The 113,606-nt window shown below is 67.9% G+C and carries 102 protein-coding genes, 3 tRNA genes and 1 riboswitch (2 of these 106 cut by a window edge); of the genes, 61 read left to right on the top strand and 44 right to left on the bottom strand.

All coding sequences use genetic code 11. From position 1 onward, the window contains the following. The 7 genes from aspS to LV475_RS05730 all read left to right on the top strand — a co-directional run. A protein-coding gene (gene aspS, locus LV475_RS05700) for an aspartate--tRNA ligase (RefSeq protein WP_250105912.1) crosses the window boundary here: on the top strand, positions 1-143 show its 3' portion. The gene continues 1,651 nt to the left of window position 1, outside the view; only the last 143 of its 1,794 coding nucleotides appear in the window; the start codon falls outside the window, past its left edge; its stop codon occupies positions 141-143. A gap of 112 nt (positions 144-255) precedes the next feature. Further along, positions 256-1,362, top strand: a complete 1,107-nt coding sequence (gene nadA, locus LV475_RS05705; protein WP_136866813.1) for a quinolinate synthase NadA — start codon at positions 256-258, stop codon at positions 1,360-1,362. Positions 1,363-1,605: 243 nt separating this feature from the next. Beyond that, a complete protein-coding gene (locus tag LV475_RS05710; RefSeq protein ID WP_136866812.1) occupies positions 1,606-2,055 on the top strand; it encodes a DsrE family protein in 450 nt (149 codons plus the stop codon). Positions 2,056-2,290: 235 nt separating this feature from the next. Continuing rightward, positions 2,291-4,162: a cation:proton antiporter gene (locus tag LV475_RS05715; RefSeq protein WP_136866811.1), complete on the top strand. Its 1,872-nt coding sequence runs from the start codon at positions 2,291-2,293 to the stop codon at positions 4,160-4,162. A gap of 157 nt (positions 4,163-4,319) precedes the next feature. Continuing rightward, a tRNA-Gly gene (locus tag LV475_RS05720) sits at positions 4,320-4,395 on the top strand. Positions 4,396-4,397: 2 nt separating this feature from the next. After that, a tRNA-Val gene (locus tag LV475_RS05725) sits at positions 4,398-4,473 on the top strand. Between the two features lie 12 nt (positions 4,474-4,485). Next, a tRNA-Asp gene (locus tag LV475_RS05730) sits at positions 4,486-4,562 on the top strand. 71 nt (positions 4,563-4,633) lie between these two features. Here the strand turns inward: LV475_RS05730 and LV475_RS05735 are convergent. After that, positions 4,634-5,392, bottom strand: coding sequence for a spermidine synthase (locus LV475_RS05735; RefSeq protein WP_250105913.1), 759 nt, complete (start codon positions 5,390-5,392; stop codon positions 4,634-4,636). Between the two features lie 417 nt (positions 5,393-5,809). Between LV475_RS05735 and LV475_RS05740 the strand changes: the two genes are divergently transcribed. After that, positions 5,810-6,802, top strand: coding sequence for a hypothetical protein (locus LV475_RS05740; protein WP_136866809.1), 993 nt, complete (start codon positions 5,810-5,812; stop codon positions 6,800-6,802). Positions 6,803-6,879: 77 nt separating this feature from the next. Here the strand turns inward: LV475_RS05740 and LV475_RS05745 are convergent, their stop codons facing one another. The 9 genes from LV475_RS05745 to gshA all read right to left on the bottom strand — a co-directional run bounded on the left by LV475_RS05745 (position 6,880) and on the right by gshA (position 14,352). Then, positions 6,880-7,125 carry a DUF1244 domain-containing protein gene (locus LV475_RS05745; RefSeq protein ID WP_197039273.1) on the bottom strand — a complete coding sequence of 82 codons (246 nt, stop codon included), beginning with the start codon at positions 7,123-7,125 and terminating at the stop codon, positions 6,880-6,882. Positions 7,126-7,175: 50 nt separating this feature from the next. Then, positions 7,176-7,400, bottom strand: a complete 225-nt coding sequence (locus LV475_RS05750; protein ID WP_136866807.1) for a BolA/IbaG family iron-sulfur metabolism protein — start codon at positions 7,398-7,400, stop codon at positions 7,176-7,178. Between the two features lie 26 nt (positions 7,401-7,426). Then, the gene (locus tag LV475_RS05755; protein ID WP_250105914.1) at positions 7,427-8,569 is read right to left on the bottom strand and encodes a ribonuclease D; all 1,143 of its coding nucleotides are present in this window, start codon (positions 8,567-8,569) and stop codon (positions 7,427-7,429) included. A 53-nt stretch (positions 8,570-8,622) separates the two neighbouring features. Continuing rightward, positions 8,623-9,159: a peptidylprolyl isomerase gene (locus tag LV475_RS05760; protein ID WP_250105958.1), complete on the bottom strand. Its 537-nt coding sequence runs from the start codon at positions 9,157-9,159 to the stop codon at positions 8,623-8,625. 37 nt (positions 9,160-9,196) lie between these two features. After that, a complete protein-coding gene (dksA, locus tag LV475_RS05765; RefSeq protein ID WP_136866804.1) occupies positions 9,197-9,613 on the bottom strand; it encodes an RNA polymerase-binding protein DksA in 417 nt (138 codons plus the stop codon). A gap of 505 nt (positions 9,614-10,118) precedes the next feature. Further along, entirely contained in the window at positions 10,119-10,964 is an 846-nt protein-coding gene (locus LV475_RS05770; protein WP_250105915.1) for an energy transducer TonB, read from the bottom strand. 18 nt (positions 10,965-10,982) lie between these two features. Then, positions 10,983-12,044 (bottom strand): FAD:protein FMN transferase, encoded by a 1,062-nt coding sequence (locus tag LV475_RS05775; RefSeq protein WP_250105916.1) that lies wholly within the window; start codon positions 12,042-12,044, stop codon positions 10,983-10,985. Beyond that, entirely contained in the window at positions 12,041-12,985 is a 945-nt protein-coding gene (gene gshB, locus LV475_RS05780; RefSeq protein ID WP_250105917.1) for a glutathione synthase, read from the bottom strand. The genes LV475_RS05775 and gshB overlap by 4 nt, the downstream gene beginning before the upstream one ends. A 23-nt stretch (positions 12,986-13,008) precedes the next feature. Beyond that, positions 13,009-14,352 (bottom strand): glutamate--cysteine ligase, encoded by a 1,344-nt coding sequence (gshA, locus tag LV475_RS05785; RefSeq protein WP_156227438.1) that lies wholly within the window; start codon positions 14,350-14,352, stop codon positions 13,009-13,011. A 197-nt stretch (positions 14,353-14,549) separates the two neighbouring features. Between gshA and LV475_RS05790 the strand changes: the two genes are divergently transcribed. The 6 genes from LV475_RS05790 (at position 14,550) to LV475_RS05815 (ending at position 25,344) form a co-directional block, all read left to right on the top strand. Next, positions 14,550-14,981, top strand: coding sequence for a response regulator (locus LV475_RS05790; RefSeq protein WP_136866799.1), 432 nt, complete (start codon positions 14,550-14,552; stop codon positions 14,979-14,981). Between the two features lie 78 nt (positions 14,982-15,059). Continuing rightward, positions 15,060-15,422, top strand: a complete 363-nt coding sequence (locus LV475_RS05795) for a response regulator (RefSeq protein ID WP_136866798.1) — start codon at positions 15,060-15,062, stop codon at positions 15,420-15,422. 4 nt (positions 15,423-15,426) lie between these two features. After that, entirely contained in the window at positions 15,427-15,975 is a 549-nt protein-coding gene (locus tag LV475_RS05800; RefSeq protein ID WP_250105918.1) for a chemotaxis protein CheW, read from the top strand. Positions 15,976-16,047: 72 nt separating this feature from the next. Further along, positions 16,048-18,084 carry a methyl-accepting chemotaxis protein gene (locus tag LV475_RS05805; protein WP_250105919.1) on the top strand — a complete coding sequence of 679 codons (2,037 nt, stop codon included), beginning with the start codon at positions 16,048-16,050 and terminating at the stop codon, positions 18,082-18,084. Positions 18,085-18,188: 104 nt separating this feature from the next. Continuing rightward, on the top strand, positions 18,189-24,812 hold the full coding sequence (locus tag LV475_RS05810; RefSeq protein ID WP_250105920.1) for an Hpt domain-containing protein: 6,624 nt from the start codon (positions 18,189-18,191) through the stop codon (positions 24,810-24,812). A 16-nt stretch (positions 24,813-24,828) separates the two neighbouring features. Continuing rightward, entirely contained in the window at positions 24,829-25,344 is a 516-nt protein-coding gene (locus LV475_RS05815; protein ID WP_169303580.1) for a chemotaxis protein CheW, read from the top strand. Positions 25,345-25,433: 89 nt separating this feature from the next. Here LV475_RS05815 and LV475_RS05820 read toward each other — a convergent pair whose 3' ends face one another. After that, positions 25,434-26,045: a hypothetical protein gene (locus tag LV475_RS05820; RefSeq protein ID WP_136866792.1), complete on the bottom strand. Its 612-nt coding sequence runs from the start codon at positions 26,043-26,045 to the stop codon at positions 25,434-25,436. 39 nt (positions 26,046-26,084) lie between these two features. After that, positions 26,085-27,935: a TonB-dependent receptor domain-containing protein gene (locus LV475_RS05825; RefSeq protein WP_136866791.1), complete on the bottom strand. Its 1,851-nt coding sequence runs from the start codon at positions 27,933-27,935 to the stop codon at positions 26,085-26,087. A gap of 38 nt (positions 27,936-27,973) precedes the next feature. After that, a riboswitch (cobalamin riboswitch) is annotated at positions 27,974-28,192 on the bottom strand. A 160-nt stretch (positions 28,193-28,352) separates the two neighbouring features. Between LV475_RS05825 and nudE the strand changes: the two genes are divergently transcribed. Together nudE and cysQ are read left to right on the top strand one after the other, a co-directional pair. Beyond that, positions 28,353-28,922: an ADP compounds hydrolase NudE gene (gene nudE / locus LV475_RS05830; protein WP_136866790.1), complete on the top strand. Its 570-nt coding sequence runs from the start codon at positions 28,353-28,355 to the stop codon at positions 28,920-28,922. Positions 28,923-28,927: 5 nt separating this feature from the next. Further along, positions 28,928-29,758: a 3'(2'),5'-bisphosphate nucleotidase CysQ gene (cysQ, locus tag LV475_RS05835; RefSeq protein ID WP_136866789.1), complete on the top strand. Its 831-nt coding sequence runs from the start codon at positions 28,928-28,930 to the stop codon at positions 29,756-29,758. A gap of 49 nt (positions 29,759-29,807) precedes the next feature. Here cysQ and LV475_RS05840 read toward each other — a convergent pair whose 3' ends face one another. From LV475_RS05840 to hrpA, 3 genes are all read right to left on the bottom strand, one after another. Continuing rightward, entirely contained in the window at positions 29,808-30,104 is a 297-nt protein-coding gene (locus LV475_RS05840; RefSeq protein WP_169303579.1) for a YcgL domain-containing protein, read from the bottom strand. 64 nt (positions 30,105-30,168) lie between these two features. Beyond that, a complete protein-coding gene (locus LV475_RS05845; RefSeq protein ID WP_250105921.1) occupies positions 30,169-30,825 on the bottom strand; it encodes a DUF4124 domain-containing protein in 657 nt (218 codons plus the stop codon). A gap of 68 nt (positions 30,826-30,893) precedes the next feature. Then, complete coding sequence (hrpA, locus tag LV475_RS05850) at positions 30,894-34,994, bottom strand: ATP-dependent RNA helicase HrpA (RefSeq protein ID WP_250105922.1); 4,101 nt, start codon at positions 34,992-34,994, stop codon at positions 30,894-30,896. A 121-nt stretch (positions 34,995-35,115) separates the two neighbouring features. Between hrpA and LV475_RS05855 the strand changes: the two genes are divergently transcribed. Beyond that, entirely contained in the window at positions 35,116-35,811 is a 696-nt protein-coding gene (locus tag LV475_RS05855; RefSeq protein ID WP_136866785.1) for a sulfite exporter TauE/SafE family protein, read from the top strand. A gap of 13 nt (positions 35,812-35,824) precedes the next feature. Here the strand turns inward: LV475_RS05855 and LV475_RS05860 are convergent, their stop codons facing one another. The 4 genes from LV475_RS05860 to LV475_RS05875 all read right to left on the bottom strand — a co-directional run bounded on the left by LV475_RS05860 (position 35,825) and on the right by LV475_RS05875 (position 37,944). Continuing rightward, on the bottom strand, positions 35,825-36,103 hold the full coding sequence (locus LV475_RS05860; RefSeq protein WP_136866784.1) for an acylphosphatase: 279 nt from the start codon (positions 36,101-36,103) through the stop codon (positions 35,825-35,827). Between the two features lie 23 nt (positions 36,104-36,126). Continuing rightward, on the bottom strand, positions 36,127-37,170 hold the full coding sequence (locus tag LV475_RS05865; RefSeq protein WP_136866783.1) for a hypothetical protein: 1,044 nt from the start codon (positions 37,168-37,170) through the stop codon (positions 36,127-36,129). 175 nt (positions 37,171-37,345) lie between these two features. Further along, complete coding sequence (locus LV475_RS05870; RefSeq protein ID WP_136866782.1) at positions 37,346-37,561, bottom strand: YgaP family membrane protein; 216 nt, start codon at positions 37,559-37,561, stop codon at positions 37,346-37,348. A 59-nt stretch (positions 37,562-37,620) separates the two neighbouring features. Continuing rightward, positions 37,621-37,944: a hypothetical protein gene (locus tag LV475_RS05875; protein WP_250105923.1), complete on the bottom strand. Its 324-nt coding sequence runs from the start codon at positions 37,942-37,944 to the stop codon at positions 37,621-37,623. Positions 37,945-38,234: 290 nt separating this feature from the next. On the opposite strand from LV475_RS05875, the gene LV475_RS05880 reads away from it, so the two are divergent. The 11 genes from LV475_RS05880 (at position 38,235) to LV475_RS05930 (ending at position 50,760) form a co-directional block, all read left to right on the top strand. Continuing rightward, positions 38,235-39,482: a lipoprotein-releasing ABC transporter permease subunit gene (locus LV475_RS05880; RefSeq protein WP_250105924.1), complete on the top strand. Its 1,248-nt coding sequence runs from the start codon at positions 38,235-38,237 to the stop codon at positions 39,480-39,482. A gap of 15 nt (positions 39,483-39,497) precedes the next feature. Continuing rightward, on the top strand, positions 39,498-40,199 hold the full coding sequence (locus LV475_RS05885; protein WP_250105925.1) for an ABC transporter ATP-binding protein: 702 nt from the start codon (positions 39,498-39,500) through the stop codon (positions 40,197-40,199). Between the two features lie 150 nt (positions 40,200-40,349). Further along, positions 40,350-40,835, top strand: a complete 486-nt coding sequence (locus LV475_RS05890) for a (2Fe-2S)-binding protein (protein WP_136866779.1) — start codon at positions 40,350-40,352, stop codon at positions 40,833-40,835. After that, the gene (locus LV475_RS05895) at positions 40,832-42,979 is read left to right on the top strand and encodes a xanthine dehydrogenase family protein molybdopterin-binding subunit (RefSeq protein WP_250105926.1); all 2,148 of its coding nucleotides are present in this window, start codon (positions 40,832-40,834) and stop codon (positions 42,977-42,979) included. Before LV475_RS05890 ends, LV475_RS05895 begins: the two co-directional genes overlap by 4 nt. Continuing rightward, the gene (locus tag LV475_RS05900; RefSeq protein WP_250105927.1) at positions 42,976-43,995 is read left to right on the top strand and encodes an XdhC family protein; all 1,020 of its coding nucleotides are present in this window, start codon (positions 42,976-42,978) and stop codon (positions 43,993-43,995) included. Before LV475_RS05895 ends, LV475_RS05900 begins: the two co-directional genes overlap by 4 nt. Beyond that, positions 43,985-44,557 (top strand): nucleotidyltransferase family protein, encoded by a 573-nt coding sequence (locus LV475_RS05905; RefSeq protein WP_250105928.1) that lies wholly within the window; start codon positions 43,985-43,987, stop codon positions 44,555-44,557. The genes LV475_RS05900 and LV475_RS05905 overlap by 11 nt, the downstream gene beginning before the upstream one ends. A gap of 233 nt (positions 44,558-44,790) precedes the next feature. Beyond that, positions 44,791-46,293 carry a glycoside hydrolase 100 family protein gene (locus LV475_RS05910; RefSeq protein ID WP_136867989.1) on the top strand — a complete coding sequence of 501 codons (1,503 nt, stop codon included), beginning with the start codon at positions 44,791-44,793 and terminating at the stop codon, positions 46,291-46,293. 4 nt (positions 46,294-46,297) lie between these two features. After that, a complete protein-coding gene (locus LV475_RS05915) occupies positions 46,298-48,481 on the top strand; it encodes an HAD family hydrolase (protein WP_136867990.1) in 2,184 nt (727 codons plus the stop codon). Then, a complete protein-coding gene (locus tag LV475_RS05920) occupies positions 48,478-49,365 on the top strand; it encodes an HAD-IIB family hydrolase (protein WP_136867991.1) in 888 nt (295 codons plus the stop codon). The genes LV475_RS05915 and LV475_RS05920 overlap by 4 nt, the downstream gene beginning before the upstream one ends. Then, the gene (locus LV475_RS05925) at positions 49,362-50,192 is read left to right on the top strand and encodes a M90 family metallopeptidase (protein WP_169303688.1); all 831 of its coding nucleotides are present in this window, start codon (positions 49,362-49,364) and stop codon (positions 50,190-50,192) included. The genes LV475_RS05920 and LV475_RS05925 overlap by 4 nt, the downstream gene beginning before the upstream one ends. Before the next feature lie 70 nt (positions 50,193-50,262). Beyond that, positions 50,263-50,760, top strand: coding sequence for a bacterioferritin (locus tag LV475_RS05930; RefSeq protein ID WP_136867993.1), 498 nt, complete (start codon positions 50,263-50,265; stop codon positions 50,758-50,760). Between the two features lie 102 nt (positions 50,761-50,862). On the opposite strand, the gene LV475_RS05935 is transcribed toward LV475_RS05930, so the two are convergent. Then, on the bottom strand, positions 50,863-51,519 hold the full coding sequence (locus LV475_RS05935; protein ID WP_136868042.1) for an esterase/lipase family protein: 657 nt from the start codon (positions 51,517-51,519) through the stop codon (positions 50,863-50,865). Positions 51,520-51,538: 19 nt separating this feature from the next. Further along, entirely contained in the window at positions 51,539-52,243 is a 705-nt protein-coding gene (locus LV475_RS05940) for a VIT1/CCC1 transporter family protein (protein ID WP_136868041.1), read from the bottom strand. Between the two features lie 211 nt (positions 52,244-52,454). Here LV475_RS05940 and LV475_RS05945 point away from each other — a divergent pair, with 211 nt between their 5' ends. Together LV475_RS05945 and LV475_RS05950 are read left to right on the top strand one after the other, a co-directional pair. Beyond that, positions 52,455-54,395, top strand: a complete 1,941-nt coding sequence (locus LV475_RS05945; RefSeq protein WP_250105929.1) for a RelA/SpoT family protein — start codon at positions 52,455-52,457, stop codon at positions 54,393-54,395. A 37-nt stretch (positions 54,396-54,432) separates the two neighbouring features. Then, positions 54,433-55,623, top strand: coding sequence for a glycosyltransferase (locus LV475_RS05950; protein WP_136868000.1), 1,191 nt, complete (start codon positions 54,433-54,435; stop codon positions 55,621-55,623). A 40-nt stretch (positions 55,624-55,663) separates the two neighbouring features. Here the strand turns inward: LV475_RS05950 and modC are convergent, their stop codons facing one another. The 5 genes from modC to LV475_RS05975 all read right to left on the bottom strand — a co-directional run bounded on the left by modC (position 55,664) and on the right by LV475_RS05975 (position 60,656). Beyond that, positions 55,664-56,761 carry a molybdenum ABC transporter ATP-binding protein gene (gene modC / locus LV475_RS05955; protein WP_250105930.1) on the bottom strand — a complete coding sequence of 366 codons (1,098 nt, stop codon included), beginning with the start codon at positions 56,759-56,761 and terminating at the stop codon, positions 55,664-55,666. A gap of 4 nt (positions 56,762-56,765) precedes the next feature. Further along, on the bottom strand, positions 56,766-57,458 hold the full coding sequence (modB, locus tag LV475_RS05960; RefSeq protein ID WP_136867998.1) for a molybdate ABC transporter permease subunit: 693 nt from the start codon (positions 57,456-57,458) through the stop codon (positions 56,766-56,768). A 24-nt stretch (positions 57,459-57,482) separates the two neighbouring features. Beyond that, positions 57,483-58,247: a molybdate ABC transporter substrate-binding protein gene (gene modA / locus LV475_RS05965; protein WP_136867997.1), complete on the bottom strand. Its 765-nt coding sequence runs from the start codon at positions 58,245-58,247 to the stop codon at positions 57,483-57,485. 84 nt (positions 58,248-58,331) lie between these two features. Beyond that, the gene (locus LV475_RS05970) at positions 58,332-59,135 is read right to left on the bottom strand and encodes a TOBE domain-containing protein (RefSeq protein ID WP_136867996.1); all 804 of its coding nucleotides are present in this window, start codon (positions 59,133-59,135) and stop codon (positions 58,332-58,334) included. A gap of 69 nt (positions 59,136-59,204) precedes the next feature. Further along, the gene (locus tag LV475_RS05975) at positions 59,205-60,656 is read right to left on the bottom strand and encodes a cryptochrome/photolyase family protein (RefSeq protein WP_136867995.1); all 1,452 of its coding nucleotides are present in this window, start codon (positions 60,654-60,656) and stop codon (positions 59,205-59,207) included. 42 nt (positions 60,657-60,698) lie between these two features. Here LV475_RS05975 and LV475_RS05980 point away from each other — a divergent pair, with 42 nt between their 5' ends. From LV475_RS05980 to pstB, 6 genes are all read left to right on the top strand, one after another. Next, positions 60,699-61,817 carry an efflux RND transporter periplasmic adaptor subunit gene (locus LV475_RS05980; protein WP_250105931.1) on the top strand — a complete coding sequence of 373 codons (1,119 nt, stop codon included), beginning with the start codon at positions 60,699-60,701 and terminating at the stop codon, positions 61,815-61,817. After that, entirely contained in the window at positions 61,814-64,894 is a 3,081-nt protein-coding gene (locus LV475_RS05985; protein WP_136867864.1) for an efflux RND transporter permease subunit, read from the top strand. The genes LV475_RS05980 and LV475_RS05985 overlap by 4 nt, the downstream gene beginning before the upstream one ends. Positions 64,895-65,137: 243 nt before the next feature. After that, complete coding sequence (locus LV475_RS05990; protein ID WP_136867863.1) at positions 65,138-66,154, top strand: PstS family phosphate ABC transporter substrate-binding protein; 1,017 nt, start codon at positions 65,138-65,140, stop codon at positions 66,152-66,154. Between the two features lie 499 nt (positions 66,155-66,653). Further along, complete coding sequence (pstC, locus tag LV475_RS05995; RefSeq protein ID WP_136867862.1) at positions 66,654-67,913, top strand: phosphate ABC transporter permease subunit PstC; 1,260 nt, start codon at positions 66,654-66,656, stop codon at positions 67,911-67,913. 25 nt (positions 67,914-67,938) lie between these two features. Next, the gene (gene pstA, locus LV475_RS06000) at positions 67,939-69,105 is read left to right on the top strand and encodes a phosphate ABC transporter permease PstA (protein ID WP_136867861.1); all 1,167 of its coding nucleotides are present in this window, start codon (positions 67,939-67,941) and stop codon (positions 69,103-69,105) included. Between the two features lie 259 nt (positions 69,106-69,364). After that, a complete protein-coding gene (pstB, locus tag LV475_RS06005) occupies positions 69,365-70,180 on the top strand; it encodes a phosphate ABC transporter ATP-binding protein PstB (RefSeq protein ID WP_136867860.1) in 816 nt (271 codons plus the stop codon). Between the two features lie 152 nt (positions 70,181-70,332). Here the strand turns inward: pstB and LV475_RS06010 are convergent, their stop codons facing one another. Continuing rightward, entirely contained in the window at positions 70,333-71,337 is a 1,005-nt protein-coding gene (locus LV475_RS06010; protein ID WP_136867859.1) for a class 1 fructose-bisphosphatase, read from the bottom strand. 284 nt (positions 71,338-71,621) lie between these two features. Here LV475_RS06010 and LV475_RS06015 point away from each other — a divergent pair, with 284 nt between their 5' ends. Beyond that, positions 71,622-72,329: a flagellar brake protein gene (locus LV475_RS06015; RefSeq protein WP_136867858.1), complete on the top strand. Its 708-nt coding sequence runs from the start codon at positions 71,622-71,624 to the stop codon at positions 72,327-72,329. Positions 72,330-72,342: 13 nt separating this feature from the next. On the opposite strand, the gene LV475_RS06020 is transcribed toward LV475_RS06015, so the two are convergent. The 3 genes from LV475_RS06020 to LV475_RS06030 form a co-directional block, all read right to left on the bottom strand. Next, positions 72,343-72,648, bottom strand: coding sequence for an isoamylase early set domain-containing protein (locus LV475_RS06020; RefSeq protein ID WP_136867857.1), 306 nt, complete (start codon positions 72,646-72,648; stop codon positions 72,343-72,345). 143 nt (positions 72,649-72,791) lie between these two features. Continuing rightward, complete coding sequence (locus LV475_RS06025; RefSeq protein WP_136867856.1) at positions 72,792-73,148, bottom strand: hypothetical protein; 357 nt, start codon at positions 73,146-73,148, stop codon at positions 72,792-72,794. Between the two features lie 5 nt (positions 73,149-73,153). Further along, the gene (locus LV475_RS06030) at positions 73,154-73,381 is read right to left on the bottom strand and encodes a MoaD/ThiS family protein (RefSeq protein ID WP_136867855.1); all 228 of its coding nucleotides are present in this window, start codon (positions 73,379-73,381) and stop codon (positions 73,154-73,156) included. 205 nt (positions 73,382-73,586) lie between these two features. On the opposite strand from LV475_RS06030, the gene LV475_RS06035 reads away from it, so the two are divergent. From LV475_RS06035 to LV475_RS06045, 3 genes are all read left to right on the top strand, one after another. Continuing rightward, positions 73,587-75,995 carry an AsmA family protein gene (locus LV475_RS06035; protein ID WP_136867854.1) on the top strand — a complete coding sequence of 803 codons (2,409 nt, stop codon included), beginning with the start codon at positions 73,587-73,589 and terminating at the stop codon, positions 75,993-75,995. 52 nt (positions 75,996-76,047) lie between these two features. Continuing rightward, on the top strand, positions 76,048-77,103 hold the full coding sequence (gene mutY / locus LV475_RS06040; protein WP_247709540.1) for an A/G-specific adenine glycosylase: 1,056 nt from the start codon (positions 76,048-76,050) through the stop codon (positions 77,101-77,103). A gap of 83 nt (positions 77,104-77,186) precedes the next feature. Beyond that, positions 77,187-77,468 (top strand): oxidative damage protection protein, encoded by a 282-nt coding sequence (locus LV475_RS06045; protein WP_136867852.1) that lies wholly within the window; start codon positions 77,187-77,189, stop codon positions 77,466-77,468. Positions 77,469-77,586: 118 nt separating this feature from the next. On the opposite strand, the gene LV475_RS06050 is transcribed toward LV475_RS06045, so the two are convergent. Then, the gene (locus LV475_RS06050; protein WP_136867851.1) at positions 77,587-78,324 is read right to left on the bottom strand and encodes an HAD-IA family hydrolase; all 738 of its coding nucleotides are present in this window, start codon (positions 78,322-78,324) and stop codon (positions 77,587-77,589) included. A 110-nt stretch (positions 78,325-78,434) separates the two neighbouring features. On the opposite strand from LV475_RS06050, the gene thiS reads away from it, so the two are divergent. From thiS to LV475_RS06065, 3 genes are read left to right on the top strand one after another with little or no spacing between them, the layout of a single operon-like run. Continuing rightward, on the top strand, positions 78,435-78,650 hold the full coding sequence (gene thiS / locus LV475_RS06055) for a sulfur carrier protein ThiS (RefSeq protein WP_136867850.1): 216 nt from the start codon (positions 78,435-78,437) through the stop codon (positions 78,648-78,650). Between the two features lie 2 nt (positions 78,651-78,652). Further along, positions 78,653-80,350, top strand: coding sequence for a gamma-glutamyltransferase (gene ggt / locus LV475_RS06060; RefSeq protein ID WP_136867849.1), 1,698 nt, complete (start codon positions 78,653-78,655; stop codon positions 80,348-80,350). Beyond that, positions 80,347-80,838 (top strand): chorismate--pyruvate lyase family protein, encoded by a 492-nt coding sequence (locus LV475_RS06065; RefSeq protein WP_136867848.1) that lies wholly within the window; start codon positions 80,347-80,349, stop codon positions 80,836-80,838. Before ggt ends, LV475_RS06065 begins: the two co-directional genes overlap by 4 nt. A 171-nt stretch (positions 80,839-81,009) precedes the next feature. Here LV475_RS06065 and LV475_RS06070 read toward each other — a convergent pair whose 3' ends face one another. Beyond that, a complete protein-coding gene (locus LV475_RS06070) occupies positions 81,010-81,672 on the bottom strand; it encodes an FAD-binding oxidoreductase (RefSeq protein WP_136867977.1) in 663 nt (220 codons plus the stop codon). 567 nt (positions 81,673-82,239) lie between these two features. Between LV475_RS06070 and rpe the strand changes: the two genes are divergently transcribed. The 5 genes from rpe to LV475_RS06095 all read left to right on the top strand — a co-directional run bounded on the left by rpe (position 82,240) and on the right by LV475_RS06095 (position 87,173). Then, on the top strand, positions 82,240-82,929 hold the full coding sequence (gene rpe, locus LV475_RS06075; RefSeq protein ID WP_136867978.1) for a ribulose-phosphate 3-epimerase: 690 nt from the start codon (positions 82,240-82,242) through the stop codon (positions 82,927-82,929). Next, entirely contained in the window at positions 82,929-83,603 is a 675-nt protein-coding gene (locus LV475_RS06080; RefSeq protein WP_136867979.1) for a phosphoglycolate phosphatase, read from the top strand. Before rpe ends, LV475_RS06080 begins: the two co-directional genes overlap by 1 nt. A 145-nt stretch (positions 83,604-83,748) precedes the next feature. Then, on the top strand, positions 83,749-85,257 hold the full coding sequence (gene trpE / locus LV475_RS06085) for an anthranilate synthase component I (RefSeq protein WP_250105932.1): 1,509 nt from the start codon (positions 83,749-83,751) through the stop codon (positions 85,255-85,257). A 57-nt stretch (positions 85,258-85,314) separates the two neighbouring features. Then, positions 85,315-86,190 (top strand): DNA-methyltransferase, encoded by an 876-nt coding sequence (locus LV475_RS06090; protein ID WP_250105933.1) that lies wholly within the window; start codon positions 85,315-85,317, stop codon positions 86,188-86,190. Next, positions 86,190-87,173 carry an XcyI family restriction endonuclease gene (locus tag LV475_RS06095; RefSeq protein ID WP_250105934.1) on the top strand — a complete coding sequence of 328 codons (984 nt, stop codon included), beginning with the start codon at positions 86,190-86,192 and terminating at the stop codon, positions 87,171-87,173. The genes LV475_RS06090 and LV475_RS06095 overlap by 1 nt, the downstream gene beginning before the upstream one ends. Positions 87,174-88,895: 1,722 nt before the next feature. On the opposite strand, the gene LV475_RS06100 is transcribed toward LV475_RS06095, so the two are convergent. Beyond that, positions 88,896-89,534: a GGDEF domain-containing protein gene (locus tag LV475_RS06100; protein WP_250105935.1), complete on the bottom strand. Its 639-nt coding sequence runs from the start codon at positions 89,532-89,534 to the stop codon at positions 88,896-88,898. A 348-nt stretch (positions 89,535-89,882) separates the two neighbouring features. Here LV475_RS06100 and LV475_RS06105 point away from each other — a divergent pair, with 348 nt between their 5' ends. The 4 genes from LV475_RS06105 to LV475_RS06120 all read left to right on the top strand — a co-directional run bounded on the left by LV475_RS06105 (position 89,883) and on the right by LV475_RS06120 (position 92,689). Continuing rightward, entirely contained in the window at positions 89,883-90,137 is a 255-nt protein-coding gene (locus LV475_RS06105) for a DUF4282 domain-containing protein (protein ID WP_136867982.1), read from the top strand. A 128-nt stretch (positions 90,138-90,265) separates the two neighbouring features. Continuing rightward, positions 90,266-91,336, top strand: a complete 1,071-nt coding sequence (gene rlmM, locus LV475_RS06110) for a 23S rRNA (cytidine(2498)-2'-O)-methyltransferase RlmM (protein ID WP_250105936.1) — start codon at positions 90,266-90,268, stop codon at positions 91,334-91,336. Between the two features lie 795 nt (positions 91,337-92,131). After that, on the top strand, positions 92,132-92,269 hold the full coding sequence (locus LV475_RS06115; protein WP_211238844.1) for a hypothetical protein: 138 nt from the start codon (positions 92,132-92,134) through the stop codon (positions 92,267-92,269). Positions 92,270-92,299: 30 nt separating this feature from the next. After that, positions 92,300-92,689: a DUF305 domain-containing protein gene (locus LV475_RS06120; RefSeq protein ID WP_211238845.1), complete on the top strand. Its 390-nt coding sequence runs from the start codon at positions 92,300-92,302 to the stop codon at positions 92,687-92,689. A 159-nt stretch (positions 92,690-92,848) separates the two neighbouring features. Here the strand turns inward: LV475_RS06120 and LV475_RS06125 are convergent, their stop codons facing one another. The 3 genes from LV475_RS06125 to pap all read right to left on the bottom strand — a co-directional run bounded on the left by LV475_RS06125 (position 92,849) and on the right by pap (position 95,866). Further along, on the bottom strand, positions 92,849-93,844 hold the full coding sequence (locus LV475_RS06125) for a diguanylate cyclase domain-containing protein (RefSeq protein WP_136867984.1): 996 nt from the start codon (positions 93,842-93,844) through the stop codon (positions 92,849-92,851). A 243-nt stretch (positions 93,845-94,087) separates the two neighbouring features. Next, entirely contained in the window at positions 94,088-94,333 is a 246-nt protein-coding gene (locus tag LV475_RS06130) for a hypothetical protein (RefSeq protein WP_136867985.1), read from the bottom strand. A gap of 30 nt (positions 94,334-94,363) precedes the next feature. After that, on the bottom strand, positions 94,364-95,866 hold the full coding sequence (gene pap, locus LV475_RS06135; RefSeq protein WP_250105937.1) for a polyphosphate:AMP phosphotransferase: 1,503 nt from the start codon (positions 95,864-95,866) through the stop codon (positions 94,364-94,366). 116 nt (positions 95,867-95,982) lie between these two features. On the opposite strand from pap, the gene LV475_RS06140 reads away from it, so the two are divergent. Beyond that, complete coding sequence (locus tag LV475_RS06140; RefSeq protein WP_250105938.1) at positions 95,983-98,301, top strand: DUF255 domain-containing protein; 2,319 nt, start codon at positions 95,983-95,985, stop codon at positions 98,299-98,301. Positions 98,302-98,496: 195 nt separating this feature from the next. Here LV475_RS06140 and bioB read toward each other — a convergent pair whose 3' ends face one another. Next, positions 98,497-99,495: a biotin synthase BioB gene (bioB, locus tag LV475_RS06145; protein WP_136868015.1), complete on the bottom strand. Its 999-nt coding sequence runs from the start codon at positions 99,493-99,495 to the stop codon at positions 98,497-98,499. 5 nt (positions 99,496-99,500) lie between these two features. Beyond that, positions 99,501-99,932 (bottom strand): hypothetical protein, encoded by a 432-nt coding sequence (locus LV475_RS06150; protein WP_136868014.1) that lies wholly within the window; start codon positions 99,930-99,932, stop codon positions 99,501-99,503. 42 nt (positions 99,933-99,974) lie between these two features. Here LV475_RS06150 and LV475_RS06155 point away from each other — a divergent pair, with 42 nt between their 5' ends. The 3 genes from LV475_RS06155 (at position 99,975) to LV475_RS06165 (ending at position 102,070) form a co-directional block, all read left to right on the top strand. Next, positions 99,975-100,682 (top strand): ComF family protein, encoded by a 708-nt coding sequence (locus tag LV475_RS06155; RefSeq protein ID WP_250105939.1) that lies wholly within the window; start codon positions 99,975-99,977, stop codon positions 100,680-100,682. Between the two features lie 226 nt (positions 100,683-100,908). Then, on the top strand, positions 100,909-101,160 hold the full coding sequence (locus LV475_RS06160) for a type B 50S ribosomal protein L31 (RefSeq protein WP_250105940.1): 252 nt from the start codon (positions 100,909-100,911) through the stop codon (positions 101,158-101,160). Positions 101,161-101,239: 79 nt separating this feature from the next. Next, entirely contained in the window at positions 101,240-102,070 is an 831-nt protein-coding gene (locus LV475_RS06165) for a thermonuclease family protein (RefSeq protein ID WP_250105941.1), read from the top strand. Between the two features lie 89 nt (positions 102,071-102,159). Here the strand turns inward: LV475_RS06165 and hemF are convergent, their stop codons facing one another. From hemF to LV475_RS06195, 6 genes are all read right to left on the bottom strand, one after another. Beyond that, the gene (gene hemF / locus LV475_RS06170; RefSeq protein WP_136868010.1) at positions 102,160-103,116 is read right to left on the bottom strand and encodes an oxygen-dependent coproporphyrinogen oxidase; all 957 of its coding nucleotides are present in this window, start codon (positions 103,114-103,116) and stop codon (positions 102,160-102,162) included. Between the two features lie 2 nt (positions 103,117-103,118). Beyond that, complete coding sequence (gene tsaC / locus LV475_RS06175) at positions 103,119-103,679, bottom strand: L-threonylcarbamoyladenylate synthase type 1 TsaC (RefSeq protein ID WP_156227555.1); 561 nt, start codon at positions 103,677-103,679, stop codon at positions 103,119-103,121. Next, positions 103,676-106,129, bottom strand: a complete 2,454-nt coding sequence (locus tag LV475_RS06180; protein WP_250105942.1) for a DNA topoisomerase I — start codon at positions 106,127-106,129, stop codon at positions 103,676-103,678. The genes tsaC and LV475_RS06180 overlap by 4 nt, the downstream gene beginning before the upstream one ends. Before the next feature lie 187 nt (positions 106,130-106,316). Then, complete coding sequence (locus LV475_RS06185) at positions 106,317-106,790, bottom strand: Smg family protein (RefSeq protein WP_136867974.1); 474 nt, start codon at positions 106,788-106,790, stop codon at positions 106,317-106,319. Positions 106,791-106,915: 125 nt separating this feature from the next. Continuing rightward, a complete protein-coding gene (gene dprA / locus LV475_RS06190; RefSeq protein WP_231505792.1) occupies positions 106,916-108,085 on the bottom strand; it encodes a DNA-processing protein DprA in 1,170 nt (389 codons plus the stop codon). A gap of 3 nt (positions 108,086-108,088) precedes the next feature. Continuing rightward, entirely contained in the window at positions 108,089-109,282 is a 1,194-nt protein-coding gene (locus LV475_RS06195; RefSeq protein WP_136867973.1) for a LysM peptidoglycan-binding domain-containing protein, read from the bottom strand. A gap of 225 nt (positions 109,283-109,507) precedes the next feature. On the opposite strand from LV475_RS06195, the gene def reads away from it, so the two are divergent. The 5 genes in view from def to LV475_RS06220 are tightly spaced (each overlapping or abutting the next) and all read left to right on the top strand, a layout consistent with a single transcriptional unit that may run on beyond the window. Beyond that, positions 109,508-110,014: a peptide deformylase gene (def, locus tag LV475_RS06200; protein ID WP_136867972.1), complete on the top strand. Its 507-nt coding sequence runs from the start codon at positions 109,508-109,510 to the stop codon at positions 110,012-110,014. Beyond that, complete coding sequence (gene fmt, locus LV475_RS06205) at positions 110,011-110,964, top strand: methionyl-tRNA formyltransferase (RefSeq protein WP_136867971.1); 954 nt, start codon at positions 110,011-110,013, stop codon at positions 110,962-110,964. The genes def and fmt overlap by 4 nt, the downstream gene beginning before the upstream one ends. Beyond that, entirely contained in the window at positions 110,954-112,375 is a 1,422-nt protein-coding gene (rsmB, locus tag LV475_RS06210) for a 16S rRNA (cytosine(967)-C(5))-methyltransferase RsmB (protein WP_250105943.1), read from the top strand. Before fmt ends, rsmB begins: the two co-directional genes overlap by 11 nt. Beyond that, positions 112,372-112,950, top strand: coding sequence for a DUF4390 domain-containing protein (locus LV475_RS06215; protein WP_136867867.1), 579 nt, complete (start codon positions 112,372-112,374; stop codon positions 112,948-112,950). Before rsmB ends, LV475_RS06215 begins: the two co-directional genes overlap by 4 nt. After that, positions 112,947-113,606, top strand: partial view of a sensor histidine kinase gene (locus LV475_RS06220; protein ID WP_136867868.1) — the start only. 1,692 nt of this gene lie beyond the right edge of the window; only the first 660 of its 2,352 coding nucleotides appear in the window; it begins with the start codon at positions 112,947-112,949; the stop codon falls past the right edge of the window. Before LV475_RS06215 ends, LV475_RS06220 begins: the two co-directional genes overlap by 4 nt.

Raw genomic sequence — 113,606 nt, forward strand, 5'->3', positions numbered from 1 at the left:
GCGACGTGATCGCCTTCCCCAAGACCCAGTCGGCGGCCTGCCTGTTGACCGACGCGCCCGGCGAGATCGATCCGGCCGCCCTGCGCGAGCTGTCGATCCGCGTGCGCCTGCCGCCCAAGGAGAACAAGGAAGGCAAGGGCTGAGCGACGTCCCGACCTTGCAATCGGTGCTGCCGTCCATAGTCATGGGTGGTAGTCGTGCCCTGTTCGTTGGCCGCCGGGGCGACCCGGCGCGCCGCCCTTTCCGGGAGGCCGTATGACCGCGAATGCCCAATCCGATCGCGCCGCGCGCGAGATCCCCGTCGCCCTCGAACCCGAGATCGCCCGCATCGCGCTGGCCTCCAAGCCGGCCGCCCCGGTGACCGCCGAGGAGCGCGAGGCCCTGCGGGCCGAGATCAAGGAGCTCTTGGCCGAGCAGAATGCGGTGCTGGTGGTCCATTACTACGTCGACGAGGACCTGCAGATCCTGGCCGACGAGACCGGCGGGCGGGTGTCCGACTCGCTCGACATGGCCGCCTTCGGCGCCGAGCACGAGGCACAGACGCTGGTGGTCTGTGGGGTGCGCTTCATGGGCGAGACCGCCAAGATCCTGAGCCCCGAGAAGCGCGTGCTGATGCCCGAGCTGCACGCCGAGTGCTCGCTGGACCTGGGTTGCCCGCCCGAGGAGTTCACCGCCTTCTGCGACGCGCATCCCGACCGCACCGTGGTGGTCTACGCCAACACCTCGGCCGAGGTGAAGGCGCGCGCCGACTGGGTGGTGACCAGTTCCAACGCGCTGGAGATCGTCACGCACTTGAAGGAGCGCGGCGAGAAGATCCTCTGGGCCCCGGATAAGCACCTGGGGCGCTACATCCGCGACAAGACCGGCGCGGACATGCTGCTGTGGGAAGGCTCCTGCGTGGTCCACGACGAGTTCCGCGCCGACGCGCTCGCCGAGCTCAAGGCAAAGCACCCGGAGGCCGCCATCCTGGTCCACCCGGAGTCACCCGAGGCGGTGGTCGAGATGGCCGATCGGGTGGGCTCGACCTCGCAGCTGATCAAGGCGGCGACCGAGCTGCCTAACGAGACGCTGATTGTCGCGACCGACCGCGGCATCTTCCACAAGATGGCCGAGGCCGCGCCGGGCAAGACCCTGATCGAGGCGCCCACCGGCGGGCGCTCGGCCACCTGCGTCTCCTGCGCGCACTGCCCCTGGATGGCCATGAACGGCCTGGTGAGCGTGCGCGATGCACTCAAGCACCCGCAAGACCACGAGATCACGGTCGACCCGGCGATCCGCGTCAAGGCGGTCGAGTCGATCCAGCGCATGCTCGATTTCTCTCGCCAGCAGGGCATCGTCACCCGCGGCAACAACGACGCCTGATCCGTCATCCCGTCGTCTTGCGAAAGGCCCGTCACCCGACGGGCCTTTTTTCGTTCGTGCCACGGATGGGCGGTGCATGCGAGTCTCCGTATCTAATTGTTTTCTAACGAAAGAGATCGCGAATATTCGCAACTGCTTTGATTTATCTTCATGCTCAGGCAATAAAAATTTTCGACTTCCACGCTCGGGTATTGGCGGCGTAGGGTGAGTTCACTGGTTTTGCACACGAAGGAGGAAAAAACCATGAAAAAGATGCTCACCATCCTGGCCCTGGTCATCGCCGCGCCGCTCGCGCTGCAGTCCAACGCCGTCCTGGCCGCCGATACCGAGAAGACCAAGAAGGTCGTCTATCACGTCAACAAGGCGGACATGAACACCATCAAGGCCGGCCTGCGTAACGTGACCAACCACATCAACTCGCCGTCGGGCCCCGAGACCCAGATCGAGATCGCCGTCCACGGCGGTGGTATTGCCATGCTGACCGAGGCGCGCATGGACCCGCAGCTGCAGGCCGCCATCGACAACGTCAAGGCCAACGGCGTCGAGATCAAGGTCTGCGCCAACACCCTGCGCGGCAAGGGCCTGGACGTCGAGGAAGACCTCTACGACACCCAGGAATCCGACATCGTACCGTCGGGCGTGGCGCACGTCGCGGACCGTCAGATGGAAGGCTGGGCCTACATCCATCCGTAAGCCTTCAGGTCGATCCCGCGCCCCGACCGGGGCGCGAGGGATTACCGGCCTTCCTTGCAACCCGGGGTTCGCCCCGGGTTTTTTCGTGGGTGAAAACCGTAAAGGCGGCAACCCGTCCGTGCGGGCGATTGACGGCCAGGAGAGACTGGGTGGCCTGTTGTCCCGAGCGCCGATGCATTCGCCGGCATTGGCGAATACCGTCTATCATGCGGGCTGATTCCCAACGAGCTTCTTGATGCACGACACGATTCTTCTCTCCCTGACCGCCATCGTGGTGCTGGGCATCGCGGCCCAGTGGCTCGCCTGGCGGGTCAAGGTGCCGGCGATCCTGTTCCTGTTGCTGATCGGTATCACGCTCGGACCGGCCTTTGGCCTGCTCGACCCCGACCAGTTGTTCGGTGACCTGCTGTTCCCGATCGTGTCGCTCGCAGTCGGCGTGATCCTGTTCGAGGGCAGCCTGACCCTGCGGTTTCGGGAAATACAGGGCGTCTCTTCGACAATCGTCCGCATGGTCTCGCTGGGGGCGGTGATCTCCTGGGGCGTGGCGGCCACCGCCGCGCACTGGTTTGTCGGGCTGGACTGGCCGATCGCCTTCCTGTTCGGGGCATTGGTGGTCGTGACGGGGCCGACGGTGATCGCGCCGTTGCTGCGCATCGTTCGCCCGAGCCCGCGGGTCAGCAAGATCCTGCGCTGGGAGGCGATCATCATCGATCCGATCGGTGCCCTGCTCGCCGTACTGGTCTACGAATTCATCGTGACCCAGTCGCAGACCGGGGCGGCGGGCCTTGGCGGCGTGGTACTGCCGTTCCTGGAGCTGGTCGGACTGGGTGTCGTGCTGGGTGTCGCGGGTGGCTGGCTGCTCGGCCAGTTGCTGGCGCGTCATGCCTTGCCGGACTACCTGATCAACGTGACCGTGCTGGCCGCCGTGTTGGCCGTTTTCACCGCCTCCAACGTGCTCGCCGAGGAATCCGGGTTGCTGGCGGTGACCGTGATGGGTATCTGGCTGGCCAACATGCGCGGCGTGCCGCTCGACGACATCCTGCATTTCAAGGAAACCCTGAGCATCCTGTTCATCTCCGGGTTGTTCATTCTGCTGGCGGCCCGCATCGATCCCGCCACCCTGAGTCAGGTGGGCTTCGGGGCGTTGCTGGTGCTTGCCGCGATCGTGTTCGTCGCCCAGCCGCTGAAGGTCTGGTTGTCGGCGATCGGTAGCGGGCTGAACTGGCGCGAGAAGACCATGATCGCCTGGATCGGGCCGCGCGGTATCGTCGCCGCGGCCGTTTCGGGCCTGTTTGCGCTCAAGCTGGTCGAGCAGGGACTCGAGGGTGCCGAGGTGATCGTGCCGCTGACCTTCATCATCATCGTCGGCACCGTGGTGTTGGCCTCGCTGACCGCCCGTCCGCTGGCCAGGGCCCTGGATATCGCGCTGCCGGAGGACCACGGCGTGCTGATCGTCGGGGCCAACCGCGTCACCCGCGAGATTGCCAAGGTGCTCAAGAAACACGGCTTTCGCGTCGTGATCGCCGATGGCAACTACAGCGAGATCCGCCAGGCGCGCATGGACGGGCTGGAGACCTACTATGGCAACCCGGTGTCCGAGGCGGCTGACCGCAAGCTCGACCTGGTGGGTATCGGGCAGATGTTCGCCATGTCCGCCCAGTCGGAGATCAACAACCTCGCCGCGGTGCGCTACCGCCACGAGTTCGGCCAGTCGAACGTCTTCGTGCTGCAGACCCCGCAGGAGGTGGCCGGCTCCGAGAACCAGCGCATCACCACGCAGTTCAACGCCCGCGGCCTGTTCGGTGAGGGGGTGTCGCTGGGGCACCTGTTCCGGCTGGTCGAGGCCGGCGCGGAGCTGTTCAGCACCCGCCTGACCGAGAACTTCGGCTACAGCGAATACCTGGTGCACTACGAGGGGCGCGGCGAACTGCTGTTCGGCATCACGCCCAACGGCAACCTGCGCCCGCTGAGTGACGAGCTGACCCAGCGACCGGGACCGGGCTGGACCTTGATCGGCCTGTACGAGCCCGCCCCCGACGCCGATCGGCCGGCCGCGCGCGAAGCGGGCGGTGCGCCGGCCGCCGGCGGTGAGCGGCTGCCCGGCTGAGGGATTTGTCGCCTGCGATCAAGGGGATGGCGTGAGCGCCGCGCGGCAGCGTGAAATTTTTTCGTCACCCGCGCCCAAGAGGGGTTGCGTCACGAATCCGGGTTTGTATAATGCGCGCTCTAGCAAACGCGGTCGAGCGATCGGTCGCGAGAGATGCGCGGGAATAGCTCAGCTGGTAGAGCACAACCTTGCCAAGGTTGGGGTCGCCGGTTCGAATCCGGTTTCCCGCTCCATCGGGTGGTTAGCTCAGTTGGTAGAGCGGAGCCCTTACAAGGCTTAGGTCGGGAGTTCGAGCCTCTCACCACCCACCATCATCTCTACAAGCAGCGGTAGTTCAGTTGGTTAGAATACCGGCCTGTCACGCCGGGGGTCGCGGGTTCGAGTCCCGTCCGCTGCGCCACATCCCGAAAGGCCCGCCTTCCACGGCGGGCCTTTCTTCGTTTGTGCCTCGCAAATCGTGCAGAGCTTCCCTTATCGACGCTGCCCGCGCAGCGGTTGCAGCCATTGCCAGGCCTGCCCCTGGGCGCGCCTCAGGGGCGCCGGTGCCGCGGTCAGCCGCTTGGCTCCGGCTTCCAGGTCCGCCGGCTGCCAGGCCTCGCGTCGATAGGTCATCACCGTGTTGAGTCGATCCGGGACGTGGGCGACGAGGGCATCCCGGTGGAAGTGGCTAGAGAACTGGCGATGGGCCTCGATCACGGCCGGCATGTGGTTGCGCCACAGGTTGAGGCAGACCATACCGCCGGGCGCGACTGCCTCGGCAAGGCGTTCGACCGCCCGGTCAGGCAGGCGGATCATGCCGTCCTGGTCGAACAGGTCGATCAGTACGACGTCGAGCGGTGCCGGAGGCTGCCAGTCGGGGGCGCTGACGTCGGCGAAGGACAATGCGAGTCGTGGTTGATCGAGTGCCAGCCCGAAGTGCCGCGAAGCCAGGGGGGCGAGCGCCGGGCGCAGATCCACGGCGTGGATGCTAGACTCGGTATGTTCGAGAAGAAACTTCGCCAGCACGCCGCCACCGAACCCCAGCACGCCGATGCGGGCGGGGTCGGGATGCAGCGCCACGGGCAGCATCATGGCCCGGTAATAGGCGAAGCAGAGTTGCTCCGGCTCGGCGGGGCGCCAGGCGGATTGCGAGGTGTGGTTGCCAAAGTGCAGTGCCACCTCGCCGCCCTGCTCGATCACCTCGATGGGGCCGTGCTCGTCGACCAGTCGTTCGAGTACCCGGAGCTTCATGCGAGAGGCGCCCGTGCGAACGTCGGGTTCGATTCGAGTGGAACTCGGTCCGCGGGATGCGGTCTGGCAGGGAAGGTCTGCACGAATCCGATACCGCTCTGCGCGTCTTGAGCCGGGCAGATGCAAGGCGCTCGTCCGCCGTGGAAGGGTGATTCCCTTTCCAAGGACGACAACGCAGCAGATGCCCGGCTCAAGGCGTGCCCGGCGGGGCTTGGCGAGTCGCCCGTGCTCCGCGTTGCGATGTCTTGACGTGGCCGCCGGCACGTCGGCGACATCGCGCCTTGATCACGAACGACTCGCCAAGCCAGAGTGGCATCGGATTCGTGCAGGCCTTCCCTAGGCGACAAGCACGTCAAATACAGGTAAGTCGAGGTATCGATGATGTGGACCTCCCTCTCAGTGGGACGAACGGCCGGCATGGCCATTATCGCGGGTCGGCTGGGTGACTGGTTGCGTGAGCGGATCGGCCGGCCGGTCGCGCGTCATGCAACACGCGTCGCGCGTCTCGCCGCGGGCGGGACCCTGCTGCTCGCCGCCGGCCTGGTCAATGCCACGAACCTCGAGGTGGGCGAGAAGGTGTTCGTGCCCATGTTCGAGCCCAATCCCGAGCTCGACGGCTACGCCGTGGGCTTCGTTGAGGAGTTGCACGACGATGGCACCGTGACGCTGCGCATCAACGAGGTCGAGACCGGCAAGGGCAAGACCCTGAGCGGCACCTGTCATCCCTCGGGCGGCACGCCGTTGTCGGGCGCGCGCATCGTCTCCGACGACCCGGATGCCCTCGAGGTCGAGCAGCGCCTGCCGGCCGACCAGGTGCTGACCTATCGCCGCGGCAGTCAACTCTACCTCGAGCGCGAGAACCTGAGTATCGCCTATCTCAAGTATCTCGGCAGCGGCATGGGCATGACGCCGGATCGTTTCGACGTTGCCATCCGCCGCGCCGAGAACGCCGGATTGCCGCGCATGGTCACGGCAATGGAAATCGGCAAGATGCAGGTCGAGTCCACCCAGGGCCGCGGTTTCCCGGTGCCGGCCTCGCGTGCCCTCGAGAAGGCCGCTCCGATGCTCGATGCGGTCGCCGCGAAACTCGAGTCGCACCCCGAGGCGGTGGAGACCGCCGCGCGCATGCTCGGCGGGACCACGCCGCAGCATCGGGACGACCCGCTGGCCGCGGTGATCGTGCGCCTGCACGAGATCCTCGACGAACAACTCGGTGAGCTCGAGCAGAAAAGCGCCGATCCGCGCGAGGTCTCGGGGTTCAGCGTCGATGAGCTGCTGGCCATCTACACCGGTTGGTTCCGCGTGATCACCGCCAACGATACCCAGCCGTTCCAGAACGCCGACGTGGCGTTCTACCGCGAGCGAGCGGCCGAGTCGCTTCAAAGCGGCGAGTGGCCGTCCCTGCTGTAACCGCGAGAGACTGGCCCCGGAACGAGAAAACGCCCGAGCGCGACAGCGCCGGGCGTTTTTCTTTGGGGCGTGGGGCGTTACTTCTGGTAGCGCGCCTTCCATTCCTCGTAGGGCATGCCGTAGACGTGCTCGCGGGCCTCGGCGTCCGGCAGATCGATGCCCTGCTTCTCCGCCTCCTCGCGCAACCAGCGCGACAGGCAGTTGCGGCAGAAGCCGGCCAGGTTCATCAGATCGATGTTCTGCACGTCGGTGCGTTCCTGCAGGTGGGCCACCAGTCGGCGGAAGGCGGCGGCCTCAAGCTGATCGCGGTTGCTGGAATCAATGGCCATGCGGGGTTCCTCAGGGGTATCGAGTGGCACGGGGCGTGACGGGCTCAGTTGTCCGGGGTGCGGGTGTCGAAGGTGACCGCGTGCAGTTCGCCCGATTCGAGCGCCGGCTTGAGGATGCGGTTGAGGATCTGGTGCTGCTGCAGCAGGGACTTGCCGACGAAGGCGCTGCTGGTCACGGCGATGCGGAAATTGCAGCCTTCCCCGTCGGGGCGCACGCGGGCGTCGGGCAGTTCGGCCTGGATCAGCTCGATGATCTCGTTGTCGGTCATCTGCGGAAGGTCCTCCGGGTCGTGGTTCAGTCGGTTGCCTGCAGGATGGGGGCGAGCAACGGGGCCCGCCAGCCTTGGGTGAGCCGTGATGGCCGATCCGGATTGGCCAGGTGCTGTTTCAGTTCGGCGCTGGTCGCCAGCCGCGAGGGGCTGATGGCCTGCTCGTCGGCGAGGGCGGCCAGCTGGCTCTGGCGGGATTTTACCAGTTCGCGCTGGGCTGGCGGCAGGACCGGCGGACGCGGCAGGCGCGGCCAGCCACTCGGTTCGCCTGCCAGGGCGGTGGCGATCTCCTCGGCAAGCGCCCGGCGAGCGGCCGCATCTCCGCCCAGCGGCGAGCGCGCTCGCGCGATCTGCCCGTCGATGCCCTCGGCATCGGGCGGGCTGTCGGCAAGGCGTCGGGCGATGGCGTGGGCAAGATCGAGCATGGCCTGGTCTCCCCAGACCCAGCGGCGCGGGCGATCCTGCTCGCGCGCCAGTCGCTCTCGCCAGGCGGCCAGTATGCGCAGCGCCGCGAGACCGGCGCGGTTGAGCGTCTGGACGCCCCGCACCTTCTGCCAGCGCCGCTCGTCGGGCGGGGAAAAGCGCGCGGGATCGAGTTGCCGTGCGGTTTCCTCGGCCATCCAGTCGAGGCGACCGGCCTCCTCGAGGCGGCGCTCGAGGATCGGGTAGAGGGCGTGGAGCTGGGCGACGTCCTGCACGGCGTAGTCGATCTGGGTCTGGCTCAGCGGGCGGGCGAGCCAGTTGCTGCGTGTTTCGCCCTTGTCCAGGCGAATGCCGAGCAGGGCCTCGGCGAGGGCGGCGTAACTCATCTGGCCGCCGATGCCGAGCAGCTCGGCGGCGATCTGGGTATCAAAGACGCGCGGGGGCAGCCGGCCGGCGGCGGTCAGGATCAGGTCGAGGTCCTGGTCGCCCGCGTGCAGGATCACCGGTGTCTCGCGGCCGACCAGCTCCTGCCAGAAGGGCGCGAGGTCGAGGCCGGCGACCGGATCGACCAGCCAGACGGTATCCGTGGTGGCGACTTGCAACAGGGCGAGCTGCGGGAAGTAGGTACGTTCGCGGACGAACTCGGTGTCGAGCGGCAGGTAGTCGGACGCGCGCATGGCCTCGATCAGGCGAACGAGTTCCTCGTCGCGGATGACGAAACGGACCTGGGGTCGTTCGTGGTTCATGCGCCCGTCGACGGGGTCTGGCGGCGAGGTCTAGGAAGCCTCCGCACGTCGGATTATTCGCCCGCTTCGACGATAGTCGCCGACTCGATTTGCACGGTCTCGCGCGGCACGTCCTGGCGGAACGGGCCGGCCGCGCCCGTCGGGATCGCGGCGATCGCCTCGACGGTGTCCATGCCCTCGATCACCCGGCCGAACACGGCGTAGCCGGGCTTGCCCGGCTGGCGGTCGAGAAAGGCGTTGTCATCGAGGTTGATGAAGAACTGCGAGGTGGCGGAGTCCGGGTCGTTGGTGCGCGCCATCGACAGCGTGCCGCGGCGGTTCTTCAGGCCATTGTCGGCCTCGTTCTCGACCGGCGCGCGGGTCGCTTTCCGCTCGAAGTCGGCGGTAAACCCGCCACCCTGGATGACGAAGCCCGGGATCACGCGGTGGAAGATGGTGTTCTCGAAGAAACCGTCACGGACGTAGGCGAGGAAGTTGTCGACCGTGGCGGGGGCCTGGTCGTCGAACAGCTCGATCAGGATCGGGCCGTGGTTGGTGCCCAACCGCACCTGGGTCTCGGCGGTGGCCGGCACGCTGGCCAGCGCCAGCATGGCGGCCAGGGCGACAGCCGCCAGGCGACGCGGGGCGTCAATCATCGCGCTGGACGCGCTCGAGGCGCTCGTGGCGTTCCTGGGCCTCGATCGTCAGGGTGGCGATCGGGCGGGCTTCCAGGCGCTTGAGGCCGATCTCGTCGCCGGTCTCCTCGCAGAAGCCGTAGTCGCCGTCGTTGATGCGCTTCAACGCCTTGTCGATCTTGTTGATCAGCTTGCGGTAGCGATCGCGGGTGCGCAGCTCGAGCGCGGCGTCGGATTCCAGCGTGGCGCGGTCGTTGATGTCCGGCTCCTGCCAGTTCTCTTCACGCAGGTGGTTGATGGTCGAATCCGACTCGGTCATCAGCTGGTCGCGCCAGGTCAGGAGCTTCTGCCGGAAGTACTCCAGCTGCATCGGGTTCATGTATTCCTCGTCTTCCGAGGGCTTGTAACCTTCCGGGAGTTCAACTGCCATGTTTATCCACCACTTCTGCCCGAGCAGACGCTGAAATTGAAAGTGAAAAGCGCCGAATGACGACTCGCGGAACGGGCCCGGTCGGGGCCGCCCGGGGACCGGGCGATTGCGCCGATCTCCCGGGGCCGCTGCCTGCCCCGTCCTCCGGTCCATGGCCGAGAACGGGCGACGGGCAAGTATAGGGGCGGTGCCCGGCGAGCGCAACGCCCGCCGAATGGCGAATCAAGGGCTTGTTGCCTGGGGAAACTCTGCACGATTCGGTGACATCTCTGGCTCGCGGGTTTGTTCGCAATCAAGGCGCCGGACCGAAGACGGGCTCGTTGCCCGTCGAGGGACGGCAACGCCGAGTGCGGGCAAACCCGCGAGCCCCGTCCGGGCGGGCCTCCAAGGGCTCATCTGCGGCGTCGCGGGGTTCGTCCATGAACCCCGCCCTTCGGGCCGGCTTGCGCCGGCCGGATCGGCGTCCTGCCGATCCGGTTCAGCCCTTGTAAAGGGCGACGGCCCTTCACGGCGGACTGCGCCTTGCATCTGGGGCCCTTGGAGGTCCCGCAGAGACGTCATCGAATCGTGCAGAGTTCCCCTGGTCGAGTAGCCGCCGATCGCTGGTGAATACCCAGGTGCGCGTGATCACCAATCGGTCATGCTTGGCGGCCAGTTCGTCGGGGAACGCCGGGTAGGGCGCGGCGGCCTGCAGGAGGTTGCGCGCGGCGTTGTCGAGTACCGGATTGCCGGACGAGCGACGGATGGCGAGATTGAGCACGTGGCCCTGCTTGCCGATGGTGACCTCGAGAATCACCTGGCCCGAGAGGTTCTGCTGCACCAGGGCGTCCGGGTAGTTCTGGTTGCCGTAGGCCTCCACCTGGCGCTTCCAACGGGCGAGGTAGCGCCCGGCGGGGCCGCCCTGGGTGCGGCTGGTGGCATAGCCCGTGCGCAATGCGGCGTTGACCTGCTCGTAGAGTTGGTCGATCTGGTCCTGGGTGGACAGGCGCCGAGGCGTGTCGCTGGCCGCCCAGGCCCCTTCCTGTTGCGGGCCTTGCCCGTCTTCCTTGAGGGTCTCGGTGGGGCTGGCCGGGCCGCGCTGGCCAGCGAGCATCGGGTCGGCCGGCAGTTCGCGGTTGATCTCGTCGGTCTCCCGGCCGGCGTCCAGGCTGCGGTCGGCCTCGGGGGCATCGAGGGTGATCTCGATCACCGGGCGGCGCTCCACCTCGGGGCGGGTGATCTCGACGGCCAGCAGCACGAGGTGGGCCAGGATCGCGAGCCCGATCGCGACCGGGAGCACCTTCGACGAGCCCAGCGCGGCACGGTCGGTGGGCCCCTGGGGCGGCGCCTGTGGTTCTCGTGTGGTTGCCATGGTGGGCGTCCCTGCCTCTTAGAGTGTGTGCCAGTCGATTGGGCGTCCGGACGGTGCGGCCGTCATGGCCGATTGCATGCCGGCATCGCGCCACGCGCTGCCATTCTCGGTCACCAGCAGGGTGCCGTCGAGCCCCAATTGGCGCGCGAAATCGCCGGCCTCGTCGGGTGACAGCAGCATCAGCGCGGTGGCCGCGCCGTCGGCGACCGTGGGGGGGCGTCCCAGCACCGTGGTGCCGGTGTTGTGCCGAGCCGGGCGGGCGGTGAGCGGATCGATGATGTGGCCGTAGCGCTCGCCGCGGTAGGTCAGGCGTCGCTCGTAGTCGCCGGAACTGCACAGGGCATGTCGCCCCGATAGCGCCAGGCCACCCAGGACGCCTTCGCCGCGCGGGTCGCGAATGCCCAGTTGCCAGTCCCGCCCGCCGGCGCGGCCGAGGGTGTAGAGATCGCCGCCGGAATCGAGCAGGCAGTCGGTCACCCCGAGCGACTCGATGGCGTTGAGTACCCGCGCGGCGGCAAACCCCTCGGCCAGCGCGTTGAAATCGAACTGGACCCGCGGGTTGGCGGTGATCACCTGCTCGCCGTCGATCCGCACATCATCGAGCGACGGGGCGTCGTCCAGCCAGTCATCCAGGGCGGCCTCCGCCGGCGGGGTGATGGCGGCGTCGTCCACATTGCCCCCGTTTCGATGAAACCCCCACAGGGCGATCAGCCCGCCGATCGTGGGGTCGAACCGCCCGCCGCTGGCCTCGAACACGGGGCGGGCTGCCTGGATCAGTTCGCGGATCGCCGGGCTGGCAGTGGCCTCGCCGTGGGCGGCCAGTTGGCGATTGAGGCGGGTCAGTTCGCTGTCGCGCCAGGGGTGCAGGCGCCGGTAGAGCGGTTCGACGATCGCCTCGGCGGATTGCACGGCGGCCGTGACCTGGTCGGCGGGGGTGTTCGCGAAACGCAGGGTCCAGAGCTGACCGAAGACGCTGAATCCCACCTCGGTGAAGTGCGGCTCGTTCCCGCAGCCGGGCAGGCCGGCCAGCGGCAGGCCGGCGATCCCGGCCAGCAGCGCGCGCCGGCGCCGGTCGATCATCGCCCGGTTCGGTCGGCCAGCCGGTCGAGCATGGCGCCGGTGACGTCCTGCCCGGTGACCGCGCTGATCTCGCGGGCGCAGGTGGGGCTGGTGACGTTGATCTCGGTCAGCCAGTCGCCGATCACGTCCAGGCCGACGAACCAGTAACCGCGTTCGGCCAGCCAGGGACCGACGGTGGCGGCGATCTCCCGGTCGCGATCGCGCAGCGGGACCACCTCGCCCCGGCCGCCGGCGGCGAGGTTGGCGCGGAAGCTCTTCTCGCCGGGTACGCGCAGCAGGGCGTGGTCGACCGGTTCGCCGTCGATCAGCAGCACGCGGCGGTCGCCGGTGCGGATCTCGGGCAGGTAGCGCTGCGCCATCACCAGCTCGGTCTGGTCGCGGGTCATTACCTCGAGGATCACCTGGGTGTTCTCGTCGTCCTCGTGGATCTTGAAGATCGAGCTGCCGCCCATGGCATCCAGGGGCTTGACCACGATCTCGCCCTGCTCGGCGACAAACCCCTTCAGCTGGTCGATCGAGCGACTGACCAGCGTCGGCGGGCACAGGGCGGGGAAATGCTGGGCGAGCAGTTTCTCGTTGGCCGCGCGCACGGCGTCCGGGCGGTTGCCGACCACCACCCCGGCCTGCTCGGCCAGCGACAGCAGGCCGGTGATGTAGTGGTAGTCGAGGTCGATCGGCGGGTCCTGGCGTTGCAGGATGATGTCGAAGTCCGTCAGCGCGTGGACGTCGCGCTCGCCAAGCGTGTAGAAATCCCGGTCGCGATCGATCACCGTGATCGGGGCGGCCTGGGCCTGCGGCTTGCCGTCGGCGAAGAACAGCCAGTCGGGCTCGATGTACCAGCACTCCCAGTCGTGTGCCTGGGCGCTGAGCAGGAAGGCGAACGAGGTGTCCTTCCAGGGCTTGATCCGGTCGATCGGATCCATGACGACGGCGATACGCATGGGGGCTCCGCTTGCGGTTCGGGTCAGCCGGCGGACGGGGCGTCGGCCGCGTCACCAGTCAGATCCTGCTGTTCGCGCGCGGCGGCCAGCAGGGCCAGTCGGGCGACCACGCCGTAGCAGTACAGCCGATTCTGGTCGCTGTCGGGCGAGGCATCCGGGGCCGGCGTGACGCAGGACTGGGTGAAGGGCAACGGCACGAATTCCGCGCCGGGCGAGTTGAGGTTCTCGCTCTGGCCCTTCTTGGTATGCACGCGGTAGAAACCGCCGACGACGTGGCGGTCGATCATGTAGAGCACCGGCTCGGCGACGTGCCCGCTCGAGCCCAGCCGCTCGAAGCTGTAGATGCCTTCCTGGATCAGCACGCGGTTGATGCTGCGGCCGTCCTTGGAGGCGGCCATGCGCGTGCGCTGCTTGCGGTTGAGCCCGACCACCTCTTCGGCGGACTGGGCCATCATCACGCCCATGCCGTAGGTGCCGGCATCGGCCTTGATCACGACGAAGGGCTTTTCCTTGATCTCGAGCTCGTCGTACTTCGTCTGGATGGCGGCGAGCATCTCGCTGACCTTTTCCTGCAGGCAGTTCTCGCCCTCGCGCTTCATGAAGTCGATCTGGCCGCAGTCGAGGATCATCGGCGCGAGATGCCAGGGATCGAGGTCGATCAGGTCGGCCAGCTCGTTGGCCAGCGCCTGGTAGTGGCTGAAGTGGTTGAACTTCGAGCGGTGCCACCAGCCCAGTGCCGTGGGGGGAACCACGGTCTGTTCCAGGTCCTCGAGGATCTCCTCGCGCCCGCCGGACAGGTCGTTGTTGAGCACGATGGTGCAGGGCGAGAAGCCGTCCACCTCGATCCGGCGACCCTCGCGGTGGATCGGGTGCTGGGTCAGGGTGCGCCCGGACGGCAGCTCGAAGTGCGCCGGCTTGTCCAGTTCATCGAGCGAGCCGATGCGCGTCTCGAAGCCGGCCAGTTCGAACAGTTCGGCCATGGTGGCCAGCGATTCGAGATAGAACCGGTTGCGCGTGTGGCGCTCCGGGATGATCAGCATGCCGCGCGCGTCGGGGCAGGCATGCTCGACCGCCGACTGGATCGCCTGGACCACCAGCGGGTCGAAGCTGTGGTTGAGGTTGTTGAAGCCGGCCGGGAACAGGTTGGTGTCGACCGGGCCGAGCTTGTAGCCGGCGTTGCGCAGGTCGACCGAGCTGTAGAAGGGGGCCGGCGTCTTGCGCCACTGCTCGCGGAACCAGGTCTCGATGCGACGACGGTTCTCGATGATGTGCGACTCGATCATCAGCAGGGGGCCGCAATAGCTCGCCTCGAGCTCCGGGGTCGAGTCCTGGGTGTCCAGTTGCAGGGCTGAATGGTTGTTTGTCATCGACTTTTCGTCACGGTGGTCGTTTGGGTGGGCCGCGCGCCGCTCGGCAACCGCGGTAATCGTCGCCACAGTGTAAACGATGGCCGGGGCGCGTGTTTCGTGGCACGGCTGCCTCTCGAGGCGTTTGCCAAAGGCGGGCGCGTTGGTTACATTCGGCCGACGCAAGGCAAGAATCGGCCAGCAGCAAGGACGAAGACATGGAAGCGACAGAGAATCACGCCGGCCTCGACGGCCTGAGGGTCATGGTGGTCGACGACAGCAAGACCATCCGACGGACCGCAGACAGCATCCTCAGCAAGGCGGGCTGCGAGGTGGAAAGCGCGATCGACGGATTCGACGCGCTGGCCCGTATCGGCGCCTTCGACCCGGACGTGGTCATCATCGACATCCTCATGCCGCGTCTCGACGGCTACCAGACCACGGCGCTGATCAAGAACAACGATCGCTTCGCCGACACCCCCATCATTCTGCTGTCCAGCAAGGACAGCATCTTCGACAAGGCGCGCGGCCGCATTGTCGGTGCCTCCGATTACCTCACCAAGCCCTTCAACAGCGACGAGATCCTCGCTGCGGTCGAGCGTTTCGCCGAGGGCCGCCCCGTGGCCGACGAAGGCGCGATGGCGGGCTGAGAACGGCAGGCCGCCGGGCCCGCTTCCGGGCGCCGGCGGAATCTTGATTGAACCGGATTTTTCTAGAGGAACAGGGTAGTGGCTCACATCGTTGTCATTGATGACTCGCCCACCGAAGTCTACGTGCTCCAGCAGATTCTCGAGCGTCACGGCCACCAGGTCTCCGTCGCCAACAGCGGCGAGGAAGGGGTCGAACTGGTGCGCGAAGTCCGCCCGGACGCGGTGCTCATGGACGTGGTCATGCCGGGCATGAACGGCTTTCAGGCCACCCGTACGCTCAACAAGGACAGCGAGACCAGCGCCATCCCGGTGATTATCGTCACCACCAAGGATCAGCAGACCGACCGTATCTGGGGTATGCGCCAGGGCGCCAAGGAGTACCTGGTCAAGCCGGTCAAGGAGGCGGACCTGATCGACGTGCTCAAGAGCGTGCTCGGCTGACGTTATGCAGAGCACAGAGGACGTGTTCGACTACCTCGGCTGGATCAACCGCCAGGTCGATCGGCATGCCGTCGGCATGCCCAGCAGCGAAGACCATGTCAAGACCTGGCAGGGCATCCTGTTTGCCGTCGATGGTCGCCGCATGCTGGTCGCCCTCGACGAGGTGCGGGCGATCGTCGCCCCGCCTCGCATGGTGACGCTCCCGGGGGCGCGTCCGTGGGTCTCCGGCCTGGCCAACCTGCGCGGCGAGCTGACCGGGGTGTTCGACCTGGCGCGCTTCTGGTTCGACGTCACCACGCCGGCATCCCGCCACAGCGTGGTCTTCCTTGCCAAGCACGCCCAGGCCTCGTCGGCCTTCCTGGTGGAGCGGTCCTACGGCATACGCCAGATCGCCTACGGCGACGAGCGCCCCCTGAGCGATTCCGAGCATCACCGCGAGCTGGTTTCCCTGCCGGGCTTCCACCAGGAGGTGCGGCTCAACGAGGAATGGTTGCCGGTGCTCGAGTTCCGCTCGCTTTTGGACCACGACCAGTTCCTCAATGCCGTCGCATGACGTCGGCCACGGGCAATGCCCGACCATAACGAAACAATGACGATGAATTCCATTCAGGAGTAAGTGGCAACTATGAGTCTTGGCGCACGGATGGGCGGCATCAGCCGTAAGATACTGATCCTCGTGGTTCTCGCGGTTCTGGCGCTGGTCGCGACCGTGGTCGTGTTCATCTTCGCGGCCCAGCGCGAGCAGGAATTCCTCGACCGCCGCCTGGCCGGCGCCGAACTGGAACGCTCCTCCCAGGAACTCACCATCGAGGTGTTGCGGGCCATCCGCGGCAACCCCGGGGCGTTCGACCGGGTTCAGTCGATCCGCGCCGAGTTCACCGACAGCCTCACCGCCCTGCAGGGCAACGACCCCGAGCGCCCGCAACTGGCCGTGCCCGGCAACCGCCAGGACCTGCTCGGCACGGTCGACAGCCAGTGGGATGCCTACAACGACTCGCTGAGCAAGGTGCTCGAGGGCCGCGAGGCCATCCTCAGCGTCGGCGAGCAGTCCGCGCAGATCGAGGAAATCCTGCCGGACCTGACCGCGGCCTCGGACGAGGTGGTCCAGACGCTGGTTGCCAACGAAGCGCCCAGCCATCTCATCTACCTCGCCACCCGCCAGCTGATGTTCATCGAACGCATCGGTACCACCCTTGACGAGATCACCGGCGGTGGCGAGCAGGCCGTGAATGCCTCCGAGCGCTTCGGCCGTGACGTCGCCCTGTTCGGTGGCGTGCTCAATGGCCTGCTTAACGGCAACCGCATGGCGCCGCGCGTCAACAACACCGAGGTCCGCGACGGGCTGCGCGAGGTGGGCGTTCTGTTCGCCACGGTCAACCAGCTCGTGTCCGCGGTTCTCGAGCAGGCACCGCAGCTGCTGGCCGCCAACCAGGCGGCGCGTGAGATCGACCGCATGTCCGGCGACTTCACCGGCAGCACCTCCGAGCTTGCCCGCGCGCTCGCGGCCGACCAGAACCAGGCCTCCCAGTTCCTCTATCTCGGCTACGCCAGCGGCGCGATCGGCCTGTTGCTGCTCGTCTGGCTGGGCGTGACCCTGGTGCAGGAATCCCGCCGTGCCCTGGCCGAGACCGAGGCGGCCAACCAGCGTAACCAAGCGGCCATCCTGCGCCTGCTCGACGAGATGATGACGCTGGCCGACGGCGACCTGACCGCGCACACCACCGTGACCGAGGACATCACCGGCGCGATCGCCGACTCGGTCAACTACACCATCGACGCCCTGCGCGACCTGGTCGGCACCATCAACGACACCTCCGTGCGGGTTGCCGAGGCGGTGCGCGCCTCGCAGGACAGCTCGCGGGCACTGGCCGACAAGTCGCGCGGCCAGGCCCAGCGGATCACCGAGATCTCGGACGCCATCGCGCAGATGTCCGACGAGATCGAGAAGGTCTCCGTCAGTGCCCAGGAATCGGCCCAGATTGCCGAGTCGTCGGTTGACGTCGCCCACCGCGGTGGCGATGCGGTGCGTCAGACCATCAAGGGCATGAACCAGACCCGCGAGCAGATCCAGGAAACCTCCAAGCGCCTCAAGCGCCTGGGCGAGTCCTCCCAGGAGATCGGCGACATCGTCGGCCTGATCACCGACATCGCCGACCAGACCAACATCCTGGCACTGAACGCCGCCATCCAGGCCGCGATGGCCGGCGAGGCGGGCCGTGGCTTCGCGGTGGTCGCCGACGAGGTCCAGCGCCTGGCCGAGCGCGTCAGTGACGCGACCCGCCAGATCGAGCTGCTGGTAAACACCATCCAGACCGACACCTCCGAGGCGATGCTCGCCATGGAGCAGACGACCTCGAACGTCGTCGACGGTGCGACCTTGGCCGAGAACGCGGGCAAGGCCCTGTCCGAGATCGAAAGCGTCTCGCTGAAGCTCTCCCAGCAGATCAACGACATCACCTCGGTGGCCCAGAAGGAGGCCTCGGTGGCCACCGAGCTGCGCGAAGCCGTCAACCGGATCCGTCAGGACACCCAGCAGACGGCAGAGAACGCCACCCAGGCCGCCGACGAGATCGGCGAACTGGGCTCGCTCTCGCAGGAGCTCAACCGCTCCGTGGCCGGCTTCACGATGCCCGAGCGCGACGACGCCCAGGCAGCGAGCTGATAGCGGCAGGACAGCAGGCGGCCCGGTCGGCCGACGTGAGATGCGGGCGGACCGGGGCACGGATATTCCAGCAGGCGGGATGCCGAAAGGCGGTGAATTGACAGATGCGGACAGAAAGGAAAGTCGACGCGATCGTATTCGACTGGCTCCGTGAGGGGCTGGAGGAGCGGCTCGCCGAGCTCTTGAGGGCGCTGGAGCAGCTTTCCGAGGGCGAGAACGTCACCGAGCATGTCTTCGACGCCACCCAGGCGCTGCAGACCATCGACCGCGTTTCTTCCATGGTGGACATCCAGCTCGCGCGGGTGCTGGTGCGCACCCAGATGGCCGCCCTGGAGCCGCTCGAGGAGCACTCGAACGAGTCGGACGACGGCGACCGGACCGCCATTTCCGCGCAGATCGAGTCCGTCGCATTGCTTCAGGCGCTGCTCGACCGCATGGCCGCCGGTGCCGAGATCACGCCGGCCAGCCTGCTGCCGATGGTCAACCGCCTGCGCAGCACCCTCCAGCAACCCCCGCTCGACGCGCGCGAAATGGCTGCGCGTGCCTTCCTGTTGCAGGCCGAACACGAGCTCGGCAAGCGTCCGCACCGCGAGAAGGGCGTCGACGAGGAGGCCGAGCTCCGGCCGCTGCTGCGGCGCATGGAGCGGGAAGTGCTCGCGGTCATGCGCGACGACTGGTCGGTGCTGCCGGGTCTGCGCGAGCTGTCGATGGAGATCATCGCGCACGAACCCAGCCGCAGTGCCATCATCGCCATTCGCGTGGTGGGTGAGCTGCTCCGCCTGACCGAATCCGATCCGGACCGCTACGCGCCGGTACTCAAACGTGCCGTGGGGCGCGTCCTGCAGCTGTTCCGCTTGCAATTGCAGGGGCGCAGCGAGTCGGTGATCAACCACGCCGGCCTGGATCTGGGCGCCTCGGTGCTGCTCTCGCTCCTGGAACGTGTCGACGATGACGAGATCATCTGTCGGGATCCGGCCGCCGAGTGGCGCGCCCAACTGGACGCCGCCGATCGGCCGGCCCGTTTCGTCGGCCTGGATGCCGAGGCCCTCGAGGCCGTTCGGCAGGCGCTGGAAGAGGAACTGCTTGCCACCCAGGACGTGCTCGACCTGTTCGTGCGGGGCAAGCGCGATGACCTCGAACCGCTGGGACGGATCCTGAGCAAGTTCGAGCAGATGAGTGGCGTGCTCCACACCCTCGGCTATTCGGCGGCCGCCGCCTCGCTCGAGGCCGGTCGGGAGCGCCTGCAGGCTGTCACCCGCGGCGCCGAGTTGCTCGACGACGACATGCTGATGGACCTGGCCGGCACCGTGATGCTCGTCGAGCAGGTCATCGACGGCATCCCGCGCAGCATGGCTGATGGCGATCGGGCCGAGGCGTTGCACGACCAGACGGTGGCCAGCTCGATCGGCGCGATTGCCAGTGCGGCGTTCGAATCGCTGAGCGAGTCGCGCGAGAAGATCAATGCCGGCCTCGCCGGGCAGGGCGACGGGGAGGCCCCCGCCAACGACCCGTTCGCCCAGGCGGCCGACAAGCTCACCGGCATCGGCGAGGTGCTTCGCCTCTCCGGTCGCGATGCGGCCACACCGCTGGTCATGGCACTGGCTCGCTGGAGCCGCGCGCAGACCTTCGGTGAGCCCGTCGGCGATGAACACACCCTGTCGGCCCTGAGCGAGATCTTCGCGGCACTGGAGTTCTATCTCGAGAACCTGCGCGACTTCGGCAAGGAAATCGCGCGTTTCCTCGAGGCGACCAAGCGCCGTATCGACGATCTCGTCGCTGGGATTGACGAGTCGACCGAGGCCGTCAGCACGGACGAGGCGGACGCGAGCGATGAGGCCCCGCCGGAAGAGTCGGCGTCGGCCGCGACTGCCCCGACGGTTTCGGACGAGGAGAGCGCCCCCGAGCCGGTCGACGAGAGCCTCGCCACGCCAGACGAGTTGATCGAGTTCTGGCAGGTCGAAGAGGACGAGTTGGCCACGGATGTTCCCGAAACGGCGGATGCCGCCGGCAGCGAGACCGTCGAGCCGATCGAGGCCGAGGGTGCCGACGAATCAAGCGGCGAGGAACTGGAGTCGGCGCTGGACTTCGCCCTCGACGAGGGCGAGGAGGAGCAGCGGGCGGCGCCATCCGAGGCGGAGGACCTGCCCGACCTGCCGGAAACCGTCGAACAGGCGCCGGTCACGACCGACGCCCCGGCGGATCTCGAGAACCTGAGCCTGCCGGAAGACGAGGTCTCGACTTCGGAGACAGACGAGGCACAAACGTCCGCGTCGGATGCCGAGGCATCGGCCGACATGGACGAGGAGCAGGCGCTGGCATTGCCCGACGACGAGGTCGCGACGTCAGATGTCGAGCAGCCTGACGAGTCGCCGCTCGACCGTGACGAGGATCTGGAGTCCCTGGGCGAAGCGGACGGCTCGGATGAGCGGCTGGACGAGGATGAGGAGAAAGCCAGCCCATCGTCGACCGAGACAGACGCCGTGGCGTTTGCCGAGGCCGAGGAAGAGGGCGCGACGGAGCTCGAGTCGGCGCTGGACTTTGGTCTGGCCGAGGACCAGGACGAGTTGCGTGACGAGGGCGCGCCGGCGGACGAGGCGGGTCCCATGGTCGACCTGCCGGATCAGCCGGTAACGGCACCCGAGGAAACGGGCGTGTCCTTGGCCGAGGCGGGCGACACGCTCCCCGAGACCGAGACCGAGACGCCAATCACGTTCGAGGAAACCGACGGCAATGACGACGAACGCCACGCTGTCGACGAACCGGAGACGCTGAGCTTCGACGAGGCGGAAGCCGAATCCTCGTCGGAACTCGAGGCGGCGCTCGATTTCGGTCTTGCCGACGACCAGGACGAATTACGCGCCGACATGGCCGCGGCCGATGACGAGGCGGGGGTCGACCTGCCCGACGAGGTCGTCGAGGCCCCTGAGGTGCCCCAACAGACCGGTGCCGAATCCCCGGCGGGTGAATCCGAGGTCACGACCCAATCCGAGACGGCCGCCGAGTCGGACGACGACCCGATGATGGCGGAGATGCGCGAGGTCTTCGCCGAGGAAATGGCCGAGACGGTGCCCGAGATGGCCGAGGCCGCCAAGACCTGGCTCGCCGCCCGGGACGCCGAGGCACTGGTGAGCCTGCGTCGCGGTTTTCACACCATCAAGGGCAGTGGCCGGATGGTGGGGTTGGACAGCATCGGTGCCTGGGCCTGGGGCTGGGAAAACCTGCTCAACCAGGTGATCGACGGCAAGCGTGACGACACCGATGCCACGCGCCAGGGGGCGGCCAACGCGGTCGCCCTGATGCAAGCGGCCCTGCCCGACCTCGAAGCGGGGCAAGCCACGCCCGAGTCGCACTGGTCCGATTCCCTGCGCCTGGCAGAACGCCTTGAAGCGGGCGAATCCGTCGAGACGCCCGCCCCATCCGTTGAGGTCGGTGCCGAGTTGGCGGTCGAGTCGGGCGCGACCGAATCGACAGATGCCGTCGAGGTTGAAACCGACGAGGCAGCAACCGAACTGGTCGAGGCCGAGTCGCCCGCCCCGGTGATCGAGGACCCGGTGCTGCGCGAGATCTTCGACCAGGAGATCGGTGGCTACATCGACGAGTTGCATCGGGAGATCGAGGCCGCGCGCGACCATGGCGTCGGCCTGGCCTGCGACAACGACCTGGTGCGTCTGCTGCACACCACACTTGGCTCGGCGCGTACCGCCGGTGTCGACATCATTGCCGCCCTGGCCCGCTATCTCGAAGACTGGACGCGGGTGCTCGCCGAGCATCAGGAGCGCCTTGGGGGCGACGACCTCGCCCTGTTCGCCGAGGGGGCCGACGCGATCGAGGCGCTGCGCCGCTGGGCGGTCGACCCCAGCCTCGAGCAACCCGACACCACGGATCTCGAGCAGCGCCTGGATGCCCAGCTCCAGCAGGTGCTGGCCGACTACGGCGAGGTCACCGAAAGCGCCGAGGCACGCGATTCCCGTCAGGCGGAAGCGACCGAATCGATGCCGGATGCCGATCAGGCCCGCGACGAAGATGACGAGGTTGCGGCGCCGGACGGGACGGAGGCGGCCGACGACACGGCCGAGGCCCAGGACGCCGAGCGCGCGTCGGGCGACGCCCTGGACGTGAGCGCGGACGATCGGGACGCTGATGCCACCGACGCCGACGAGGCGGCGGATGACTCCGAGCCGGACGACGGGGCACCCGAGACGGCCGCCGAGTCCGAGGAAGATGACGAAGGCGAGGACTACGCCGACATCGAGCATCGCCCCGACGATGATCCGGCCGAGCAGGACGAGGACATCCTGCAGATCTTCCTCGACGAGGCGGACGAGCTGCTCGAGCAGGCCGACGCCTACCTGGCGCACTGGCGGGTGCACCCGCACGACCTCGAATCGATCCGGCTGCTGCATCGCAACCTGCACACCCTCAAGGGCGGTGCGCGCATGGCCGGGCTGCTCAACCTGGGCGATGTCGCGCATCACCTCGAGGGTCGCCTTGACCTGGCACGTCGCGACGAATCAACCGACAACGAGCCCCTGGTTGCCCTGGTCCAGCACAGTTACGACGTGATCGCCGGGCTGCTCGACCGCGTGCGCAACCAGCAGCCGATTCCCCAGCAACGCGAACTGATTGGCTGGATCCGCGACCCGGATGGCGCGCGCCGCTTCGCCGAGCGTAGCCAGGGTAGCGAGCCGGTCCGCCGGGACGAATCGGCCGAATCGCCGGCGCCGGCCGAGGCGGTTGCCGAGGCACCCGCCGACACGCCGAGCACGCCGCCTGCCTCCGCGCCGGCCGAGGCCGGTTCGGGCCCGGCTCAGGAGGGCGGGGCCGAGCGGCGCGACGAGCAGGTGCGCGTTGCCGCCGGCAGCATCGATGCGCTGGTTAACCAGATCGGCGAGTCGGTGCTGCTGCAATCTCGCATCGACCGTCAGGTCAACGGCTTCGAGCGCCAGCTGTTCGAGCTCCAGCAGACCGTCACCCGCCTGCGCAGTCAGTTGCGTCGGCTCGAGATCGAGACCGAGACGCAGATCAAGGCCGACTTGATGGAAGAGGCCGGGATCAGCGAGGAGCAGTTTGATCCGCTGGAATTCGACCGCTTCACCCAGGTTCAGGAACTCTCGCGCGGCATCATGGAATCGCTGGGCGACGTGGCCAACATCGAGGAGAGCCTGAGCTCGCTCACCGAACAATCGCAGCTCCTGCTGCTGCAGCAGTCGCGCCTGGGTCGGAAGATGCAGGACGGCGTGCTCGCGATGCGCCTGGTGCGATTCAACGACGTTGCCGGTCGCCTGCGCCGCATCGTGCGCCAGGTGGGCGACGAGATGGGGCGCCAGGCCGAGCTGGTGATCGAGAACGGCGATGCCGAGGTCGACCGGGTCACCCTGATGGCCATGCTGCCGTCGCTCGAGCATATGCTGCGCAATTCCATTGCCCACGGCATCGAGTCGCCCGAGGAGCGTCGCGCCAACCACAAGCCGCCCGTGGGCCAGCTGCTGCTCAATATCGACAGTGGCGGCGGCAACATCACGGTGAGCCTGCGGGACGACGGGCGCGGGCTCGATCTGGATGCCATTCGTCGCAAGGCGATCGAACGCAGCCTGATCCCGGCCGATATCGACGTCAGCGACGAAGAGGCCCGCTCGCTGATCTTCCTGCCGGGCTTTTCCACCGCCGGCAATGTCTCCCAGGTCGCCGGTCGCGGGGTGGGGATGGACGTGGTCGCGAGCGCCACGCGAGAACTCGGCGGTTTCGTCGACGTCGACTCCGAACAGGGCCGTTACACCGAGATCCGCCTCAACCTGCCGCTGACCCAGGCGATGACCCGCGGCATCCTGATCGCCAGCGGCGACGACCGCTACGCGATCCCCTACAAGGGCGTGGTGGCCGTCACGCGCATGACCGGCGTGGCGCTCGCCGAGCACTACCGCGAGGAGAAACCGCAGATCGAGTACGAGGGGGAGCATTACCCGCTCTACTACCTCGGCGAACTCCTCTGGGGGCAGCCGCCGGCCGAGACGGCACAGGACGTCGCGGCCATCCGGCCGATCATGCTCTTCAAGCTGGGCGAGCGGCGTTTCGCCCTGCACGTGGATCATCAGCTCGGCGGCATCCAGTTGTTCGTCAAGTCGCTGGGCCCGCAGCTGGGCCGGATTCCCGGGCTTTCCGGGGCCACGATTGCCGACGACGGTGACGTGATCCTGGTCCTCGAGCTGTTCGAGCTGGTCCAGCAATTCCAGCGTCGCGACTACCAGCGCCGTCTGGGCGCGCAGGCCGCCGTCAAGCCGGTGCGAGCCCGCCCGGCCGTGCTGGTCGTCGACGACTCGCTCACCGTGCGCAAGGTCACGGCGCGCACACTGGAGCGCAACAACTACGATGTCGTGCTGGCCCGTGATGGTGTCGAGGCCCTCGGCCTGCTGCAGGACAGTCTGCCGGACCTGGTGCTCACCGATATCGAGATGCCGCGCATGGACGGCTTCGAGCTGCTCGGCGCGATCCGCAACGACCGCGCGGCGGCCGACACGCCGGTGATCATGATTTCCTCGCGTACCGGCCAGAAGCACCGGTCCCGCGCCGAGGCGCTCGGCGTGTCCGCCTATCTCGGCAAGCCGTACACGGAGCTCGACCTGATCGACACCATCGAGCGCCTGCTGCCGGCACGCCCGGTCGCGGGTGAGGAGGTCACGAGCGAGGCGGAGCCGGGAAATCCGGAAGCGGGTGACGCGCATGCCGACTGAAGGACAGCAAGCAGCCATGGCACAGCAAGAAGAACGGCCCATCGACGAGACGGCAATCCGTGCCGTCCGTCTGCCCACGCAGTTGATCGATCTCGAACTGCTGGTGCCCTACTCGTTGATCGCCGAGATCACCGACGTCTCCCTGCCTGAAGGCAGCATCCGACTCGGACGCAGCGAGGCGACCATGGTCAACTGGCGAGGCCAGCGCGTGCCGCTGGTCAGCCTGGAGGCGATGAACGGCGAATCCCTGCCCACCATTGGGCGGCGGGTGCGCTGCGCGGTTCTGTACGGCACGGACCCCGAACGGGCCCTGCCGTACTACGCGTTGCTGCTGTCCGGCGTGCCGCGCTCGGAGCAGGTCGAGCGTCGCCAGATCGAGTCAGCCGGTCCGCAGGACAACCCCCTCTGGCGCGAAGTGGTGCGGATTGGCGGACGTCTTACCGCGATTCCCGATATCCGGGTTCTCGAGGAACGCATCGATCAGATGCGGCTCGGTCAGGAGGAGGCCGCGGAGGAGCCGCCCGGCGACTAATCCCGCCTTGCCCGTGATCGCCGCAACGAGAAAACCCGGCACGCTAGCGTGCCGGGTTTTTGCTTCTCCGGACGCAGTGGGTCATGGGCTTAGCCGTGGCGGCGCACCCGAGCTCCCTCGCGGAGGGTATTGATCAGCGCCATGCCCGCCAGCGCGATGGCGCTGTAGGTGGCGGCGCTGGTCAGGTAGCCGCCCAGGTAGGGCAACGTGCGCGTGGCGTACTCGACGGCTGCCATTTCACCGAACTGGCCGGAGAAGGCGTAGAACGTGACGTTGGACAGGCCAAAGGCCACCGCGCTGCCGACGATGATCCCCCCGGCTATCCACGCCAGTTGGGCGGGGAGGGTCGCCACCGTCGTCGCTCGCTTGCCGACCAGGCGCCCCACGCCCCAGAGGGCGGCATAGGCGGCCAGTACGCCCGGGTAGGCGGGAGAGAAGCAGCTGGCCATCGCCGCACCATCCAGCCATACGCTGCCCAGGTCGATCACGACGGCCAGTGCCAGCAATCCACCCAGCACGCGCACCTGCCGGAACCACAACCCCGCCAGGAAGAAGACCGCCCAGGAGGTGTCCGCCAGGTGCAGCGCCGAGCTGAAGTGGTGGTAGCGCGTGGCGAGCATCGAGACGGCCATGACGGCAAGTGCCGCGATGGCGACGAGCCGGCTGGCCGGGAAGAGTCGTTCGTCGATGGGATGGGGCATGGTCGGATGACGTCCTGAAAGGCCGGGGAAGGCGCTATGTTACCGGCCGTAGCGCAGGCTCACAAACACGCCGCGCGGCGCCTGATGAAAGCCGTCGACGATTTGGTAGTCCCGGTCGAACACGTTATCGACGCGGGCCTCGATGCGCCAGTCAGGCGCCAGACGGTAGCTGCCGCGCAGGTCGGCCACCACGTAGCCCCGGTTGTCGCTTTCCGAACCACTGCGCCCGCGCAGGGTGGTGCCGATCGAAAAGGCGCCCAGCTGGCGATCGACGGCCAGGCGACCGCTCCAACGGGGTTGCTTCGGCAACGGCTCGCCCGTGGTCTCGTTCTCGGTCGACAGGTAGGTGAGGCTCGTGTGAGCGGACCAGGTTTGGTTGGTCCAGCGAGCAACGAGCTCCGCGCCGCGAATGGTCGCCTCGCTGACGTTCTCCGGCACGTAGCTAGGCGGCGGGCTCGAGATCAGATCGTCTGCCGATGAGTGGAAGGCCGTCGTTTCGATGAGCCACGGCCCCTGGCTCCAGGCGATGCCGACGCGCGAGGTGCGCGTGCGCTCCGGTTCGAGATCGGGGTTTGCCGTCGCGAAACAAAGGCCGGGTGCGAGGCAGTAGGGCGGGTAATAGAGCAGGTTGAAGGACGGCGTGTTGAACGAGGTGCCGTGCCCCGCGCTCACTGACCAGGCATCGTCGAGTCGATAGGCAAGGTCCAGCGATCCGGTGTTGGCGGTGCCGAATTGCTCGTTGAAATCACGGCGCAGCGCGCCCTGGACATCCAGGCGTTCGCCAAGGCGCGTGTTGAGCTGAGCAAACAGCCCCTGGTTGCGCCGGGCTTCCTCGACGTAGTCGGTCGTGCTCGATAGCTTGTCGACTGTCTGGTCCGCCCCGAGTGTCAGGGTGGTGGATGACCCGAGAAAGAAGTCGTTTGCCAGTGAGAGCGTGTCGCGTTGCGTGTCGAAACGCGAGTCAAATTGCCGATCGCGGAAATAGTCCTGGTCGTCGATATGCCGACCGGCCCGGGTGCGCAACTGCCAGAAGCCGATCCGGCCGGTGGAGGCCGACAGGCCGATGGTGCGTTGCTCGATTTCGCTATTGTTGGTCGGGCCGTCGTATTCGACCTCGGCGGAGGCGGCCAATACATGGGCACGCACATGCCCCCCTTCGCCGAACCGGTACCCGGCCTGCAGTTGCAGCGAATCGCGTTGGTAGCCGTCGTCGTCCGGCTCGTCCGCGTAACAGGGCGGGGTATATGGGCCGCCGTTCTCGCAGGCATCGAAGCCATCGGTTTCGCGGTGGGCCACGCCCAGCGCATAGTCGAACGCGCCCTGGCGACCACCGATATGGGCGTCGGCCTCGCGTTGACCGCGGGAGCCGGCGCCGATGCCACCGGACAGATGAGTCCCGTCCGCGGTGCCCTCGCGGGTGAAGATCTGGATCACCCCGCCGCCGGCATCCGCGCCCCATTGCCCGGAGCGCGGGCCTCGCACGATCTCGATCCGCTCGATCTGTTCCAACGGGATGTGCTCGAGATACGACTGACCGGCGGATACCGAGCCGATGCGTACGCCGTCGAGAAAAACCGCCGTCCGGTTGGCACTCTGCCCCCAGATCGACACGCTCGACAGCTTGCCGGGGCCGCCTTCGTTGCTGACGATCAGGCCGGCGCGTCCAGCCAGCAGGTCCTGCAACGAACGGGACTGACTGCGCTCGATCTCCTCGCGCGTGATCACGGTCTCGGGCATCGCGGGGGCAATCGCCGGGGCCTCGCGGGCGGCGGTGATGTTGATCGGTCCCAGCCGGTCATCGGCCTGTGACGGGACGAGGGTAAAAAGACAGGTCAGGCCGGTAAGCCCGGCGGTGAGCGACGACAGTCGCCCGGCGGAAAAGTGCGTCATGGATGCGGTTTCACGTGACCGACCAGCCCACCGCGGGTCGGGAATGCCGATCAGAGGCCGGTCTCCGGGCTCGTGGTCGAGGGGATCTCCCCGGCCGGCATCGCCTTCCCGGCCCGGTGGTTTCCCTTGGGCCAGTGGCTACGTGATGCCGACGTCACCACCTACCGTTGCGGGGGCAGCGCAGGCATTGGACCTGCTTCCCTGTTTCAGTGCCCGCAATGCGTGATCGGGGCACCACCTCTGACGTCGGGGCGCATTGTTTGCAATTGCTCGCGTAAAGGCAAGGGCATCTCATGAGCTATTTTCATGGACGAGATGAATCGGATTGCCCTGTGCCCCGGGTCGGGCAAGTCGATCGAGTCGGCTACAATGAACGCAGCATTCCGGCGCGAATTTTCACCCAGACCAAGGTCAGTCATGCCCTCGAACGCCCCGCCCATCATTCAGGCGATCCGTCCCCTGGCCGAAACCCGCCTGTTTCGCGTGGAGGGCGTGGATCTGCGCTTCGCCAATGGCACCGAGGTGCAGTTCGAGCGTCTCAAGGGCAGCAGCAATGGCGCGGTGATCGTCGCCGCACTGACGGCCGACGAGGAGTTCGTTCTTATCCGCGAGTACGCCTGCGGCACCGAGCGTTACGAGCTCGGCCTGCCCAAGGGGCGGATCGATGCGGGCGAGACGGCGGTGGAAGCCGCCAATCGTGAACTCAGGGAGGAGGCCGGCTTCGCGGCCCGCCGTCTGACCCGGCTCAACGAAATGACCATGGCGCCCACCTATTCCGGTCAGCGCACGCAACTGGTGCTGGCCGAATCCCTCTATCCGGACCGCTTGCCGGGGGACGAGCCCGAGCCGCTCGAGGTGAGTTTCCTGCCGATGGCCGAGCTCGACGAGTTCGCCGCCTCGGGCGACTGCTCCGAGGCCCGCTCGCTGGCCGCCATGTTCCTGGTGCGGGCGTACCGCCAGCAACGTCAAAGGGAAGGAGCCGCGTGAACGAGATGGATAGGCAACAACCGGTCGGCGTCGACCAGGCCCTGCTCGACGAGGTGCGTGCGATCGCGGAGGCCGCCGGCCACGCCATCATGCGGGTCTACCAGCAGGATTTCTCGGTCGAGCGCAAGGCGGACGCCTCGCCGGTCACCGAGGCCGACCTGGTGGCCAATCAGCTGATCGCCGAGCGCCTGGCCGGCCTGGGCGATGGCTGGCCGATCATCACGGAAGAGGGGCGCGCCCCGGCGTGGCGCGAGCGGCGAGAATGGTCGCGCTACTGGCTGGTCGACCCGCTCGACGGTACCCGCGAATTCGTCAAGCGCAACGGCGAATTCTCCGTCAACATCGCCCTGATCGACGCCGGTGTCCCCGTGCTGGGCGTGGTGCTCGCCCCGGCCGTGGGGCTCGAGTACGCGGCGATCCGCGGTCAGGGCGCCTGGCGCTACCACGACGCGCCCGGCCCCATCCAGGTGCGCACGCCTGCCGATCCGCCCACCCTGGCACTGTCGCGGTCGCATGCCAGCCGGCGGGAAATGCACCTGATCGAGACGTTCTCGCGCCCGGGTGCCGAGGCGAGCGTGCTGCGTTGCGGCAGTTCGTTGAAGACCTGCCTGGTCGCCGAAGGCAAGGCGGATCTCTACCCGCGTCTGGGACCGACCTCGGAATGGGACACGGCCGCGTCGCAGTGCGTGTTGGAGGCCGCCGGCGGCAAGCTGACCGATCTCTCCGGTCGTCCGCTGCGCTACAACACCCGCGAGTCGCTGCTCAACCCGATGTTCGTGGCCCACAACGGCTTGCCGCTGGATTTCGACCGGCTGCACGAGATCGCCGCGCTCTGAGTGCCCGCCACGCGGACGGCCGGACCCTCGCCGTTATCCCGTGCCGAGGTTATTCGGGCTTGGGCTGGCCCGCCCGGATGCCGGCCTTGAGGTTGTCCCAGTGGGCCCAGTTCTCGGCCGTGGGCGGCATCTGCAGATGAAAGCCCAGCTTTTCGATGTGGTCGCGCACGGTGGCGGTGTCGGTACGCGCGAGCTCGCGGTCCTCCGAGAGATCCAGCGCCATCACGAACTCGAGTTCACCCAGGCGCTCGCGCACCATTCGATCGAGTTCGTCCATGTCCTGCCCCTCGCGGACGAACAGGTACATGTCGGGGTTCTTGCGACTCTTGAAGATATGCGCCTGCATGACGGATCTGGCCTGCCCTAGTGAATGGGCGGGGGATTGTCGCAGATTCCGCCGGGCTTGTCGGTCAGCGCAGGCCGGGGAACCCACCGGGGTAGCGTCCCGAGTAACCCGGCTCCTTGATCGGGCGGCCGTCGCTGGAATACGGATCGCGTGGCGGGCGATCGTCATGGGGTGGCCGATGAGGGGGCGGCGGCCGGTGGTGCGGGAAGGGGTAGCCGCTGTCGTACCAGAGCGAGAAACCGTTGTCGTCCAGGCGCATGCCACCGTGGGCGGGATCGCGGTAGCGGTCGTAGGGCAGCAGATGCTTACCCTGCGGGTAATAGGGGATGTAACGGGGTTCGTCGCGCCACGGGGCGACCACGACCACCTCGGGGTTGGACAGGCGGCGCTCGAGTGCGCGCCGGTCGGCCTCTTCGCGCGCCTTGCGCTCGGCCTCCTGGCGTTGGTCGTATTCCTCGGCAATCCGCTTGATGCCCTCGCGGGCCGCCTCGCCGCCACTGCCCGGGGGCGGGGCGGTGATGGTCTGCACCTCCATCTGGCCGTCCATCCCGCCGGTGACCGAGCCGGTGCAGGGCTGGTCGGAGTAGACAATCCGGCCATCCGAGTGGATGCACTTGTAGACCGTCTCGCCTTCCTGCCCGACGCTCGGGACACTCGCCACGAGGGCGGCGATGGCGCCGAACGTGACGGCCAGCCGTCGTTTGTGCATCGTCTCGCGCATTCTCGCCACTCCCGGCTCTGTCCACACCAATCTATATAGACCAGTCGCCGCGCGGCCGGTTTCGCGTTTCACTGCGCCTGCAGCGCGGCTTCCACGTCCTTGGCCTTGGGCGCGCCCTTGCCCGCCAGTTCCTGGGCGAACACGGCCAGGCGGTGCCCCTCGAGTAGCTCGAGCAGCGCCTCGCGCCGCTGCCAGTCGACCAGGCCCGGGGTGCCCTTGAGCAGCCGGGTTCTCACCTGCTCGGCCAGCGGCGCGAACGGCACGCGCAGCATCCGGTCGCGCTCGGGCTGGCGCTCGGTCTTCTCCAGGCGCTTCTCGGCGCCCTCGAGGTAACGCGGCAGGGCGGCAAGCCGCTCGCTGCTCGCCAGCCAGATCAGGCCGGGGTGGACCAGCAGGTCGATCTGGTCGCCGATCTCCTTGGCCGCCTCGATCACCGACAGCGGCAGCCGCCCGCCCAGCTGGCGACGCAGGCGGTGCTGCTGCTCGAGGATCGTGCGTATCTGCTGGGCCAGTGCCATCGCCCGTTGCGGCAGCTCGCCATCCAGTCGGGCCAGGCGCTGGCGGAAGGTGTCCGGGTCACGCACCGGCGGCTCGCCGGCGACCGCCAGTTCCCAGGCCGCGCGGAAGATCAGTTCCTGGTCGAAGGCGCGATCGGCCCGCCGGGGTGGCTGCATGCCCTCGGTCGGGACCGGCCGCGGCGACTTCAGCCGGCTGTAGTGCAGGCGCACGGTATCGAGCGTGCGATCACCGCGCAGGTCGGACTCGGCCTGGCGGACCATCTGGGCGCGATTCAGCAGCATCAGCCGGACCACGCCGGCCTCGTGCACCAGCCGGGCGCGCTCGGGGTCGTCGATCAGCTCGATCGCGACGTGATCGCCGCGATCCACCAACGCCGGGTGGGCCTCCACCTGTGCCCCGGCACTCTCGATGGTGAGGGTTTCCGGCAGCTCGTCGAAATCCCATTCGGTCGCCTGGTGATCCTCGAGGCGATGCTTGCTGCGCTGGTTGAACGCCTCCTGCGCGCGTTGCGCCTGCCGGCCGCGCAGGGCATTGAGGTCGCGGTCGGCGTCGACCGGCTCGCCGTCCTCGTCGACGGCCACGAAGCGCATGCGCAGGTGCTCGGGGAGCTTCTGCTCGTCGAGCAGCGCGGGGTCGACCTCGTGGCCGGTCATGCGGCGCAGCTCGTCGGCCACGGCCTGCGCGAGCGAGATGTCGGTGTCGGCGATGCGTTCCTCGACCGCCTCGGCAAAGCTCGGGGCCGGCACGAAATGGCGACGTTCGGCCTTGGGCAGCGCCCGGATCATCGCCTCGATCTTCTCGCGCCGCAGGCCCGGCACCAGGTGCGTGGTCGGCGGGATGTCGATGCGGTTGAGCAGGCCGAGCGGCACGTGCAGGCTCACGCCGTCGTCCGGCTCGCCGGGGGCGAAGTGATACGAGAGCTTGAGGCGATAGCGGCCCGCCTGCCAGTGATCGGGCAGCTCGGACAGGCGGCGGTCGTCGGGCTCGGTGGCCAGCAGATCGTCGCGGGTCAGTTCCAGTTGTGCGGCCGCGGCGCGGTCGTCCTTGATCCAGTGATTGAGCTTGCGGGCGTCGGTGACCTCGGCCGGGATGCGGGCCTGGTAGAAGTCGTAGAGCGCCTGGTCGTCGACCAGGAAGGCCGGGCGGCGCAGCTTGGCCTCGAGTGTGCGGATTTCCTCGATCAGTGCCTGGTTGTGTTGCCAGAACGGCTGGGCCGACTCGAAATCCCCCTCGACCAGGGCCCGGCGGATGAAGACGTCGCGGGCGGCGACCGGGTCGATCGCGCCGAAGTCGACACGTCGCTTGGTGACGATCGGCAGGCCGAACAGGCGCACGGTCTCGAAGGCGGTCACCCGGCCGGATTTCGGGTCCCAGGTGGGCTCGTTGTGCTCGTGGGTCACCAGGTGGTCGGCCATCGGTTCGAGCCAGCGCGGGTTGATGGGCGCGTTCATCCGCGCGAACACCTTGGAGGTCTCGACGATCTCGGCGGCCACCATCCACTTGGGTTGCGCCTTGACGGTCACCGAGCCGGGGAACAGATAGAAGCGGCGGTTGTGCGCGCCGAGGTACACCGTCGGCGCGCGGCGCTTCTTGCCGCGATGATCACCGGCGGCTTGCTGGTAGCTCTTCGGGGGGGCGGGATCACGCATGCCCACCTGGTCGAGCAGCCCGGCGAGCGCGGCCTGATGGAGCTGCTCGATGCGCCCGGCCAACGCGCCGGGGATCTTCTGCTTCTCGCCCTCCTCGGGCTTGTCGGGCATCACGATCGGCTCGAACTCCGGCAGGCGGATGCGGAACATCTCGTCGACCGAGCCGCGTAGCTGGCCGACCAGATCGTGCCACTCGGTCAGGCGGTTGGCGTTGAGGTAGCGCTTGATTGCCCACTGGCGTGCCTGGCGGCGGCTCTTGTGGCGGCGCACCTCGTGCCAGGCCGACCAGAGCGCGAGCGCGCTGGCGAAGTCGGAGTCGGCCAGGGCGAATTCGCGGTGGGCGGCATCGGCCGCGCCCCGCGCCTCGGACGGGCGCTCGCGCGGGTCCTGGATGGCGAGGAAGGCGGCGACCACCAGCATGTCCTCGGTGGCCCGGTCGCCGTGCTCGCGGGCCGCCACGATCATCCGGCCCAGGGTCGGGTCGATCGGCAGGCGCGACAGGCGGCGACCGATGTCGGTCAGTCGGCCCTGCTCGTCGAGCGCGCGCAACTCGAACAGGTGCTTGCGCGCCGAGGCCAGCTGGCGGGGCTCCGGCGGTTCGATGAACGGAAACTCCTCGGCCCGGCCCAGCTTCAACGAATCGAGCTGCAACAGCACCGAGGCGAGGTTGCTCCGCAGGATCTCGGGATCGGTGAAGGCCGGGCGCGACTCGAAGTCCTCTTCCTCGAACAGGCGGATGCACACGCCCGGGGCGATCCGGCCGCAGCGCCCGGCGCGCTGGTTGGCCGAGGCCTGCGAGATCGGTTCGATGCCAAGCTTCTGCAGGCGTGCCCGCGGGTGGTAGCGGCTGATGCGCGCCACCCCCGAGTCGATCACGTAGTGGATGCCCGGCACGGTCAGCGAGGTCTCGGCGACGTTGGTCGACAGCACGATGCGTCGTCCGGCGTGCGGGGCGAACACCCGCTGCTGGTCGGCGGCCGACAGGCGCGCGTACAAGGGCAGGATCTCGGTGTTCCTGAGACCGTGACGCGAGAGCTGACGCTCGGTCTCGCGGATCTCGCGTTCGCCGGGCAGGAACACCAGGATGTCGCCGGGGCCCTCGTGGACCAGCTCGTCGACCGCGTGCATCACGCCGCGGGCAATGGTGGAACCCAGCTCCTCGTCGCGGTCGGCCTCGGGCGGGCGGTAGCGCACCTCCACGGGGTAGCCGCGCCCGCTCACCGAGATGATCGGCGGGCGGCCGTTTTCCCCGTCGGCAAAATGCTCGGCGAAGCGCTCGGGATCGATGGTCGCCGAGGTGATGATCAGTCGGAAGTCCGGCCGGCGCGCGAGCAGGCGCTTCATCACGCCCAGCAGGAAGTCGATGTTGAGGCTGCGCTCGTGGGCCTCGTCGATGATGAGCGCGTCGTAGCGCAGCAGGTCGCGGTCGTGCTGCAACTCGGCGAGCAGGAGGCCGTCGGTCATCACCGCGACGCGCGAGTCCGGTCGCGTCTGGTCGGAGAAGCGCACCTTGTAGCCGACCGCCGTGCGCCCGTCGCCCCCGTGCGGCCCCTCGTCGAGCTCCTCGGCCAGCCGCCGGGCGACGTTGCGCGCCGCGATCCGCCGTGGCTGGGTGTGGCCGATCAGCCCGCGGCGGCCGTAGCCCAGTTCGAGCAGCATCTTGGGGATCTGGGTGGTCTTGCCCGAGCCGGTCTCGCCGGCAATGATGGTGACCGGGTGAGACTGGATGGCCGCCAGGATCGCCTCGCGCGCCCCGGAGACCGGCAGACTCTCGGGGTAGGCGATGTCGATCGCGAGCGCCTCGCGCGCGGCGACCTCGTCGGCGGCGGCCGTCACGCGATCGAGCAGGCGGTGCAGGGCGGCCTCGTCGGGCGTGCCCTCCTCCAGCCGGCGCAGCTGCCGGTCGATCTGTGGCAGATGACGCAGGGCCAGGTGATCGCGATTGGCGTTGATATACGCGAGAATGCTCGCCGGATCGGCGCTGTCGACGGGATGACTCATCCGACCCATTGTACGAGATGCCGTGGGTTGGATTGTCACGTCCCGTATCGCCACGTCTCGTGCGGTCACCAAAAGCCGCTTGATGGCCGGGCCGCACACGCACTCACGCAGAGGTTGCTCCATGCCGGAAAACGTCAGCTTCTTCGCCGCCCTGGCCGTCGGGTTTTTCGGCGGCGTGCACTGCGTCGGCATGTGTGGCGGGATCGTGGGGGCGCTGACCTTCGGCCTGCCCGCCGAGACGCGCGAGCGGGCCTCGCGGCTGTTTCCTTACCTGCTCGCCTACAACCTCGCCCGGATCACCTCCTACACGGTGGCCGGGGCGATTGCCGGGACGGTCGGACTGCTGGGACTGTCGCTGGTGCCGATGCAGCAGGCGCAGCTGGTGCTGCTGGCGATTGCCGGGCTGTTCATGGTGATGATGGGGCTGTACGTCGGCGGCTGGTGGTTCGGGTTGACGCGGATCGAGCGGTTCGGCTCGCGCCTGTGGCGCTACATCGAGCCGGTCGGCCGGCGATTGATGCCGGTGAGATCGCCCGGTCAGGCCTTCGGGCTGGGGCTGGTCTGGGGGTGGCTGCCCTGCGGGCTGGTTTACAGCGTGCTGATCTGGGCGCTGTCGGCGGGCGGACCGTTACAGGGGGCGCTGCTCATGCTCGGGTTCGGATTGGGGACCTTGCCGAACCTGCTGGCGATGGGGGCGTTCGCCGGGCAGTTGTCGGCATTCGTGCGTCGGCCATGGGTGCGTCGGGTCGCCGGCGGCATGGTGGTCGCCTTTGGTGTCTACCAGCTGATGCTCGCCGGGGCGCGTCTCGCCGGCTGAACAACGCGGCTCGTCAGCCGGTCACGGCAAAGCTCGTGAGGCCCTCGACCGGTTCCTCGCGTACCGCGAGGTCGGTCACCCGCGCGTGCCTGGGGCCGTCGCGCAGCCTCTCCAGCATGGTCGATATCACGTCCGCGTCGCCTTCCAGGACCGCTTCGACCCGGCCGTCGTCGAGATTGCGCACCCAGCCGGCCACGCCCAGCGCCTCGGCCTGCTGGCGGGTGAAGTCGCGGAAGAACACGCCCTGCACGCGTCCACTCACGTGCACGTGTCGTCGGATGGTGTCTGTCATGGTCGCCTCCCTCGGATCGGCATTCAGTCACGTCCCCGCGCGTCGGCTGAGCGCGGGGTGGCCGCCACCCGAGCCGCCTCGGGCACCTCCAGGTGGAGCAGGGTGCCCGCGCCGGTGCCTTCGCGCACGATGGTCAATGATCGGGCCTCCCGGTCGAAGGCAATGCCCTCCCACTGGTCGATGCGCGGCAGCGAGCGCGAGGCGACCGGGCGGCGAATCGCCTCGGCCCAACGCTCGCCCACGTCGCGGCGGAAGAAGTACAGCGAGGAGTAGGTCAGTACGGCCAGCAGGCGGTTGTCGGACGAGAGGGTCATCCCGGTGGGCAGGCTGGTCTGGCGGCCGGTCAATGGCGAGAGCAGCCAGTTGATCGGATCGGTGGGCACCAGACCACCCATCGGGCCGATCAGGCGGGCCTCGTGCACCGTGGCGCGCTCGAGTCGCTGGCGCGGGCTGCCCTCCTCGGCGAACGGCTGACGGGCCGCCAGCGGCAGGGAAAACAGCCGCGGCGGGTCCTCTCGCTTGGTGAGCAACAGGATCTGGCCGCCCCGGCGGTCGACCACCATGGCCTCGGTGTCCGCCGAGCCGTCGGGGTAGCGAAAGCGCAGCAGGTGACTGGGCGTGGTGCGTTGCTCCTGTGCCGAGGGCGGCAGCTCGGCCGGCTCGTCGACGAACCACAGCACGTAATCGGGCCAGCTGTCGCGGTTGTCGCCGGTGTCGGCGACGACCAGGCTGCTCGAGTCGTCGAGACGGATGCTCTCGATCGCCTCCCAGTCGCGCTGTACCAGTCCCTCGAGTTCCAGGCTCAGGCGTTGACGCCCCTCGGGGTCGATGCCGTGCACCCGCGGGGTGACGCGCTCGCTGGAGCCGGGGTCGTTGATGTTGTCGTTGTGCGTCCAGAGCAGGCGCTCGTGCTGGACGGACAGCGTCAGGCCGGATGCCTCGTCGATGCCCGCCGGCAATTCGTGCTCGGTCGCCACGGTGGGCGCCGCCAACGGGGTGCCGGCCGCAGCCAGCAGGAGCAGCAGTCCGAATCGCCAGTGATGTGCGGGGCGTGCGATGGGGGCCATGGTCAGCGTCGGGGTGAGCAGACATGGGAACGCCCCGGACCACCCGGGCAGGCCGGGGGAGCGGGGCGCAAGCAGATCCGTTTTACCGGGACGGTTTCCCGAATCGGTTTTTCTGAGATCCTCGATGTAGCTCGAGGTTCCCGCGCCGCGGCTTGACCGCGCCGTGGGCGGGTGGTCAGGCGGGGCCGTCTCCGGACTTGCCCTGGCCGGCGCCGCGCGTGTTCATGCCGATCAGCTTGTAGACCGGGCAGAAGTTGATCACGCCGGTGGCCAGCGGAATGATGCCGATATAGCCCCACCAGCCGATCACGTCGAACAGCGCCAGGGCGATCAGCGCGACGCCGACCACGATGCGCAACCACTTGTCGATCATTCCCACGTTGGCGGTCATCTCTGCATCCTCCGGTTGAACGGGTTAACGGGGTATCGAGTACCGTCCCGCGAGTGTAGTCACTGCGGCGGGAATTTCCCGTGTTCGACGCGATGCAGCGCGATGCGCTTTTCGAAGAAGATGCTGAAGTCGGCGTAGTCCCAGCGCGTGATCGGCGGCGTGGGATGCTCGCCGGTGGCGGGTACGGGGGCGTGGCGACGCTCCGGCTCGCCGAAACGCGCGATGACCTGCTCCTGGGTCAGGCCGTGGACCGAGGCCGACTCGCCGTCGCTCTGGGCGAGGGTCGGGCCGGCGGCCAGGATGCCGGCGATCGCCAGCAGGGCGACGGCCAGCGGCCGGGCGAGTTGCGTCAGCGGGGTCATGGTCGGCTCCTTGTCTTGCATTGATGACTCGTTCCCTGAATGATCTGCTGTCGCGCCGAGTGGCTCGGAGGGCCCCAGGCCTGCCGGGCGTGGCTCCGGCGGCCCGCGCGGTGCGATTGCCGCTAGTCTGCGCCAGGCCGCCGTTGGCTGCAAGCGGGATGACCGGCGGCGCGGGTTAGACTCTGGTTCCGGCACCTGGGCACCAATCGGCGGTTTCGTGGTCGAAATGGCCCGTGGCCGGGATGGCCGTGCCGGGCCGATCACGGTCGGCCGTTTGACGTATATCCACCCACAGCACATCAGGGGTCTGCATGCGGCGGACATTCGAATGGATGATCGGGCTGCGCTACACGCGCGCCAAACGACGCAATCGCTTCGTGTCGTTCATCTCGGCCACCTCGATCATCGGCATCACCCTCGGCGTGACCGCCCTGATCGTGGTGATCTCGGTGATGAACGGCTTTCAGGACGAGCTGCGCGAGCGCATCCTCGGCATGACCGCGCACGTCACCGTCAGCGAGCGTGGCGAGGCGCTGGGTGACTGGCCGTCAGTCGCCGAGAGAATCGAGCGCCATCCGTCGGTACAGGCGGTCGCGCCCTACGTGCAGGCGGAGGGCATGCTCTCGGCCGCCTCGGAGGTCTCCGGGGCGATCATCCGCGGCATCGACCCGGCACGCGAGGCCCCGGTCACCGACATCGGCGCGCACATCAAGGAAGGCGAGCTCGCCGCACTGGAGGCCGGCGAGTTCGGCATCGTGCTGGGCTCGGCGCTGGCCCGCTCGCTGGGCGTCGAGGTGGGCGACCGGCTGATGCTGATCAGCGCCGACGTCGCCGTCACGCCGGTCGGCGGCATGCTGCGCCAGCGGCGCTTTACCGTCGTGGGCCTGTTCGAGGTGGGCATGTACGAGTACGACCGCGGCACGGCCATGATCCACCTGGCCGACGCCCAGGCCCTGTTCCGCACCGGCGACGGCGTCTCCGGGCTGCGCCTGAAGCTCGACGACATATTCACTGCGCCGGCCGTGGCGCGGGACCTCAACCAGCAGCTGGGCTACCCGTACGTGGCGCAGGACTGGACCCAGTCGAACGCCAACTTCTTCCGCGCCATCCAGATCGAGCGCACGGTGATGTTCATCATCCTGTCGCTGATCGTGGCGGTGGCGGCGTTCAATATCGTCTCGACGCTGGTGATGCTGGTCACCGACAAGCAGGGCGACATCGCCATCCTGCGCACGCTCGGCGCCAGTCCCGGGTCGATCATGATGATCTTCATCATCACCGGCGTGGTGATCGGCCTGATCGGCACGCTGGTGGGCGTGGGCGTGGGCGTGCTCATCGCCGAGAACATCGACGTGATCGTGCCCTGGATCGAGAACCTCGCCGGCACCCAGTTCATGCCCGCGGACGTCTACTACATCAGCGAGGTGCCCTCGCGACTCGACTGGGGCGACGTGGGCCTGATCGGCCTGATGGCCTTCGCGCTTTCGTTCCTCGCCACGCTCTACCCGGCATGGCGGGCCTCCCGTGTACAACCGGCCCAAGCGCTGCGCTACGAATGACCGAGACGCTGAGATATGAGTGAGTCGAACCGCACGCCGCGCCCGGTCCTCGAGGCGACCGGGCTGACCCGCACCTTTCGCGAGGGCAGCCTCAACGTCGAGGTGCTGCGCGGCATCGATCTGGCCATCCATGCCGGCGAGCGGGTCGCGATCGTCGGCGCCTCGGGGGCGGGTAAGTCGAGCCTGCTCTCGTTGCTGGCCGGCCTCGACCAGCCCACCGGCGGCGAGGTCTGGCTTGCCGGCCAGCGTTTCTCGGCGCTGGGCGAACGTCGTCGAGGCCTGTTGCGCAACCGTCACCTGGGCTTCGTCTATCAGGCCCATCACCTGTTGCCGGAGTTCTCGGCACTGACCAACGTCGCCATGCCGTTGATCATCCGCCGCGAACCGCGCGAGGCGGCCGAATCGAAGGCGCGCGCCCTGCTCGAGCGCGTCGGGCTGGGGCACCGGCTCGACCATCGACCCGGCGAGCTCTCGGGCGGCGAGCGCCAGCGCGTCGCCATCGCCCGGGCGCTGGTCACCCGCCCGGAGGTGGTGCTGGCCGACGAGCCCACCGGCAACCTCGATACCCGCAGCACCGAGGCGGTGTTCGAGGCCATGCTCGAGCTCAACCAGGCCATGGGCAGCGCCATCGTCCTGGTCACCCACGATCTGGAGCTCGCCGCCCGCATGGACCGCACCCTGCACATCGCCGACGGCCTGATCACCGACCGCAGTTGAGCGCGACCCCCTTGAGCCGGCCGGTCATGCCCGATCGGTTCGGCAAAACATATTGCGGCTGGCCAATCACGGTCTAGGCTCCTTGGCACGTTTCGATCGCCCCTCTCCCGGGGCGATTTCCGACTCTGCGATCGACCAAGGAGAACCGCCGTGGCAACACTCACCATCAACGGGCGACCCGTGACCCTCGAGGTCGCCGATGACATGCCCCTGCTGTGGGCCATTCGTGACTACGTCGGCCTGACGGGCACCAAGTTCGGCTGTGGTGCTGGGCTGTGCGGTGCCTGCACCGTCCACGTCGATGGCGAGGCGACCCGCTCCTGCATCACCCCGGTGGCCTCCGCCGACGGCAAGGAGATCACCACCATCGAGGGGCTCTCCTCGGCCGGCGATCACCCGGTGCAACTGGCCTGGGTGGCCGAGGATGCCCCGCAGTGCGGCTACTGCCAGTCCGGCCAGATCATGCAGGCCGCGGCCCTGCTGGCCGACAACCCCGATCCCTCCGACGAGGACATCGACCGGGCGATGAAGGGCAATCTCTGCCGTTGCGGCACCTACAACCAGATCCGTGCGGCGATCAAGCACGCCGCGGCGGCAAAGATGGCCGGCCGTGACGGCGAGGAGGTGTCGGCATGACTACCCGCAGACAGTTTCTGAAGGTTTCCGCCGCGGTCGGTGGCGGGTTGCTGGTCGGTTTCCGCCTCGGTGCGCCCGAGTCGGCCATGGCCGCCGACGGCGAGGGCGGCAACTCCGGCTCGGCCGGCGTGTTCGAGCCCAACGCCTGGATCGAGATGCACCCGGATGGCCGGACGATGCTGACCGTCTCGGGCTCCGAGATGGGTCAGGGGGCGATGACGGTGATCCCGATGATGATCGCCGAGGAACTCGACCTGCCCTGGGGCGAGTTCGACACGCGATTCGCCCCGGCCGACGAGGCCTACGCCAACCCGGCGCTGGGCAGCCAGGTCACCGGCGGCAGTGCCACCGTGCGCGGCTTTTACACCAAGCTGCGCGAGGTGGGTGCGGCCACCCGCGAGATGCTGATGCAGGCCGCGGCCAACCGCTGGGGCGTGCCGCTCTCCGAGTTGCGCACCGAGCCGGGCGTAGTGGTGCACACCGCCACCGGCCGCCAGGTCGAGTACAAGGACCTGGTCGCCGATGCCGCCCAGCTCGAGCCGCCCGAAGAGGTCTTCACCAAGGACCGCGAAGATTTCCGCATCATCGGCAAGCCGACCAAGCGCCTGGATACCCCGCAGAAGGTCAGTGGCCAGGCGGACTTCGGTATCGACGCCCGCCCCGACGGCCTGCTGCAGGCCAGCATCGAGCGTTGCCCGGTCTTCGGCGGCAAGCTGAAATCGGTGGACGCCGCCGAGGCCAAGAAGGCCAGCGGCGTCGAACAGGTGATCGAACTCGAGCACGGCGTGGCCGTGCTGGCGGGCGACTGGTGGAGTGCCGACCAGGCCCGGAAGAAGCTCTCGGTCGAGTGGGACGAGGGCGAGCTGGCCGACCTGGATGACGAGGCCGTCGACAAGCAGTTCCAGGAGGGGGTCAAGGCCGATGCCCGCCCGGCCCGCACCGAGGGGCGCGGTGCCGAAGCGCTCGGCAACGACGAGAACACGCACTCGGCGACCTACCGCGTGCCGTACCTCGCCCACACCACCATGGAGCCGATGAACGCCACCGCCTCGGTCACCGACGAGGGCGTGACCCTGTGGGTGCCGACCCAGGCGCCCGGCTCGGTGCAGAAGGTGGCCGCCGAGGTGGCCGGCGTCGACCCCGCCAAGGTCACGGTGCACACCACCTTCCTCGGCGGCGGTTTCGGGCGCCGTTTCGAGACCGACTTCGTTCGCGAGGCAGTCGAGCTCTCCAAGCGCGCCGGTCGTCCGGTCAAGGTGATCTACACGCGTCCCGACGACGTGCGTCACGACTTCTACCGCCCGGCCGCCTACAACGAGCTGTCCGCCACGCTCGACGACGACGGTCTGCCGGTGACCTGGGTGCATCGCATCGCCGGCCCGTCGATCTGGTCGCGGGTCGCGCCGGGCATGGTCAAGGACGGCATCGATCCGGCCGCCGTCGAAGGCGCGGCGGATCACCCCTACCAGATCGAGAACATCGCCGTTTCCTACGCCCAGGTCGACCCGGGCATCCCGGTGGGTTTCTGGCGTTCGGTGGGCCATTCGCAGAACGCCTGGATCGTCGAGTCGTTCCTCGACGAGCTCGCGCGCCGGGCCGAGATCGATCCGGTCGAGTACCGCCTGAAACTGCTCAAGGACGACTCCCGGCACGTCGACGTGCTCAAGCGGGCCGCCGAGATGGCCGACTGGGGCGGCGAGTTGCCCGAGGGGCGCGCCCGCGGCGTGGCGTTGGCCAAGTCGTTCGGCAGTTACTGCGCCCAGGTCGCCGAGGTCTCGATCGAGGACGGCAAGCCCCGGGTGCACAAGGTCTGGTGCGCGCTGGATTGCGGCATCGCGGTCAACCCGGCCGGGGTCGAGCGCCAGGTGCATTCCTCGATCGCCTACGGCCTGACCGCGGCCCTGTCCGGCAAGATCACCATCAAGAACGGCCGGGTCCAGGAGCAGAACTTCAACGACTACCCGGCGGTGAGCATGGATCAGATGCCGGAGGTCGAGGTCGGCATCGTCGATTCCGGCCAGCCGCCGGGCGGCGTGGGCGAGCCGGGGCTGCCGCCGCTGGCACCGGCCGTGGTCAACGCGCTGGTGAGCCTGACCGGCAAGCCGATCCGTCGGCTGCCGATCGAGCTGGACGGGGAGGCGTGAACGCGTCCCCGGCCACCGATCGTCAGGGGGCCCTGAATCTGGCGGTCGAGGCCCTCGAGGCCGGCCACGAGGTGGCGCTGGTCACGGTGCTCGAGACCTACGGGTCGGCCCCGCGCCGGCCCGGTTCGCTCTGGGTGATCGTCGATCCGGCCGGCCCGAGCCCCGAGGGAATCCCTAGGCAGGCCGGCTCGGTCTCCGGCGGTTGCGTCGAGGACGAGCTGCTCGACTGGCTCGCGGGGCGCCCCGAGGCGTCCCGGCTCGGCGTGCCGATCGAGCGGCGTTTCGACGGCACGACCCACCCGGGCCTGCCCTGTGGCGGGACCCTGTCGTTGCTGATCGAGTGGCCGCGCCGGGCGGCCGACCTGCGCCCGGCACTGGCCGCCGTGTCGCGTCGCGAGGCGGTCTGGCGCGAGGTCGACCTGACCAGCGGCGCGGTGACGTTTCATCCGGTCGAGGGCGTCGTGCCCGAATTCCCGGTGTGCCGTGGCGGCCGGCTCGCCGTGCCATTCGGCCCGGCCTGGCGGTTGGCGGTCATCGGCACCGGTCCGGTCGCCGAGGCGCTGGCCTGGCAGGGGCGGGCGCTTGGATTCGAGGTCGACGTCTGCGATCCGCGCCCCGAGATCGGCTGGCATGTCGCCGGCGTGCCGCTGCACCGCGAGGCCCCGGAGCGATTCTTCGCCACCCGCAGTCTGGATGGCCGCACGGCGGTGGTCGCGGTGGCCCACGACCCCCGGCTCGACGACCTGGCCCTGATCGACGCGCTCGAGTCGCCGGCGTTCTACGTCGCGGCGATGGGCGGGGCGGGCACCAGCCGGGCGCGCCGCGACCGGCTCGCCTCGCTGGGCGTGGACACGACTCGGCTGCGTGCCCCGGCCGGTCTCGATATCGGCTCGCATACCCCGGCCGAGATCGCGGTCTCGATCGCCGCCGAGCTGGTCGCCGCACGCGACATCGAGCGTCGACGCGCCGGCACGCCGGCGGCCGTGGGCACGGATGCCCTGCTCGATGCCCGTTGACGCGGCAGCCGTCCCGCCCGATCTGGTCGGCGTGGTGCTGGCGGCCGGGCGGGCCGAGCGCTTTGGCTCGGACAAGCGCTGGGCCGAGCTGCGCGGCGAGCCGTTGCTCGCCCATGCCCTGGCCGCGGCCCGGGCGGTCTGCGAGCGTGTGCTGGTGGTGGTCGAGATGCCCGACCCGCGGCTCGACCGGCTGCTGGCCCGCCTGCCGGCCGAGGCGGTGATCTGTCCGTGTGCCGGCGAGGGGCTGGCCGCCAGTCGGCGCTGCGCGATCGACCGGCTGGCCGACGAGCGTCCCGACGGGGTGCTGTTCTTTCTCGGTGACATGCCGATGGTGCCAATCGACCAGGTACGACACCTGGTCGAGCACATGCGTTCGGCCGGACGCCCGGTGCGCCCCGTGCACGACTCGCAGCCCGGCCACCCGGTCGCCTGCCCGGGCGGCTGGCTCGATCACCTGGCCGAACGCGGTTTCCCTGCCCGCGAGGGCCAGTTGATCGACTGTGCGCACCCCGGCGTCGTGCGCGACGTGGATTGCCCCGCCGATCTCGCCGCGTTGCGTTAAGGAAGGTCTGCACAAATCCGCTGCCACTCTGGCCTGTCGAGCCGCTCGTGATCCAGGCATGCCGAGCGCTATCGGATTTGTGCCCCCCTCCCTTACGCGTCCGCGACGGGCAACGACGGCCAGCGCCGGACCGGACCACGCCCCGGGCCGGCCTGTGCTAAGTTTTTGATTGCTGCCCGGGCGCTCGCCGCGCCCGCGGATCATTCCATCGTGATCGCACCGAAGGACCCCGGATGAACGAGCGTCCGTCATCGAGTCGTGCCACCGAGCCGCTGCATGCCTCGCGTCACTGCTTCGCCCAACCCCGGTTTGCCGACGAGTCGGCGGTGCTGGCCGATGCCTACCGCCTGCTCGACGACGCGGTGATCCGCTACCAGGGCCACCCGGTCGGCACCATGGCCAGCCTCGACCCGCGTGCCCCGGCGGAGAACTACCGCGACTGCTTTGTGCGCGACTTCGTCTCGGCGGCGTTCCTGATGCTGCTGGAGGGGCGCTCGGACGTCGTGCGCGAGTTCCTCGCCATGATCCTGCGCATGCGCGGTCAGCAGGAAGAGCTCGAGGGCCAGCAGGTCGCTCCGGGCGTGCTGCCGGCCTCGTTCCGCGTGGTCACCCTCGACGACGGCAGCGAGCAGCTCTCGGCCGACTTCGGCGACCGGGCGATCGGCCGCGTCGCGCCGGTGGACTCGATGATGTGGTGGGCGGTGCTGCTGCGCGCCTACGTGCGCTTCACCGGCGACACGGCGTTCGCCCACACCCCCGAGGTCCAGCGTGGGCTGCGCATGATCCTGAGCCTGTGCCTGCAGAGCCGCTTCGAGGTCTTCCCCACGCTGCTGGTGCCCGACGGCTCGTTCATGATCGACCGGCGCATGGGCGTCAACGGCCATCCGCTCGAGATCCAGGCGTTGTTCGACATGACCCTGCGCGCGGCCGACCTGCTGACCATCGACGAGGGCAGCCACTGGCTGATCGACCTGGCCCGGCGTCGTCGGGGCGTGCTGCGCGACTACGTGCGCCGCTACTACTGGCTGGACCTCGACGTGCTCAACGAGGTGCATCGCTTCTCCACCGAGAAGTTCGGTCACGACGTCGACAACGTCTTCAATATCTACCCCGAGTCGATCCCCGAGTGGGTCGCCGACTGGCTGCCCGACGACGGCGGTTACTTCGTCGGCAACCTCGGCCCGGGGCGGATCGATTTCCGTTTTTTCTCGCAGGGCAATTTCCTGGCGACGACCACGGGGCTGGCGACCGCCGAGCAGGGCGGCCTGTTGATGCACACCGTGACCGAGCGCTGGGACGACCTCGTCGGGCAGATGCCGGTCAAGCTGGTGTACCCGCCGGTGCGCGGTGCCGAGTGGCGGCTGATGACCGGCTCGGACCCCAAGAACGTGCCCTGGTCGTACCACAACGGCGGCAACTGGCCGGTACTGGTCTGGCCGATGGTGGCCGCTGCCCTGGTGGCCGACCGCCAGGACCTGGGCGAGCGTGCCTTCCGTGTCGCCGAGCGCCGCCTGATGGCCGACAACTGGCCCGAATACTACGACGGTCGGCACGGTCGGTTGATCGGCCGGCGGGCCAACCTGCACCAGGTCTGGAGTGCCACCGGCCTGCTGCTGGCGCGCCACCTGCTGGCCGACCCCGGTCGTCTGGTGGAGCTGGCGCTGACCGAGGACGAAGACAGTGCCCCCGGCAACGGACGCGGCGGGTCGGCACAACGAGAACAGGGAGACGACTGACGCCATGACGAAAACGGGAGGTCGAGACGGACTGTATATCTGCCTGGTCAGCGTGCACGGGCTGATCCGCGGCGAGAACCTCGAACTGGGGCGTGATGCCGACACCGGCGGGCAGACCCTCTACGTGGTCGAACTGGCCCGCGCGCTGGCCCGGCGCCCGGAGGTCGCGCGGGTCGACTTGTTCACGCGCCGGGTGGTCGATCCGCGCGTGGACGCCGACTACGCCCAGCCCGAGGAAGACCTGGGCGACAACGCCCACATCATCCGCATCGACGCCGGCCCGGAGGAATACCTGCCCAAGGAACGGCTGTGGGACTACCTCAACTGCTTCGTCGACGGGGCGCTGGCGCATATCGACCAACTGGGCGTCACGCCGGCGCTGATCCACAGCCATTACGCCGATGCCGGCTACGTCGGCGTGCGCCTGGCCCATCACCTCGGGGTGCCGCTGGCGCATACCGGCCACTCGCTGGGACGCGTCAAGCGTCGCCGGCTGCTGGCGCGCGGCGAGAGCAGCGCGACCATCGAGTCGACCTACGCCATGTCCACCCGCATTCGCGCCGAGGAAGAGGTGCTGCTCGCCGCGGACCTGGTGGTGGTCAGCACCGGCCAGGAGATCGAGGAGCAGTACGGACTCTACGACTGGGCCGACCCGGAGAAGATGACGGTGATCCCGCCGGGCGTGAACCTCGAGCGGTTCACGCCGCCGCCCGAGCAGTTCGCCCCGCCCATCTGCGACGAGCTCAAGCGGTTCCTGCGCGAGCCCGAACGGCCGATGGTGCTGGCGCTGTCGCGCCCCGACGAGCGCAAGAACATCGCCACCCTGATCGAGGCCTTCGGCGCCCACCCCGAACTGCGCCAGCAGGCGAACCTCGTGGTCATCGCCGGCAACCGCGACGACATCCGCGACATGGATGCCGGGCCGCGCAAGGTGCTCACCGATATCCTGTTGCTGATCGACTACCACGATCTCTATGGCGTGGCCGCCTACCCGCGCCACCACCAGTCCGACGACGTGCCCGACCTCTACCGGCTGGTGACCCGCAGCGGCGGGGTGTTCATCAACCCGGCGCTGACCGAGCCGTTCGGCCTGACGCTGATCGAGGCGGCCGCCGCCGGTGCGCCCATCCTGGCGACCGAGGATGGCGGTCCGCGCGACATCATCGCCGCCTGCGAGAACGGCGAGCTGATCGATCCGCTGGATGCCGAGGGCATCGGCGAGCGGATCGCCGCGTTGCTGGGCGATCGCGAGCGCTGGCGACGCTACTCGGAAAACGGCATTCGTCGCGTGCGCGAGTGCTATTCCTGGGATGCCCACGTCGAAAGCTACCTCGAGCGCGTGGCCGGCCTGTTCGAGGGCGAGGCCCGTGCCGTGCGTCCGAGCCTGCCGGACCACGTGCTCACCCAGGTCGATCGGGCGCTGGTGGTCGAGCTGGCCGCCCTGGGCGATTCCACCGATGCGGCGATGCGCCGTCGGCTGGTCGAGACCCTGCGCGCCCATCGCCGCCAGGCGGGTTTCGCGGTGGTCTCCGACCGGCCGCGCCGCGAGGTGCTCGCCGCGCTCAAGGAACTGGGCGTGCCCACGCCCGACGTGCTGATCACCCGTGGCGGCACGCAGATCCACTATGGCCCGCGCCTGTCGCGCGACGAGGGCTGGAGTCGTCACATCGGCTACGCCTGGCAGCCGGATCGCGTCTACAACCTGCTGGCCCAGACGCCCGGCGTGGAGCTGCGTTCGCGCGCCGTGCAGGGGGTGCACGCCGTGCATGCCTTCATCGCCGACACCGATGCCTTTCCGGGTTTCGAGGCGCTGGAGAACCAGCTGCACCAGCTCGACATCCACGCCAACCTGGTGCGCCTGTCGCGCAACGAGCTGCTCGCCATGCCGGTGCGTGCCTCCAAGGGCTTCGCGCTGCGCTACTTCGCCACCCAGTGGGGCATCGCTCTCGATCATCTGCTGGTCGCCGGCGGGGTGGCCACCGACGAGGACATGCTGCGCGGCAACCCGCTCGGCGCGGTGGTCACCGCCGACGGGGCGCAGGAGCTGCCCGGCCTGACCGATCTCGACCGGGTGATCTTCACCCGGGCCCAAGGGCCGGGCGGCGTGCTCGAGGCCATCGAGCACTACGATTTCTTCGGCGCCTGCGCCCTGCCCGCGGAGTCGCCGAATGACGGGGTGGCATCATGAGCGAACTTGCCCCCGTCCTGCTGTGCTGCGACCTCGATCGCACCCTGATCCCCAACGGTCGGGCGGAGGAATCCCCCGATGCGCGTCCGCGGCTGGCCCGCTTCTGCGCCCACCCGGCGGTGCAACTGGTGTTCGTCTCGGGACGGGACCTGCAGCTGGTGCTCGACGGCGTCGACGAGTGGTCCCTGCCGCAGCCGGACTACATCATCGGCGACGTCGGCACCACCATCTACGCGCCGCGCTCGCAGGCGGGCCACGGTGATGGCGACTGGATCCACTGGCCGGCCTGGACCGACCAGATCGCCCCGGACTGGAACGGGCTGACCCACGACGACGTCACCGACATGTTCGCCGACATCTCCGCCATTCGCCCGCAAGAAGCGGCCAAGCAGGGGGCGTTCAAGGCGAGCTACTACGTCGACCGGCAGGCGAACCAGGAGGTGCTCGACGCCGAGCTGCACGGCCGCCTGTGGCGCAATGGCGTGGATGCCCGACTGGTCTGGTCGCTGGACGAGGCGGCCGACGTGTTGCTGCTCGACGTGCTGCCGACCAGCGCCAGCAAGCTCCACGCGATCGAATTCCTGATCCACCATCTCGCCTTCGACGAGCACCGCGCGATGTTCGCCGGGGACTCGGGCAACGACCTGCATGCCCTGGGCAGCCACATCAACGGTGTGCTGGTCGCCAACGCCGACCTGGCGGTCAAGGCGCGTGCCCGGGAACTGGTGCGTGCCGGCGCGCTGGAGGACACGCTCTATCTGGCGCAGGGCGGACTGTTCGGCATGAACGGCAATTACGCCGCCGGCGTGCTCGAGGGCCTGGTGCACTTTCTTCCCGAAACCCGGGAGCAGATGTGCCTGTCGACCGACGAGGCCCCGAGTTGAGGTCCGGGCGGAGGCCCTGGTGGTCACCGGGGCAATGGCTGGCCCGCCTGTTCGGCGCGCAAGCCGGCGAGATCGAGATCCCGCCCGCGGCGTGGCGGCGTGTCTGCGACGACCAACCCGAGCTGGCGATGCTGTCGACCGACGAGCGCGACCGGTTGCGATCGCTGGCCGCGCAATTCCTTGGCGGTCGACCGTTCTACGCCGGCGGGGCATTCGAGCTCACGGACGCGATGCAGCTGCGCATCGCGGCACTCGCCTGCCTGCCGGTCCTCGAGCTGGGACTGACGTGGCTGGACGCGATCCGATCGGTGATCGTCTACCCGGATGCCTTCGAGGTCGACCACGAGGAAGTCGACGAGAGCGGCGTGGTCCACGAGGTGCGCGACCTGCGCGCCGGGGAGGCCTGGTCGCACGGCACGCTGGTGCTCTCCTGGGCCGATATCGAGGCCGGCCGCGACCCCGACTTGGCCATGAGCGTGGTGATCCACGAGGTGGCGCACTTCATCGACGGGGCCAATGGCGCGGAGAACGGCTTCCCGCCGTTGGGCAAGGGGCACGACCGCGCCCGCTGGACGCAGGACTTCCAGGCGGCCTTCGACCGGCTCAACCGCGAGGTCGAGGCCGGGCATGAGCCGGTGATCGACCCCTACGCGGCCACCAACCCCGCCGAGTTCTTTGCCGTGCTCAGCGAGTATTTCTTCCGGCTGCCCGAGGAACTGTGGCAGGCCGAGGCCGGCCTCTACGCGCACCTGTCGCGTTTCTATGGCCAGGACCCGCGGGCGCGGCTCGTTGCGGTGTCGGCTGGCAAAATCGCTGCAGACGTCTAAGGTCATGCACAGGCCCGGCGCGCAAGACGCCGGATGAGGTTTCCACTCAATTCACGGAGGGCTACCACCCATGTGTGCAGCCAAGGCGAAGAAAGGTCAGAAGACGCTCGACAATCTCCAGCAGGCACTCTCAATGGAGCTCACGGCGGTGCATCAGTACATGCTGCACGCCCACGTGCTCGAGGACTGGGGTCTGGATCGGCTGTCGAAGAAGATGCACGGCGAGGTCCAGGAAGAATTGGGCCATGCCAGCCAGTTCATCGACCGGATCCTGTTCCTGGACGGCGACCCGGTGGTGACCGAGGCGAAGTCGGCCAAGCGCTCGAACTCGCTGGGTGACATGTTCAAGGCCGATCTGAAAGAGGAGCTGGCCTCGATCCAGTTCTACGGCAAGGCCGCGATCGAGGCGCGCGACGAGGGCGACGTGGGTACGGTCCACATCTTCGAGGAGATCCTGATGGATGAGGAAGGGCATGCCGACTGGCTCAAGCGTCAGCTCGAACTGATCGAGCGTATGGGTGAGCCGAATTACATCCTCGCCTACCACACACCGGATACCGGCGAGTAAGGTGACGGTGCCTGCCTGATAGCGCCCGAGAGTTGGCGCTTTCCCCTACTGGATGAGGCAGGCCGGGCCGACCCCGAGGGGGCGGCCTTTTTTATGCCCGTCTCACCGGTCGGTGGCGGCCGCGTCGGTAACGGAGAGGTGATCGATGGCCAGTTGCGCGACCTGACCCGACCAGAGCAGGGCGAAATGATTTACCGGCACCCGGCGGTGCGCGGCAAGGCGCTCCACGCGGGTCTCGGCGACGGCCACGGTGCCGTCGTTGGGGATGTCGAGTTCGCCGGGGAGCAATCGCCCCGGGCCGATTGGGCGGTCGCCGGCCAGCATGAGGGTGTTCGGGGCGGTCCAGTCAGGCGGGTCACCGGCCAGGCCGTCGACGAGGCTGCCATCGAGCAGCCATCGCCCCACTCGGGTCTCGCCCAGTCGGCGGGCCACCCCGCTGCCGGCCAGTGGCGAGCCCAGCAGCACCACGCGCGTGGCCGGTGAGCGCGCCTCGGGGTGTCGGGCGAACAGGTGGGCCAGCACCAGGCCGCCCAGGCTGTGGGCGAGGAAATGGAGGGGTGGGTCGGGCTGGTCGGCCAGCCAGCGGGCGAGGCGCTCGGCGTTATCGGCCGGCCTCGCGCGCGACGGGTAGCCGAAATGGACCGGGTGGAAGCCGGCGCGCCTGAGCCGGTGGGCGAGTGGCCACATCGCCCAGCGACCCATCCACAGCCCGTGCAGCAGTACCACGCGCGGGCCGGGCGTCACCGGTTTTTTGGCCACCCGGGCCACCGGGGCGGTGTCAGGAAAGACCGGAGAGCAACTGGCCGACCAGCGCGGTGACGCCCATGGTTGCCGCGCCCCAGAACGCGGTGCGGAAACCGCCGAGCATCATCGAGGCCCCGCCGGTGCGCGAGCTCAAGGCGCCGAGCACGGCCAGCACCAGCAGGGTGAGCGGCACGGTAAGCATCATCATGCGCTCGGCGGGCACGATCAGCGCCACCAGTAGCGGCAGGGCGGCACCGGCGGCGAACGAGGCGGCCAGCGGAATGGCGGCGAGCAACGGCCGGGTGTCGGTGATCTGGTGCAGGCCCATTTCCTCGCGGGCATGCGCGCCGAGCGCATCGTGCGCCATCATCTGGCGGGCGACCGTCTCGGCCGTCTGTGCATCCACGCCGCGTTCGACGTAGATGTCGCGCAGCTCGCCCAGCTCGTGCTCGAAGTTGATTTCCAGCTCGCGCGCCTCCATGTCCAGGTCCGCCTTTTCCGTGTCCTGGCGCAGGCGCAGGGCGACGTGCTGACCGGCGGCCAGGGCCAATGCCCCGGCGACCAGGGCGATCACCGCGGCATGCAGCACCTCGGCGGGTGGCAGGCCGCTAGCCAGCAGGCCGGCGATCAGGCTGGACAGGGCAACCAACCCGGCGATCGCCCCCAGTACGGCGGCCCGGACGCTGCGGTAGCGGTTGAGACGGTGATGTTCCCCGTGAAGGTCGGGCCGTTTGGTCATGCCTGTCTCCCTGTGCCTGACCGGCCGATCGGCCGGGTGGTAATCTGAACGTGGCGGCGGTCACGCGATGGCGTGCCGTAAGCACAGACCGGATAGTGCCACGGCCCCGACGGCAACCCAACCGGCGTGTGCCCCGCCGCCGGGTGGCCCGGGGCAGGTCGCCCGAGAATATCCTCCAGGAACGCATTCCAGCCGAGACCCAGCAACCCGCATGCAGCACCCGCTCGACATCAACCCGGACCACCTTTGCCAACGCCTGCAGCAGGCGCTCGACGGCATGGGCGAGCGTGTCGGTCCCGACCTGGCGCTGGCCGTCGAACGGTTGTGCCAGTCGGTCGCGAACGACTCACCTGCCGCCGTCGGCCCGCGGGTCGCCGTCGCCTTGGCCGATGTCCAGGCCGACCTCGCTACCCTGGTGGCCGCCTTGCTGGCCGATCCGGCACTGGACGACGCCCCGGGCGAGGACAATGCCGCCGCCTTCATCGCGCCACGATTGGGGCGACAGGAGTACCGGGGCGTGCAGCGCCTGCTCGGGGCGATCGAGCGATTGCGTGGCTGGGAAACGCGCTACCCCGAGCCGCAGGACGAGGGGCAGCGCGAGTACTGGCGCCGCCTGCTGCTCGCCGGCGCGCGGGATGCCCGGGCGGTGCTGATCGATCTGGCCTACCGGCTGGAAGGAATGCGGGCGCTCGGCGAGGAACCCGACGAGGCGCGGCGCCGGCGGTTTGCCGGCATGACGCTGGCCGTCCATGCGCCGATCGCCCATCGGCTCGGCCTCGGTCAGATCAAGTGGGAGCTCGAGGACCTGGCTTTCCGCCATCTCGAACCGAACACCTACGTCGAGATCGCCGGCCTGCTCGACGAGCGTCGCACCAGCCGCGAGTCGTACCTGGTCCAGGTCGAGCAGAAACTGAACCACGCCCTGCTCCAGGCGGGCATCCGCGCCGAGGTCTACGGGCGGCCCAAGCATATCTACAGCATCTGGGGGAAGATGCGCCGCAAGCAGCTCTCCTTCGAGGAGCTGTTCGACGTGCGCGCGCTGCGGGTGCAGGTCGATTCGGTCACCGACTGCTACGCCGCGCTCTCGGTGGTCCACGAGCTGTTCCGCCCCATCCCGAGCGAATACGACGATTACATCGCCCGGCCCAAGCCCAACGGCTACCAGTCGCTGCACACGGCCGTCGAGGCCGACGAGGGCAAGGTGGTCGAGATCCAGATCCGCACCGAGCGCATGCACGCCTTCGCCGAGTTCGGCGTCGCCGCCCACTGGCGCTACAAGGGCGGCGGTGGCGGCGAAAACCCCTTCGACATGCAGGTCGAATCGCTGCGCCGTGGCCTGTCGCGTGGCGAGATCCGGCCACTGGCCGCGCCAATGGTGTATGCCTTCACGCCGAATGGCGAGTTGGTGGAGCTGCCGGCGGGGGCGACGGTGCTCGATTTTGCCTATCGCATCCACACCCACCTGGGGCACCGCTGTCGCGGGGCGAAGGTCAACGGCCAGATCGCGCCCCTCAAGACCGAGGTGGCCAATGGCGACACGGTCGAGGTGCTGACCCACAAGGAGCCGGCGCCCAGCCGCGAGTGGGCGCACGCCAAGAGCGGCTTTCTGCGCTCGGCGAGCTCCCGGGCGAAGGTGCGCAACTGGTTCGCGCAGTTCGATCGCGAGGATGCCCGCGAACGCGGGCGCCTGATCTGCGAACGGCTGTACCGGCGCTTTTCCATGGACGCCCCCGCCCGCCGGCAGTTGCTCGAGGCACTGGGCGTGAACAGCGACGACCAGCTGTTCCTGGCCGTGGGGCATCACCGCATCGCCCCGGAGACGCTGCAGGCCGCCGCCCGCGGCCAGTTGGGCGCGGCGGCGGACCGCTCCGCGCGCCCGCCGCGCGAGGAGCCGGCCGCAGGCGAGCCGTTGCCCGAGCCGCCGGGCGGGCGCAGCCTCGTCATCGAGAACCAGTCGATCGACGGGCTCAAGGTCATCCCGGCCAAGTGCTGCAACCCGCAACCGGGTGAACGGGTGATGGCGTTCCTGAGTCGCTCGCAGGGCTACAAGCTCCACCGCCCCGATTGTCGCAACCTCGCCCACCTGGCCGGCCAGTACCCGGAACGGGTGTTGCCGGTCGAGTGGCCAGGGGCCGAGGACCGCTCCGGCTGACAACAAACCGTCATGCGCGCGGGGTAGCGTGGCGCCAATGGAAAAGACACCTGTTTCCCCGCCGCTGCACCTGGCCGACGTCACCATGTTCTGGGGGCCGGCCTCGGGCGGCGTGCGCCGTTACCTCGAGGCCAAGCGCCACCACATCGCTGATTGCCCGGATTGCCAGCACAGCCTGCTGGTGCCCGGCCCGCATTCGGCGTGGTCGGCCGATGCCAATCAGTGGCTGCGCCAGTTGCCGGCCTGGCGCCTGCCCGCCGGCGATGGCTACCGGTTTCCCCTGCGCCCCGGTCCCTGGCGGGAGGCGTTGATCGAGCTGGCGCCCGATGCGATCGAGGCGGGCGATCCCTACGTCACCGCCCACGCCGCCCAGGCCGCGGCGAAACGACTGGGCGTGCCGGCGGTCGGCTTCTTCCATTCGGACCTCTCGCGCTTGCTCGCGCTGCGTTGCGGCGACTGGGTCCGGCCGCTGTCGGGGCGCTATCTGGGCCGGCTGTATCGCCGATTCGACTGGATGTTCGCCCCGAGCGACGTCATGGCCAGCCAGTTGGCCGACCTGGGCGTGCGCCATGTCAGCGTGCAGCGCCTGGGCGTGGATACCTCGATCTTCCGTCCCTCCGCGGTCCAGCCGGGACTGCGTGACGCGCTCGGGATCCCGCGCGATGCCCGCTTGCTGGTGTTCGCCGGGCGCAACACGCGCGAGAAGCACGTCGACCAGCTGGTCGCGTCGCTCGACGAGCTCGACGATCGTTACTACCTGTTGCTGATCGGCGCGGGCATGCCCGTCGGCAGCCATCCCCGTCTGCGCGTGGTCGATTACGTCGCCGACGAGCACACGCTGGCCGCCTACCTCGCATCGGCGGACGCCTTGCTGCATGCCGGCGATGCCGAGACCTTCGGCCTGGTGATCCTCGAGGCGATGGCCTGCGGCCTGCCGGTGGTCGGCGTGGATGCCGGGGCCACGCCCGAGCTGGTCGACGAGACGGTGGGCGAGCTGGTGCCGCAGGCGCGGGCCGCGGCACTCGCGCGGGGCGTGACGCGCCTGTTCGACCGCGACTGGCTGACCGCCGGCGCCGCCGCGCGCCGACGGGCCGTGCGTCACTACGGCTGGGGGCCGCAGCTCGATCGGCAATTGCTGAGGATGGGCCAGCTCTGCCGCGAGGGGCGGGTCAGCGACGACATTGGCCGCGAGGCATCGTGGCCAGGGAAGGGCTCGGTTTCCGCCTGATCGGGCCACGCGGGCCCGCGGTCGTGTCGCTCGGCCCGGATTACCTCGCCAATGCCGCGCTCTTGACCAGGGCGATCACGGCCTGGCCGGCATCCAGCCCCATGTCGGCCACGGCGCGGTCGGTGACCTCGCTGACCAGCCGCTGACCGTCCTCCAGGGTGAGGAACACGGCCCGGCGGCCCGGGGCGCTGGTGTCGATCCGTTCGATCCGGGCCGGGAGCTGGTTCTGCATCGAGATGTTGTCGAGTCGCTTCCGGGCCAGTGCCACGTCGTCGGCGCGCACGCGCAGACGACGTGGGCCGTGCTCGGTCGTCGAGCCGTCCGCGCCCAGTTGAAAGGTGACCGGCTGGCCGGTGCCCGTTTGGGGTGTGGTGACGAAGCGCAGGCGATGCGGGTCGCCGTCGACGTGCTCCACGTGCCCGTCGAGCGAGGCGACCGGGCCTTCCTCGGTGAACAGCGGCGAGTCGACCCGCCCGAGCGCCTCCTTCAATGTCTCGACCCGCTCGACGCGCCCCTCGCTCATGAACACCACCCGGTCGGCGAGGCGCTCCACCTCCGCCGGGGCGTGGGTGATAATCACCGTGGGAATGCCGAAATCGCGGATCACCGTCTCGAACAGGTCCAGGAGCTCTGCCTTGGCGCGCCAGTCGAGCGCGGCTAGCGGCTCGTCCATCATCAGCACGCGGGGTTTGCCGATCAGGGCCCGGGCGATGGCGATGCGCTGGCGCTCGCCGCCGGAGAGCTTGCCCACCGCCCGGTCGAGCAGCGGGCCGAGGCCGGTGCGTTCGATGATCTGGTCGCGGTCGATCGCCGCCCCCCGGTCCGCTGGGGCGCGTCTGGCGGCGAAGTCCAGATTGCCGCGCACGGTGCGGTGGGCGAGTAGGGCGGCATGCTGGAAGACCATGCCGATGTCGCGCTGCTCGGCTGGCAGGGCGTGCCGGCCGTCCTGCCAGGTCTCGTCGTGAAAGCGCAGCTGTCCGCGCGTCTGCCGGTCCAGGCCGGCCATCGCGCGCAGCAATGTGCTCTTGCCCGATCCCGAGCGACCGAACAGCGCGGTCACGCCGTCGGAGTCGAAGGCGAAGTCGCCGGAGGCCATGCGGAACTCGCCGACGGTCAGTGTGAGGTTGCCTGCGAACATGCCCCTACCCCAGTCGTGCCGAAAACCGGCGGTTGATCAGGTACACGCCCACCAGCGTGGCGAAGGAGAAGATCACCATTACCGCCGAGAGCAGGTGGGCCTGGGCGTACTCGAACGACTCGACGTGGTCGAAGATCGCGATCGAGACCATGCGCGTCTGCCCCTCGATGTTCCCACCGACCATCAGCACCACGCCGAACTCGCCCACGGTGTGGGCGAAGGTGAGCACCGAGCCCACCAGCAGGCCCTGGCGCGACAGCGGCAGGATCACCGTGAAGAACCGGTCGAGAAAGCCCGCGCGCATCAGCCGGGCGGCATCCAGGACCTCCTCCGAGAGCCCCTGGAAGGCGGACATCATCGGCTGGACCATGAATGGCAACGAGAACAGCACCGAGCCGATCACCAGCCCGGCGAAATTGAAGGTCAGCTGGCCATCGAAGCCGAACCGGCCCAGGAACTCGGTCAGCGGCCCGTTGGGGTTCATGGCGATGATCAGGTAGAAGCCCAGCACCGTCGGGGGCAGCACCAGCGGCAACGAGACCAGTGCCTCGAAGACCACCCGCCAGCGCGATCGCATGCGGGAAAGCCCCCAGGCGATCGGCACGCCGATGAGTAGCAGCAGGATGGTGGTCACCGCCGCGACCTGCAGGGTCAGCCAGATCGGATGGGTGTCGAGCGGGATGCCGAACAGGGTCATGGAAAGTCCTCGGGGAACGGTTCCTCAGGGCGTGTCGTAGCCGTACTTGGCGATGATCGCCGCGCCCGCGTCGCCGCGGACGAAGGTCAGGAAGTCATCGACCACCTCGGGGTGTTCGCTGCGGGTCAGCGCCACGGCACCCTGCTCGATCGGGTCGTAGTCCTCGGCCGGCGGCATCCAGGTGTGGCCTTTGCCCGCGACCGGGCTTTCCGGGTCCCGCAGCTGCGACAGGGCGACGAACCCCAGCTGGGCGTTGCCGGTGGTGACGAACTGGAAGGTCTGCGTGATGCTTTCACCGGTGGCGATCTTTCCCGCGTCTCGGTAGCGCTGGTAGAGGCCGCGCTTTTCCAGCACCTGCTGCGCGGCCAGTCCATAGGGCGCGGCCTTGGGGTTGGCGGCCGCCAGATAGCGGAAGTCGCCGTCGGCCAGGATTGCTTCGGCGCGCTCGTCGACCGGCAGGTCCAGGCTGAACAGGGCGAGTTGTCCCCGGGCGTAGACGAAGAAGTCCCGCGCGTCACCGGCCTCGACCAGGAGCTCGGGGCGATCCGTGTCGGCAGAGAAATAGGCATCGAACGGCGCGCCGTTCTGGATCTGCGCGAGCAGCTTGCCCGATGGGCCGAAGGAGAACCGCACGTCGTGACCGCTCTTCGCTTCCCAGGCCGCGCCGATCTCCTCGGCCGCCTTGGTGAAGTTCGCGGCGACCGCCACGGTGATGGTCGCGGCCTGGACCGCCGTCGCGGTCAGCCAGCCGCTGGCGAGCAGGGTGGTCATCAGGGTCTTCTTCCACATCTCGAACTCCTTGTTTCGTTCTTCGATGAGTCGCTGGGTATATATCGGTGCGCAAGGCGAGATGCCGCGCGAGCGATTACGTCGCTACTCGTCCACGCCCAGGATGACGTGGCTGGCCTTGATCTGCGCACAGGTCTTGCCGCCCTCGCGCAGGCCCAGGGCAGTGACGCTCTCGTTGGTCACCACCGCGGTCAGCCGGGCGCCGCCGGGCAGGGCGATGGCCACCTCGCTGTTGACCGCGCCGGTCTCGATCCGCTCGACCGTGCCGCAGAGGTGGTTGCGCGCCGAGGTGCGCGAGGCGGCATCGGCCAGGATGACGAAGCTCGACTTGACCAGGGCGTGCACGTCACCGCCCTCGGCCAGCCCCATGTCCTCGACGCTCTGGCTGGTGATGACGGCGACCAGCTCGTCGCCGCCGTTCAATGCGACGACGACCTCGCTGTTGACCGTGCCCCGGGTGATCGCCTTCACCTTGCCGGCCAGATGGTTTCGGGCGCTTGTCTTCATGTTGATTCGCCTGATCAGGTCCAGTTGATCGGTGATCTGTTCGCGTTCGAACAGGGCGAGCATCTCGCGCTGCAGGCCGTCGAGCCGCCGCCAGGCGGCCAGCAGTTGCCGGCCCTCCTCGGTCAGTTCGGCGCCGCCGCCGCGACTGCCGCCATGGCGGGTGGCCACCAGTGGCCGGTCGGCGAGGTTGTTGATCGCGTCGATCGCGTCCCAGGCCGCCTTGTAGGTCATGCCGATCGCGCGGGCCGCGCCGCTGATCGAGCCGGTTTGCTCGAGCGCGGCCAGCAGCCGCAAGCGGCGGTCCGAGATCTCACCCGCGCCCAGCTTCAGGCCCAGCGAGCCAGTGAACGACGCGGTATGTTCTTTACTATATATCGACATATCGGCAGAGACAACGAGGGGTGGATGTCCCACATCTTACCCGTGAGGCGGCGCGTGGGCAGAGGCTCCTTAGCGCTGGTAGTCCTTGATCTGCTGGAAGGCCTCCAGCGCCCGTTCGCGCGAGGCCTTGAGATCGACGATCGGTTCGGGGTAGGTCTCGCCCAGCCTCACCCCGGCGCGTGCCAGCGTCTCCGGTTTCGCCTCCCAGGGCGCGTACAGGGCCTTGTCGGGCAGTTCGGCCAGCTCCGGCACCCAGCGACGGATGAAGGCGCCCTCGGGGTCGAACTTCTCGCCCTGCAGGACGGGGTTGAAGATGCGGAAGTAGGGGGCGGCATCCGCGCCGGTGCCCGCCACCCACTGCCAGCCGGCGGTGTTGCTGGGCAGATCCGCGTCGACCAGCGTGTCCATGAACCAGTCGGCGCCGATACGCCAGTCGACCAGGCAGTTCTTGGTCAGAAACGAGGCGACGATCATCCGCGCGCGATTGTGCATCCAGCCGGTCGCCCACAAGGCGCGCATGGCCGCGTCGACCACCGGGATGCCGGTCTTGCCGCGTTGCCAGGCCACGATGTGATCCGTGGCGTTGCGCCAGGGCAGGTGGTCGAAGCGGGCGTCGAGATTGTCGGTTTCGGTCCGCGGGAAGTGGTAGAGCAGATTGGCGCCGAACTCGCGCCAGCCGACCTCGCGCAGGAAGTGCTCCGGGCCCTTGTCGTCGAGGGCGTCCGGGTACTCGCTGCGCACCCGGGCGACGACCTGGCGCGGGGAGATCTCACCGAAGTGCAGGTGCGGCGAGAGCCGCGAGGTGCCGTCCAGGTCGAGCCGGTTGCGGGTCTCGTGGTAGCGCGAGACGTCGTCGAGGAATGACTCGAAACGATCCCAGGTACCCGCCTCGCCCGGCGTCCACCAGTCGGCAAAACCGTCGGCCCAGTCGAGTTGCGGCAGGAGCTCGAGCGAGTCGATCGGCTCGCTCGCGATGGCCTCGTCCACGGCTGGCAGTCGCTCGGGGTCGGACAGGACGGGTAGGTCGATGCCCTCGGCGAGCAGCGCCTTCCAGTAGGGGGTGAAGACCTTGTAGGGCGCGCCCTGCTTGTTGAGCACGTTCCAGGGCTCGTGCAGGTAGTTGCCGGCAAACGACTGGACGCTCAGGCCCTGCTCGCGTAGTGACTGCTTGACCGCCCGATCGGTGGCGATGCCGGCCGGTTCCAGTCGACGGTTCCAGTGCACGACGGTCGCGTCGGTCTCGGCGGCCAGCCGGGCCAGCACCTCGGCCGGCTCGCCGCGGCGCACGATCAGCCGACTGCCCCGTGCCCGAAGGTCGCGATCGAGCGCCTCGAGGCTGTGATGCAGCCACCAGCGGCTGGCCCCGCCCCGGAGAAAGCCGTCGCGGCCCTCCTCCGAGCCCTCCGGCGGTACGATATAGACGGGTATGATGTGCTCGGATGCCAGCGCGGCGTCGAGTGCCGGATTGTCGGCAAGGCGCAGATCCTGGCGGAACCAGACAAGGGTGGTCGATGTGGACATGGACGGTTGGCTAATGGCTGCAGGGAGGAATGGCCGGTGAGTATGGCAAAGCGCCCTGATTTTTTTCTGCTGCTCGCCGGCCTGGTCGCGGCACTGGCCCTGCCCGCGGGGCACGCATTGGCCGCGTCCCAATCGGCCGATGCCGACGCGCCGGTGGTGCTGGTCGCCCCCGTGGCAACCGGCGTGGTCGAACGGGCACCGCTGGTCGGCGAGGTGGCCGCCGAGACCACCGCCTCGGTCGGCTTTCAGGCCACCGGGCGGATCAGTGAACGCCCGGTGCGCCGGGGCGAGCGCGTCGAGGCTGGTGAGCCGCTGGCCCGACTCGACAACCGTGATCTGGCCGCGCGGGTCGACTCGGTCGAGGCCGAGCTCGCCCAGGCCGAGTCCGAGGCACGCCTGGCGCGGCAGGAGCTGGCGCGCACCCGTGAGCTGCGCGAGCGGCAGGTGGCCAGCGAGCAGGCCCTCGACCAGGCCATCTCGCGCGAGCAGGCGGCCCGGGCCCGCGCGGCCAGTACCCGCGCCCGGCTGGTCGAGGCGCGCAATGCCCTCGATTACGCCACGCTGGCGGCGCCCTTCGCGGGCGTGGTGATCGAGCTGGTCGCCGACGCCGGTGACGTGGTGGCCACCGGCCAGCCGGCGGTACGGCTGGCGGCCGACGACGGCCGGCTGGTCGAGGTGGATGTGCCCGAGCAGCGGCTCGCCGGTCTGCCCGACACGGCGAGGGCCCATCTCGAGGGCGATGACGTCGAGCTCGAGGCCACGCTCGACTCGGTGAGCGGCGCGGCCGATCCGGCCAGCCGGACGTTCGCCGCCCGTTATCGCCTGCCCGCGGCCGACGGACGGCCCTGGTCGCTGGGCCAGACCGCCACGCTGGCGTTCCGGTCCGAGATCTCGCAGCGGCGCGTGCCGGTCGGTGCCGTCTTCGCCCGTGACGACGAGGCGCGGGTGTTCCGGGTGGTCGATGGCCGGGTCGAGGCCGCATCCGTGCGCGTGCTGCGCATCGAGGCCGGTTATGCCGTGATCGAGTCCGATTTGCCGGCGGGCGTACTGGTGGTGATCGCCGGGGTCAATCGCCTTCACGACGGCCAGGCCGTCACGCCGCGCCGCGGCGACGAGGTGGCGGCCGGGGCGGGGGACGAGGCCGAGGAGACCGCGCCTTGAGCCAGTCGGTCGTCAGCCGTTTCAATCTCTCCGCGCTGGCGGTCCGCGAGCGGTCGATCACCCTCTACCTGATCCTGCTGGTCGCCCTCGCCGGGCTGTATGCCTTCGTCTCGCTGGGGCGGGCAGAGGACCCGGCCTTCACCCTCAAGGTGATGCTCGCCGAAGCGCACTGGGATGGCGCGACGGCCCGCGAGATGCAGGAGCAGGTGGGCGAGCCGCTGGAGCGCGCGCTCGACAACGTGCCCTACTTCGACTTCGTCGAGACCATTGCCCGGCCCGGGTCGGTGTATCTGCGCATCAACTTCGAGGAAGCCACCCCGCCCGAGGCGGTCAATGACGTCTTCTACCAGGTGCGCAAGCACCTCTCCGATGCCGGCCCGCAACTGCCCCCCGGGGTCGCCGGGCCGTTCTTCAACGACGACTTCTCCGACGTCTATTTCACGCTCTACGCCCTGACCGCGCCGGGGGTGGATCAGCGCACGCTGGTGGATGCCGCCGAGACGCTGCGGCGCGAGGCGCTCCGGGTCGAGGGCGTCGACAAGGCCCACCTGATCGGCGAGCAGGACGACCGGGTCGAGATCCGCCTCGACCCGGCCCGCATCCAGTCGATGGGATTGAGCGTCGAGTCGGTCGCGGCGGCCATCGACGGGCAGAACCGCCTGACCGGCCGCGGCCTGATCGAGACGGACGGCCCGCGACTCTACCTGCGGGTCGGGCCGGGACTGGATGCCGACGGGCCCGAGACCATCGAGCGCATCGCGGCCACCCCGCTGACCATCGACGGGCGGGTGCTGCGCGTCTCGGACGTGGCCGAGGTCTCGCGTCGATTGGCCGATCCGCCCGCCTTCATGGTCGAGAACAACGGCGAGCGCGCCCTGATGGTGGGCGTGATCATGGAGGACAACGTCAACGGCCTGGCGCTCGGCGAGCGCCTGTCGGCCTTCGAGGAGCGTGTCGCCGCCGGGCTGCCGGCCGGCGTGGCACTCGAGAAGGTCACCAACCAGGCCGATGCGATTCGCCTCGCGGTCGATACCTTCCAGATCAAGTTCCTGCTCGCCCTGGGCGTGGTGATGCTGGTGGGCTTCCTGGCCCTGGGGTTGCGCGCCGGGCTGGTGGTCGCGCTGGCCGTGCCGCTGACCCTGGCCGTGACCTTCGTGGTGATGCAGGTGACCGGCAAGAACCTCGATCGGATCACCCTCGGGGCGTTGATCCTGTCGCTGGGCCTGCTGGTGGACGATGCCATCATCGCCATCGAGATGATGCTGGTGAAGCTCGAGGAGGGCGCCGATCGCATCGCGGCGGCGGGGCATGCCTGGACGGTCACCGCCATGCCGATGCTGGTGGGCACCCTGGTCACCGTGGTCGGCTTCGTGCCGATCGGCTTTGCCCAGTCGAACGTGGGCGAGTACGCCGGCAATATCTTCTGGATCCTGGGTATCTCGCTGATCGCCTCGTGGTTCGTTGCCGTGGTGTTCACGCCGTACCTGGGCGTGAAGCTGTTGCCGCGCATCGAGCCGTCGCCGGGCGAGATGTACACCGGGCGGGCCTACCGGGCACTGCGCTGGCTGGTCACCGGTTGCGTCGCGCATCGCTGGTGGGTGGTCGGCGGCACCCTGCTGCTGTTCGCCGGCTCGGCGGTACTGATGGGGCAGGGGGTGGCCAAGCAGTTCTTCCCCAGTTCCGATCGCCCCGAGTTGCTGATCGACATCCAGCTGCCCGAGGGCAGCTCGATCGCCGCGACCCGCGAGGTGGCCGAACGGGTGGCCGCGGCGATCGAGGACGACCCGGCGCTCGAATCGCTCTCGACCTATATCGGCCGCGGCGCGCCGCGCTTCTTCCTCGCGCTCAACCCCGAGCTGCCCGATCCCGCCTTCGCCAAGATCATCGCCGTCACCCACGACGCCGAGGCGCGCGAGGCCCTGAGCGCCCGCCTGGAGACGATGATCAGCGAGGGTGCCTTCCCGGAGGCGCGCGTGCGCCCGCACCCGCTGCTCTACGGTCCGCCGGTGGTTTGGCCGGTGCAGTTCCGCGTGATGGGGCCGGAGATCGAGGAACTGCTGACGATCGGCGAGCGGGTGCGCGCCGTGATGGCCGAAAACCCGCACCTGGTCGACCCGCACCTGGAATGGGGGCGGCAGGTGCCCACCCTGTCGCTGTCGCTCGACCCGGCGCGGCTGGCCGCGCTGGGCCTGACGCCGGTCGGGGTCCAGGAACAGCTGGCCCGGCTGATCAACGGCCAGGTGGCCACCGAGTTGCGCGAGGGTATCCGCGGCATCGAGGTGCTGGTGCGGGCCGAGCCGGCCGTGGCACGCGACCCGGCCCGGCTCGAGAGCCTGCCGATTCGCCTGGCCGACGGGTCCAGCGTGCCGCTGGCGCAGCTCGGCGAGATCGAGGTGCAGACCGAACTGCCGGTGTTCAAGCGGCGTAACCAGACCCCGTATCTCAACGTCAACGCCGAGATCCGTGGCGCCCAGCCGCCGGATGCCACCTTCGCCAGCTGGGACGACCTGGCCGAGCTGCGCGCCGACCTGCCGGCCGGCTACCGCATCGAGATCGGCGGCACCGTCGAGCAGTCGGGCCGGGCGCAGGACTCGATCAAGGTGGTGATGCCCTTGATGGTGGTGCTGATGCTCACCCTGCTGATGCTCAACATGCGCTCGTTCCCGGGGCTGTTCATGGTGCTCCTGACCGCCCCGCTGGGCCTGATCGGCGCGGCCGGTGCCCTGGCGCTGTTCAACCAGCCGTTCGGCTTCGTCGCGTTGCTGGGGCTGATCGGGCTGGCGGGTATCCTGATGCGCAACACCCTGATCCTGGTCGGGCAGATCGACGAGAACCGTCGCGCCGGCGACGACCGCCACACCGCGGTGATCGAGGCGACCATCCGGCGGGCCCGGCCCGTGGTGCTGACCGCCCTGGCCGCGGTCCTCGCCTTCGTGCCGCTCACCGCCAGCACCTTCTGGGGGCCGCTGGCGGTCACGTTGATCGGCGGGATCGCCGTCGGCACCGTCCTGACCATCGTGTTCCTGCCGGCGATGTACGCGGTCTGGTTCCGGGTCCGGCCGCCGACGGCGGCCTGATGGCCGCCGCCTTAGGCGGAGAAGTCAGAGGTCAGAAGGAAGAAGTCAGAAGGAAGACATCAGTGAAAAGACGTGATGGCGAGCCTGACGGCGTCACCATCCCGCTCTCACCTCTCACCTCTCACCAGTCTCTGTTTCGCTGTCACCGAACCGTTGTCACACTTTCATCTTGCTGTCACAAACGATCCTCAGACTCCACTTCCTCAATCGCGTTGTGTTGAAACCAACTGAGGTATTTCCCGTATGAAACCGTTTGCCGTAACCAGCATTGGCCTGGCCGCCGTCATGGCCGCCTCCATCAGCACGGCCCACGCCCGTGACCAGATCCGCATCGTCGGTTCGTCCACCGTCTTCCCGTTCGCCAGCTACGTCGCTGAAGAGCTGGGCGCGACCACCGACTGGCCGACCCCGGTCATCGAGTCCACCGGTTCCGGCGGCGGCATGAAGCTGTTCTGCGAAGGCAACGGCCTGGACACCCCGGACATCACCAATGCCTCGCGTCGGATGAAGCCGTCCGAGTTCGAGCGCTGCCAGGAAAACGGCGTCACCGACATCACCGAGGCCATGATCGGCTACGACGGCATCGCCTTCGCCCAGAGCAACACCAACGACAAGGTCAGCCTGAGCCGCGAGCAGATCGCCATGGCGCTGCTCGAGCAGGTGCCGGTCGACGGCAAGCTGGTCGAGAACCCGTACAAGAAGTGGAGCGACATCGACTCCTCGCTGCCGGATCGCGAGATCCGCGTCTACGGCCCGCCGACCACGTCCGGCACCCGTGACGCCTTCGAGGAGCTGGTACTCGAGGCCGTGACCGAAGAGATGGAAGCCTACGGCAACGAAGGCTACGCCAACCTGCGCAAGGACGGTGCCTACATCGACGCCGGCGAGAACGACAACCTGATCGTTCAGAAGCTCGAGAACGACACCGACGCCTTCGGCATCTTCGGTTACTCCTTCCTCGAGGAAAACAGCGACAAGCTGGTCGGCTCGAACATCGACGGCGTTGCGCCGGAGCCGGAAGCCATCGGTTCGGGTGAGTACCCGGTCTCCCGTTCGCTGTTCTTCTACATCAAGAACAGCCACGCCGACGACGTCCCGGCCATGGCCGACTACGTCGACCTGTTCATGAGCGACAAGATGCTCAGCGACCTGGGTTACCTCAAGGGCATCGGCCTGATCCCGCTGCCGCAGGCAGAGCTCGAGGAACTGCAGACGTCGGTTGCCGAGCGCAAGAAGCTTCAGCTGTCCGATCTCAAGTAAGCGAAGGATGCGCCCCAGGGACGGGGCAGGGACGCCCTCCCAGGGATGGGGAAAGCCGGCAGGTCAATCTGCCGGCTTTCTCTTGGGAAACGCTGCACGATTCGATGGCACCTCTGGCTTGCGGGTTTGTTCGCAATCAAGGCGCCGCGCCGAAGGCGGGCTTGTTGCCCGGCGAGGGGCTCCAACGCCGAGTGCGGGCAAACCCGCAAGCCCCTTCGGGCGGGCCGCCAAGGGCCCATTTTCGGTGTTGCAGCCCTTGTGAATGGCCACAGCCATTCGCGGCGGACTGCGCCTTGCAACTGGGCCCTTGGCGGTCCCGCAGAGGCGCTATCGAATCGTGCAGCGTTTCCCTTGTCGCAAGCGTTTGGCCTTTCGATGACCGAATGCTTGCAACAGGAGCCAGGTTCTCAATAATGGGCCGCCTACATACGACCGCCTGAGCCGACGATCGACCGGATGCCCGGGATCATCGGCCACCGACAAGACGGAACACGCTGTCATGCAGACCGACCAGATACTGATGACGTTCTTCGCCGGGGTGCTATTCCTCGGGGTGCTGGGGTTCTTCCTCGGTCGCTCCAAGGCCGCCCGGGTTCGCGCCGGCGGGGCGCACATGCATTCCCAGCCGGATCAGTACGCCTGGTTCACCGTGTTGAGCGCGGCCGGCCCGGCGGTGGTCGTCGCGATGCTCGCGGCCATCGTGCTGGGCGTGTTCGAAAGCGCCTTCCCCGGCTGGCTGGCCGTGGTCGGCGCGCTGGGCCTGGGCGCCTTCGGGTTGTTCGTCGGCCTCAACCGGGTCCGCCCGGAGCTCCGCGCCCGTGACTCGCTCGAGCGGGCGGTCAAGTGGGTGCTGATCGGCGCGGCGTCGATCTCGATCCTCGCGACCTTCGGCATCCTGTTCTCCATCCTGTTCGAGGCGATCCGCTTCTTCCAGATGGAAAGCTTCTGGTACTTCATTACCGGCACCAACTGGGCGCCGGGCGACGCCTTCCTCGAAGGCGCCGGACGGGCCGAGGCCTCGGAAGGCCCGTCGGGCAACTTCGGCGCCCTGCCGCTGTTCGCCGGCACGTTCATGATCACCGCCATCGCCATGCTGGTGGCCGTGCCCATCGGGGTCTCGGCGGCGATCTACATGTCCGAGTACGCGCCGTCCAAGGTGCGCGACGTCGCCAAGCCGGTGCTCGAGGTCCTCGCCGGCATCCCGACCGTCGTCTACGGCTTCTTCGCCGCGATCACGGTCGCCCCGCTGATCGTCTCGGCCGCTGACTCGGTCGGGCTGGAGGCCTCGTTCAACAACGCGCTGGCGCCCGGGATCGTCATGGGCATCATGATCATCCCGTTCATCTCCTCGCTGTCCGACGACGTGATCAGCTCGGTGCCCACGGCCATGCGCCAGGGCTCGCTGGCATTGGGCACCACCCGCAACGAGACCATTCGCCACGTGGTGCTGCCCGCCGCGCTGCCGGGCATCGTCTCGGCAACGCTGCTGGGTGTCTCGCGCGCGCTGGGCGAGACCATGATCGTGGTCATGGCCGCGGGCATGCGCCCCAACCTCACGGCCAATCCGCTCGAGGACATGACCACGGTGACCGTGAGCATCGTCTCGGCGCTGACCGGCGACAACGAGTTCGAGTCCGCGGCCACGCTCTCGGCCTTTGCCCTCGGCCTGATGCTGTTCGTGGTCACCCTGGCGCTCAATTTCGTCTCGGTCGTGATGATCCGCCGCTTCCGCGAGAAGTACGCGGTCAACAACCTGTAATTCGATTCACCGGAAAGGTCCCGTCATGGCCCAGTCCCTCGACGACATCTCCCGCCAGCTGAAGAAGCGCCATCGCAAGTCCGCCCGGATGAAATGGCTGTCGATGTCGGCGCTGATCGCCGCCGGTATCTTCCTGCTGTTCTTCCTCGCCGACATGCTGATCAAGGGCATGCCGGCCTTCCAGCAGGCCTATATCCAGGTGGAGGTCGACTACAACGAGCGGGCCGCCGAACTGCCGCTGGCGGCGGTCGAGGCGGACTACCGCGAGCTGGTCAGTCGCGGTTACCTGCGCCTGATCCCCGGGCGCATGGCGGAAGACGACTCGCTGCTGGGTACCACGCAGACCGAGTGGGTGCTGGCCGACGACGCGGTCGACCAGTACCTCAAGGGAGGCAAGGCGCGCCTCAAGGACAAGCAGGTTGCCGTGATCGACCGGATGGTCGAGGAAGGACGCGCCGAGCTGCGTTTCAACACCGGCTTTTTCACCAATGGCGACTCCAAGCTCCCGGAGATGGCGGGCCTGGCCTCGGCGGCGATCGGCTCGGTGCTGGTGCTGATCGTGACCCTGGCCTTCGCCTTCCCGGTGGGGGTGATGACGGCGGTCTACCTCGAGGAATTCGCGCCGGACAATCGGTTCACGCGCTTTCTCGAGATCAACATCAATAACCTCGCCGCGATCCCCTCGATCCTGTTCGGTCTGCTGGGTCTGGCGATCTTCATCAACTTCTTCGGCGCGCCGCGCTCCTCGGCCTTGGCCGGTGGCCTGACGCTGGGCCTGATGACCCTGCCGATCATCATCATTACCTCGCGCGCGGCGCTTCGGGCCGTGCCCGACTCGATCCGTCAGGCGGCCTACGGCGTGGGCGCGACCCGCTGGCAGACGGTGCGCGACCACGTCCTGCCGCTGTCGATGCCCGGGATTCTCACCGGTTCGATCATCGGCCTGGCCCAGGCGCTGGGCGAGACCGCGCCGCTGATCATCATTGGCATGATCGCCTACATCCCGGATGCCCCGGGCAGCTTTACCCAGGCGGCCACCGTGCTGCCGGCGCAGATCTTCACTTGGGCCGGGATGCCCGAGTCGGCCTACGTCGAGCGCACCGCCGCCGGCATCCTCGTGCTGCTGTCGGTGCTGATCACGCTCAACGCCACCGCGGTCTATCTGCGCAAGAAGTTCGAGCACCGCTGGTGATGGAGCCTCTGTACGAGTCCGATATCGCTCTGGGCTGGCGAAACGGTTATCAGGCGAGCCGGCCAGCCCCCTGCGGGCGCACCCTGAGCCAGGCATCTGCTGTGTTGCCGCCCTTGGAAAGGGAGCAACCCTTCCGCGGCGGGCGGTCGCCTTGCAGCTGCCAGGCTCAGGGCGCGCAGAACGTCATCGGACTCGCACAGAGGCTCCTCCGGCCTAACCACTTTTTCCCACACGTCAACCAACGACAGGTACGGCGAGCATGACAACCAAACTCGCATCCCCCGGCGCCCCGGTCACCTTCAACCAGGAGACCACCCACGATCTCGAGCTGACCGTGCGGGATCTCAAGCTCTGGTACGGCGACAAGCAGGCGTTGCACGGCATCGACCTGGACGTCTACCAGAACAACATCACCGCGCTGATCGGGCCGTCGGGCTGCGGCAAGTCGACCTTCCTGCGCTGCCTGAATCGCATGAACGACCTGATCCCGTCGGTGCGCGCCGAGGGCGAGATCATGATGGAGGGCAAGAACGTGCTCTCCAAACAGGTCGACGAGGTCGCCCTGCGCAAGAAGGTGGGCATGGTGTTCCAGAAGCCTAACCCGTTCCCGAAGAGCATCTACGAGAACATCGCCTACGCGCCGCGCATGCACGACATCGTCTCCAAGGGCAGTGAGCAGGACGAACTGGTCGAGCGTTCCCTGAGGGCCGCCGGCCTGTGGGACGAGGTCAAGGACCAGCTCGACAAGCCGGGCACCTCGCTTTCCGGCGGTCAGCAGCAGCGTCTGTGCATCGCGCGGACGATTGCCGTGCAGCCCTCCGTGATCCTGATGGACGAGCCCACCTCCGCGCTCGACCCGATCTCGACGGCCACGATCGAGGAGCTGATGCACGAGCTGAAGCAGGACTTCACCATCGTGGTGGTCACCCACAACATGCAGCAGGCCGCGCGCGTCGCCGACTACACCGCCTTCTTCCACCTCGGCAAGGTGATCGAGTATAACGACACCGCGACCATGTTCTCCACGCCGGAGAAGCAGCAGACCGAGGACTACATCACGGGACGCTACGGCTGACGAGACGTCAGAAAGCAGAAGGAAGAAGTCAGAGGGGTGCGGTGCGCACGCTGTCTGACCCCTGACTTCTGATTTCTTTGCTCTCCCCAAGAAAAAGCCCCGCGAGTCGATGACCCGCGGGGCTTTCTTGTATCCGAACTGTCCGGAAGGCCTTAGCCTTCCTTGTGGTAGTCCCAGATGCGCTGGACTTCGTTCTTGGAGCCCAGGATGACCGGCACGCGCTGGTGCAGCTTTTCCGGCTCGATGGTCATGATCCGGTCCGGGCCGGTGATCGACAGGCCACCGGCCTGCTCGACGATCATGGACATCGGGTTCGCCTCGTACATCAGGCGCAGCTTGCCGCCGCGCTCGCGGTGCTTGCTGTCGATCGGGTACATGAACACGCCGCCGCGGACCAGGATGCGGTGTACTTCGGCGACCATCGAGGCGACCCAGCGCATGTTGAAGTCCTTGTCGCGCTCGCCTTCCTTGCCGGCCAGGCACTCGTCGACGTAGCGCTTCACCGGCGCGTCCCAGAAACGCATGTTCGACATGTTGATGGCGAACTCGGCGGTGTCTTCCGGGATGGTCATGTTCGGGTGGGTCAGCTTGAACTCGCCGACCGAGCGGTCGAGCGTGAAGCCGTCGACGCCGTCACCGATGGTCAGGACCAGGATGGTGGACGGGCCGTAGGTGACGTAACCGGCGGCGACCTGCTCGGTGCCCGGCTGCATGAAGTCTTCCTCGGTCGGGTTCTCCTTGCCGGTGGGGGCCTTGAGGACCGAGAAGATGGTGCCGACGGTGACGTTGACGTCGATGTTCGACGAACCGTCCAGCGGGTCGTAGGTGCACAGGTACGGGCCGCGGTGCTTGCCGGCCGGCAGGTCGTAGACCTCGTCCATTTCCTCGGAGGCCAGGCCGGCGACGTGGCCGCCCTCGGTGAGGATGTCGGTGAACTCGTCGTTGGAGATGATGTCGAGCTTCTTCTGGGTCTCGCCCTGGACGTTCTCGGTCTCAGCCGAGCCCAGCAGGCCGATGAGGTTGCCGCGGCCGACCTGGTCGGCGATCAGCTTGCAGCCGGCGGCCACGTCGCTGATCAGGCCGACGAAGTCGGCATCGACGCGACCCTGGCGCTGGTGTTCGGCCAGGTACTGCGAAAGTCGCTTGGCATCAGACATGGAAAAATCCTCTGTGTCAGTCGAATGGGTAAACGGGATATCGGAGACAGGAAGTCTTTGAATGGTTGGGAAGAACGTCCCAGGCATTCAGAGCCGCCCTGCGACAAAAATCGGCGCCTATAGTAACCGATCGCCGGCGGCAACCGAACCACGGCCGCCGAGCGGCGCCGGCATGCGGTTGTCGGGCGGCTGCAGGGTGAGGTCAAAATGGGTATGCTTGTCGGCGCTACTGCTCGGGCGGCGCACGCCGCCCCGCTGAACCCACGGACCCGGAGTCATCGGTCTTGGACGATCAGGACATCAAAACCGTCCGCGCCCCCCGCACCATCGAGCGCTCGCTCGGCCGGCTGTTCGAGGCCCGCAGCCACGTCTGGCTGATCCCCGATGACGATCCCGACTTCCAGGGCCAGGTCCAGGTGGTGGGCAACGAGCCCGAGGCCCGTCGGCTGGTGCTCGACTGCCCCGACCCGGTGGTGCTGCGCCACGTGCTGCACGCCAAGCGGGTGCGCCTGCAGGCGGTGATCGATGGTCTCCTGAACTGGTTCTACTCCACCGATCTGGTCACCCGGGAAGAGGGCGGCGACTGCTACCTCGCCATCGGCTACCCCGAGGTGATGCAGCGCCTGCAGCGCCGCGCGGCATTCCGCATCGACCTGCCGCCGGACGTGCCGGGCACGCTCGCCTTCTGCACCCCCGGGCGGCGGGCCGTGACCTCGGGTCACGTGGTCAACCTGTCGGCGACCGGCTGTGCCGTGAGCGTGGTGGGTGACAAGGACCCGAACCTGAAGCCCGGCGACGAGGTGCCCGCCGCCCGCCTGAAGGTGGGGGACGGCATCGACGTGCGCCTGGAATTCATCGTGCGCAACCGTCGCCCCGGCGTGGGCAAGAGCATGGTCTACGGCCTGGAGTTCGCTGCGCTGCCGCCGCGCGACAGCCAGCTAATCGACCGCGAGGTGATGCGCCTGCAGCGCCTGCGCCTCACCAGGGGCTGAGCCCCGCCAAACCTCACGTCCGCAACAGGCCGTTGTCGCCGGTGCCGAACGGGTTGGGCACGTAGCCGTCGGCGGCCTCGTCGTTGTCCCAGCGTTCCTCGTCGATCAGATAGCGGAACGCGTACTCGCCGCCCTGCGGCAGGCTGACCGTGGTCCGGTAGCTGCCGTCGCGCTGGCGCTTGAGCGGTAACGTTTCATCGCCCCAGCCGTTGAAATCGCCACGCACCTCGACGCGGTGTTTCTCGCCATCGTTCGGCCGATAGCTGAACGTGACGCGACACTCCGGGCGCACCTTTAGCGGCTTTTTCGTGATCGCCATGACCTGACCTCCGCTGGTGGGTGGGCGTGCATGCCCGACCCGTTTCATTTAGGCGACGCCGGGGTGTTTGGCAACCCGGCCAAGTGCCTGTTTACGCGTTGGTCTTGACGGTTGTGTGACGGAAGGTGGGGCGGGTGGCCGGATCAGCGGCTGAGGTTCTTCTCGAGCACGCGCATCAGTCGTCCCTCGCTGACCAGTCCGGCGGTGACGAAGGCCAGCAGCAGGAGCACCAGCAGCCCCACGGCCAGGAACAGCATCGGCGCGGTCACGGCGAGCAGGGCCTGGGTGGCCGAATCGAGGTTGCCGCTCTGCATCAGCTCGAGCACGTGCAGCGGGTTGACCAGGATGGGGCGCTGGAAAAAGGCCCAGACGTAGAAGCCGACGGTCATCGCACCCAGCAGCAGGGCAATCACCGGCCAGATGCGGATCAGCCGGCGGCGTCGCGAGATGATCTGGCGCATCTCGCGCTGCATGTCGTTGGCGGACGGTTTCTTGGCCATGGCGTTCAGCCTCCGGTCACCGGTGGGAAGAAGGCGACCTCGTCGCCATCCGCGAGCGGGTGGTCGAGGTCGACGTACTCGTGGTTGACGGCCGCCAGGGTGTTGCTGGGGCGCTCGATGTCGGTAACCCGCCGCCAGGCCTCGGCCACAGTGGCCGGGGTCTCGTCGAGGCGGGTCTCGTCAAAGCCGATGCGCTCGCGCAGGCTGGCAAACAGGCGGACGGTGATGCTCATGGTCGGTCGATTCGCTGGCGGTGTATGTCGGCATTGCCGGCCGGTTCGATGCGTGGAGACGGCCGGTCTGACTGGACATATTGTCTGCTAAAGTCTGAGTCAATCCTAGTCCGGATTGTGGCCCGGATTGCGCCCCGAGCTACGTTAGCCAGCGGGGTTTCCGGGGTAACCGTGCCCGGCCAACGACACTCGAGGACGCCCCCGCATGAAATGGATCAAGCGCATTGGCCTGCTGTTCGCCGCGATCGTCCTGGTCGCCATCCTGGCGATCACCGCCTTCGCCCTGACCTTCGATCCCAACGACTACAAGCCGCAGATCGCCGCCCAGGTGGAAAAGCAGACCGGGCGCAGCATCCAGTTCAACGGCGACCTGTCCGTGACGATCTTCCCCTGGCTGGGCGCGGCGACCGAGGACGTGGTGCTGGCCAATGCCGAGGGATTCGAGCCCGAGTCGATGGTCACGGTCAAGCGTCTCGAGGCCCAGGCCGCGCTGCTGCCGTTGCTGCGCGGGGAATTCGAGATCGGCACCCTGCTGCTCGAGGACGCCGAGATCCACCTGACCCGCCACGAGGACGGGCGCAGCAACTGGGACGACCTGGTCGAGCGCTCCGCCGAGTCGGCCGAGACCGCGGGCGGCGAGCCGGACACGGTCGAGCCGCAGGACGGTGACGGCCCGGCGATGGTGCTTACCGTCGGCGGCGTGGACATCCGCAACGCCACCCTGCACTGGCGCGACGAACAGGCGGGCCAGCAGCTGACCATCGACGGCCTGGACCTGACCACCGGCGAACTGGCCGACGGCGCGCCCACCGACATCGAGCTGGTTTCCGGCTTCCGGCTGGCCATGCCCGACATGCCGCCGATGAGCGGCAGTGTCGATCTCACCACCCGTGCCCAGATCTGGCTCGATCGCCAGGACATGCTGTTCGAGGGGCTCGATCTCAACCTCGTCGCCAGCCAGGAGGGCGAGACGGGCGGCGAGGCCGGTCTGCCCGAGCGCATCGAGGCCATGCTGCAGGTCGAGAAGGCCGACGTGCGCCTGGCGAAATCGCAGGCGCGGCTCGACGGCGTGGTGCTGGATCTCAACGGCAAGGCGGTTGGGCCGCTCACCTATCTGGAAAGCCGTCTCGAGACCGTGCTCGAGGCCGACTGGGCCGCCGGGCGCTACGAGCTGCCGCGCCTCAGCATCGAGGCCGACCTCAAGGGGCTGCCGGAGATGAGCGAGACCCTGCAGGTCGCGGCGAGTGCCGCCCTGGCCGCGGACATGCAGGCCGGGACCGCGACCATCGACGACCTCGAACTGACCTCCGACCCGGTCGTGGCCAACGGTCGGCTCGACGTCAGCGGCCTCGACAGCGGTGAGCTGGTCGCCGCCGGCCCGATCGAGGTCGCGGCCTTCGATCCGCGCGTGCTCGCCGATCGGCTGGGGATCACCCTGCCCGAGATGCGCTCCGCCGAGGCCCTGCGCGAGGTCGCGCTCTCCGGCCATATCGACGTCACCCCGTCGCGGGCGATGCTCGACGACCTGCGGGTCACGCTCGACGGCAACGCACTGACCGGGCGTGCCGGCATCGACAACCTCGAGACCGGTCGCCTGTTCGCGCGCCTCGAGGGCGGTGAGCTCGACGTCAATCCCTACCTCGCCCCGAAGGCCGCGGGTGACAAGGCCCCGGGAGAGACGGACGGCGGCGAGTCGTCCGGTGGCAGTGGGTCGGGTCAGGCCGCGGCCAAGACCGCGGAGATCGACTTGCCGGTCGAGACCCTGCGCGGGCTCAACCTGGATGCCCGCCTGCAACTGGAAAGCCTGCGCTACGAGGACTATCGCCTGACCAGCCCGGTGGTGCACCTGACCGCCGCCGGCGGCCAGCTGCGACTGGCGGAGCTGGCCGCCAAGGCCTTCGACGGCTCGATCAACGCCAGCGGTGCGCTGGACGTGCGCGGCGAGGTGCCGAGCTACGCCGGCAAGGGGCGCGTGCAGGGCGTCGCGCTGCAGCCGCTGCTCACCGCGGTAATGGACGAGGATCGACTGCTTGGTCGCGGCGACGTCGCCTTCGACGTCACCACCCAGGGCAAGCGGGTCGACCAGCTCAAGGCGGGCCTGGACGGTACCGCGGACATGGCCCTGCGCGACGGCAAGATCAAGGGCTTCGACATCGGCTACCTGCTGCGTCGGGCCCAGGCGCGCCTGGAGGGCAAGACCGAGCCGGAACCCGAGGAGCTGTCCACCGACTTCACCTCGATCACCGGCACGGCCACCATCCGCAACGGCGTGGTGCGCAACGACGATCTTGCCGGCGCCTCGCCGCTGCTGCGGGTGGCCGGCAAGGGCGAGGTCGACCTGCCGCGCGAGCAGATCGACTACCAGGTCACCGCGACCGTCGTGAACACCGCCACCGGCCAGGGCGGCAAGGAGCTCGAGCGCCTCAAGCAGGTGCCGGTGCCGATTCGCATCCAGGGCAGCTTTGCCGATCCGTCCATCTCGCTCGACCTCGAGGCGCTGGCCCGCGAGGCGGCCAAGGGCGAGGTCAAGACTCGCGTCGAGGAAGAGATCGACAAGCGCCTCGGCGACGATGCCGCGCCGGTCAAGGAACTGCTCAAGGGCTTCGGCCTGTGAGTCGGGAGCGATCGCCTGCCACGCGACCGGGCAAACGGCCCCGCCGCGGACCGTGACGGCCCCGTTCGCCGAACGTCTGCTGGCCTGGTTCGACGACCACGGTCGGCATGACCTGCCGTGGCAGCACCCGCGCACGCCCTACCGGGTGTGGGTCTCGGAGATCATGCTCCAGCAGACCCAGGTGGCCACGGTCATCCCGTATTTCGAGCGTTTCATGGCGCGCTTCCCCGATATTGAGTCGCTCGCGGCGGCCGAGGCGGATGACGTGCTCTCGCTCTGGTCGGGACTGGGTTACTACGCCCGTGCCCGCAACCTGCATGCCGCCGCGCGCCGCCTGGCGGAATCGGGCGTGCCCGAGACGGTCGACGGCTGGGCCGACCTGCCGGGCGTGGGCCCGTCCACCGCCGCGGCGATCGTCGCCCAGGCCTTCGATCGCCGTGCGGTGATCCTGGACGGCAACGTCAAGCGGGTGCTCGCGCGGCACGCCGCCATCGACACCCCGCAGGAAACCGCCGCCACGCAGCGCAGGCTGTGGGCGCTGGCCGACGAGCACACCCCCGCGACCCGTGCCGCCGACTACACCCAGGCGATCATGGACCTGGGCGCCACCGTCTGTCGCCGTGGCAAGCCACGCTGCGTTGTCTGCCCGGTCAGTGAGGACTGCGAGGCCCGACGACAGGATCGGCAGGGCGAGTTGCCCGTTCGCCGGCAACGCAAGCCCAAGCCGGTGCGCCGGCGCGTCTTGCTGTGGCTGGAGGACGGCGAGGGTCGGCTGTTGCTGGAAAAGCGCCCCGCCACCGGCATCTGGGGCGGGCTGGCCTGCCCGCCCATCGTCGAGCGGGCCGAGGATGCCGACGAGCGGATTGCCCGGCTGGGTCTGCATCGAGAGGGCGAGTGGCACCACCTGGGTTTCCTGCGCCACGTGTTCAGCCATTTCGAGCTGGACGCCGAGGTGCTGGGCGTGACGGTCGAGCACGGCGGCCTTGCCGAGGGGCAGGGCGAGTGGCATCGCCCGGAGCGGCTGGCGGATGCCCCGCCGGTCGGTCTGCCGGCCCCCGTCCAGCGCCTGATCCGCGAGCGGCGGCGCGCCTCGCTCGGTGATGGCTGACGACCCGGCCAACCTCAACGCCGGCGGCGGGGCACTGTTATCATCGCCGCACACCATGCATTCGAGCCGCGAACGAGGTTTTCATGACTGACCGCACCGTCTTCTGCCAGCGCCTGCAATGCGAGGCCGAGGCCCTGCCCAAGCCGCCGTACCCGGGGGAGCTGGGCGAGCGCATCTACAACAACATCTCCAAGGCGGCCTGGCAGCAGTGGTTGGGCCACCAGACCATGCTGATCAACGAGTACCGCCTGACGCCGATCGACCCCAAGGCGCGCGAATTCCTGGTCCGCGAGATGGAGAAATTCCTGTTCGAGGGCAAGGAAGACAAGCCCGAGGACTACGTCCCGCCGAGCGAGGGCGAATAAGAGGGGCGCGCGACGCCCTCTGTAGGAGCGGCTTTAGCCGCGAATGCCAAGTGTCTGTCGCGACCTTTCGCGGCTAAAGCCGCTCCTACGGAGCCTTGGGGCGAGGCTTTCGCCGTCGTTATCGGCCGGCCAGAACCGCCGTCGCGGCCAGGAAATCATCCAGCGGCTCGAACGGCGCGGTGTCCATCGCCTCGCCGCGGCTGTTGGGCAGCGTGATCGCGCGCAGGTGGCGGATGCCGAAGTCCTCGGCGGCGGCCAGCGCCACCAGGTTGTCGTCGACCAGCAGGGTGCGATCGGGGTCGAAGTGCAACTGTTCGGCCAGTCGGTCCCAGAAGCGGGGCGACTCCTTGGCCGCCCCGATCTCGTGGGCGTTGAACAGGCGGTCGAGTCGCGTGGCGAGATCGACCCGCTCGAACTTGAGATCGACGCTGGCCGGGTGGGCATTGGTCACCAGCACGCGCTGCTTGCCCGCTACGCCCAGGCGCTCGAGGAAATCGGGTACGCCGTGGCGGTAGCGGATGTGGTGGGCCAGCTCGCGCTTGAGGGCGACGAGATCGAGCTCGTTGCGGCAATCGGGCGCCAGCGCGCGGTGCCAGTCGTCCAGGCAGTACCAGGCCAGCTGGCCGCGCAGGCCCTCGAAACGGGCATTGAGGCGCGCCATCGCCTCGGGCTCGGCCAGCCCGCTCAGTTCGACGTAGCGCCGCGGGAAGTGCTCCTTCCAGAAGCGGGCGTCGAAGTCGAGGTCGAGCAGCGTGCCGTCCATGTCGAGCAGCACGGTGTCGATCTCGCTCCACGGCAGGGCGAGGGACGCAGGGGAGGCGGCCCGAGGTGTTGCACTCCAGGGTGTTTCGCTCATGGGTGTCGGCTTCGAACAATTGGATGGGACCGGCTGGCGGCCGGTCCCGGAGTCTACCAGTAGAGACAATCGCGCCGGGGCGGCGGTTCCGGCGGTGGAGGGGAATCAGGATGGCTGAATCGACGGTACGCATCGAACTCAACGGCGAGCCGCGCGACGTGCCCGAGGGCACCACGCTCGAGGCGCTGGTCACGCTCGCCGGCACCAGCGGCAAGCGCTACGCGATCGAGGTCAACGGCGAGATCCGCCCCCGCGCCGAGCACGCCAGTGCGGTGGTCGCCGACGGTGACCGGGTCGAGATCGTCCAGGCGATCGGCGGGGGCTGAGCATGAACGCCTTGCGCCGGCTCGCGATCGTTCTCGTTCTCCTGCCGTGGGGGCTCGTGCAGGCGAGCGCCACGTCACCGGGGCAGGCCGCGGTGGCCACCGCCCATCCGATGGCCACCGCGGCCGGGCGCGAGGTGCTCGAGGCCGGCGGCAATGCCTTCGACGCGGCGGTGGCGATTACCGCCGCGCTGGCCGTGGTCGAGCCGTACAGCTCCGGGCTGGGTGGCGGCGGCTTCTACCTGCTCCATGACGCGGCGAGCGGGCGCGACGTGATGCTCGATGCCCGCGAGCGGGCGCCGGGGCAGGCGACGCGCGACATGTATCTCGACGACGAGGGCAATCCCCAGCCCGATCGGTCCGTCGACGGGGCGCTGGCCGCCGGCATCCCCGGCATTCCCGCCGCGCTCGATCACCTGGCCGCCGATTACGGCGCACTGCCGCTGACCACGACCCTCGATCCGGCCATCCGCGCCGCGCGCGAGGGTTTCGAGGTCACCGAGATGTATCGCCGCCTGGCCGGTTTCCGCGAGGAGGTGCTGGCCGCCGACCCGGGCAGTCGCTCGATCTTCCTCGACGGGGGCAAGCTGCCGGAGATCGGCCACGTCATTCGCCAGCCGGACCTTGCCGAGACGCTCGAGCGCATCGCTATCGAGGGCCGTGACGGCTTTTACCAGGGCGAGCTGGCCGGTCGCCTGGTCGACGGGGTGCGCAAGGCCGGCGGCATCTGGTGTCGCTCGGACCTGGCCGGCTACCGCGTGGTCGAGCGCGAGCCGGTAATCAGTCGCTTCCGCGGCTTCGAGGTGGTCTCCGCCGCGCCGCCTTCCTCCGGTGGCGTGGCCATCGCGCAGATGCTGAACACCTATGACGCCCTCGCGCGCCGCGCCGGCGAGCTGGACGACCTGTCCGTGCTGGGCCTGCACTACCGGGTCGAGGCGATGCGTCGTGCTTACCGTGATCGCGCCGAATACCTGGGCGATCCGGACTACGTCGACATGCCGATCGAACGGCTGACCAGCGACGACTACGCCGCCGGGCTGGCGGTGGGTATCTCGCCCACCGACGCCACGCCCTCGTCAAGCCTCGCCCCGGTGGTCACCGAGCCGGAAGGACCGCACACCACGCATTTCTCCGTGATGGACGCGGATGGCAACTACGTCGCCGCGACCCTCTCGATCAACTACCCCTTCGGGGCCGGCGTGACCGTGCCCGGCACCGGCGTGCTCCTGAACGACGAGATGGACGACTTCTCGCAGAAGCCCGGCGTGCCCAATGTCTACGGGCTGGTCGGCGCCGAGGCCAATGCGGTTCAGCCGGGCAAGCGACCGCTGTCCTCCATGTCACCCACCTTCGTGCGCAGCGACGATCTGGTCGGCGTGCTCGGCACGCCCGGTGGTTCGCGCATCATCACCATGGTGCTCGGCGGCGTGCTGGCGGCGACCCGCGGCGAGCCCCTCGACGACTGGGTGACCGGGCCGCGCATCCATCACCAGTACCTGCCGGATCGCATCGAGGTCGAGCCCGGCCTGCTAAGCGACGAACAGCGCGCCGAACTCGAGTTGATGGGGCACCGAATCGAGGTCAATGACGGCTTTGGCAACATGCAGGCGGTCGCCTGGTGGCGTGACGACGGCCGGCTCGAGGCGGCCAGCGACCCACGCGGAGAAGGGCGGGCCGCCGTGTTTGCCCCCGAGGCGCCATGAGCCGGTTTGCCCTGGGTTGCTTCCGCACCACGGCCCGGCCGGCGGGTGACCAGAGGCTGTTCCGCCTCCCGCCCGCGCAACGTCGCCTGGCGACCACGACCGGATCGTTCACGCGGGCGTTGCATCGGCATACTGGCCACCCGGTGGTGGTGCGCCGCCTCGACGAGGGGTGGCGCGGGCACGTCGCCGGCCGCTGGCCGACCCCCAGGGTCACGCGCGTCTGGGAACGCCGCGTCCGGCTGGAGAGCGGCGATGTCCGGGTCGACGCCCTGACCCAGGCGGTCGGCCCACTCACCCCGCGCCTGCGTCGTGCGATTACCGGCCTGGCCGACACCCCGCTAATGGAGGTGCTCGCCCGGCAACCGCGCTGTCGCCGGCTGAGTTTCCGCGTCAGTCTCCAGGGCGGCCGGATCAGCCGCGAAACCGTCTACCGCATCCACCTCGCCCGGGTGCGCGTCACCGAGTGGTTCGATATCGACCTTGGTTGAACTCGAACCGTCCGCCCTGGCGTAGGAGCGGCTTTAGCCGCGAAATTACACATCCGGGTGTTCCGCGCCTGAAGGCGCTCCTACAGCGTTTGTTTCTGCGCAGGGGGCATGAAAAAGCCGCGCCCGGGTAATCCGTGACGCGGCTTTTCTTCGTCCGGTGATCGGCTTGGCTCAGCCGAATTCCATGCTCCGGGTGTTGCCGCCCAGATCGCCGAGGGTCTTCTTCACCTGCTCGGTGAAGGCGGGCGGGCCGCAGACGTAGAACTCCTCGGAGAGATCGCGGACGTGCTCGCGCAGGAAGGCGTCGTCGACGTGGCCACTGTGGGTGCACAGCGGCGAGTTCTCGCGGGTGCAGACGAAGTGGGCGTTCTCGCCGAAGGCGGCCTCCAGCTCACGCTGCTGGATGATGTCGCCGGCGGTCTTGTTCGAGTAGATCAGCTTCTGGCCGTCGAGCTGGCCGCGGTCGGCGAGATCGCGAATGATGGCCAGAAACGGCGTGATGCCGGCGCCCGCGGCGATGAACCAGCCCGGTCCCTCGTAGTTGAAGCTGTCGAACGGCTCGGAGATCAAAAGCTTCTGGCCGGGCTGGGACTGGGCCAGGTGCTGGGTGACGCCGTCGTGGCTGCCGTAGCTCTTGATCATCAGTTCCAGCACGCGATCGTCGACCCGGTTGGTCAGCGTGAACGGGCGGCCCTGGTCGCGCCACTTGGGCTCGTCGATGGCCAGTTCGATGGCCTGTCCCGGCGTGAACGAGAAGCCCTCGGGCTTGGCCAGGATGTATCGCTGGACATCGTGGGTGACGAATTCGCGCAGCAGCAGTTCGGTCTGGAACATAGTGATGTTGAATCGTGGTTTCGGCTGGAAAATGTCGGGGGAGTCTAGCCGATTTGCCGTGCCGTCGCTGCGCCGTCCGGCAAGGAGGCCTCGGCGAGGCGCTCGCCGAACGCCCCCGACGCGAACCGCGGCGGGCCTCGCGACCATGCCGTTCTTAAAAAATCGCGCCGAATCCGGTACATTGAGGATCCTCTGCACGAATCGGATACCGCTCTGCGTGCCTTGAGCCGGGCAGATGCAAGGCGACCGTCCGTCGCGGAAGGGTGATTCCCGCATCCTCGGACGGCAACGCCGCAGGTGCCCGGCTCAAGGCACGCCCTACGGGGCTTGGCGAGCCGCCCGTGCTCCGCGTTGCGATGTCTTGACGTGGCCGCCGGCACGCCGGCGACATCGCGCCTTGATCACGAACGGCTCGCCAAGCCAGAGTGGTATCCAATTCGCGCAGAGGTTCCTTAAGCGCAGTTTCCGCGCGTGTGCCCGTTCCACCCGATGCCGGTTCCGGCGATCGGGACGGGCGCTGCGCGACCCGATTTCCCCGAATCTTTCCCGTTATCCGAGGACCGCGAGATGAGCGACTACATCATTGCCCCGAGTATCCTGTCGGCCGACTTTGCCCGCCTGGGCGAGGAAGTGGACAACGTCCTGAAGTCCGGCGCCGACTGGGTGCATTTCGACGTGATGGACAACCACTACGTGCCGAACCTGACCATCGGCCCGCTGGTCTGCGACGCGCTGCGCAAGCACGGCGTCACCGCGCCGATCGACGTCCACCTGATGGTCAAGCCGGTCGATCGCATCATCCCGGACTTCGCCAAGGCCGGCGCCACGTCGATCACCTTCCACCCGGAGGCCACCGAGCACGTCGACCGCAGCCTGCAGCTGGTCCGCGACCAGGGCTGCCAGTCCGGCCTGGTGTTCAACCCGGCCACCCCGCTGGACGTGCTGGAATGGGTGATCGACAAGGTCGACATCGTCCTGCTGATGTCCGTCAACCCGGGCTTCGGCGGCCAGAAGTTCATCCCGGCGACCCTCGAGAAGGCCCGCCAGGCGCGCGAGATCATCGACCGCTCCGGCCGTGACATCCGCCTGGAGATCGACGGTGGCGTCAACGCCGACAACATCGGCGAGATCGCCGCGGCCGGCGTCGACACCTTCGTCTCCGGCTCGGCGCTGTTCGGCAAGGGCCAGGACTCCGACCCGAACCGCTACGACAGCATCGTCAAGGCGATGCGCGACGAGCTGGCCAAGGTCAAGTGATGCCACGCTTCACGCCGCGCATGGTGCTGTTCGACCTGGACGGCACCCTGGTCGACTCGGTGCCCGACCTGCTGGTCTCGGTCAACGCCATGCAGCGTGAGCTGGGCAATCCCGAGCGCGCCGAAGAGGACGTTCGCAACTGGGTGGGCAACGGCGTCGAGCGATTGGTCGAGCGCGCCTTGACCAACGACCTCGACGGCACGCCCGATCCGGCCGAGCTCGACCGCGCCCTGCCGGTGTTCAAGCGTCATTACGCCGAGAACAACGGTCAGCACTCGCAGGTCTTCGACGGCGTCACTCAGGGGCTGGAGTTCGTCAAGTCCCTCGGCCTGCCGATGGGCTGCGTGACCAACAAGGCCGCCGCCTTCACCCTGCCGCTGCTCGAGCAGACCGGCCTGCGCGATCACTTCGAGGTGGTCATCAGCGGCGACACCCTGCCGCTGAAGAAACCGGACCCGGCCCCGCTGATCTACTCTGCGGGCTGGTTCCACGTGCACCCCTCCGAGGCGCTGATGATCGGCGACTCGATCTCCGACGTGAAGGCCGCGCGCGCCGCGGGCTTCTCGATCGTCTGCATGAGCTACGGCTACAACCACGGGCGTGACATCCGCGACTTCGACCCGGATGCCGTGATTGACTCCATGACCGAGCTTTCCGGCCTGATCGCCCGGTAACCACCATGACCGGCCCAGGGACGATGGCGGATTAGACGATGGCGGATCCGACGATGGCAACCGACTCAAGGCGATGGCGGAGACGATGGCGTAGCTGAACGCCCACTCGTCCCCGTCCGTCGCCTTTTCCTTATCGGAGCCCGTCATGCCCAACCGCTTCCAGCCCTACCAGCCCACCCGCGTCGACCTCGAGCAACTCGCCGCCGAGGGCTACAACCGCGTCCCCGTCACCCGCCGCGTGCTGGGCGACTACGACACCCCGCTGTCCGTCTACCACAAGCTGGTCGAAGGCCCGTTCGGCTACCTGTTCGAGTCGGTCACCGGCGGTGAGCGCTGGGGGCGCTACTCGATCATCGGCCTGCCGTCCTCCACCGTCCTGACCGTCCACGGACACCGCGTGGTGGTGAAAAGGGACGGCGAGATCGTCGAGGACGAAACCGTCGACGACCCGCTCGCCTGGATCGAGACCTTCAAGGCTCGCTACCGCGTCTTTGAACCGGCGGACATGCCGCGCTTTCACGGCGGGCTGGTGGGCTACTTCGGCTTCGAGACCATCGGCTACATCGAGCCGCGCCTGGCCAACTTCGACGCCGACGACCCGCTGGGCGTGCCCGACATCCTGCTGATGGCGAGCGAAGAGGTGGTCGTGGTCGACAACCTCTCCAGCGAGCTGCTGCTGGTCACCCTGATCGACCCCGCCGAGCCCGGCGCGCTCGATCTCGCCAACGTGCGCCTCGACCGGCTGGCCGCCCGCCTGCGCGAGCCGGTGGCCCACTACGGCTCGAGCGCCCCGGGCAAGCCGATCGACGAGAACGACTTCACCGCCACCTTCACCCGCGAAGGCTACGAGAACGCCGTGCGTGCCATCCGCGAGTACATCGCGGCCGGTGATGTCATGCAGGTGGTGCCCAGCCAGCGGATGAGCATCGAGTTCGGTGCCGCGCCGATCGACCTCTACCGGGCGCTGCGCAGCATCAATCCCTCGCCGTACATGTACTTCATCGATGCCGGCGAGTTCACCGTGGTCGGCTCCAGCCCCGAGATCCTCGCCCGTCTCGAGGACGGCACGGTCACCGTTCGTCCCATCGCCGGCACCCGCCCGCGCGGGGCCACCGAGGCCGAGGACAAGGCCCTCGAGCAGGATCTACTCAGCGACCCCAAGGAGATCGCCGAGCACGTCATGCTGATCGATCTGGGGCGCAACGACACCGGCCGCGTCGCCCGGGTGGGCAGCGTCAAGCTCGAGGAGCGCATGATCATCGAGCGCTACTCGCACGTCATGCACATCGTCTCGCAGGTCACCGGCCAGCTCGACGAGGGCCTGAACGCCATGGACGTCCTGCGCGCGACCTTCCCCGCCGGCACCGTCTCGGGTGCACCGAAGATCCGCGCGCTGGAGATCATCCAGGAGCTCGAACCCGTCAAGCGTGGTGTCTATGCCGGGGCGGTGGGGTACTGGGCCTGGAACGGCAATATGGATACCGCGATTGCCATCCGTACCGGGGTGATCAAGGATGGGCAGCTGCATGTTCAGGCTGGGGGTGGGATTGTTGCTGATTCCGTGCCGGCGACGGAATGGGAAGAGACGTTGAACAAGCGGCGGGCGTTGTTTCGGGCGGCGAATATGGCGAGTCGGGGCTTGGATGCGAAGTGAATTTTTTTGGTGTGTCTGAATTTTCCGGATGAAATAATTGCGTTCTGGGTGGCTAGCATGGCACGAAAAACAAAAGTCCCTTCACCGGCTACTTTGAAGCTTGGTGATTCGGTTATTTATGAGGGAGATGCTTTGCAAACCTTGCAGCGCCTTCCCTCAAATTCTATTCAATGCGTCATTACTTCACCTCCATATTGGGGGCTCAGGGACTACGGGTATGATAAGCAAATTGGCCTAGAGCCCACTATGGCGCAGTTTATTAATCACTTAGTGGCTATTTTTTCTGAGTTGAAGCGCGTCCTCAGTGAAGATGGAACTTTATGGCTGAATATAGGGGATGGCTACACTAGTGGTAACCGAGGATATCGTGCTTCAGACAAGAAGAATCCGGCGCGCCAAATGACAGTCCGCCCTGATACCCCAGAGGGTTTGAAGCCAAAAGACCTGTTGGGTTTGCCATGGCGCCTTGCGCTGGCGTTACAAGATGATGGGTGGTACTTGAGAACAGATGTTATCTGGAACAAGCCTAACGCGATGCCAGAAAGTGTGAAAGATCGGCCAACACGATCGCATGAATATTTGTTCATGTTTACGAAGAGTGAGCGATATTATTACGATCAGGAGGCCGTAAAAGAAAAAGGATTTAACGGGTCTATGAGGAATCGCAGATCAGTGTGGGACGTCAAGACGCAGCCATTTATGGGTGCACACTTTGCTACCTTTCCAACGGCGTTGGTTGAGCCTTGTGTTCGGGCATCTTCTCGGAATGGTGATTACGTTTTGGACCCATTTTTTGGCTCAGGGACGGTTGGGGTCGTAGCCGAAAGTCTCGGTCGTAGGTACGTTGGCATAGAGTTAAACCCTGAGTACGTGGACTTGGCGGCAAGTCGACTGGGGGTTATCCAGAGCAACGTTGTGAAGGTCGCGGTTTAATGACAATTAACATTCCACCACCCGAGTTGCAGATTGATTTCTCATTTATTCTTGGGAAAATGCGGAAGCTTTACCTGCAGGATGCTTTGTTCGAAGTTGTAGGGTCTTTCACTGATGATCAGTTTGAAAAGTTAGAGGTCGAGCTTAAAGCCCATGCGCCAGGGAGTGGGGTCCAAGAAGTTGCCAAGCAGGGGTTAAGAGGTGAAATATTTTTTGCCACTCCGATTATTCTGAAATCCAGCCCTTACTTGATTGGTTATTACAGAATGCTTCTTGGTTTTAGTAAAAAGGAGTTTTATACCTCTTCCTTTGGCCTGACAAGTTTTAAGTCGATGGAAGAAAGGGGTGTTGTTGCAAACTCCGTTGAGTCAAAAATTGGTGACCTATGTGACCAAATGAACCGTTCCGCAGGTGAGTTGATTCAAGGAGTTGGGGCGGAAAGGATAAGTAAGGATTTAGTGGATGACCTTACTATCATAACTTTAGGGCCCCAGTTGCGTGGAGGCAGGAACAATAAAAAGGGTCAGGATGGAATCGCGGAAGTTTTTAGAGAAGTGCATGGTATCGTCGAGCATGCTGAAACTTCATCTGGCATGACGTTTATTAAGCTAAAGAATGCCGCCGGCAGAAACGTGGTTATTGAGTTTGCCGCGGACCCGGATATCGTGATTCGAGAGGAGCTTCGAGATGACAGCTTTCATAACCTGATAGCTATTGAGGTGAAGGCGGGCCAGGATCGGTCGAATATACATAATCGAGTTGGGGAAGCGGAAAAGAGTCATCAAAAAGCGAGGGCGGAAGGGTTCTCAGAATGTTGGACTATAGTTAATGTTCCGGAAATGGATTTGGCCACAGCAAAAAAAGAGTCGCCTTCTACAAACAGGTTCTTTCAGCTGGCTGACATTGTTCGACGCGAGGGTAGCGAGTACGAGCATTTTAAGGATCGTGTTATTGGGTTGACAGGTATTGTCGCCGCCGGATAACCCGCTCCTCTTGGGCATCGTGCGGGGTCGGACCTGACCAACTGAACTGATAAAACTCATAACCTAGGGGGTCGGACCAAGCTAACTGACTGAAACAGAACTCATAACCTAGGGGGTCGGACCAAGCTAACTGACTGAAACAGAACCTTTCGCCCCTCTTCTGAAGGAGGTCTTCATGTCTTAGAATGGCATTTTTGCCGTCAAAACTCATCCCCTAAAAGATTGTCCGTGTCCCCCGCCTCGGAGTGTGGTGGATCGGTTTCACGCGCTCGTTGCGTGAGGTGGCATTGCTACGGCTTCGTGCGTTGCGCGCGAGTCGGTTTTCTTGCTTGTCCAAGAAAACCGACGAAAAGAAGGACACCCCGACGCCTTGGCCCTTCGGGCCTGATCGCTGCGCGATCAGCCTCGCGAACGGGGCATCGCGGACGGGTCGGTTCGACGCGACGTCGTGTCGCGGCGAACCTCGGGCTTGCGTCCATGCAAGCCCGACCCTGCGATTCCCCGCTCGCGAGGCAAGGCGTAAGGGGGCTCACCCTCCGATTTCGACTGCTGCGAGCCTCCAATGCTTGAGGTTGCCTTCGCTTTCAGGTGGAAGGGGTTGTCCAGAGGGTTGAATCGAAAAAAGGGGTCAGAACCCGTTTAGCCTGAAGCGATCTGGCTGTTGAGTACGGGCTTTGCCTGAATTTCACGCGCCGGCTGGGCTAGCTGGCACTGGTTGATCGTCGTGCTTGGCGCGCGAGTCAGTTTTCTTGCTTGTCCAAGAAAACCGACGAAAAGAAGGACACCCCGACGCCTTGGCCCTGCGGGCCTGATCGCTGCCGCGATCAGCCTCGCGAACGGGCAATCGCGGACGGGGCGGTTCGACGCGACGTCCTGTCGCGGCGAACCTCGGGCCGCCGTCCCTGGCGGCCCGACCCTGCGATTCCCCGCCCGCGAGGCAAGGCGTAAGGGGCTCACCCTTCGATTTCGACTGCTGCGAGCCTCCAACACTTGAGGTTGCCTTCGCGTTCAGGTGGAAGGGGTGCCCAGAGGGCTAAATCTGCACGGCGGCAAACGGAGGCTTTCCCCCCTGACGGCTTGCCTCACGGCCGGCGGTTGGCCGGGGTCGGAGCGACATGGACGTCGCTCCGAGGCTCAGCGCGACACGACGTCGCGTCGAGCCGGCCCTAGGGAATCTCTGCACGAATCGATAGTGCCTCTGCGGGACCGCCAAGGGTCTAGATGCAAGGCGCGGTGCGCCGTGAATGGCCGTCGCCATTCGCAAGCGCCGCAACGCCGCAGATGGGCCCTTGGCGGCCCGCCCGTGCGGGGCTCGCGGGTTTGCCCGCACTCGTCGTTGCCGTCCCTCGACGGGCAATGAGCCCGCCTTCGGCCCGGCGCCTCGATTGCGAACATACCCGCGAGCCAGAGGCACCATCGATTCGTGCAGAGATTCCCTGGCCACCCGTCGGTCGTGAGGCTTCGAGGTCGGACCGCGTCCGGCCTCGAAGGCCCGAAGGGCCAAGCCGTGGGGTGTCTTTCTTTTCGCCCCTTTTCTTGGACAAGCAAGAAAAGGGGCTCGCGCGCCTGGCAGGGCGTTAATTAATGGCCGCCCCGCGCAAACAGGCGTGCGAAACGATCCACCAGCATTTATCCGAGATTTGAGGTAGTCGGCCTTTGGCCGACGTCGGACTGAAGTCCGACCTACAGGGGAAGCGTTGAGGCGGGGACGGGAAGAGAGCCCTATTTCTCGGGCGCTGGTTCTCCCCAATCCGCCTGCGCCGCCCGGCTCTCGTCGAGCGCCTCGTAAGCCCGCTGGACGATGGCATCGGCATCCTCGTCCTCTTCCCGGAACGCATCCACCCCCACGCTGACATCAAATCGCGTCGAGGCCTCGGCGTCCTCGACCAGGAAGTAGGCCGCCGCCAGGCGCAGCTTGTCCGCCACCGCCGAGGCGCCGGCTACCGGGGTGTCGGGCAGGATCACGGCAAACTCGTGGTCGGCGATGCGAAACGACATGTCCATGCCGCGCAGGGTCTCGCGCAGGCAGTCGCCGAAGGCGCGCAGGACGCGGTCCTCGGCCGACGGGCCGTGGTGGTTCAGGTACTGGACGATGTCGAGCAGGATCAGGCTCACCGGCAGGTCGTTGCGCCGATGCTGGCTGAACAGGGTGTCCAGCTGGCGCACGAAGTCACGGCGATTGCCCAGGCCGGTCAGGTCATCGATGAGCACCTGCTGCCCGGCCCGTGCGCGTTCGCGCCCCTCCACCCGGTCGAGTTCAGCGGCCAAGGAGCGCAGGCGCTCGATCAAGTCGTCGCGATCAAGCGAGTCGATATCCGCCAGCCAGTGCGCGGACGGGTTGGGCGAAGGGCGCTGACTCACGGAAGACTCCTTTTCTGACCAGGGAAACGCTGCACGGCTAGCGATACGACAATAGCAGCAAGCCGGCGCCGGATCAGATGGGGTAGCCCCCAGAAGGGGGAGGGCCCTGACTGTCAGGCCGCAATCCGGGTCACGCTGCCTGTGGTAGGCTCGGCTGGAAGCAAATTCGACAGGAAGTCGAGACGCTTGGAAGGGAATCTGTTGTTCTCCGATATTTCCCCCGGTTGGCGTTCCCCTGCCGGCCATCCAAAGCGGCTGACGCACTGTGTTCGGCAGCGCGGCACCGTTCCCCGTCTTGATCGTCCTTCGTGCTTCAAAAAACCAAGAACCAAAAAAGGACCAAGACCCATGAAAGACCTTCTTTTCTTCGACAAGATGCTGACGCCGAAATTTATTACCGTCATCTACTGGCTGCTGCTGGTGGGCGTGGTGATCGGCGGCATCGGCATGATGTTCGGCGGGTTTAACGGCTTCTCGTTCGGCACGTTCATCTCGGGCCTGCTGACCATCGTGTTCGGCGCGATCGGCGCGCGCATCTGGTGTGAGCTGATGATCGTGCTGTTCAAGATGAACGAGGCGCTGCAGGATATGCGTCACAAGTAACGCCGGTTACGGGCCCGGTTCGCCCGGGATGCCCGGGCCGTGGAAGGGAAGTCGCAGTCCGATCGATTCGATCGCTGCGGCTTTTTTGCGTCATGGCATCTCCGCGCGCGCTGAGGCATCCTCTCGCGATGATGGATACCAACCGACAACTGCTGCTTCTCACCCGCGCCGGCTACGAAGGCGACTGCGCCGCCCAGGTGCAGGCCGTCGCCGCCGAGGCCGGCGTGCACGGCTTCTGCAAGGCCAAGGCCGATACCGGCTATCTCACCTTCATCGCCCACGACGCGCAGGCATTGTCCGAGTGGTTCGAGACGCTCGACCTCGATGACCTGATCTTCGCCCGGCAGCTGTGTCTCGCTGGCGAGCCGCTGGCCGACCTGCCGCCCGACAACCGGCTGGGGCCGATCCTCGCCGCGCTCGATGGGCAGGCGTTCGGCGGCGTTTTTGTGGAGACGCCGGATGCCGACGCGACCCGGCCGCTGATGCGACTGGCCCGCCAGTTCACCAAGCCGCTGGAGCAGTCGATGCGCAAGCGCGGGCTGCTCGAACCGGGCAACCGGGAGTTGCCAAGACTTCACCTGACGTTCACCGATTCCACCACCGTGATCCCCGGCTGGTCGCACCCGGGGCAGGCGGCGCCACGACCGATGGGCATCCCGCGCCTGAAGCTCTCCAAGCACGCGCCCAGCCGCTCGGCACTCAAGCTCGAGGAGGCGCTGATCACCTTCCTCTCGCCCGACGAGCGCCAGGAACTGCTGCGCGCCGGATTGGAGGCCGTGGATCTCGGGGCCGCGCCCGGCGGCTGGACCTGGCAGCTGGTACGCGACGGGCTGATGGTCACGGCCGTCGACAACGGCCCGATGGCGGAAGAGCTGGCCGCCTCCCACCAGGTCGAGCACCGTCGAGAGGACGGCTTCACCTTCCGCCCCGAGCGGCCGGTGGAGTGGCTGGTCTGCGACATGGTGGAGAAACCGATCCGCGTGGCGGCGCTGATGGCCGACTGGATGGCGCGCGGCGATTGCCGCCGGGCCATCTTCAACCTCAAGCTGCCGATGAAGAAGCGCCAGCAGGCGGTGATGGAGTGTCGGGAGTTGATCGAGGATCGGTTGATCGAGGCCGAGGTGCCGTTCGAGTTGGCTATTCGGCAGCTGTATCACGATCGGGATGAGGTGACGGCTTATTTACGACGAGTGTCGTAGTCGTCTCCTGTCAGGCGTGGTTTGTGGTTTCGCACGCCGTTTTCGCTCGGTGGTTTGCAGGATGCCGCCATGTCAGGCGCGCGAGCCTCTTTTCTTGCTTGCCCAAGAAAAGAGGCGAAAAGAAGGGCACCCCGACGTCCTGGCCCTGCGGGCCTTCGAGCCCGGACGGGGTCCGGTCTCGAAGCCTCGCGACCGGCGGCTGCCTTCGGGGTCGGCTCGACGTGACGTCCTGTCACGGCGAGCCTCGGAGCGACGTCCCTGTCGCTCCGACCCCGAGCCATCCCCCGGCCGCGAGGCAGGGCGCAAGGGGATCTGGTTCCCAGCCATCCGGTGGCGCGACGCACATCCCCAAGGGAACTGGAAATTTTGGGGTCGCGTTCTCTGCCTAATCGAAGGGTCGAGTCCCCTTGTGCCTTGCCTCGCGAGCGAGGGATTGCAGGGCCAAGGCACCGGGGTGTCCTTCTTTTCGTCGGTTTTCTTGGACAAGCAAGAAAATCGACTCGCGCGCCGAGCACGGCACTGTCTTCATGCCTACTCGCGCAATTGGCACGCGAAATATCCTCCATCGACATGAATACGTGTCCGCCAAAGCCGAGTGTCCCCGCCCACGTGGCCCGACAAGATCCCCGAATCCAGGACACCCAAACCCCCACCCCTCCCGGTCGATGCGAAAGGCGCGGTCTACGCTCTCGGTGATTGTGCGAGGCGGGCGCCGTCTCGGTGTGGTTTTCGGCACTTCGGGCGCTTGTCTCTGTCTAGAACCAGGCCATGTGACGATACGAGGGAGAACCCGTCATGAGTCAGAAATCGCCAATGTCCGGCATGAGCTGGGGGCGCTTTGCGGCGATGATCGCGACGTCGACCGTCATCATGTTCTTCTTGATGTACCAGCTGGTCTTCTCGCTGGATCACGCCACGTTCAGCATGAATTGACTGATCGCCTCGCTGCTAATGGGGTGCGTCATGGCCGTGGTGATGCTCGGTTTCATGTGGCCGATGTACCGGGGGCGGAAGACCAAGGTGGCGGTCGTGGTCGTGGCGGCCCTGGTGGGCGCCTTGTTGCTGGCCGTGAACCGGTGGCAGGTGCTGATCGACGATGACGATTTCATGAAGTCGATGATTCCCCACCACTCGATCGCGATAAACAACGCGCGCAAGGCCGATATCAGCGATCCGCGCGTCCGTGAACTGGCCGACGAGATCATCGCCGCACAGGTCCGCGAGATCGAGTTGATGAAGCGGCTCCTGGACGATATCGAGGAAAACGGCGAGCGGGGCGATGCCGCCCTTCCGCCTCGTTCCACCGAGATAACCCTGGAAATGGAGCGCAAGATCCGTGAGGCGATGGAGTGACGGCACGTGATCCGTAGGGCCGTGTCGGCCCGGTCGGGCGGAGGGCGCTCGGCGGCAAGGGCGTGGCGCGTTCAGGAAAATCGGCGCGACAGCCCCCGGTCAACGCGCGACGGTGCGCGCCCCGCGACCGACGACCGTTTGCCCCGAGGGTGACTCACCTCACCCCCGATCCGCCCCCCGCCGCTCCGCCGGCCCACGCCGGCGCTCCCCCTTCTGCGCGTACATCCGCCCGTCGGCGCGGGTGATCAGCTCGTCCAGGTCGGTGCCGTCGGCCGGGCAGCGGGCCCAGCCGATGCTCAGGCGCGGGTCGATCTGTCGGCCGTCGATGGTCAGCGGGCGTTCGAGTTCGGCACGCAGCGCGGCCTCGTGCTCGGCCAGTCCCTCGTCGTCGGGTACCAGCAGGCAGAACTCGTCGCCGCCGAGCCGGGCGACGATTCCGCTCTCCCCGGCGGCGGCCTGCAGCCGTTCGCCCACGCGGGTGAGGACGTCGTCGCCGATGGCGTGGCCGTGTTCGTCGTTGACCGGCTTGAAGCAGTCGAGGTCGATGTAGGCCAGGGCGAACGAGCCGCCGTCGCGTTGGCAGTGAGCGGCCTGCTCGTAGAACGCGCGCCGGTTGAGCAGGCCGGTGAGGGCGTCGTGCCGGGATTCGTAGTGCAGGCGCTCGCTGGCCTGGTCGAGTTGCTCGGCCTGCTCGTGCAGCTCGTGCTGCAGGCGCCGGAAGGTGCGTCGGGTGGTGAGCATCAGGATGGCGGCGAACAGGATGCCGCCGATGCCGAACCAGAGCATGAACCGGCGCGCGGTCTCGGCGGTGTCGCGGGCGCGATCGATGGCCGCCTGCATGATCGCCTGCTCGTGGCGACGCAGTTCCTGGATGACGCCGTCGAACTGGCGGTCGAGATCGAACAGCTCGTTGCGCACGATGCGCATGGCCGGCTCGATCGCGTCGCGGGCGGCCAGATCCACCACGCGGTCCTGCAGTTCGACGGTGCGCGGGATCAGTTCGTCCTGGCGTTCCATCAGCGCGAGGCTGCGCTCGTCGTCGAGCCGGGCGCGCAGGGCGTTGCGCGCCTCGCCGACCCGGTTGCCCCACTTGTGGTAGTCCATCATCAGCGCGTCGCGCTCGAACGGGTCGTGGGTGAGCAGCTGGTTGATCATGGTCTGGTGGCGGTTGTAGGCCGCCCCGGGAAGGCCTGCGCAAATCCGATACCGCTCTGCGTGCCTTGAGCCGGGCAGATGCAAGGCATCCGTTCGCCGCGAAAGGGTTATTCCCTTTTCAAGAACGGTAACGCAGCAGCTGTCCGGCTCAAGGCACGCCCTGCGGGGCCAAGCGAGTCGCCCGTGCTCGGTGTTGCGTCGTCTTGACGTGGCCGCCGGCACGCCGGCGACGACGCGCCGTGATCACGAACGACTCGCATGGCCAGAGTGGCATCGGATTTGCGCAGACCTTCCCTGCAGATCGCTGGCCAGTTGCAGGCGTTGTCCGTGGTCCTGGGTGACGCTTTTCAGCTCGACCTGCAGGCGGTGGTTCTGCCACAGGCCGTTGGCGACCACCAGGATCATGCCGGCGAGCAGGATGCCGAAGGCGAACGTGATCAGGCCGATCTGGCGGCCGTGGGTCTCGCGCAGGTGGTGGGTAAACTTCATGGTCGGATCGTCCTTGTTGCCGGGGTTGGCTCAGTCCGTCGGGTTGCGCTTGAGCGTCTTTTTCACCGCCTCGGCGGCGATCTTCATCACCTCGATGCGCGCGTAGCGCTTGTCGTTGGCCGGGATGATGTGCCACGGCGCGTACTCGGTCGAGGTGCGGATCACCATCTCGTTGACCGCCGCCTTGTAGTCGTCCCACTTCTCGCGGTTGCGCCAGTCCTCGGGCGTGATCTTGTGCTTCTTGTAGGGCGTCTGCTGGCGGGCCTCGAAGCGCTTTAGCTGCTCGTCGGGCGTGATGTTGAGCCAGAACTTGAGCAGGGTCACGCCATGCTCGGCGAGCTGCTCCTCAAAGGTGTTGATCTCGTGGTAGGCGCGCGCCCAGTCGGGCTGGGGGGCCAGGCCCTCGACGCGTTCGACCAGCACGCGGCCGTACCAGGAACGGTCGAAGATGGTCCAGTAGCCGTCGCGCGGGATCTGTCGCCAGAAGCGCCACAGGTAGTGGTGATCGGCCTCCTCGTCGGTGGGCGCGGCGATCGGGATGACGCGGTAGAGCCGCGCGTCGAGCGCCTCGGTCAGGCGGCGGATGGCCCCGCCCTTGCCGGCGGCATCCCAGCCCTCGAACAGGGCGACCACCGGGCGGCGTGCCTCGAAGCCTTCCCAGCCGAGCCGGTTGAGCCGGGCGTCGAGGTCGCGCTTGCGTTTCTTGTAGTCGGGCTTGTCCAGCACGAGGTCGCCGGGGACGTGGTCGACGATGGTGCGCCGCGCGCTGTCGGCGTCCGGCAGGGCCGGGGCATGCGAGACCTTGATGGGACTCGGGCTCGCGCCGTTGGACAGGCGCGTGTCGATGGCGCGCAGCAGGGTCTTGCCGGCGGTCAGGTCACGAAAGTGCGGATCGGTCGCCTCGATCAGGAACCAGGGCGCCTCGCCGGTATCGGTTTCCCGCACCACGCGGGTGGCGATGCCGATGAACTCGTCGTAGTGGTTGGCCGCCTTGGCCGTTTCCGGGGCCATGTGCCAGTGGCTCTTGGGGTCGCGGCGGCGTTCCTTCACCCGACGGGCCTGTTCGTTGGCCGGCAGGTGGAACCAGAACTTCACCAGCAGCGCGCCGCCGTTGATCAGCATGTGCTCGGTCTCGCGGATGCGCTCGAGCTCGCGGCTGACATCGTCCTCGGCCAGCTGGCCGTGCTGGGCGTCCTCGATCAGGTGCTGGTACCAGCCGCCGAACAGCACGGCGATCTCGCCGCCGCCGGGCATCGACCGCCAGTAGCGCCACCAGCGCGGGCGCTGCTTTTCCTCGTCGGTCTCGTCCCAGAAGACGTGCGTCTGCACGCCGCGCGAATCCAGCCACTCGAGCAGGTGGTTGACCAGTTCGCCCTTGCCGGCGCCCGCCACGCCGTTGATCAGCAGCAGTACCGGCAGGTTGGCTGCCCGCGCCCGGCGCTGGGCATCGAGCAGCTGCAGGCGCAGCGCCGGCACGGCGTCCTTGAAATCGGACTTGGCGAGGCGACGGCCCAGTTCGGCGGCTTCGAACATCGGGATTCCTGCATAAACGGGGAAAACTGCAAGCCTAGCACCGCCGGCGGGTGTTGCCGCATTGTGCGTCGGGCTGTGCCATTCTCGTGACTGGACTCGAACGATGGGGTGACGGGATGACTCGAGTGCATGCCTGGCTGTGGCCGCTCGTGCTGCTGGCGATGGCCGGTGGCCCGGCCGTCGCCGAGAACCGACTTGCCGACACCGCCTCGGATTACCTGCGCGACCACGCCGACAACCCGGTCGACTGGTACCCCTGGGGCGAACAGGCCCTGGCGCTGGCCCGCGAGCAGGACAAGCCGATCTTCGTCTCGGTGGGCTATTCCACCTGCTACTGGTGCCACGTCGCCAAGCGCGAGCTCTACGAGGACCCCAAGATCGCCGCGGCGATGAACGAGGGGTTCGTCAACATCAAGATCGACCGCGAGCAGCGCCCCGACCTCGATCGAGTGTTGATGGCCGCCACGCGCGCGCTGGGCGAGGGCGGCGGCTGGCCCAACAACGTCTTTCTCACCCCGGACCTCGAGCCCTTCTTCGCCGGCAGCTATTTCCCGCCCGAGCCGCTGCCCGGCCGCGAGAGCTTCCCGCAGCTCCTCGAGCGTCTCTCCGATCAGTGGCAGTCGAATCGCGAACCGCTGCTCGAGCGGGCCGAGGCAACCGCCGAGGCGCTCAGGGAAGGCGCGGACACCAGTCTTGCGCCCGAGCGAATCGACCCGACCGACTGGCGGGCGCGGGCCATCAAGGCGCTGGAAGACCAGTTCGACCCGCTGGTGGGCGGCTTCGCCCCGCCGGGGCAGTCGAGCCGCTTTCCGCAGTCGCCCAGGCTGGCGCTGCTGCTCTCGGCGCTCGATGGCGACGACCAGGCCGCGCGGGCGGAACCGATGCTGCGCCAGACCCTGGCGGCGATGAGCATCGGTGCGCTGTTCGATCACGTCGGTGGCGGGTTTCATCGCTACACGGTCGACCCCGATTGGGCGATCCCGCACTTCGAGAAGATGCTGGTCGACAACGCCCAGCTGATCGGTCACTACGCGCGGGCCGGGCAGCGGCTCGACGAGGACTGGCTCGGTGACGTCGCCGCGCGCAGCGTCGGGTATCTCGAGCGCAGGCTCTGGGCGGACGAGGGGGGCTATTTCACCGCCGAGAACGCCGAGCTCGACGGCATCGAGGGCAAGAGCTACGTCTTTACCGCCGAGGAGATCCGCGCGGTGTTGGGCGAGGATGCCGAGGCCTTCCTCGACTGGCACCAGCTGGCCGGCCTGCCGGAAAGCCGGATCGATCACGAACTGCCCGATGGCGGGGCGGTGAACCTGGCCGTGGGCCGGGCCCTGGATGCCTTCGAGCGGGGCGAGCTGGCCGAGTCGATCGCCGGCTTCGAGCCCGATTACGCCGCCCTGCTCGAGGCGCGCCAGGCGCGTGGCCTGCCCCAGCGCGATCGCAAGCAGGTCGCCGAGTTCAACGCCCTGGCCGGGCTGGGTCTGCTGGCGGCCGCCCAGCCGCTCGACCGGGGCGACTGGCACGAGCGGGCGCAGGCGGTGGGTGACTGGCTCTGGACACGGCTTTGGGATGCCGATGCGCAGCGCCTTAGTCGGCAGGTCTATGAAGGGCAGGTCTCCGGCGAGGCGTTCCTTTCCGATCACGCGGCCGCGGGGCGCCTGATGCTGGCGCTGTACGGGACGAGCCACGATATCGGTTGGCTGTTCCGCGCCCAGCGGCTCGCCGCGACGATCGAGCGCGATTACCTCGACGAGTCGGGGCGGCTGCACGAGCGCCCGCCGCAAGCGGGTGGCGGTCTGCCGCTCAGCCCGCCGCTGACGGGTGACGATGCCTCGCCGTCGGGGCATTCGCAGGCGGTGGTGTTCCTGCTGGATCTTGGCGTCGTGCTCGAGGACCCGGCGCGCCAGGCGCGGGCGGTGCGCGCGTTGGCGGGGTTCGCCACCGAGGTGGACGCCGCACCGGCCGACTGGGGGTTCCTGGTCGGCGCACTGGCCCGGCCGTCGCGTGCCGCGGTGGTGACGCGCGAGGCGGCGCGGCTGGCCGAGGCGGCCGAGACCACCGGCGGGCCGGGCGAGACGCGCGATCACGTCGCGGTCGAGGCGCGCGCGGTCGAGGCCGGTGCGGCCATCATCGTGCGCCTCGCCATCGACGAGGGCTTTCACGTCAATGCCAACCCGGCCAGCGAAGACTTCCTTGTGCCGACCCGTGTCACGGCGCTGGATGGTGAGATCGGGCCGATCGACTATCCCGAGGGCAGGCCGTTTCGCGCCGAGTTCGCCCGTTCGGCGATCGATGTCTACGAAGGGGTGATCGAGCTGCGGGTACCCGTGACCGGCGGGATGCCGACGCGTCTATTACTCGATCTGCAGGCCTGCGATGACGAGGTGTGCCTCGCGCCGGACGAGGTGGAGGTCGCCGTCGATCAGGGTGGGGAATAGCCGACCCAGGGTGGCCGTAGGAGCGGCTTTAGCCGCGACATGCCGAGCCGCCACCCGATCCCATCGCGGCTAAAGCCACTCCTACGACGCCCGCTCCCACAATGGGGCGTCGATTGCTCGGCGCGCCAAACGAAACGGGCCGCGGCCGACCGGGTGGTCAGTCGCGGCCCGTGATGGCCGTGATGTGGTTGCCGATCAGGCCGAGACGGAGGCCTGCTGGCTGTCGGCCGGCTCGTCGAGCTGGCAGCCGTCGGGGATCAGCGGGGTCAGGCCGAGCTTCTCGAACATGGCCTCGTCGGCCGCCGCGTCGGCGTTCTCGGTGGTCAACAGCTTCTCGCCGTAGAAGATGCTGTTGGCGCCGGCGAAGAAGCACCAGGCCTGGATCGCCTCGCTCAGTCCCTCGCGGCCGGCGGACAGGCGCACGTGCGAGCTCGGCATCAGGATGCGGGCCACGGCGATGGTGCGGATGAACTCGATCGGGTCGAGCGCCGGGACGTCGGCCATCGGCGTGCCCGGGATGCGCACCAGCATGTTGAGCGGCACGGATTCCGGCGCGCGCTCGAGGTTGGCCAGCGTGGTCAAAAACGAGGCGCGATCCTCGCGCGATTCGCCCATGCCGAGGATGCCGCCCGAGCAGACGTTGATGCCGGCCTCGCGGACGTGGTCGAGCGTTTCGAGGCGGTCGTCGATCGAGCGGGTGGTGATCACCTGGTCGTAGAACTCGGCCGAGGTGTCGATGTTGTGGTTGTAGTAGTCGAGACCGGCCTCCTTGAGGCGGCTGGCCTGCTCGGGCTTGAGCATGCCGAGCGTGACGCAGGCCTCCATGCCGGTCTCCTTGACCACGCGCACCATGTCGATGACCCGCTCGAGCTGGGTGTCGGTGGGGTTACGCCAGGCCGCGCCCATGCAGAAGCGCGAGGCGCCCTTCTCGCGCGCCCGGCGGGCGGCGGTGCGCACCTCGTCGAGCGGCAGCAGGCGCTCGCGCTCGAGGCCCGTGTCGTAGCGGGCGCTCTGCGAGCAGTACTTGCAGTCTTCCGGGCAGGCGCCGGTCTTGATCGAGAGCAGGGTGCTGACCTGGACCGCGTTGGGGTCGAAGTGCTCGCGATGCACCGTCTGGGCCTGGAAAAGCAGGTCGTTGAAGGGCTTCGCGAACAGGTCGAGCGCTTGTTGCTTGCGCCAAAGCGGGCGGGTCATGGGAATCAGTTATCCTCGAACGATTCGGGCGGTTCGGTGAAGGAATCTTCCCAGGTATCTTGCTTGATCCGGTAGAGGTCGTAAAGCGACCAGGGGATCAGGATCAGCGCGGCGATCGCCCAGACGACCAGGTAGAAGGTCAGGCTGGGCGGCGCGAACACGGCGATCACCATGGCGGTGCCGGCCACCCCGTAGAAACGGTAGGCGGCCCACTGGGTGTAGTAGCCCACCTTCGGGTTCGGGTGGTGCTTGTTCAGCGCGTAGACCAGCATCGACAGGCCGGTCCAGAAGATCGCCAGCGGCAGGGGCACGATCATCGCGACGATGTTGCCCCAGTTGAACCAGGTGGCGGCCCGCCGGGCCGACCGGCCGGAGATGCGGGTCGGGGTGTGCTCGTCGTTGTTGTCGAAGGTGTCGGCGGACGCGTCGTGGTTCATGGTGAGACGACCTCTAAATATGCGGATGGGATGCAGATTAGCATGGAATGGATGCCCTCGCGACGGCAGCGCTGGTTCGACGCGCCCTGTCATCTCTGCCGTCTCGATACCGTCGATCCCGACGGTCTGTGCCCGGATTGCCGCCGGGAATGGCGTGCCGCACTGGGGCGGCCACGTTGTCGCGGCTGCGGGCTGATTCTGGCCGGTGATGGGGCGGACGGGAAGACCTGCGCGGCCTGTGTCGGCAAGCCCTCGGCCTTCGAGGGCGTGATCGCCGCGGTCGATCTCGACCCGTCGGTGCGTGCCCTGGTCCACCGGCTCAAGTACCGTCAGGATTTCAGCGTCGTGCCGCTGTTGCAAGCGACCCTGGTCGAGGCGGCCCGGGCCGATGGGGCGGTGGGCGACATCGATGTCCTGGTGCCGATGCCGCTGCACCCGCGACAGCGTCGTCGGCGCGGCTTCAACCAGTCCTGGCTGCTGGCCGACGGGGTGGCCCGCGCGACCGGCCTGCCGTTGCTGCGCCGTGGCGTGCGCCGGGTGCGGGACACCGGTTCGCTGACCGCCTTGTCGGCCCGCGAGCGCCGACGGACGCTCAAGGGGGCGTTTGCGGTCGACGGGGCCGTGCCACGGCGGGTCGCGATCATCGATGACGTGCTGACCACCGGGGCGAGCGCGCGGGCGCTCGCGGCCGCGCTGCGGCAAGCCGGCGCCGCATCGGTGTCCGTCTGGGCCCTGGCGCGCACGCCCTGAGCACATCCCGGGAAAAGCGGGGCATGGCTTGTGCCGGGTCGTGAGTTTGGGTAGAATCTCGCGCCTTGGCCGTCCCGGCCGCGTACGCCCGTGGTGATTTCTAACCCCGGGGCGAGCGTCGGGATGGCGGCCCCGCCAAGGGGCAAACCCGAAGACGATCAACCTGAGATGCGGCCCCGGCGGCATCCGACCCAACTTTCGAACCTTTACCAGGGGCAGAATCGAGATGAAAGAAGGCATTCACCCGAACTACCAGCCGGTGGTATTCCAGGACGCCGCGGCGGACTTCGCCATCCTGACCCGTTCGACCATGAAGTCGAGCGAGACCATCAAGTGGGAAGACGGTAACGAGTACCCGCTGATCAAGATCGATGTGTCCTCCGCTAGCCACCCGTTCTTTACCGGCAAGCGTTCCGAGGGCAGCATGGCCAAGCAGGTGGACAAGTTCCGCAACCGCTACGGCCAGAAGAAGAAGTAAGACCGTCGTGGTCGCGTTCCTGCCGTTCGGCCGGGCGCAGCAAAAGGGCACCGTGGGTCTTCCCGGTGCCCTTTTTCGTGTGCGTCGTCCCCTGCTCGCCGTGCTGGCGACCATGCTGCTCGTCGCCGGCGGCTGCGTGGCCGAGGAGTCGCCGCAGCGGCCCCCGGGTGGCATGGATGGCACGGGCGACTGCGCCCCGCCGTCCGGGCTGGCGGTCGAGTCGGCCACGGTCAGCTACGTCAACGACGGCGATACCGTCCGCCTCTCCAACGGGGACCGGGTGCGCCTGGTCGGCATCGACACCCCCGAGATCGGTCGGGACGGCGCCGCGGACGAACCCTATGCCCGTGAGGCGCAGCAGGCCCTGCGCGCGCTGCTGGCCGAGTCGGAGAACCGCGTGCGGGTGATCGATGCCACCGAGGGCGAGGACCGCTACGGGCGCCGCCTTTCCTACCTGTACCTCCCCGACGGTCGTTCCATCCAGGCGCAACTGCTGGATCGGGGCATGGCGATGGCGGTGTTCGTCGCCCCCAACCTCGAGCTGGCCGACTGCCTGCTGACGCGCGAGCGGGCGGCCCGCGACGACGATCTCGGCATCTGGTCCTTGTCCGCCTACGACCCGGGCCTGCCCTCGGCCAACGGCATTCCGGAGCAGGTGCAGGGTGCGGCGATCGTCCGCGGCCGGGTGGAGTCGGTGGGCGAGAGCCGGCGGAATATCTGGATCAATCTGGAGGGCCGGGTGGCCGTGCGCGTCGACAAGGCCGACCTCGAACGTTTCCCCGGCTGGTATTTCGAGGCGCTGGAAGGCGAGACCCTGCGGGCGCGCGGCTGGATCGTGCACCACAGCAACCGCTACCAGGACTGGTTTATCCCGGTCGACTCGGCGCATGCGCTGGAACGCCTGAACTAGCGCGAGCCCACCTCGAATCCATCCTGGAATGTAAAAAGGGCGAGCCCGCTGTGGGTTCGCCCTTTTGCGTTGGGGGTCGGTAATCGGGCTCAGCGTTCGGCCAGCCAGTCGCGCGGGCGGAGGAACTCGTCGTAGAGACGCGCCTCCTCGCTGCCCGGCTCGGGGTGGTAGTCGTAGCGCCAGGCGGCGCGCGGCGGCATCGACATCAGGATCGACTCGGTGCGCCCGCCCGACTGCAGCCCGAACAGGGTGCCGCGGTCGTAGACCAGGTTGAACTCGACGTAACGCCCGCGGCGGTAAGCCTGGAAGTCGCGCTCGCGCTCGCCGTACGGGGTGTCCTTGCGCTTTTCCACCAGCGGCAGGTAGGCGGGCAGGTAGTGGTCGCCCACCGAGCGCATGAAGCCGAAGGCGGTATCGAAGTCGATCTGGCCGTCGGCGCCGTAGTCGTCGAAGAACAGGCCGCCCACGCCGCGCGGTTCATTGCGGTGCTTGAGCCAGAAATACTCGTCGCACCACTGCTTGAAGCGCGGGTAGTGGTCGTCGCCGAACGGCCGGCAGGCGGCCTCGGCCTGCTCGTGCCAATGCACGGCATCCTCGGTGAAGCCGTAGTAGGGCGTCAGATCAAAGCCGCCGCCGAACCACCACACCGGCTCGACGCCTTCCTTCTGTGCCTGGAAGAAGCGCACGTTGGCGTGCGAGGTGGGAACAAAGGGATTGCGCGGGTGGATCACCAGCGAGACGCCCATGGCCTCGAACGAGCCGCCGGCCAGATCCGGCCGGTGGGCGGTGGCCGACGGCGGCAGCTTGTTGCCGGTCACGTGCGAGAAGTTGATCCCGGCACGTTCGAAGGTCGCGCCGTCCTCGAGGATGCGGCCGCGGCCCTCGCCGTTGAGATGGTCGCCCGGCGGGCGCTTCCAGTCGTCGTGCAGGAAGCGCGTGCCGTCTTCCTGGCCTTCGAGGCCGGCGACGATCCGGTCCTGCAGGTCGACAAGGTAGTCGCGGACGGCCTGAAGGTCGGCCCCGCTGTCTGCCGGCTTATCCGCCATGGTCAACTCCTGATGATCCGTCCGGTGGGCCAGTGGATGATCTGCGAGGGGCGGGCGCGCCGATCGACGCGGCCCGGAATGATCCGGACGTCCGCCCGGGCAAACTGGCGGCGGGCGGCGAGCGCGTCGCGTGCCGCCGGGCGGCCGCTGACGTTCGCGCTGGTCGAGACGATCGGCCCGCCGAAGGCGCGACTGATCGCGCGCGCGGTCTCGTGCGCGGGCACGCGCAGGGCGATTTCCTTGCGCCCGCCGGTCAGCCAGGCCGGCACGCCGTCGGCCGCCGGCACGATGACGGTGCGCGCCGCCGGCCAGTCGGCCGCGATGCGGTCCCATTCCTCGGCAGTCACCGCGGCGAAGGGCTGGAGCATCTCCGGCGTGTCGGCGATCAGGATCAGACCCTTGCCCACCTCGCGTTGCTTGAGTGCGAGCAGGCGCATGACCGCGAACGGGTCGAGCGGCGCGCAGCCCAGGCCGAAGACCGCCTCGGTCGGGTAGGCGATCAGGCCGCCGTCGTCGAGGTGGCGGGCAATCTCGCGCAGCTGGAATGCCGACGGGACGCTCATTCGGCCTTGCCTCCGGAGGCGGTCTTGCTGGCGGGCTTCTTCGCCGTGGTCTTCTTGGCGGTCGTCTTCTTCGCTGTCGATTTCTTCGCGGTGGTCGACTTCTTGGTCGTCGACTTGGCAGCCGTCTTCTTGGCCGCGGTCTTGGGGGCGGCCTTGCGTCCACGGCCCTTGCGCTCGGGGGCCTGGGCGATCATCTCGATCGCCTGCTCGTGGGTAATCGCCTTGGGGTCGTCGTCCTTGGGAATCTTGGCGTTCTTCTTCCCGTCCGAGACGTAGGGGCCGTAGCGACCGTTGAGCACCTGGATGCCGTCGTCGAACTCGTTGATGATGCGGTTCTTCTCGGCGAGCTTCTTGACCTCGATGAGCTCGAGCGCGCGCGGCAGTTCGATGGTGTAGGGGTCGTCGTCCTTGCCCAGGGAGGCGAACTTGTTGCCGAACTTCACGTACGGGCCGAAGCGGCCGATGTTGGCCTCGACCGGTTCGCCCTCGGGCGTCTCGCCGAGCTTGCGCGGCAGCTTGAACAGCTCCATCGCCTCGTCGAGCGTGATGGTCGCGATGCTCTGGTGCGGGCGCAGCGAGGCGAACTTGGGCTTCTCCTCGTCGTCCTTGGTGCCGATCTGCACGAACGGGCCGAAGCGCCCCAGACGGGCGACCACCGGCTTGCCGCTCTTCGGGTCGACGCCCAGCTCGCGACCCTGCGCGGCCTCCTGGCGCGAGACGTTCTGCTGGGTGTGCTCGATGCGCTTGGTGAACGGCTCCCAGAACTCGCGCAACAGCGGCACCCAGTCCATCTCGCCGCGCGAGACGGCATCGAGCTCGTCTTCGAGCTTGGCGGTGAACTCGTAGTCGACGATGTCGCGGAAGTACTCGGTCAGAAAGCCGTTGACCACTCGGCCCATGTCGGTGGGGCGGAAACGGCGTTGCTCGAGCTCGACGTACTCGCGCGAGCGCAGCGTCGAGATGATGCTGGCGTAGGTCGACGGGCGGCCGATGCCGTACTGCTCGAGCGTCTTGACCAGGCTCGCTTCGGTGAAGCGCGGCGGTGGCTCGGTGAAGTGCTGGGTGGCGTTGATCGCGGCGAGCTCGATCTGCTGGCCTTCCTCCAGCGGCGGCAGACGACGGTCGTCGTCCTTGTCCGATGCCTGGTCGTCCTCGTCCTCGCGGTACGCGGCGATAAAGCCCGGGAACTTCAGAGTCGAGCCGGTCGCGCGGAAGCTGTGCTCGTCACCGGCGGCCAGATCCACGGAGACCTGGTCGAAGACCGCCGGGGTCATCTGCGAGGCCAGCGTGCGCTTAAAGATCATCTCGTAGAGACGGAACTGGTCGCGGTTGAGGAACGCGCGCACCTTGTCCGGCGTGTTGGCGATCGAGGTCGGGCGGATGGCCTCGTGGGCCTCCTGGGCGTTCTTCGACTTGGTGCGGTAGCGATTGGGCGACTCCGGCACGTAATCGGCGCCGTAGCTCTCGCCGATGTGGTGGCGGATCTCGCCGATCGCGTCGTTCGACAGGTTGACCGAGTCGGTACGCATGTAGGTGATCAGACCCACCGTGCCCTGGCCGATGTCGACACCCTCGTAGAGCTCCTGAGCCACGCGCATGGCGCGCGAGGCGGACAGGCCGAGCTTGCGTACCGCCTCCTGCTGCATGGTGGAGGTGGTGAACGGCGGCGCGGCGTGGCGCTTGCGCTCGCGACGGTCGACCTTGGCGACCTTGAGCGTGCCGTTGGCCGCCGCCTCGAGGCGTTCGCGCGCCGAGGTGGCGGAGGCCTCGTCCTCGAGGGTGAACTGCGCGACCTTCTTGCCGTCGAGCTGGTAGAGGCGGGCGGAGAAGGGCTGGTCGCCGGTGCGGCAGTCGGCGGCGATCGACCAGTATTCACGCGGCGTGAAGGCCTCGATCTCCTCCTCGCGCTCGACGATCATTCGCAGCGCCGGGCTCTGCACCCGGCCGGCGGACAGGCCCGGATTGATCTTCTTCCACAGCAGCGGCGAGAGATTGAAGCCCACCAGGTAGTCGAGCGCCCGGCGCGCCTGCTGGGCGTCGATCAGCTCCTGGGCCAGCCCGCGCGGGTGGGCGATCGCCTCCTGCACGGCGCGCTTGGTGATCTCGTAGAAGACCACGCGCTTGGCTTCCTTGTCGTCGAGCAGGCCGCTGTCCTTCAGCAGTTCGTAGAGGTGCCAGGAGATGGCCTCGCCTTCGCGGTCGGGGTCAGTGGCCAGCAGGAGGGTGTCGGCCTTCTTCAGCGCCTTCTTGATGGCGTCGACGTGCTTCTTGTTCTTGTCGATGACCGTGTAGTTCATCGCGAAGTCGTGCTCGGGATCCACCGCGCCGTTCTTGGGCACGAGATCGCGCACGTGGCCGTAGGAGGCCAGCACTTCGTAGCCGGGGCCGAGGTATTTCTTGATCGTCTTGGCCTTGGCGGGCGACTCGACGATGACCAGGTTTTCGCTCATAAGGTGTCTTCGTTATTTACGGAAGGTCTGTACGAATGCGATGCCGCTCGGCCCGCCCTGGGCCGGACAGGCGCAAGGCATCGGTTGGTCGCGAACGAGTCATTCTCTTTCCAAGAGCGACAACGTAGCAGATGCCTCGCTCGGGGCGCGCCCAGCCGACGTGGCATCGTATTCGCGCAGCGTCTTCTTAGTGCAGGACGGCGGCGTCGTCGAAGACGAGGTCTTCCATCCAGGCAAAGGCCTGTTCCTCGCCCGGCTTGGCGAACAGGACCAGCAGGACGATCCACTTGAGGCGCTCGACGTCGATCTCGTCCTCGCCCAGTGCCATGGCGCGCTCGATCACCGTCTCGCGGGCCGAGGGCGAAAGCACGCCGATCTGCTCGAGCTGCATCAGAAAGCCGCGGGCATCGACGTCGAGCATCATCTGCTCGTCGTCACTGTAGACCCGGAAGGCATGGTCGCGCTCGGGGCCGGACTCGCTGCCCTGTTCCAGCACGCCCTCGAGCCAGGCAAAGGCATGCTCGATCTCGTCGTGGTCGAAGCCGGCCTCGAGCAGCTTCATCTGCAGGCCGGCGCGTTCGTTTTGCGGGGGGAAGCGGTCCTCGTCTTCCATGTAATTCTCGAAGAGGAACATCAACAGGTCGAGAACAGTCTCTTTCATCGGCTCACCGGGACATGATGGCTTGAGCCTGCGCGCGCGATCGGGAATACATGTTGGGGGCGGCGGCAGGTGCGGTCGGCAGGGTGCTGTTGCCGGCTGATATCCGGTCAGGCGGGCCACACTCGCTAACTCGTGCGGACGTAGAGGCCGCCGGGCAGGGTGGACACCTCTCCCGCCAGTTCAAGCATGAGGAGGATGGAGGAAACCTCACCGGCGGTCAATCCGCTCGCCTCGATCAGGGTGTCGGCCGGCTGCGGGTCGTGGCCGAGCAGCTCGAGGATGCGTTGTTGCTCTGGGTCCCGTGGCGAGGGTGGTGCCTCGGGTCCGGGTCCGGCGCTTTCCTCTGTCGCCGTGGCGGTCGCTTCCAACTGGCGGCGCAGGGTGGGGGCCAGTTCCTCGAGGACGTCCTGACCGGTCTCGACCAGCTTGGCGCCCTCGCGGATCAGGTGGTGGCAGCCGCGGGCCAGCGGGTTGTGGATCGAGCCGGGGATGGCAAACACGTCGCGCCCCTGCTCGCCAGCGAGTCGGGCGGTGATCAGCGAGCCGCTCTTGACCGAGGCCTCGACCACCAGCACGCCGCAGGCCAGGCCGCTGATCAGGCGGTTGCGACGCGGGAAGTGGCCGCGGCGCGGCTCGGTGCCGGGCAGCCATTCGGACAGGATCACCCCGCCGCCGGCGACGATTTCGTCGGCCAGCGAGGCGTGTTCCGGTGGGTAGAGGCGGTCGATGCCCGAGCCGAGCACGGCGATGGTGATGCCGTTGACATCCAGCGCGCCGCGGTGGGCCTCGCCGTCCACGCCCAGGGCCAGCCCGCTGGTGATCACCAGCCCTTGTGCGGCGAGATGGCGGGCGAAGGCCCGGGCGTTCTGGCGCCCGCCGGTGGTGGGCGTGCGCGAGCCGACCATGGCGATCTGTGGTTCGCTGAGCGCGGCAACGCGTCCGCGGGCGAACAGCGCGGCCGGGGCGTCGGGAAGGTCCTCGAGGGCCGCAGGGAAGTGCGGATCGCCGCGGGCAATCAGGTGGTGGGTCGCGTCGGCGGCCAGCCAGTCGGTGATCGCGGCGACCTTCTCTGCATCCGCCCGCGCCTGGGTGACGCCCTCGGGCAGCCCCGCGTGGTGCCATTCGCGGCGGGGGGCGTCGAGGGCGGCGGTCGGCGTGCTGAAATGCGTCAACAGCAGGGCGAGCCGCTTGGGCCCCATGCCCGGGGTTGCCAGCAGCTCGATCAGTGCCGTGGTGTCGTCGTTGCCCGGGCTGGGGGTGCCCCGGGTCGCTGAGGCGCGCGGCGCGGCAGGCACCGCTTAAAGGGTGCTGCCCTGGACCGGGGTCTGGGCCAGGTCGCCCTCGTGGATCGGCTGGGTGGCCTTGATCACCAGCGCGTAGCTGACGCGGTCGTAGGCGCGGAAGACCATGGCGGTGCCGATCGGGTGGTCCGGCAGCAGCACGGCCGGGCCGCGGGTGGCCTCGCGGCCATCCTCGCCGGTGTCGCGCGGGGCGAAGCGGTCCTCGACCACCCGGCCACGCTTGCTGATCTGCAGCAGGTCGCCGGCGGTGACGCCGGATTCGCTGCCCCGGTCGATCACGACCACCTGCTGGCTGCCCACCTGGGTGATGGCATCCGGCAGCAGGATGATGCGGGCGTCGATCGGGAAGGCCGGGATCTGCGGCGTGACGTCACGGTCGAAGGCCTCCTCGGTCATCTCGACCAGGCGGTCGCCTTCGTCGACCTCGCGCACGGTGTCCTCGAGTTCGACGGTGGTCGGGTCGCCGGTCTCGACCACGTTCGCCTCGCCCTTGAAGATGGCTCGGTAGCCGAGGTGCTCGCCGCTGCGGCCGTCGAGCAGCGCCTTGCCCTTCTCGACGACGGCGAAGCGTTGCTTCGAGCCGTCGAGCGGCGGACGAACGTAGGCGGTGTCGCCGCTGCTGGCGTGGATCGAGCCCTCGCGGTTGGCGAGTACGTAGGGGGCGGCCTCGAATTCGTCCTCGTCCATCACCTGGTCGTGGCTGAGGAAGGGACGTACCAGGTCGAGCGGCACGGCGGCGACGGCCGGCGGCAGCGATTCGTAGCGGATGTGCGGGCGCAGGCCGACGGCCAGGCGCGGGCGATCACCGACGAAGACGATCTGGATGCGGTCGCCCGGGTAGATGCGGTGCGGGTTCTCGATCTCCGGGTTGCCGTACCAGATCTCGGGCCAGTAGTAGGGATCCTTGAGGAAGTGGTTGGCGATCGACCAGAGGGTGTCGCCTTTCTTGACCACGTAATCCTCGGCGGAGAGGTCGCGGAACTGGTCGCGGGTTTCCTCGGCGGAGAGGTCGCGCTTGACCGGGCCACGCTCGGCGCCCAGCGGCAGGGCGTCGGCGGACATGGGCTCGCGTGGGTTGACCACGTCGTCCTCGGTCAGGGCACAGCCGGTCAGGGTGCTGGTCAGCGGCATCAGGCCCGCGAGCGCGAGGGCCGGGGCGAGTGCCAGGGGGAGTCCTTTGGTCGATCTCATCGTTACAACGTCCTTGGTGTCCGGCCGAGAGCAGTCCGTGTACGGGTGTCCGCCCGGGATTGTCGACAATCGTCTGGGTTCTGCCGAGTGCTGGCGTACAATGTATCCCCAAATACGGCTTGTTGTAAAAGATTTCGCCCCCACCGTCCAGTCGGCCGGCGGGCGAACAAATCCCCCTTGCCGGCGCCCCGCCGTGGCGAACAATCTGAAACCAGTGACCGACGTATGAGTCTGCGAGACATCCTCATCTACCCCGACGACCGGCTGCGCGAAATCGCCCGCCCGGTCGATTCCTTCGAGCCGGCGCTGGCCGAACTGGTCGCCGACATGTTCGAGACCATGTACCAGGAGCGCGGCATCGGGCTGGCCGCCACCCAGATCGACGAGCACCGGCGGCTGTTCGTGGCCGACGTGAGCGAGGATCGCAGCGGGGCGATGGCCTTCGTCAACCCCGAGATCCTGGCCCGTGACGGCAGGGTCGAATCGGAAGAGGGTTGCCTGTCGATCCCGGGGATCAACGAGACCATCCCGCGTGCCGAACGCATTCGCGTGCGCGCCCAGGATGAGAAGGGCAAGACCATCGAGCATGACCTCGACGGGTTGCTGGCCATCTGCTTCCAGCACGAACTCGACCACCTCGACGGTCGGCTGTTCATCGACTACCTCTCGCCGCTCAAGCAGCAGCGCATCCGCAAGAAGATGGAAAAGGCCGCGCGCCGGGAGCGTGTATGAGCCTGCGCGTGGTCTATTGCGGCACGCCCGACTTCGCCGTGCCGGCGCTCGAGGCGCTCGCCCGCCTGGACGAGGTGGCCGGCGAAACGCTCGAGCTGGTCGCCGCCTACACCCAGCCCGACCGGCCCGCCGGGCGCGGCAAGAAGCTGACCGCCCCGCCGGTCAAGCAGGCCGCCCTCGAGCTGGGGCTGCCGGTCGAGCAGCCGCTGTCGCTGCGCGACGAGGCCGCCCAGTCGCAGCTGGCGGCGTATCGGCCCGACCTGCTGGTCGTCGCCGCCTACGGCCTGATCCTGCCGCCGGCCGTACTGAAGATGCCGCGTCTCGGCGCGATCAATATCCACGCCTCGCTGCTGCCACGCTGGCGCGGGGCGGCGCCGATCAACCGCGCCATCGAGGCCGGCGACACCGAGACCGGCATCACCATCATGCAGATGGAGGCCGGGCTGGACACCGGGCCGATGTGGTTCAAGCGCATCGAGCCCATTCACCCCGACGACACCGCCGCGACATTGCACGATCGCCTCGCCCCGCTGGGCGCCGAGGCCCTGATCGAGGCGCTGCCGACCATCGTCCGGGGCGACGGTGCCCCCGAGCGGCAGGACGACGCGCAGGCCTGCTATGCCGCCAAGCTCGCCAAGGCCGAGGCCTCGGTCGACTGGCGCGAGTCGGCCGATCTGATCGAGCGGCGCGTGCGCGCCTTCAACCCCTGGCCGGTCGCCCAGACCATGCTGGAGGGCCAGCCGCTGCGCCTCTGGGGCGCACGCATGGTCGAGGGGCGCGACGAGGCGGCGCCCGGCGAGGTGATCGAGCTGACCGCGGACGGCTTCGTCGTGCAGACGGGTGCCGGCGGGCTCGAGCTCACGCGCGTGCAGCGGGCCGGCGGTCGCCCGGTCGCCGCCAGTGATTTTGCCCGCGGCCGCGATCTGCTGGGGGTGCGGCTTGGCGGATAACCCACAGGCCGATCGCCCGTCCCGTCGTCGCCAAGGTGGTCATGGTGGCCAGCCGGGTCGCTCGCGCCGCCGCGTCGCCAGCGCCGAGCAGGGCGGGCGGCCGCGCTCGCCCGAGGCCCTGGTCGCCGAGGGACTGATCCAGGTGGTCGACCACGGCCGCTCGCTCGACGGCGTGCTGCCCGAGCTGACCGCACGCGCCCAGGCCGCGCACCGCAGTGTGGTCCAGGCGATGAGCTACGAGGTGCTGCGCCACTACGAACCGCTGGCCTGGTGGCGCGACCAGTTGCTCGACCGCCCCCTCAACCCGCGCGCCGCCGAGGTGGGCATGCTGCTCCTGGTGGGGCTCGAGCGCCTGACCGGCTCCAAGCGCGAACCCTCGCGCGTGGTCAATGCCGCGGTGCACGCCGCCCGCGAACTCAATCACAACTGGGCCACCGGGCTGGTCAACGCCGTGCTGCGCCGCGCCGTACGCCAGCTCGAGTCCGGCGAGACGCCGTTTGCCAAGGCGCCGCCCGCCGTGCGGGCCCGCCTGCCGGACTGGCTGTTCGGGATGCTGGCGAACGACTGGGGCGAAGAGCGCACCATCTTGCTGGGCGAGCAGCTCGCCACCCATCCGCCCATGACCCTGCGCGTCAATGCCGCCGAGCAGAGCGTCTCGGCGTACCTGGAGCGTCTCGCGGAACAATCGATCGAGGCGAGCGCGACGCGCTTTGCCTCGCACGGCGTGGCGCTCGCCTCGCCGCTGGACGTCGAGCGCCTGCCCGGGTTTCACCAGGGCGAGGTCTCGGTGCAGGACGAGGCGGCCCAGCTGGTGGTCGACCTGATGGCTCTCGCCCCCGGCCAACGCGTGCTGGATGCCTGCTGCGCCCCGGGCGGCAAGACGCTGGCGATGCTCGATGCCGAGCCGGCCGTGCAGATGACGGCGGTGGATATCGACGTCACCCGCCTGGCGCGGGTGCAGGACAACCTCGAGCGCTCCGGCCGCTTCGCCGAACTGGTCTGTGCGGATCTCACGGCGCAGTCGATCGAGCCGCCGGGTCGTTTCGACCGCATCCTCGCCGACGTCCCTTGTTCGGCCACCGGCGTGATCCGGCGTCACCCGGACATCAAGCGGCTGCGTCGTCCCGAGGACCTCGACTCGCTGGTGCGCCGGCAACGCGAGATTCTGGAGCGGCTGTGGGGGCTGCTGCGCCCGGGCGGGCGGCTGGTCTACGCCACCTGCTCGATCCTCAAACGGGAGAACGCCAAGCAGGTCGAATCCTTCCTGCGCGACCACCCGGAGGCCGTCGCCGTGCCACTCGACGTCGACTGGGGCGAGCCGCAATCGGTCGGCCGGCAGCTGTTCCCCCAGGCCGACGGCCACGACGGCTTCTACTACGCGGTGCTGGAAAAGCCGGTGACCAACGGATGATCCCGGCCTGCGTGTCACGCCTCGGTTGGCTGCTACTGGTGCTCGTCGTCGGGCTCGGCGGTTCGACCCGGCTGCACGCGGACGCGCGGGTGATCAACGTGCACGCCGAGGTCCGCGAGGAGGCGCTGTTCCTGGACGCCGACCTCGAGCTCTCGCTGGGCAGCGAGGTGATCGATGCCCTGCGCAACTCCATCGCCCTGACCCTCGTGGTCGAGGCGGAGATCGCCCAGCCGCGCGAATGGCTCTGGGATCGTCCCCTGTTGAGCGACCGGCGCCGGCTGCGGCTGGAGTATCACGCCCTGTCGCGCACCTGGATGGTGACCGACTTCCACGCCCGCGAAACCCATACCTTCTCCCAGCTCAGCGACGCGGTCGAGTCGCTCTCGCGGGTGCGGGCCTGGCGGCTGGGCGGCTGGGCGCCGCTGGCCGACAAGCCGCGGCTGCTGGGCAAGTTGCGCGTGAGGCTGGACGTCAACAAGCTGCCGCTGCCGCTGCGTGTCCCGGCGCTGTTCGATGACAACTGGGATCTCGATAGCGACTGGTTCCTGTGGGGGCTGTCGGAGGTGCGTCGATGACGGGCATCGCCCGCCGCCTGCAGCGCTGGGTGCGCCGCGCGATCGCCCCGATCAGCGCGATGGTGGTCGTGCTGCTGCTGGTGCTCCTGTACCTGGTCTCCGACTCGCTGCGCGCCGTCGAGCAGCCCGAGGGACTGTTCCTGGCACTGTTGGGCATCAGCGCGGTGGGGCTGTTGTTCCTCGCCATGGTGGTGCTGTGGCACATCGTCCGCCTGATCCGCGATTACCGGCGCGGCACGCCCGGCGCCCGGCTGACCGCCCGGCTCGTGGTCACCTTCGTCGCGCTGTCGGTGGTGCCGGTGGCGATCGTGTTCTATTTCTCGCTCACCTTCGTCCAGCGCGGCATCGACTCGTGGTTCGACGTACAGGTCGAGCAGGCGATGACCGACGCGTTGTCCCTCTCGCAGATGTCTTTCGACGGGCGCATGCGTCAGGCGCTGGAGGAAACGCGGCGCGCGGCCGACGAGCTGCGTGACGGCGGGTCGGAACTGATCGCCCTGGAGCTCTCGCAGGTGCGCCGGACCACCGGCGCCGAGGAGATGACCATCCTCGGTCAGCGCAACCTGATCGTCGCCTCCTCCTCGGAGGACGCCACCAGCATCGTGCCCGCCCGCGCCGACGAAACCGCGCTGGCGCACGCCCGTTCCGGGCGGGAC

It is taken from the genome of Guyparkeria hydrothermalis, from assembly GCF_023555375.1.
In the GTDB taxonomy this organism is placed as follows: Bacteria; Pseudomonadota; Gammaproteobacteria; order Halothiobacillales; family Halothiobacillaceae; genus Guyparkeria; species Guyparkeria hydrothermalis.

Bases quoted from the DNA above. Each gene is read 5' to 3' on its own strand.
- nadA (WP_136866813.1), top strand. From the start codon at position 256: ATGACCGCGAATGCCCAATCCGATCGCGCCGCGCGCGAGATCCCCGTC.
- LV475_RS05710 (WP_136866812.1), top strand. From the start codon at position 1,606: ATGAAAAAGATGCTCACCATCCTGGCCCTGGTCATCGCCGCGCCGCTC.
- LV475_RS05715 (WP_136866811.1), top strand. From the start codon at position 2,291: ATGCACGACACGATTCTTCTCTCCCTGACCGCCATCGTGGTGCTGGGC.
- LV475_RS05735 (WP_250105913.1), bottom strand. From the start codon at position 5,392: ATGAAGCTCCGGGTACTCGAACGACTGGTCGACGAGCACGGCCCCATC.
- LV475_RS05740 (WP_136866809.1), top strand. From the start codon at position 5,810: ATGGCCATTATCGCGGGTCGGCTGGGTGACTGGTTGCGTGAGCGGATC.
- LV475_RS05750 (WP_136866807.1), bottom strand. From the start codon at position 7,400: ATGACCGACAACGAGATCATCGAGCTGATCCAGGCCGAACTGCCCGAC.
- LV475_RS05755 (WP_250105914.1), bottom strand. From the start codon at position 8,569: ATGAACCACGAACGACCCCAGGTCCGTTTCGTCATCCGCGACGAGGAA.
- LV475_RS05760 (WP_250105958.1), bottom strand. From the start codon at position 9,159: ATGCTGGCGCTGGCCAGCGTGCCGGCCACCGCCGAGACCCAGGTGCGG.
- dksA (WP_136866804.1), bottom strand. From the start codon at position 9,613: ATGGCAGTTGAACTCCCGGAAGGTTACAAGCCCTCGGAAGACGAGGAA.
- LV475_RS05770 (WP_250105915.1), bottom strand. From the start codon at position 10,964: ATGGCAACCACACGAGAACCACAGGCGCCGCCCCAGGGGCCCACCGAC.
- LV475_RS05775 (WP_250105916.1), bottom strand. From the start codon at position 12,044: ATGATCGACCGGCGCCGGCGCGCGCTGCTGGCCGGGATCGCCGGCCTG.
- gshB (WP_250105917.1), bottom strand. From the start codon at position 12,985: ATGCGTATCGCCGTCGTCATGGATCCGATCGACCGGATCAAGCCCTGG.
- gshA (WP_156227438.1), bottom strand. From the start codon at position 14,352: ATGACAAACAACCATTCAGCCCTGCAACTGGACACCCAGGACTCGACC.
- LV475_RS05790 (WP_136866799.1), top strand. From the start codon at position 14,550: ATGGAAGCGACAGAGAATCACGCCGGCCTCGACGGCCTGAGGGTCATG.
- LV475_RS05800 (WP_250105918.1), top strand. From the start codon at position 15,427: ATGCAGAGCACAGAGGACGTGTTCGACTACCTCGGCTGGATCAACCGC.
- LV475_RS05805 (WP_250105919.1), top strand. From the start codon at position 16,048: ATGAGTCTTGGCGCACGGATGGGCGGCATCAGCCGTAAGATACTGATC.
- LV475_RS05810 (WP_250105920.1), top strand. From the start codon at position 18,189: ATGCGGACAGAAAGGAAAGTCGACGCGATCGTATTCGACTGGCTCCGT.
- LV475_RS05815 (WP_169303580.1), top strand. From the start codon at position 24,829: ATGGCACAGCAAGAAGAACGGCCCATCGACGAGACGGCAATCCGTGCC.
- LV475_RS05820 (WP_136866792.1), bottom strand. From the start codon at position 26,045: ATGCCCCATCCCATCGACGAACGACTCTTCCCGGCCAGCCGGCTCGTC.
- LV475_RS05825 (WP_136866791.1), bottom strand. From the start codon at position 27,935: ATGACGCACTTTTCCGCCGGGCGACTGTCGTCGCTCACCGCCGGGCTT.
- nudE (WP_136866790.1), top strand. From the start codon at position 28,353: ATGCCCTCGAACGCCCCGCCCATCATTCAGGCGATCCGTCCCCTGGCC.
- cysQ (WP_136866789.1), top strand. From the start codon at position 28,928: ATGGATAGGCAACAACCGGTCGGCGTCGACCAGGCCCTGCTCGACGAG.
- LV475_RS05840 (WP_169303579.1), bottom strand. From the start codon at position 30,104: ATGCAGGCGCATATCTTCAAGAGTCGCAAGAACCCCGACATGTACCTG.
- LV475_RS05845 (WP_250105921.1), bottom strand. From the start codon at position 30,825: ATGCGCGAGACGATGCACAAACGACGGCTGGCCGTCACGTTCGGCGCC.
- hrpA (WP_250105922.1), bottom strand. From the start codon at position 34,994: ATGAGTCATCCCGTCGACAGCGCCGATCCGGCGAGCATTCTCGCGTAT.
- LV475_RS05855 (WP_136866785.1), top strand. From the start codon at position 35,116: ATGCCGGAAAACGTCAGCTTCTTCGCCGCCCTGGCCGTCGGGTTTTTC.
- LV475_RS05860 (WP_136866784.1), bottom strand. From the start codon at position 36,103: ATGACAGACACCATCCGACGACACGTGCACGTGAGTGGACGCGTGCAG.
- LV475_RS05865 (WP_136866783.1), bottom strand. From the start codon at position 37,170: ATGGCCCCCATCGCACGCCCCGCACATCACTGGCGATTCGGACTGCTG.
- LV475_RS05870 (WP_136866782.1), bottom strand. From the start codon at position 37,561: ATGACCGCCAACGTGGGAATGATCGACAAGTGGTTGCGCATCGTGGTC.
- LV475_RS05875 (WP_250105923.1), bottom strand. From the start codon at position 37,944: ATGCAAGACAAGGAGCCGACCATGACCCCGCTGACGCAACTCGCCCGG.
- LV475_RS05880 (WP_250105924.1), top strand. From the start codon at position 38,235: ATGCGGCGGACATTCGAATGGATGATCGGGCTGCGCTACACGCGCGCC.
- LV475_RS05885 (WP_250105925.1), top strand. From the start codon at position 39,498: ATGAGTGAGTCGAACCGCACGCCGCGCCCGGTCCTCGAGGCGACCGGG.
- LV475_RS05895 (WP_250105926.1), top strand. From the start codon at position 40,832: ATGACTACCCGCAGACAGTTTCTGAAGGTTTCCGCCGCGGTCGGTGGC.
- LV475_RS05905 (WP_250105928.1), top strand. From the start codon at position 43,985: ATGCCCGTTGACGCGGCAGCCGTCCCGCCCGATCTGGTCGGCGTGGTG.
- LV475_RS05910 (WP_136867989.1), top strand. From the start codon at position 44,791: ATGAACGAGCGTCCGTCATCGAGTCGTGCCACCGAGCCGCTGCATGCC.
- LV475_RS05915 (WP_136867990.1), top strand. From the start codon at position 46,298: ATGACGAAAACGGGAGGTCGAGACGGACTGTATATCTGCCTGGTCAGC.
- LV475_RS05920 (WP_136867991.1), top strand. From the start codon at position 48,478: ATGAGCGAACTTGCCCCCGTCCTGCTGTGCTGCGACCTCGATCGCACC.
- LV475_RS05930 (WP_136867993.1), top strand. From the start codon at position 50,263: ATGTGTGCAGCCAAGGCGAAGAAAGGTCAGAAGACGCTCGACAATCTC.
- LV475_RS05940 (WP_136868041.1), bottom strand. From the start codon at position 52,243: ATGACCAAACGGCCCGACCTTCACGGGGAACATCACCGTCTCAACCGC.
- LV475_RS05945 (WP_250105929.1), top strand. From the start codon at position 52,455: ATGCAGCACCCGCTCGACATCAACCCGGACCACCTTTGCCAACGCCTG.
- LV475_RS05950 (WP_136868000.1), top strand. From the start codon at position 54,433: ATGGAAAAGACACCTGTTTCCCCGCCGCTGCACCTGGCCGACGTCACC.
- modC (WP_250105930.1), bottom strand. From the start codon at position 56,761: ATGTTCGCAGGCAACCTCACACTGACCGTCGGCGAGTTCCGCATGGCC.
- modB (WP_136867998.1), bottom strand. From the start codon at position 57,458: ATGACCCTGTTCGGCATCCCGCTCGACACCCATCCGATCTGGCTGACC.
- modA (WP_136867997.1), bottom strand. From the start codon at position 58,247: ATGTGGAAGAAGACCCTGATGACCACCCTGCTCGCCAGCGGCTGGCTG.
- LV475_RS05970 (WP_136867996.1), bottom strand. From the start codon at position 59,135: ATGTCGATATATAGTAAAGAACATACCGCGTCGTTCACTGGCTCGCTG.
- LV475_RS05975 (WP_136867995.1), bottom strand. From the start codon at position 60,656: ATGTCCACATCGACCACCCTTGTCTGGTTCCGCCAGGATCTGCGCCTT.
- LV475_RS05980 (WP_250105931.1), top strand. From the start codon at position 60,699: ATGGCAAAGCGCCCTGATTTTTTTCTGCTGCTCGCCGGCCTGGTCGCG.
- LV475_RS05990 (WP_136867863.1), top strand. From the start codon at position 65,138: ATGAAACCGTTTGCCGTAACCAGCATTGGCCTGGCCGCCGTCATGGCC.
- pstC (WP_136867862.1), top strand. From the start codon at position 66,654: ATGCAGACCGACCAGATACTGATGACGTTCTTCGCCGGGGTGCTATTC.
- pstA (WP_136867861.1), top strand. From the start codon at position 67,939: ATGGCCCAGTCCCTCGACGACATCTCCCGCCAGCTGAAGAAGCGCCAT.
- pstB (WP_136867860.1), top strand. From the start codon at position 69,365: ATGACAACCAAACTCGCATCCCCCGGCGCCCCGGTCACCTTCAACCAG.
- LV475_RS06010 (WP_136867859.1), bottom strand. From the start codon at position 71,337: ATGTCTGATGCCAAGCGACTTTCGCAGTACCTGGCCGAACACCAGCGC.
- LV475_RS06020 (WP_136867857.1), bottom strand. From the start codon at position 72,648: ATGGCGATCACGAAAAAGCCGCTAAAGGTGCGCCCGGAGTGTCGCGTC.
- LV475_RS06025 (WP_136867856.1), bottom strand. From the start codon at position 73,148: ATGGCCAAGAAACCGTCCGCCAACGACATGCAGCGCGAGATGCGCCAG.
- LV475_RS06030 (WP_136867855.1), bottom strand. From the start codon at position 73,381: ATGAGCATCACCGTCCGCCTGTTTGCCAGCCTGCGCGAGCGCATCGGC.
- LV475_RS06035 (WP_136867854.1), top strand. From the start codon at position 73,587: ATGAAATGGATCAAGCGCATTGGCCTGCTGTTCGCCGCGATCGTCCTG.
- LV475_RS06045 (WP_136867852.1), top strand. From the start codon at position 77,187: ATGACTGACCGCACCGTCTTCTGCCAGCGCCTGCAATGCGAGGCCGAG.
- LV475_RS06050 (WP_136867851.1), bottom strand. From the start codon at position 78,324: ATGAGCGAAACACCCTGGAGTGCAACACCTCGGGCCGCCTCCCCTGCG.
- thiS (WP_136867850.1), top strand. From the start codon at position 78,435: ATGGCTGAATCGACGGTACGCATCGAACTCAACGGCGAGCCGCGCGAC.
- ggt (WP_136867849.1), top strand. From the start codon at position 78,653: ATGAACGCCTTGCGCCGGCTCGCGATCGTTCTCGTTCTCCTGCCGTGG.
- LV475_RS06065 (WP_136867848.1), top strand. From the start codon at position 80,347: ATGAGCCGGTTTGCCCTGGGTTGCTTCCGCACCACGGCCCGGCCGGCG.
- LV475_RS06070 (WP_136867977.1), bottom strand. From the start codon at position 81,672: ATGTTCCAGACCGAACTGCTGCTGCGCGAATTCGTCACCCACGATGTC.
- rpe (WP_136867978.1), top strand. From the start codon at position 82,240: ATGAGCGACTACATCATTGCCCCGAGTATCCTGTCGGCCGACTTTGCC.
- LV475_RS06080 (WP_136867979.1), top strand. From the start codon at position 82,929: ATGCCACGCTTCACGCCGCGCATGGTGCTGTTCGACCTGGACGGCACC.
- trpE (WP_250105932.1), top strand. From the start codon at position 83,749: ATGCCCAACCGCTTCCAGCCCTACCAGCCCACCCGCGTCGACCTCGAG.
- LV475_RS06090 (WP_250105933.1), top strand. From the start codon at position 85,315: ATGGCACGAAAAACAAAAGTCCCTTCACCGGCTACTTTGAAGCTTGGT.
- LV475_RS06095 (WP_250105934.1), top strand. From the start codon at position 86,190: ATGACAATTAACATTCCACCACCCGAGTTGCAGATTGATTTCTCATTT.
- LV475_RS06105 (WP_136867982.1), top strand. From the start codon at position 89,883: ATGAAAGACCTTCTTTTCTTCGACAAGATGCTGACGCCGAAATTTATT.
- rlmM (WP_250105936.1), top strand. From the start codon at position 90,266: ATGATGGATACCAACCGACAACTGCTGCTTCTCACCCGCGCCGGCTAC.
- LV475_RS06115 (WP_211238844.1), top strand. From the start codon at position 92,132: ATGAGTCAGAAATCGCCAATGTCCGGCATGAGCTGGGGGCGCTTTGCG.
- LV475_RS06120 (WP_211238845.1), top strand. From the start codon at position 92,300: ATGGCCGTGGTGATGCTCGGTTTCATGTGGCCGATGTACCGGGGGCGG.
- LV475_RS06125 (WP_136867984.1), bottom strand. From the start codon at position 93,844: ATGATCAACCAGCTGCTCACCCACGACCCGTTCGAGCGCGACGCGCTG.
- LV475_RS06130 (WP_136867985.1), bottom strand. From the start codon at position 94,333: ATGAAGTTTACCCACCACCTGCGCGAGACCCACGGCCGCCAGATCGGC.
- pap (WP_250105937.1), bottom strand. From the start codon at position 95,866: ATGTTCGAAGCCGCCGAACTGGGCCGTCGCCTCGCCAAGTCCGATTTC.
- LV475_RS06140 (WP_250105938.1), top strand. From the start codon at position 95,983: ATGACTCGAGTGCATGCCTGGCTGTGGCCGCTCGTGCTGCTGGCGATG.
- bioB (WP_136868015.1), bottom strand. From the start codon at position 99,495: ATGACCCGCCCGCTTTGGCGCAAGCAACAAGCGCTCGACCTGTTCGCG.
- LV475_RS06150 (WP_136868014.1), bottom strand. From the start codon at position 99,932: ATGAACCACGACGCGTCCGCCGACACCTTCGACAACAACGACGAGCAC.
- LV475_RS06155 (WP_250105939.1), top strand. From the start codon at position 99,975: ATGGAATGGATGCCCTCGCGACGGCAGCGCTGGTTCGACGCGCCCTGT.
- LV475_RS06160 (WP_250105940.1), top strand. From the start codon at position 100,909: ATGAAAGAAGGCATTCACCCGAACTACCAGCCGGTGGTATTCCAGGAC.
- hemF (WP_136868010.1), bottom strand. From the start codon at position 103,116: ATGGCGGATAAGCCGGCAGACAGCGGGGCCGACCTTCAGGCCGTCCGC.
- tsaC (WP_156227555.1), bottom strand. From the start codon at position 103,679: ATGAGCGTCCCGTCGGCATTCCAGCTGCGCGAGATTGCCCGCCACCTC.
- LV475_RS06180 (WP_250105942.1), bottom strand. From the start codon at position 106,129: ATGAGCGAAAACCTGGTCATCGTCGAGTCGCCCGCCAAGGCCAAGACG.
- LV475_RS06185 (WP_136867974.1), bottom strand. From the start codon at position 106,790: ATGAAAGAGACTGTTCTCGACCTGTTGATGTTCCTCTTCGAGAATTAC.
- LV475_RS06195 (WP_136867973.1), bottom strand. From the start codon at position 109,282: ATGAGATCGACCAAAGGACTCCCCCTGGCACTCGCCCCGGCCCTCGCG.
- def (WP_136867972.1), top strand. From the start codon at position 109,508: ATGAGTCTGCGAGACATCCTCATCTACCCCGACGACCGGCTGCGCGAA.
- fmt (WP_136867971.1), top strand. From the start codon at position 110,011: ATGAGCCTGCGCGTGGTCTATTGCGGCACGCCCGACTTCGCCGTGCCG.
- LV475_RS06215 (WP_136867867.1), top strand. From the start codon at position 112,372: ATGATCCCGGCCTGCGTGTCACGCCTCGGTTGGCTGCTACTGGTGCTC.